The 100,742-nt window shown below is 64.4% G+C and carries 96 protein-coding genes and 1 tRNA gene (1 of these 97 running past the window's edge); 57 read left to right on the forward strand and 40 right to left on the reverse strand.

The window, feature by feature from the left end; translation table 11 throughout:
- The 8 genes in view from BUB39_RS13025 to BUB39_RS13060 are tightly spaced (at most 35 nt apart) and all read right to left on the reverse strand, a layout consistent with a single transcriptional unit that may run on beyond the window.
- On the reverse strand, nucleotides 1-1,188 hold the 5' portion of the coding sequence (locus tag BUB39_RS13025) for a metal-dependent hydrolase family protein (RefSeq protein WP_073053864.1). 54 nt of this gene lie to the left of the window's left edge; only the first 1,188 of its 1,242 coding nucleotides appear in the window; the start codon lies at nucleotides 1,186-1,188; its stop codon lies beyond the left edge, outside the window.
- Nucleotides 1,175-2,851 carry a hydantoinase B/oxoprolinase family protein gene (locus BUB39_RS13030; RefSeq protein WP_073053866.1) on the reverse strand — a complete coding sequence of 559 codons (1,677 nt, stop codon included), beginning with the start codon at nucleotides 2,849-2,851 and terminating at the stop codon, nucleotides 1,175-1,177. The genes BUB39_RS13025 and BUB39_RS13030 overlap by 14 nt, the downstream gene beginning before the upstream one ends.
- A 1-nt stretch (nucleotide 2,852) precedes the next feature.
- A complete protein-coding gene (locus BUB39_RS13035; protein WP_073053868.1) occupies nucleotides 2,853-4,907 on the reverse strand; it encodes a hydantoinase/oxoprolinase family protein in 2,055 nt (684 codons plus the stop codon).
- A 12-nt stretch (nucleotides 4,908-4,919) separates the two neighbouring features.
- Nucleotides 4,920-5,702, reverse strand: a complete 783-nt coding sequence (locus tag BUB39_RS13040; RefSeq protein WP_073053871.1) for an ABC transporter ATP-binding protein — start codon at nucleotides 5,700-5,702, stop codon at nucleotides 4,920-4,922.
- Nucleotides 5,703-6,701, reverse strand: a complete 999-nt coding sequence (locus BUB39_RS13045; RefSeq protein WP_073053873.1) for an ABC transporter ATP-binding protein — start codon at nucleotides 6,699-6,701, stop codon at nucleotides 5,703-5,705.
- A gap of 3 nt (nucleotides 6,702-6,704) precedes the next feature.
- Nucleotides 6,705-7,544 carry an ABC transporter permease gene (locus tag BUB39_RS13050; protein ID WP_073053875.1) on the reverse strand — a complete coding sequence of 280 codons (840 nt, stop codon included), beginning with the start codon at nucleotides 7,542-7,544 and terminating at the stop codon, nucleotides 6,705-6,707.
- The gene (locus BUB39_RS13055) at nucleotides 7,541-8,548 is read right to left on the reverse strand and encodes an ABC transporter permease (RefSeq protein ID WP_073053877.1); all 1,008 of its coding nucleotides are present in this window, start codon (nucleotides 8,546-8,548) and stop codon (nucleotides 7,541-7,543) included. Before BUB39_RS13055 ends, BUB39_RS13050 begins: the two co-directional genes overlap by 4 nt.
- 35 nt (nucleotides 8,549-8,583) lie before the next feature.
- Nucleotides 8,584-10,134, reverse strand: coding sequence for an ABC transporter substrate-binding protein (locus BUB39_RS13060; RefSeq protein WP_073053879.1), 1,551 nt, complete (start codon nucleotides 10,132-10,134; stop codon nucleotides 8,584-8,586).
- Between the two features lie 367 nt (nucleotides 10,135-10,501).
- Between BUB39_RS13060 and BUB39_RS13065 the strand changes: the two genes are divergently transcribed.
- From BUB39_RS13065 to BUB39_RS13080, 4 genes are all read left to right on the forward strand, one after another.
- Complete coding sequence (locus BUB39_RS13065) at nucleotides 10,502-11,221, forward strand: GntR family transcriptional regulator (RefSeq protein WP_073053881.1); 720 nt, start codon at nucleotides 10,502-10,504, stop codon at nucleotides 11,219-11,221.
- A 100-nt stretch (nucleotides 11,222-11,321) separates the two neighbouring features.
- Nucleotides 11,322-11,993: an HAD-IA family hydrolase gene (locus BUB39_RS13070; RefSeq protein ID WP_073053883.1), complete on the forward strand. Its 672-nt coding sequence runs from the start codon at nucleotides 11,322-11,324 to the stop codon at nucleotides 11,991-11,993.
- A gap of 254 nt (nucleotides 11,994-12,247) precedes the next feature.
- Nucleotides 12,248-15,181, forward strand: a complete 2,934-nt coding sequence (locus BUB39_RS13075; RefSeq protein WP_244540236.1) for a PAS domain-containing protein — start codon at nucleotides 12,248-12,250, stop codon at nucleotides 15,179-15,181.
- A gap of 94 nt (nucleotides 15,182-15,275) precedes the next feature.
- A complete protein-coding gene (locus tag BUB39_RS13080) occupies nucleotides 15,276-16,181 on the forward strand; it encodes an alpha/beta hydrolase (RefSeq protein ID WP_073053887.1) in 906 nt (301 codons plus the stop codon).
- 54 nt (nucleotides 16,182-16,235) lie between these two features.
- On the opposite strand, the gene BUB39_RS13085 is transcribed toward BUB39_RS13080, so the two are convergent.
- On the reverse strand, nucleotides 16,236-16,964 hold the full coding sequence (locus tag BUB39_RS13085; protein WP_073053889.1) for an SDR family oxidoreductase: 729 nt from the start codon (nucleotides 16,962-16,964) through the stop codon (nucleotides 16,236-16,238).
- A gap of 19 nt (nucleotides 16,965-16,983) precedes the next feature.
- A complete protein-coding gene (locus BUB39_RS13090; protein WP_073053891.1) occupies nucleotides 16,984-17,760 on the reverse strand; it encodes a GolD/DthD family dehydrogenase in 777 nt (258 codons plus the stop codon).
- 184 nt (nucleotides 17,761-17,944) lie between these two features.
- Here BUB39_RS13090 and BUB39_RS13095 point away from each other — a divergent pair, with 184 nt between their 5' ends.
- The 7 genes from BUB39_RS13095 to BUB39_RS13125 all read left to right on the forward strand — a co-directional run bounded on the left by BUB39_RS13095 (nucleotide 17,945) and on the right by BUB39_RS13125 (nucleotide 26,364).
- The gene (locus tag BUB39_RS13095) at nucleotides 17,945-18,829 is read left to right on the forward strand and encodes a sugar phosphate isomerase/epimerase family protein (RefSeq protein WP_073053893.1); all 885 of its coding nucleotides are present in this window, start codon (nucleotides 17,945-17,947) and stop codon (nucleotides 18,827-18,829) included.
- A gap of 139 nt (nucleotides 18,830-18,968) precedes the next feature.
- A complete protein-coding gene (locus BUB39_RS13100; RefSeq protein ID WP_342169061.1) occupies nucleotides 18,969-20,603 on the forward strand; it encodes a sugar ABC transporter ATP-binding protein in 1,635 nt (544 codons plus the stop codon).
- A gap of 63 nt (nucleotides 20,604-20,666) precedes the next feature.
- A complete protein-coding gene (locus BUB39_RS13105; protein WP_073053895.1) occupies nucleotides 20,667-21,653 on the forward strand; it encodes an ABC transporter permease in 987 nt (328 codons plus the stop codon).
- A gap of 57 nt (nucleotides 21,654-21,710) precedes the next feature.
- Nucleotides 21,711-22,730 (forward strand): substrate-binding domain-containing protein, encoded by a 1,020-nt coding sequence (locus tag BUB39_RS13110; RefSeq protein WP_073053897.1) that lies wholly within the window; start codon nucleotides 21,711-21,713, stop codon nucleotides 22,728-22,730.
- 153 nt (nucleotides 22,731-22,883) lie between these two features.
- On the forward strand, nucleotides 22,884-24,116 hold the full coding sequence (locus BUB39_RS13115; protein WP_073053908.1) for an ROK family transcriptional regulator: 1,233 nt from the start codon (nucleotides 22,884-22,886) through the stop codon (nucleotides 24,114-24,116).
- 32 nt (nucleotides 24,117-24,148) lie between these two features.
- Nucleotides 24,149-25,102, forward strand: a complete 954-nt coding sequence (locus BUB39_RS13120; RefSeq protein ID WP_073053909.1) for a tagatose kinase — start codon at nucleotides 24,149-24,151, stop codon at nucleotides 25,100-25,102.
- Complete coding sequence (locus tag BUB39_RS13125; protein ID WP_073053911.1) at nucleotides 25,102-26,364, forward strand: D-tagatose-bisphosphate aldolase, class II, non-catalytic subunit; 1,263 nt, start codon at nucleotides 25,102-25,104, stop codon at nucleotides 26,362-26,364. The genes BUB39_RS13120 and BUB39_RS13125 overlap by 1 nt, the downstream gene beginning before the upstream one ends.
- Here the strand turns inward: BUB39_RS13125 and BUB39_RS13130 are convergent.
- The 3 genes from BUB39_RS13130 to BUB39_RS13140 all read right to left on the reverse strand — a co-directional run bounded on the left by BUB39_RS13130 (nucleotide 26,361) and on the right by BUB39_RS13140 (nucleotide 29,337).
- Nucleotides 26,361-26,726 carry a hypothetical protein gene (locus tag BUB39_RS13130; protein WP_073053913.1) on the reverse strand — a complete coding sequence of 122 codons (366 nt, stop codon included), beginning with the start codon at nucleotides 26,724-26,726 and terminating at the stop codon, nucleotides 26,361-26,363. The genes BUB39_RS13125 and BUB39_RS13130 overlap by 4 nt on opposite strands.
- A 170-nt stretch (nucleotides 26,727-26,896) precedes the next feature.
- Nucleotides 26,897-27,937: an AraC family transcriptional regulator gene (locus BUB39_RS13135; protein WP_073053915.1), complete on the reverse strand. Its 1,041-nt coding sequence runs from the start codon at nucleotides 27,935-27,937 to the stop codon at nucleotides 26,897-26,899.
- 239 nt (nucleotides 27,938-28,176) lie between these two features.
- Nucleotides 28,177-29,337: a mandelate racemase/muconate lactonizing enzyme family protein gene (locus BUB39_RS13140; RefSeq protein WP_073053917.1), complete on the reverse strand. Its 1,161-nt coding sequence runs from the start codon at nucleotides 29,335-29,337 to the stop codon at nucleotides 28,177-28,179.
- A gap of 424 nt (nucleotides 29,338-29,761) precedes the next feature.
- On the opposite strand from BUB39_RS13140, the gene BUB39_RS13145 reads away from it, so the two are divergent.
- The 10 genes from BUB39_RS13145 to BUB39_RS13190 all read left to right on the forward strand — a co-directional run bounded on the left by BUB39_RS13145 (nucleotide 29,762) and on the right by BUB39_RS13190 (nucleotide 39,920).
- Nucleotides 29,762-31,243: an ABC transporter substrate-binding protein gene (locus BUB39_RS13145; protein WP_073053919.1), complete on the forward strand. Its 1,482-nt coding sequence runs from the start codon at nucleotides 29,762-29,764 to the stop codon at nucleotides 31,241-31,243.
- A 78-nt stretch (nucleotides 31,244-31,321) separates the two neighbouring features.
- Nucleotides 31,322-32,281, forward strand: a complete 960-nt coding sequence (locus tag BUB39_RS13150; protein ID WP_073053921.1) for a carbohydrate ABC transporter permease — start codon at nucleotides 31,322-31,324, stop codon at nucleotides 32,279-32,281.
- Nucleotides 32,278-33,165 (forward strand): carbohydrate ABC transporter permease, encoded by an 888-nt coding sequence (locus tag BUB39_RS13155; protein ID WP_073053923.1) that lies wholly within the window; start codon nucleotides 32,278-32,280, stop codon nucleotides 33,163-33,165. Before BUB39_RS13150 ends, BUB39_RS13155 begins: the two co-directional genes overlap by 4 nt.
- Before the next feature lie 9 nt (nucleotides 33,166-33,174).
- Nucleotides 33,175-34,272 carry an ABC transporter ATP-binding protein gene (locus BUB39_RS13160; protein WP_073053925.1) on the forward strand — a complete coding sequence of 366 codons (1,098 nt, stop codon included), beginning with the start codon at nucleotides 33,175-33,177 and terminating at the stop codon, nucleotides 34,270-34,272.
- 387 nt (nucleotides 34,273-34,659) lie between these two features.
- Entirely contained in the window at nucleotides 34,660-35,556 is an 897-nt protein-coding gene (locus BUB39_RS13165) for a carbohydrate ABC transporter permease (RefSeq protein ID WP_073053927.1), read from the forward strand.
- A complete protein-coding gene (locus BUB39_RS13170) occupies nucleotides 35,553-36,470 on the forward strand; it encodes a carbohydrate ABC transporter permease (protein ID WP_073053929.1) in 918 nt (305 codons plus the stop codon). The genes BUB39_RS13165 and BUB39_RS13170 overlap by 4 nt, the downstream gene beginning before the upstream one ends.
- 3 nt (nucleotides 36,471-36,473) lie before the next feature.
- Nucleotides 36,474-37,577: an ABC transporter ATP-binding protein gene (locus tag BUB39_RS13175; RefSeq protein WP_073053931.1), complete on the forward strand. Its 1,104-nt coding sequence runs from the start codon at nucleotides 36,474-36,476 to the stop codon at nucleotides 37,575-37,577.
- Between the two features lie 33 nt (nucleotides 37,578-37,610).
- A complete protein-coding gene (locus tag BUB39_RS13180) occupies nucleotides 37,611-38,864 on the forward strand; it encodes an ABC transporter substrate-binding protein (RefSeq protein ID WP_073053933.1) in 1,254 nt (417 codons plus the stop codon).
- 93 nt (nucleotides 38,865-38,957) lie between these two features.
- Nucleotides 38,958-39,419, forward strand: coding sequence for a VOC family protein (locus BUB39_RS13185; RefSeq protein WP_073053935.1), 462 nt, complete (start codon nucleotides 38,958-38,960; stop codon nucleotides 39,417-39,419).
- A gap of 54 nt (nucleotides 39,420-39,473) precedes the next feature.
- A complete protein-coding gene (locus BUB39_RS13190) occupies nucleotides 39,474-39,920 on the forward strand; it encodes a VOC family protein (RefSeq protein ID WP_073053937.1) in 447 nt (148 codons plus the stop codon).
- Nucleotides 39,921-40,027: 107 nt separating this feature from the next.
- On the opposite strand, the gene BUB39_RS13195 is transcribed toward BUB39_RS13190, so the two are convergent.
- Nucleotides 40,028-40,771 (reverse strand): RraA family protein, encoded by a 744-nt coding sequence (locus BUB39_RS13195; RefSeq protein ID WP_073053939.1) that lies wholly within the window; start codon nucleotides 40,769-40,771, stop codon nucleotides 40,028-40,030.
- 380 nt (nucleotides 40,772-41,151) lie between these two features.
- Here BUB39_RS13195 and BUB39_RS13200 point away from each other — a divergent pair, with 380 nt between their 5' ends.
- Both BUB39_RS13200 and BUB39_RS13205 read left to right on the forward strand, forming a co-directional pair.
- Entirely contained in the window at nucleotides 41,152-41,949 is a 798-nt protein-coding gene (locus BUB39_RS13200; protein ID WP_244540237.1) for an IclR family transcriptional regulator, read from the forward strand.
- A gap of 45 nt (nucleotides 41,950-41,994) precedes the next feature.
- Nucleotides 41,995-42,753 carry an SDR family NAD(P)-dependent oxidoreductase gene (locus tag BUB39_RS13205; protein ID WP_073053941.1) on the forward strand — a complete coding sequence of 253 codons (759 nt, stop codon included), beginning with the start codon at nucleotides 41,995-41,997 and terminating at the stop codon, nucleotides 42,751-42,753.
- A gap of 93 nt (nucleotides 42,754-42,846) precedes the next feature.
- Here BUB39_RS13205 and BUB39_RS13210 read toward each other — a convergent pair whose 3' ends face one another.
- Both BUB39_RS13210 and BUB39_RS13215 read right to left on the reverse strand, forming a co-directional pair.
- A complete protein-coding gene (locus tag BUB39_RS13210; RefSeq protein WP_073053953.1) occupies nucleotides 42,847-43,575 on the reverse strand; it encodes an IclR family transcriptional regulator in 729 nt (242 codons plus the stop codon).
- Nucleotides 43,576-43,703: 128 nt separating this feature from the next.
- On the reverse strand, nucleotides 43,704-44,480 hold the full coding sequence (locus tag BUB39_RS13215; RefSeq protein ID WP_073053955.1) for an SDR family NAD(P)-dependent oxidoreductase: 777 nt from the start codon (nucleotides 44,478-44,480) through the stop codon (nucleotides 43,704-43,706).
- Nucleotides 44,481-44,747: 267 nt separating this feature from the next.
- Between BUB39_RS13215 and BUB39_RS13220 the strand changes: the two genes are divergently transcribed.
- The 6 genes from BUB39_RS13220 to BUB39_RS13245 are packed head-to-tail and all read left to right on the forward strand — an operon-like array spanning nucleotide 44,748 to nucleotide 50,700.
- Nucleotides 44,748-46,010, forward strand: coding sequence for a sugar ABC transporter substrate-binding protein (locus BUB39_RS13220; protein WP_073053957.1), 1,263 nt, complete (start codon nucleotides 44,748-44,750; stop codon nucleotides 46,008-46,010).
- Between the two features lie 14 nt (nucleotides 46,011-46,024).
- The gene (locus BUB39_RS13225) at nucleotides 46,025-47,551 is read left to right on the forward strand and encodes a sugar ABC transporter ATP-binding protein (protein ID WP_073053959.1); all 1,527 of its coding nucleotides are present in this window, start codon (nucleotides 46,025-46,027) and stop codon (nucleotides 47,549-47,551) included.
- Between the two features lie 18 nt (nucleotides 47,552-47,569).
- Nucleotides 47,570-48,559, forward strand: coding sequence for an ABC transporter permease (locus BUB39_RS13230; protein WP_244540238.1), 990 nt, complete (start codon nucleotides 47,570-47,572; stop codon nucleotides 48,557-48,559).
- 41 nt (nucleotides 48,560-48,600) lie between these two features.
- Complete coding sequence (locus tag BUB39_RS13235) at nucleotides 48,601-49,026, forward strand: cupin domain-containing protein (RefSeq protein WP_073053961.1); 426 nt, start codon at nucleotides 48,601-48,603, stop codon at nucleotides 49,024-49,026.
- 24 nt (nucleotides 49,027-49,050) lie between these two features.
- Nucleotides 49,051-49,839, forward strand: a complete 789-nt coding sequence (gene attM, locus BUB39_RS13240; protein ID WP_073053963.1) for an AttM family quorum-quenching N-acyl homoserine lactonase — start codon at nucleotides 49,051-49,053, stop codon at nucleotides 49,837-49,839.
- A 36-nt stretch (nucleotides 49,840-49,875) separates the two neighbouring features.
- Nucleotides 49,876-50,700, forward strand: coding sequence for an SDR family NAD(P)-dependent oxidoreductase (locus BUB39_RS13245; RefSeq protein ID WP_073053965.1), 825 nt, complete (start codon nucleotides 49,876-49,878; stop codon nucleotides 50,698-50,700).
- Between the two features lie 337 nt (nucleotides 50,701-51,037).
- On the opposite strand, the gene BUB39_RS13250 is transcribed toward BUB39_RS13245, so the two are convergent.
- Both BUB39_RS13250 and BUB39_RS13255 read right to left on the reverse strand, forming a co-directional pair.
- Nucleotides 51,038-51,122: transfer RNA gene (locus tag BUB39_RS13250), tRNA-Leu, on the reverse strand.
- A gap of 53 nt (nucleotides 51,123-51,175) precedes the next feature.
- A complete protein-coding gene (locus tag BUB39_RS13255) occupies nucleotides 51,176-52,180 on the reverse strand; it encodes an adenosine kinase (RefSeq protein ID WP_073053967.1) in 1,005 nt (334 codons plus the stop codon).
- A 193-nt stretch (nucleotides 52,181-52,373) separates the two neighbouring features.
- Here BUB39_RS13255 and BUB39_RS13260 point away from each other — a divergent pair, with 193 nt between their 5' ends.
- Together BUB39_RS13260 and BUB39_RS13265 are read left to right on the forward strand one after the other, a co-directional pair.
- A complete protein-coding gene (locus tag BUB39_RS13260; RefSeq protein ID WP_073053969.1) occupies nucleotides 52,374-53,051 on the forward strand; it encodes a sulfate transporter family protein in 678 nt (225 codons plus the stop codon).
- A gap of 11 nt (nucleotides 53,052-53,062) precedes the next feature.
- Entirely contained in the window at nucleotides 53,063-53,509 is a 447-nt protein-coding gene (locus tag BUB39_RS13265; RefSeq protein ID WP_073053971.1) for a DUF2214 family protein, read from the forward strand.
- On the opposite strand, the gene BUB39_RS13270 is transcribed toward BUB39_RS13265, so the two are convergent.
- Complete coding sequence (locus tag BUB39_RS13270) at nucleotides 53,503-54,459, reverse strand: DMT family transporter (protein WP_073053973.1); 957 nt, start codon at nucleotides 54,457-54,459, stop codon at nucleotides 53,503-53,505. The two genes, BUB39_RS13265 and BUB39_RS13270, sit on opposite strands and share 7 nt — an antisense overlap.
- A gap of 121 nt (nucleotides 54,460-54,580) precedes the next feature.
- Here BUB39_RS13270 and BUB39_RS13275 point away from each other — a divergent pair, with 121 nt between their 5' ends.
- Nucleotides 54,581-54,895 (forward strand): nucleoside triphosphate pyrophosphohydrolase family protein, encoded by a 315-nt coding sequence (locus tag BUB39_RS13275; protein ID WP_073053975.1) that lies wholly within the window; start codon nucleotides 54,581-54,583, stop codon nucleotides 54,893-54,895.
- A gap of 7 nt (nucleotides 54,896-54,902) precedes the next feature.
- Here BUB39_RS13275 and nth read toward each other — a convergent pair whose 3' ends face one another.
- A complete protein-coding gene (nth, locus tag BUB39_RS13280) occupies nucleotides 54,903-55,547 on the reverse strand; it encodes an endonuclease III (RefSeq protein WP_244540239.1) in 645 nt (214 codons plus the stop codon).
- 85 nt (nucleotides 55,548-55,632) lie between these two features.
- On the opposite strand from nth, the gene BUB39_RS13285 reads away from it, so the two are divergent.
- From BUB39_RS13285 to BUB39_RS13295, 3 genes are all read left to right on the forward strand, one after another.
- Entirely contained in the window at nucleotides 55,633-56,124 is a 492-nt protein-coding gene (locus tag BUB39_RS13285) for a DUF2244 domain-containing protein (protein WP_073053978.1), read from the forward strand.
- A 133-nt stretch (nucleotides 56,125-56,257) separates the two neighbouring features.
- Complete coding sequence (locus BUB39_RS13290) at nucleotides 56,258-57,160, forward strand: bifunctional helix-turn-helix domain-containing protein/methylated-DNA--[protein]-cysteine S-methyltransferase (protein WP_073053980.1); 903 nt, start codon at nucleotides 56,258-56,260, stop codon at nucleotides 57,158-57,160.
- 50 nt (nucleotides 57,161-57,210) lie between these two features.
- Entirely contained in the window at nucleotides 57,211-58,092 is an 882-nt protein-coding gene (locus BUB39_RS13295; protein ID WP_073053982.1) for an SDR family oxidoreductase, read from the forward strand.
- A gap of 3 nt (nucleotides 58,093-58,095) precedes the next feature.
- Here the strand turns inward: BUB39_RS13295 and BUB39_RS13300 are convergent, their stop codons facing one another.
- From BUB39_RS13300 to BUB39_RS13310, 3 genes are read right to left on the reverse strand one after another with little or no spacing between them, the layout of a single operon-like run.
- Nucleotides 58,096-58,845: a ferredoxin reductase gene (locus tag BUB39_RS13300; protein ID WP_073053984.1), complete on the reverse strand. Its 750-nt coding sequence runs from the start codon at nucleotides 58,843-58,845 to the stop codon at nucleotides 58,096-58,098.
- An 8-nt stretch (nucleotides 58,846-58,853) separates the two neighbouring features.
- A complete protein-coding gene (locus tag BUB39_RS13305; RefSeq protein WP_073053986.1) occupies nucleotides 58,854-59,459 on the reverse strand; it encodes a sulfite oxidase-like oxidoreductase in 606 nt (201 codons plus the stop codon).
- A 41-nt stretch (nucleotides 59,460-59,500) separates the two neighbouring features.
- A complete protein-coding gene (locus BUB39_RS13310) occupies nucleotides 59,501-60,268 on the reverse strand; it encodes an alpha/beta hydrolase (RefSeq protein ID WP_073053987.1) in 768 nt (255 codons plus the stop codon).
- Nucleotides 60,269-60,504: 236 nt separating this feature from the next.
- On the opposite strand from BUB39_RS13310, the gene infC reads away from it, so the two are divergent.
- The 6 genes from infC to BUB39_RS13340 all read left to right on the forward strand — a co-directional run bounded on the left by infC (nucleotide 60,505) and on the right by BUB39_RS13340 (nucleotide 66,250).
- Nucleotides 60,505-61,044, forward strand: coding sequence for a translation initiation factor IF-3 (infC, locus tag BUB39_RS13315; protein ID WP_073053989.1), 540 nt, complete (start codon nucleotides 60,505-60,507; stop codon nucleotides 61,042-61,044).
- Between the two features lie 280 nt (nucleotides 61,045-61,324).
- Nucleotides 61,325-61,519 carry a 50S ribosomal protein L35 gene (rpmI, locus tag BUB39_RS13320; RefSeq protein ID WP_073053992.1) on the forward strand — a complete coding sequence of 65 codons (195 nt, stop codon included), beginning with the start codon at nucleotides 61,325-61,327 and terminating at the stop codon, nucleotides 61,517-61,519.
- 22 nt (nucleotides 61,520-61,541) lie between these two features.
- A complete protein-coding gene (rplT, locus tag BUB39_RS13325) occupies nucleotides 61,542-61,922 on the forward strand; it encodes a 50S ribosomal protein L20 (RefSeq protein ID WP_073053994.1) in 381 nt (126 codons plus the stop codon).
- A gap of 157 nt (nucleotides 61,923-62,079) precedes the next feature.
- Nucleotides 62,080-63,162 carry a phenylalanine--tRNA ligase subunit alpha gene (gene pheS, locus BUB39_RS13330; RefSeq protein WP_073053996.1) on the forward strand — a complete coding sequence of 361 codons (1,083 nt, stop codon included), beginning with the start codon at nucleotides 62,080-62,082 and terminating at the stop codon, nucleotides 63,160-63,162.
- 10 nt (nucleotides 63,163-63,172) lie between these two features.
- Nucleotides 63,173-65,590, forward strand: coding sequence for a phenylalanine--tRNA ligase subunit beta (gene pheT, locus BUB39_RS13335; RefSeq protein WP_073053998.1), 2,418 nt, complete (start codon nucleotides 63,173-63,175; stop codon nucleotides 65,588-65,590).
- A gap of 18 nt (nucleotides 65,591-65,608) precedes the next feature.
- The gene (locus BUB39_RS13340; protein WP_244540240.1) at nucleotides 65,609-66,250 is read left to right on the forward strand and encodes a dihydrofolate reductase family protein; all 642 of its coding nucleotides are present in this window, start codon (nucleotides 65,609-65,611) and stop codon (nucleotides 66,248-66,250) included.
- A gap of 219 nt (nucleotides 66,251-66,469) precedes the next feature.
- Here BUB39_RS13340 and BUB39_RS13345 read toward each other — a convergent pair whose 3' ends face one another.
- The 3 genes from BUB39_RS13345 to BUB39_RS13355 form a co-directional block, all read right to left on the reverse strand.
- The gene (locus BUB39_RS13345; protein ID WP_073054012.1) at nucleotides 66,470-66,721 is read right to left on the reverse strand and encodes a BQ00720 family protein; all 252 of its coding nucleotides are present in this window, start codon (nucleotides 66,719-66,721) and stop codon (nucleotides 66,470-66,472) included.
- Between the two features lie 37 nt (nucleotides 66,722-66,758).
- Nucleotides 66,759-67,187: an Hsp20 family protein gene (locus BUB39_RS13350; RefSeq protein WP_073054014.1), complete on the reverse strand. Its 429-nt coding sequence runs from the start codon at nucleotides 67,185-67,187 to the stop codon at nucleotides 66,759-66,761.
- A gap of 118 nt (nucleotides 67,188-67,305) precedes the next feature.
- Complete coding sequence (locus tag BUB39_RS13355; protein ID WP_073054016.1) at nucleotides 67,306-68,325, reverse strand: Gfo/Idh/MocA family protein; 1,020 nt, start codon at nucleotides 68,323-68,325, stop codon at nucleotides 67,306-67,308.
- A 132-nt stretch (nucleotides 68,326-68,457) separates the two neighbouring features.
- Between BUB39_RS13355 and BUB39_RS13360 the strand changes: the two genes are divergently transcribed.
- The 8 genes from BUB39_RS13360 (at nucleotide 68,458) to BUB39_RS13395 (ending at nucleotide 75,066) form a co-directional block, all read left to right on the forward strand.
- Complete coding sequence (locus tag BUB39_RS13360) at nucleotides 68,458-69,072, forward strand: ribonuclease D (RefSeq protein WP_073054017.1); 615 nt, start codon at nucleotides 68,458-68,460, stop codon at nucleotides 69,070-69,072.
- Between the two features lie 69 nt (nucleotides 69,073-69,141).
- Nucleotides 69,142-69,855, forward strand: coding sequence for an LPS export ABC transporter periplasmic protein LptC (lptC, locus tag BUB39_RS13365; protein ID WP_073054019.1), 714 nt, complete (start codon nucleotides 69,142-69,144; stop codon nucleotides 69,853-69,855).
- A complete protein-coding gene (locus BUB39_RS13370) occupies nucleotides 69,852-70,475 on the forward strand; it encodes an LptA/OstA family protein (protein WP_073054021.1) in 624 nt (207 codons plus the stop codon). Before lptC ends, BUB39_RS13370 begins: the two co-directional genes overlap by 4 nt.
- Nucleotides 70,476-70,590: 115 nt before the next feature.
- A complete protein-coding gene (gene lptB / locus BUB39_RS13375; RefSeq protein ID WP_073054268.1) occupies nucleotides 70,591-71,349 on the forward strand; it encodes an LPS export ABC transporter ATP-binding protein in 759 nt (252 codons plus the stop codon).
- 75 nt (nucleotides 71,350-71,424) lie between these two features.
- A complete protein-coding gene (gene rpoN / locus BUB39_RS13380; RefSeq protein ID WP_073054023.1) occupies nucleotides 71,425-72,978 on the forward strand; it encodes an RNA polymerase factor sigma-54 in 1,554 nt (517 codons plus the stop codon).
- 283 nt (nucleotides 72,979-73,261) lie between these two features.
- Entirely contained in the window at nucleotides 73,262-73,855 is a 594-nt protein-coding gene (hpf, locus tag BUB39_RS13385; RefSeq protein ID WP_073054025.1) for a ribosome hibernation-promoting factor, HPF/YfiA family, read from the forward strand.
- Nucleotides 73,856-73,954: 99 nt separating this feature from the next.
- Nucleotides 73,955-74,422: a PTS IIA-like nitrogen regulatory protein PtsN gene (ptsN, locus tag BUB39_RS13390; RefSeq protein WP_073054027.1), complete on the forward strand. Its 468-nt coding sequence runs from the start codon at nucleotides 73,955-73,957 to the stop codon at nucleotides 74,420-74,422.
- A gap of 89 nt (nucleotides 74,423-74,511) precedes the next feature.
- Nucleotides 74,512-75,066 carry a DUF3833 family protein gene (locus BUB39_RS13395; protein WP_073054039.1) on the forward strand — a complete coding sequence of 185 codons (555 nt, stop codon included), beginning with the start codon at nucleotides 74,512-74,514 and terminating at the stop codon, nucleotides 75,064-75,066.
- Here the strand turns inward: BUB39_RS13395 and BUB39_RS13400 are convergent.
- From BUB39_RS13400 to BUB39_RS13420, 5 genes are all read right to left on the reverse strand, one after another.
- Nucleotides 75,044-75,856, reverse strand: a complete 813-nt coding sequence (locus tag BUB39_RS13400) for a carbohydrate ABC transporter permease (protein ID WP_073054041.1) — start codon at nucleotides 75,854-75,856, stop codon at nucleotides 75,044-75,046. The two genes, BUB39_RS13395 and BUB39_RS13400, sit on opposite strands and share 23 nt — an antisense overlap.
- 9 nt (nucleotides 75,857-75,865) lie before the next feature.
- On the reverse strand, nucleotides 75,866-76,768 hold the full coding sequence (locus BUB39_RS13405; RefSeq protein ID WP_073054043.1) for a carbohydrate ABC transporter permease: 903 nt from the start codon (nucleotides 76,766-76,768) through the stop codon (nucleotides 75,866-75,868).
- A gap of 111 nt (nucleotides 76,769-76,879) precedes the next feature.
- On the reverse strand, nucleotides 76,880-78,100 hold the full coding sequence (locus BUB39_RS13410; protein WP_073054045.1) for an ABC transporter substrate-binding protein: 1,221 nt from the start codon (nucleotides 78,098-78,100) through the stop codon (nucleotides 76,880-76,882).
- Between the two features lie 111 nt (nucleotides 78,101-78,211).
- A complete protein-coding gene (locus tag BUB39_RS13415) occupies nucleotides 78,212-79,081 on the reverse strand; it encodes a sugar phosphate isomerase/epimerase family protein (RefSeq protein WP_073054269.1) in 870 nt (289 codons plus the stop codon).
- Between the two features lie 91 nt (nucleotides 79,082-79,172).
- Entirely contained in the window at nucleotides 79,173-80,195 is a 1,023-nt protein-coding gene (locus BUB39_RS13420; protein ID WP_073054047.1) for a Gfo/Idh/MocA family protein, read from the reverse strand.
- Between the two features lie 218 nt (nucleotides 80,196-80,413).
- Between BUB39_RS13420 and BUB39_RS13425 the strand changes: the two genes are divergently transcribed.
- The 3 genes from BUB39_RS13425 (at nucleotide 80,414) to BUB39_RS13435 (ending at nucleotide 82,930) form a co-directional block, all read left to right on the forward strand.
- Nucleotides 80,414-81,442, forward strand: coding sequence for a substrate-binding domain-containing protein (locus tag BUB39_RS13425; protein ID WP_244540242.1), 1,029 nt, complete (start codon nucleotides 80,414-80,416; stop codon nucleotides 81,440-81,442).
- Nucleotides 81,443-81,566: 124 nt separating this feature from the next.
- The gene (locus BUB39_RS13430; RefSeq protein ID WP_073054060.1) at nucleotides 81,567-81,896 is read left to right on the forward strand and encodes a hypothetical protein; all 330 of its coding nucleotides are present in this window, start codon (nucleotides 81,567-81,569) and stop codon (nucleotides 81,894-81,896) included.
- Between the two features lie 77 nt (nucleotides 81,897-81,973).
- On the forward strand, nucleotides 81,974-82,930 hold the full coding sequence (locus BUB39_RS13435) for a YihY/virulence factor BrkB family protein (protein WP_073054062.1): 957 nt from the start codon (nucleotides 81,974-81,976) through the stop codon (nucleotides 82,928-82,930).
- Nucleotides 82,931-82,942: 12 nt separating this feature from the next.
- On the opposite strand, the gene BUB39_RS13440 is transcribed toward BUB39_RS13435, so the two are convergent.
- Nucleotides 82,943-83,539, reverse strand: coding sequence for a DedA family protein (locus tag BUB39_RS13440; RefSeq protein WP_073054064.1), 597 nt, complete (start codon nucleotides 83,537-83,539; stop codon nucleotides 82,943-82,945).
- Between the two features lie 232 nt (nucleotides 83,540-83,771).
- Here BUB39_RS13440 and gyrB point away from each other — a divergent pair, with 232 nt between their 5' ends.
- The gene (gene gyrB, locus BUB39_RS13445) at nucleotides 83,772-86,228 is read left to right on the forward strand and encodes a DNA topoisomerase (ATP-hydrolyzing) subunit B (RefSeq protein ID WP_073054066.1); all 2,457 of its coding nucleotides are present in this window, start codon (nucleotides 83,772-83,774) and stop codon (nucleotides 86,226-86,228) included.
- Nucleotides 86,229-86,277: 49 nt separating this feature from the next.
- Here the strand turns inward: gyrB and BUB39_RS13450 are convergent, their stop codons facing one another.
- Nucleotides 86,278-86,481: a hypothetical protein gene (locus BUB39_RS13450; protein ID WP_073054068.1), complete on the reverse strand. Its 204-nt coding sequence runs from the start codon at nucleotides 86,479-86,481 to the stop codon at nucleotides 86,278-86,280.
- A 38-nt stretch (nucleotides 86,482-86,519) separates the two neighbouring features.
- Complete coding sequence (locus tag BUB39_RS13455) at nucleotides 86,520-88,568, reverse strand: M3 family metallopeptidase (RefSeq protein ID WP_073054070.1); 2,049 nt, start codon at nucleotides 88,566-88,568, stop codon at nucleotides 86,520-86,522.
- A 143-nt stretch (nucleotides 88,569-88,711) separates the two neighbouring features.
- On the opposite strand from BUB39_RS13455, the gene BUB39_RS13460 reads away from it, so the two are divergent.
- A complete protein-coding gene (locus BUB39_RS13460) occupies nucleotides 88,712-89,635 on the forward strand; it encodes a carbohydrate kinase family protein (protein WP_073054272.1) in 924 nt (307 codons plus the stop codon).
- Between the two features lie 6 nt (nucleotides 89,636-89,641).
- On the opposite strand, the gene BUB39_RS13465 is transcribed toward BUB39_RS13460, so the two are convergent.
- From BUB39_RS13465 to BUB39_RS13480, 4 genes are all read right to left on the reverse strand, one after another.
- Nucleotides 89,642-90,697 (reverse strand): hypothetical protein, encoded by a 1,056-nt coding sequence (locus tag BUB39_RS13465; protein WP_073054072.1) that lies wholly within the window; start codon nucleotides 90,695-90,697, stop codon nucleotides 89,642-89,644.
- A gap of 13 nt (nucleotides 90,698-90,710) precedes the next feature.
- Entirely contained in the window at nucleotides 90,711-91,691 is a 981-nt protein-coding gene (locus BUB39_RS13470) for a nucleoside hydrolase (protein WP_073054074.1), read from the reverse strand.
- A gap of 233 nt (nucleotides 91,692-91,924) precedes the next feature.
- The gene (locus tag BUB39_RS13475; RefSeq protein WP_073054076.1) at nucleotides 91,925-92,908 is read right to left on the reverse strand and encodes a nucleoside hydrolase; all 984 of its coding nucleotides are present in this window, start codon (nucleotides 92,906-92,908) and stop codon (nucleotides 91,925-91,927) included.
- A 126-nt stretch (nucleotides 92,909-93,034) separates the two neighbouring features.
- Nucleotides 93,035-95,206, reverse strand: a complete 2,172-nt coding sequence (locus BUB39_RS13480; protein ID WP_073054078.1) for a primosomal protein N' — start codon at nucleotides 95,204-95,206, stop codon at nucleotides 93,035-93,037.
- A gap of 241 nt (nucleotides 95,207-95,447) precedes the next feature.
- Here BUB39_RS13480 and BUB39_RS13485 point away from each other — a divergent pair, with 241 nt between their 5' ends.
- On the forward strand, nucleotides 95,448-97,889 hold the full coding sequence (locus BUB39_RS13485; protein WP_073054080.1) for a transglycosylase domain-containing protein: 2,442 nt from the start codon (nucleotides 95,448-95,450) through the stop codon (nucleotides 97,887-97,889).
- A 79-nt stretch (nucleotides 97,890-97,968) separates the two neighbouring features.
- Nucleotides 97,969-98,592 carry a DnaJ domain-containing protein gene (locus BUB39_RS25010; protein ID WP_210187067.1) on the forward strand — a complete coding sequence of 208 codons (624 nt, stop codon included), beginning with the start codon at nucleotides 97,969-97,971 and terminating at the stop codon, nucleotides 98,590-98,592.
- Here the strand turns inward: BUB39_RS25010 and BUB39_RS13495 are convergent.
- Nucleotides 98,577-99,407, reverse strand: coding sequence for a sugar phosphate isomerase/epimerase family protein (locus tag BUB39_RS13495; protein WP_073054084.1), 831 nt, complete (start codon nucleotides 99,405-99,407; stop codon nucleotides 98,577-98,579). The two genes, BUB39_RS25010 and BUB39_RS13495, sit on opposite strands and share 16 nt — an antisense overlap.
- A gap of 92 nt (nucleotides 99,408-99,499) precedes the next feature.
- Here BUB39_RS13495 and BUB39_RS13500 point away from each other — a divergent pair, with 92 nt between their 5' ends.
- A complete protein-coding gene (locus BUB39_RS13500; protein WP_073054086.1) occupies nucleotides 99,500-100,366 on the forward strand; it encodes an NAD(P)-dependent oxidoreductase in 867 nt (288 codons plus the stop codon).
- A gap of 58 nt (nucleotides 100,367-100,424) precedes the next feature.
- Here the strand turns inward: BUB39_RS13500 and BUB39_RS13505 are convergent.
- Nucleotides 100,425-100,742: cupin domain-containing protein (locus BUB39_RS13505; RefSeq protein ID WP_139251457.1), on the reverse strand; the 318-nt coding region annotated here is incomplete at its 5' end.

The raw sequence follows: 100,742 nt of genomic DNA on the forward strand, positions 1-100,742 counted from the left end.
CACCGCGACGACGCGGTTCGCATGCTGCGAGAAGCAGGCAAGCCCGTCGAACGGATTGGCGTCGAGCACGACGAGATCGGCAAACGCCCCCGGCGAGATCTCGCCGACAAGCCCTTCCATGCGGACGATCTTCGCGTTGTTGATCGTCGCATGGCGCAGCGCCTCGGCAGGACCGCAGACTTTCTCGTGAATCATCAGCCCGTCGCCTTGATAGGTCTTGGGCGACCAGCAGAGATCGGTGCCGTAGCCGACATTGACCCCGGCCTCCAGCGCGATCTCCAGCGAGCGCAGGCCGCTCGCCAGCACCTCCGCATTCTTCTCGATATTTTCGGCGGTGAAGCCGAAGCCCGGGCCGTATTTCGCGTCCGCCTCATAGGTGATCAGCGTCGGCACCAGATGCGCATTCTTGTCGTGCATCAGCTTCGCCGTCTCGGTTGAAACGAAATTGCCGTGCTCGATCGAGCGCACGCCGACGCCAACGGCGCGGCGGATACCGATATCGCTGTAGACATGCGCCATTACATAGCGGTCGACGCGCTCAGCCTCCTCGACGATGACCGAAATCTCCTCGACCGAATATTGCGGGTGGCGGAGCTTGTCGCCGGGTGAGGAAACGCCGCCGCCGGCCATGATCTTGATGTGATCGACGCCTTGGCGAAGGTTCTCGCGGACCGCCTTGCGGACCTCGTCGATCCCATCGCAGACGCATGTGAGGCCGCCAAGCGCCTCCTGGCAGTTACAGGTTTCCGCACGGCCGCGATGGTCGCCATGGCCACCGGTCTGGGACAGCACGCGGCCCGCTACGAAGAGGCGCGGCCCCTTGAACAGCCCCTTTTCGACGGCCGCCCTGTGACCGGAATCGGCGCCGCCGGCGTCGCGCACGGTGGTGAAGCCGCGATGCAGCATGCCTTCGAGGTGCCGGCCGGCCCGCGCCGTCATCTCCGAAGGCAAGATCGAGCGGCCGTCGCTGAATTGCCCGATGAAGACATGTGCGTGGCAGTCGATGAGACCCGGCGAAAGATAGCGCCCGCCGAGCGACACGCGCGGCAAGGCGGTGTCGAGATCCTGAACCTCGGTAATGGCGGCGATCTTGCCGCCGCTGATCGTCACCGCACGGTCGTGAAGAATCGTCCCGCTGACGACATCGACGATTTCAGCATCGACAAGCGCATAATCATGACTTGGCATAGGTCTCAACCTTCACAGGCTCGATCGGCGACGCCGCCGGATCCACATAGCCATTGGCGATATCATAGGCAGCGGCGCCAGGGTCGCGCACGGCCGGATCACCCCAACCCGATCCGCCGGCGCTGTAGTTCACGAAGCGCTCGTTCTCTTTAAGTACGGCACGATACATGCCGACTCTCTTCTCGCGCGCTTCGTCCGGCCAGAGCACCATATGGTTCTGCACCGGAGAAGGCTGGCCGCCCTCCAGCCCCCAGCCGCCGGTCTTCGATTTTTTCTTCATCGAGATGATCTCGGTCTCGCCGACCATGCGGACCGCGCGGCGCACGCCGAGGCCGCCGCGATAGCGCCCCTTGCCGCCGGAGTTTGGGATCAATTCAAGGCCTTCGTGGAAAAGATTGGCCTGCCGCTCCAGAACTTCGATCGGCGTGTTGCGGACCGTGCTGGTGGAGGGGTGCTGCAAGGCCGTCGCGCCATCATGGCGATAAGTGGCGCCCCAGCCGATGCCCTCATTGTTGCTGATGACGTAGCTTTTGCCAGTCCGGTGATGGCGTCCGATCGCCATGAAGCCCGGCTCGTCGCCGCCAGAGGCCATCGGCAGCCAGTCGATCGCAGGCGCCAGCGCCTTCGCGATGAGTTCGAAAGCGACCATGTGGGTCCACGGCATATAGGTCGAGGACGGATAGACCGCATGGAAGAGATTGCCCGGATCGGCGCGGACATCGAGCGCCATGAAGTTGCCGTGGTTGCTCGGCGTATCGGGCGAGGTCAGGAACTTGAAATAGGTCTTGGCCATCGAGATCGTCGCGCCGAACGGCACATTGACCGGGCCCGGCACGATCGGATCGGACCTGTTGTAGTCGACGGTCATGCGATCGTCGGTGATGGTGACGTCCACCGCCATCTTGATCATGCGCTCACTAACGCCGTCGTCGTCGAGCCATTCCTCCGCCGACCACGCACCCTTGGGCAGATGCTGGAGTGCCTGGCGCGACTTCTCGTCGGCATGGATGAAGAATGCCTCGATCGCGGCCAGAACGCGCTCGCGACCGAACTTGCGGTAAATGTCGCGCACCGAGGCTTCGCCGGTCCGCAGGCACGCGACCTGCGCGCCGAAATCGCCACGGATCGCTTCCGGCAGGCGGGAATTCGCCTCCAGCACCTTCCAGAGGTCTGCGTCGAGCTTGCCCTCCTTGATGATGCGCACGCCGGGCAGGATCAGGCCTTCCTGGTGGATGTTGGTCGAGTCGATCACATAGCCAGGATCCTTGGCGCCGAGATCGAGCCAATGCGCGCGGACGCAGAGGAACATGTCGATCGCATCGCCATCGACGAAGACCGGCGCCATCAGCAGCGCATCCGACATATGCGCCGAGTTCCAGTAGGGATAGTTGAGGATCACGACATCGCCCGGCCGAAGGCTCGCCATGTCCATGTTCTGGATCAGCATCTTCAGCGCATAGTCGTTACCGCCGATGAAGGACGTGATGCCGGCCGCCTCGGCCACCATGCGCCCCTCGGCATCTGCGATCGAGATGCCGAAATCCAGCACCTCATAGATCACCGCGTTGAAGGCGGTGCGCACCAAAGTGCGCCGCATCTGCTCTGCCGCCGAGAAGAACAGGGCCGAGATAATCTCGGTTTCGGCTGCCTTGCTGATGGTCATGTCATGCCTCCAACGCTGAAGCGGAATCGCGGCGGCGAACCGAGATCATGCCGTATTCGTCGACGCTGAGCGTCTGGTTGCCATGGATTGCGAGCGACGATCCCTCGTCGATCACGAGCATCGGTCCCGGATAGGTGCGCAGCGGTTCGAGCGTGTCGCGGCTGATCTTTTCACAATCGACCATCGCGCCAGACGCCTGATCGAAAAGACGGTGCGGTGCGGTCGGCGCGAGATGTGCACCCTGCGCAATTCGCGTCGAGAGATCGGGCTTTTCGGTGACCACGATCAGCTTCACCATCAGCGAGACGATCTCGGCGTCGCTGCCGAAGGTGTGGCCGAAGCGATCCTGATGGGTCTGCGAGAACCGCGCGAGGAAGTCGGCTGCCGTGTCGCGGCGCTCATAGGGAATGCTCAGCGTGTGCTCCTGGCCGGTGAAGCGGACGCGCGCGAAATAGGTGACTGCCGGCTCGACTGGTCGGCCGACTTTCTCCGCTAGCGCCGCAGTGCTGCGTCCTGCCAGTGCTTCGGCTGTCGCGTCGAGCCGTGACATCGTGCCGGCGTCGATCGTTTCAAGCACCGAGACGCTGTCGCTGAAGGAAAGGTCGCTCGCCAGCATGCCCCAGGCCGAGAACACCGAGGGTAGCGGCGGAATGACGAGTTCCGGCATTTCGAGTTCGTTCTGCAGCATCGGACCCAGCAGCGGGCCACAGCCGCCGAAACCGAGCATCGAGAACTCGCCGGGATCGAGCCCCCGCTCCAGCATCATCTCCTTGATCGAGGACGCGGTGCGCGAGATCAGCACGTCGAACACCGAGCGCGCGGCCTCCTCGAGCGGAATACCAAGGGGCGCGCAGATGGTCTCTTCAAGCGCGGTGACCGCGCGGTCATGCGCGACATTCATTGCGCCGCCCATGAAGTTGCCGGTGTCGATATAGCCGAGCACCACGGCAGCGTCGGTCACCGTGGCGCGCGTTCCGCCGCGGCCATAGCATGCGGGACCGGGAACGGCGCCGGCGCTTTCCGGGCCAACACGGAGAAGAGCATTGTCGATCCAGGCGATCGACCCGCCGCCAGCGCCGAGCGTCCGCAGATCGAAGATCGGCTGCAGGATCGGAAAATTCTCGATCCGCGCCTCGAACACATCCATCGGCTCGCCATCGACAATCAGGCACGCATCGAGACTGGTGCCGCCGACATCGACGGAGAGCACGTTGCGCCGCCCGGTCTCGCGCGCGACATGCAGCGCGCCGGAGACGCCGCCCGCCGGGCCGGAGAAGACGGTGGCGATCGGTTCGGCTTCGGCAAGGTCGAAGGTGAGCGCCCCGCCCGAAGAGTTCATGACGAATTTCTGGCCGGCGAAGCCCTGACGCTCCATGCCGGAGGAAACGCGGCCGAGATAGTTCTTCAGGACCGGCTTGATATAGGCGTCGAGCACGGCCGTGCTGGTGCGCTCATATTCGCGATACTCATTGGCGAGCAGCGCGCCGGCCGAGACTTCCAGTGCCGGATAAGCCTCGCGGATCAGAGCGACTGCCTCGTGCTCATGCGCGGTATTGGCATAGGCATGCAGGAAGCTGACGGCGATCGCCTCGCAGCCCGCTTCTTCGTGCAGCGCCCTTGCCGCAGCGACCACCGCGTCGCGATCGAGAGGTGTGACTTCCGTGCCCTCGAAGTTCATTCGTCCGTCGACGCCGATAATGTGCCGCCGCTCGACGATCTGCGGCGGCGGCTCGAGATCGAACTGGTACATATGCGCGAAGTCGACGGCGCCACGTCCGATCTCGAAGATGTCGCGGAACCCCGCATTGGTGATGATGCCAACCTTTGCACCTTTGCGTTCAAGGATGGCGTTGAGGCCAAGCGTCGTTCCGTGAACGAAATCCGAGATGTTGGCCGGTGGAAAGCCGAGCCGTCCCACGGCCGCCACCACGCCCTCGGCCGGATCATGCGGCGTCGTGGGCAGCTTGAATGCGGTCAGTAGCCTGTTCTGAAGGTCGAAGACGACGACGTCGATGAACGTACCGCCAATATCGATGGCCAGCTTGTATCGGCTCATTCCTGCCTCGGATCAGTAGACGGCATCGAGCAGCCGTGCCGTGTATTCGTTTTGCGGATGGTTGAGGACATCGCGCGCGAAACCCTCCTCGACGACGGCGCCCTGGTTCATGACATAGACGCGGTCGCAGAGGAGACGCACGACATTCACGTCATGCGAGATGAAGACGATGGTGAGGTCGCGCTCTCTGATCATGCGAACGAAGAGTTCGAGGATCTGCGCCTGGATCGAGACGTCGAGCGAAGAGAGCGGCTCGTCGAGGACCAGCAGTTCCGGCTCGACGGCGATGGCGCGCGCGATGGCGACGCGCTGGCGCTGGCCGCCGGAGAATTCATGCGGATAGCGGTCGCCGGCGTCGGCGGAAAGGCCGACCTCCTCCAGCAGCGCATTGGCGCGTTCGATCCGCTCTCTCCGTCCGAGATCGGGCCGATGCAGGATCAGGCTCTCCATGACGCTGCCGCGCACCGTGGCGCGAGGGTTGAGGCTGCCATAGGGATCCTGGAACACGATCTGAACGTCGGACTTGAAGGCAAACCGCTCTTTGCGCGTGTAGGAGGCGATGTCGCGGCCCTTGAAGCGATAGCTGCCGCCGTCATAGCTGGTGAGGCAGGTAATGATGTTGGCGACGGTCGACTTGCCGCTGCCGGATTCGCCGAGGATGCCGACCACCTCGCCGCGGCCGACGGCGATGTTGATGTCGCGCAGCGCGAAGCTGCGATTCTGCACGAAGAGCCGGCGCGCAAAGCTCTTCGCGACCCCCTTCAGTTCCACCATCGGGTTGCCCTCGCTCGCCATCTAGTGCACCCCCCGGCCGAGAATGCAGGCGCTGAAGATGGAGGCGGTTCCGGCGTTCTGCGGCAGGTCCGTCGTCCGGCAGGCCGTGACGACATAGGGGCACCGGGAGGCGAAGGCACAGCCCTTGAGGCCGAAGCCCGCCCCAACAGGCTCGCCGGGTATCGATCGAATATCGGCGAGGGTCTTTTCCCGCGTGGGGATGCAGTCGAACAGCGCCTCCGTATAGGGATGGATCGTGCTTTGGCCAATGTCGCCTGATGGGACGATGTTCAGCAACTGACCGCCATAGAGCACCGCGATGCGGCCGACGCTCTGGCGCAGCAATTCGAGATTGTGGCTGATCAGGATCACCGCGAGATCGTGCTTGCGGCTTCGATCGAGGATCAACTCGATGACGCGGCGCTGCGTAATCGCGTCGAGGGCGGTCGTCGGCTCATCGGCGACGAGAAGCTTCGGGTCTTGCGCGAGCGCGATGGCGAAGACCATTCGCTGGCGCATGCCGCCCGAGAACTGGTCGGGAAACTGGTTGAAGGCAAGCGCCGGTTCGGGAATGCCGACTTCGGCCATCAGGCCGATCGCCGCCTCGCGCGTTCGCTCCGCGCCCATCGGCCAGCCCTTGGCGAGATAGATCGCCTCGGTAATCTGCTTGCCGATCCGCATCGAGGGGTTGAGCGAGGAAAACGGATCCTGCGGCACGAAGCCGATGCTATGGCCGAGCAGCTTGCGCGCTTTGTTCGCATAGCCGTTTACCGGCAGATCCTGGCCGTTGAAGCGGACGCTGCCGCCTGCGACATAGGCATCATCTTGCAGGCCGAGCAGCGTGCGCGTCAGCAGCGTCTTGCCGGAACCGGACTCGCCGACGATGCCGAACACCTCGCGCGGTCGTACAGCAAGCGAGACGCCCGCTACCATGGTGCGGTTGCCGGTGCGGAGCGCGACCGAAACGTCCCGGATTTCGAGCAGCGGGCGATCAGTGGTAGGCGGGGCGAGGCTGGCCATGCCCTAGCGCCGTCGCGAGGTTGGATCGAGTTCACGCCGCAGCATGTCGCCGATCACATTGAAGCTGACGGCCGTGATGAAGATCGCGATGCCCGGGGCGAGCACGATCCACCAGCCGTTCGAAACATAGGACCTTCCATCGGCGATCATCGCGCCCCATTCGGGCGCGGGGATCTGTGCGCCGACACCGATGAAGGAGAGGCCAGAGATCGCCAGCATGACGGCGGAGATATCGAGAGCGATCTGGATGAGCATCACGTCCATCGCGTTGGGGATGACGTAATGCAGCACCTTGCGATGTGTCGGCACGCCGAGCGCGTCTGCACTGGCTATGAATTTCTGCGAGAGGATATCGGCCGTCACCATGCGCGAGAGCCGCGCATAGTTCGGCCACCATGAGAAGATCAAAGCCCAGATCGCGGCCTCGAGGCTGGCGCCCAGCGCTGAGGCGAAGCCGAGGGCGAGGATCAGCGGCGGGAAGCCGAGCCAGATATCGGCGAGCCGCATCAGCATGTTGTCGACCGCGCCGCCGACAAAGGCCGAAGCGATGCCGATCGTGCAGCCGATGATCACCACAACGATGATGACCGCGAAGGTCGAGGCGAGCGTCAGCCGGGCGCCATAGAGCAGCCGGCTCAGCACGTCGCGCCCCGAACCATCGGTGCCGAGCCAATGCAGCATGGAGGGCGCCTGCAGCTTGGCGCGAAAATCGATCTTCATGGGATCGAAGGGGACGAGAAAGGCCCCGACCAGCGCCAGCAGCAAGATCAGGCAGCCGAGCACGATTGCGGTGCGCTCGACATTGGTCTTGGGAAACGACAGCAACCGACGAAGCACTCTCATGCCCCCGCATGCTTGCGCGGGGTCAGCAGAAAGAGCGCGATATCGACCACGAGATTGGAGATCAGGAAGACAAGTCCGACGACGAAGACGACTGCGACCACGGCATGGATATCGGATTGCGTCACCGCCTTGACCGCATAGCGCCCGATGCCTGGCCGGCCAAAAATCTCTTCGACCAGCACGGTCGCGCCCAGCATCCAGCCGAACTGCATGCCGAACACCGTGAGCGCGGGCGTGGCGCCATTGGCGAAGACATGGCGCACCATGATCCGGCCCTCGCTGGCGCCCTTGGCGCGGGCCAGCACCACATAGTCCTTGCGGAATTCTCCCATCATTGCCGTCCGGGTGATGCGCACGCCGACGGCGGTGAAGAGCAGCGTCAGGGCGAAGGCGGGCAGCACGAGATGGGCGAGGGCGTCGGCAAAGACGTCGAAGCGGCCCTGCATCAGGCTGTCGAGAAGGGTAAATCCCGTCGCGCCGGTGAAGTCGCGGTTTTCGAAGCCAAGCCGGCCGGCCGTCGGCAGCAGACGCCACTGCCCCGCGACTACCTGCTGGAGGATGATCGCCAGCCAGAAGATTGGCAGGCCAGCGCCGGCCATCACGACGAGGCGCACGACATCGTCGAAGGTGGTGCCGGCATAGCGCGCGGTGAGGAGGCCGAGCGGCAGCGAGACCGCGAGATTGATTACCATGGCCACGAAGACGAGTTCGAGCGACGGCGGCAGTTCGCGGATGATGTCACTGGCGATCGGCTGGCGCGTGAACCAGGAGGTGCCGAGGTCGCCATGCAGGATGTTGCTGCAATAGATCCAGAACTGGACGAGGAGCGGCCGATCGAGACCCATTTCCTGCCGGACCGCGGCGATCTTGTCGGCGCCGGCATTCGGCCCGGCGGCGACGATCGCCGGATCGCCCGACACCACATGGCTGAGCAGGAAGGTGATGAAGAGAAGGACGCAGAGCGAAAGGATCGAGAACAGGATCCGCTGACCGACATAGCGCATATCCAGCCTCTGCGTCTTCCCGACCCGGACCCGGCCTATTTCAGGCCGATATCCATGATGTTGAAGGTCTGGTGGTGGGCCGCGTTATATTTGTAGCCCTCGACCTTGTCCGAGACTGCGACGACCGAGCCCGGATAGGAGACGGTAATGACCGCGAAGTCTTTGCCGATGAGGACCTGCGCCTTCTTGTAGAGTTCGGCGCGCTTGGCCGGGTCGGCGGAGCTTGCGGCCTCGTTGAGAAGCGCGTCGACCTCCTTGTTCGAATACTGCGCCCAGTTGTAGCCGCCATTGGAGCCGGTCAGGGCGCTGTTGAACGACGCGTTCAGGATGGCGTGCGGGTCGGGGAAGGGCGGGAAGGAGTAGATCATGTTGATGTCGGCGGTGGTATCGACCTTCTGTACGGTCGCCGCCTGCGCGGGCCACGTCATGCCTTCCGCGTTCAGCGTGATGCCAATCTCGGCGAGGTTCGATTGCAACTGTTCAACCGCGCTCTTCTCTTCCTGGATCGCCGGAAGATAGCGCACGGTCAGCGTCGTACCGGCCCAGCCATTGTCGTCGACCATCTTCTTGGCGCCGGCGAGATCGAAAGCGAGCTCGGTGCCGGATTCGTGACCCGGCCAGCTCGTGGGCAGCGGGCCGTCCGGAAGCGTTCCGAGGCCCATCAGGACTTGGTCGAGATGCAGCTGGCGGTCGAAGGTCTTGGCCAGCATCTCGCGGAACTTCGGGTTGCCGGTCGGGCCCTTGCTGGCTGTGTTGAAGTCGAAATAGAGCGGCGTCGCGGCCTGGCCGACATCGACGACATAGCCCGGCTCCTTCATCAGCGCGAGCTTGTCCTCGACGGTTATGTCCGGCGCGATCTGAACCTCGCCGCTCTTCAGCAGCGAGAGCTGCGTCGAGGGTTCGGTGATGTAGCGGAAGACGACCTCGGCCACATGATTGCCGTCCCAACCGCCCCAATATTTGTCGAACGCCTTCAGCGAGACGGCTTCGGTTGGATTGTAGGACGCAATGACATAAGGGCCCGACCCGGCTTCGTTGACCGCGAGCCACTGGCGCGCATTGTCTTCGGCCATATGCGGCTCGACGAGTGCCTTGTTGACCACATAGATGCGTGACAGTGCCGAAAGGAACGGCCCGAACGGCTTCGAAAGCGTCAGCTTGACCGTATGGTCATCGACGACTTCAGCGCCGCTGAGCGGCCCGATATCGTTGAGCACATTGGCTTTTGCCGCCTTCAGCCGGTCGAGCGTGAACTTGACGTCGGCTGCGGTGAGCTTTGACCCATCGTGGAACACGACGTCGTCGCGCAGCGTGAAGGTGTAGGTGAGCCCATCCTCCGAAATTGTCCAGCTCTTGGCGAGCCGCGGTGAAACCGCGGTCTCGCCAGCCGGGAACTGCACCAGCGCGTCATAGGCGCCGAGGAGGAGTTCATCGACCGTCGAATTGGTCGCGTTGGCCGGGTCGAGATTCTCCGGCGTCTCGTTCTCGGCGATGACGAGCGTGCCGGTTGGTGCGGCAATCGCCAGCGAAGAGACACCCGACAAGGCTGCGACCAAGACAGGAATAAACCTTGCGCGCGAACGCATTGACGACCTCCGGAATTCGTTTGGTATACCGTGAGTATTCGATGCTAGCACGCAACGGGGGACTGTCAACGCCTTTCTAGGCTCGGGCTTGTGAGGTTTGGCGATGAAGAAGGGCCTGCGCCGAGGAGCCGGCACGCTGCGGCCCAGACGCCGAATAAGAGGGAGAGGGAAGCGCAATGTCGTCGCGCAACATGCGGTGTTTAGGACGGGACGATCGATGCGGCGAATGGAGTTGCGTCATACGAGCGCTCCCGCACAGCGTGTGACGGACGGCTTGAATGAACCGGCCGGATTCCAATTGTATACGCCGTGGACAATCCCCTAGGGATCGACTAGGCATGAATCATCGGGGACGGAGCGTATCGTGATGCGCAGAAACACAGCCAACCGTGCGGAACCGGACCAGCCGGCGGGTGACCGGCCCCCTGTTGCCGAGCCCGTTGCCTTTGCGACGCGGCAGCCGCCCAAGAATCTCTCGGCCCTCGCCTATGCCGAGATCGCGCGGCTCATCGAGAAGAAGGAGCTGCGCGCCGGCGAAGTTGTCGTCGAGCAGAACCTCGCCGCTTATCTCGGCATCTCGCGCACGCCGGTCCGCCAGGCCTTGCAGCGGCTGGAGCTCGAAGGGTTGCTCGTCAAGTCGAACACCAAGTCCTTCGTGGTCAGGAAGGTCGACCTCAAGGAATATCTGCAAAGCCTGAAGGCACGCGAGATCATGGAATCGGCGGCCGCGGGCATGTGTGTCGAACTCGCGCCGGCCGAACGCATCGCGGCGGCCAAGGTGACGCTCGGACGTCTCAAGGCCAGTTCGCGCTACGACCAGGAAGAGCACTGGGCCTCCGACCGGGAAGTGCATGACATCGTCGCGGATTTCTGCGGCAATCAGGTCGTCGGCAATATCGTCAAGTCGCTCCGCGTGACGACGAAACTGTTCGAAGTCGAGCGGCTCGCAGAACGGCTTGAGCCGGATACGCGTCAGCACGAGGTCATTCTCGACAAGATCGAGCAACGCGACGCCGCCGGCGCGCGCAAGGCGATGGCCGATCACATCAAGTCGCTGTTTCAATTCGCGCTCGATACGGTCGCCTGAGGCCCGTCATACCGCCTCCATATCGGCATCGCGCGCGTTGACGGCTGCTGCGCGCGATAGGATATCGGAGCGGCGCCAATTCCGGCACAAGGGAATCACAATGGCCGACAGGGCACTATTTGCAGGGCGGAGCTTTGCCGCCCTGCTGTTCGACATGGATGGAACGCTGCTGTCCTCGATCGAGGCGGCGGAGCGGATCTGGGGCCGCTGGGCGGCTCGGCACGGTCTCGATGTCGAAGCATTCCTGCCGACCATCCATGGCGTCCGAGCGATCGACACCATCCGCAGGTTGGATCTCCCTGGTGTCGATCCTGAACTCGAAGCCGCCGGCCTTACCGAGGATGAGATGCACGACATGGGGGGCATCAAGCCGATCGCCGGCGCGGTCGCCTTTCTGGCTGGGTTGCCCGCTGATCGATGGGCGATTGTCACGTCAGCGCCGCATGCGCTGGCGCGCCGCCGTCTCGCCGCGGCCGGGCTGCCTGTGCCCGAGGTTCTCGTCGCGGCGGAGGATGTCACTCGCGGCAAGCCCCTGCCTGACTGCTATCACCTCGCGGCAAGCCGTCTCGGCGTTGGGACGGCAGATTGCGTCGTGTTCGAGGATGCGCCAGCCGGCATCGCCGCGGGCGAGGCCTCTGGTGCCGCAGTCGTGGTAATCGCGGCGACGCATCTCGAGCCGATGGCGACGCCTCATCCGCTCATTGAAAGCTATGACGAACTTGCGCTCAGCATCGAGGACGGGCAGCGGATCATTCTTGGAGCACGTGGCTGAACAGGCCGTCGCGAAATGACGGACCGGCGGCTGCACTCTGATGCAACCTGATTGCTGTGGCCCTATGGAGCGGAATCCGAGGTTAAGGCGTTGTAGCTCGAATGGGGCCGTCGCCGTGACGGATCAGCAGGCGTTGGGCGGCCGCGCTGATTCTCGTGCAGTTGGGCGTAGGCGTGGAGGTCGAGGGGATTGTCGATGAATTGCCGACGTGTAGATGCGGTGTGCGCGCCGCTTTCCCCGCGCAGGATGCCGGCATGACATCAACTTCCCAGCCGACGGTCTTTCCCGGAGACAGCGCGATGAGCGCGATCATGAGGGCGCATGACTGGTCGAACACGCCGCTGGGTCCGCCGGAAAATTGGCCCGAAGGGCTCAAAGTGCCGCTCCGGATGATGCTGACCTCTCGTTTCGAGATGTGGCTCGGCTGGGGGCCCGACCTCTGCTTCTTCTACAATGACGCCTATGTGCCGACGCTCGGCGTCAAGCATCCGAAAGCGCTCGGCCGTCCGATGGCCGAGGTGTGGCGCGAGGTCTATGACGCCGTCGAGGATCGCATTGTTTCGGTGATGCAGGCCGGCGTCGCGACTTGGGACAAGGCTCTGCTGCTGCTCCTGGAGCGCAGCGGCTACCCCGAGGAGACCTATCACACCTTCTCCTACAGCCCGCTCTTTGGCGACAGCGGCGCGGTTGAAGGATTGATGTGCGTTGTAACCGAGGAGACCGAGCGGATCATCAGCGAGCGGCGGATCGAGGCGCTGCATCACTTGTCATCCGCCCTGTTGTCATGCCAGACGCGGGAGTCGGTCTTGAGCGTCGCCGAGCGCGCTCTGGCTCGCAGCGATCGCGATTTCCCTTTTGTCGTGATGCAGGCACTGAACGACGGGGTAGCTCTGTCGTCGGGAACCGATGGCTCGCTTGGCGCGGTGCGCTGGCCGGTCGGCGACCTCGCCCCGGGCTGCGAATGGCTGCAGGTGCCGCTGGAAGGGCTGGTCGAGGCGGTGCCGACGGGGCCATGGGACGTGCCGCCGCGCGAGGCCCTGATCGTCCCGGTCAGCATCGCCGGACGCCCGTCGCCCGTTGCGGCGCTGATCCTCGGCCAGAACCCCTATCGCCACGTCGACGCTGGCACGATTGCATTCGCGCAGCTTCTGGCTGGCCAGGTTGCCGGCGCACTGGCGACGATCGAGACGCGTGATCGGGAAGCTGCGGAAATCGGCCGCCTCCGCCAGCTCTTCGAGCAGTCACCGAGCTTCATGGCCATCCTGCGCGGACCGCGTCATCGGTTCGAGCTGGTCAATCCGCGCTACCGGCAAATCGTGGGTCATCGTGAGGTGACCGGACGGGAAGTCGCGGAGGCGCTTCCCGAGGTGGTGGGACAAGGCTTCATCGATCTGCTCGATCGCGTCTATACCAGCGGCGAACCGTTCGTCGGCCAGTCGGTGCCGATTTCGCTGGACAAGCCCGGCGCCGCGCCCGAGCCGCGCTTCCTCGATTTTGTCTACCAGCCGATCCGCGACAATGATGGTGTCGTCAGCGGCATCTTCGTCGAGGGCATCGATGTGACGGCGGCGCATGATGCCGCTGCGGCACTCCGCGACAGCGAGGCGCAGTTCCGCACATTGGCCGAGGCGATGCCGAACCATGTCTGGACGACCCGTGCGGACGGCATGCTCGACTGGTGCAACACACGAACCTACGAATATAGCGGTGCGGAGGCCGGATCCTTCGACGGTCCCGGCTGGATCGATCTGGTGCATCCAGATGACCGCCTTGAAACCACGCGGCGCTTTTCGGCCGCGCTGAAAAGCGGCGCCGTCTACGAGAACGAGTTCCGCCTTCGACGCGCCGACGGCGCCTATCGCTGGTATATCGCGCGCGGCGTTCCGCTGATCGGTGAGGACGGCACGATAGCCCGCTGGATCGGGACCAATACCGATATCCATGAGCAGAAGGCCAATGCCGAGGCGCTCGCCGAGCTCAACCAGACTCTGGAACAGCAGGTCAGCCAGCGAACGGGCGAGCTTATGGCGGCGGAGGAGGCGCTGCGACAGAGCCAGAAGATGGAAGCTGTCGGCCAACTCACCGGCGGTATCGCGCACGACTTCAACAATCTGCTGGCGGGCATCAGCGGCAGCCTGCAACTCCTTGAGAAGCGGATCGGGCAGGGGCGCTTCGATTCGATCCAGCGCTATCTCGACGCCGCCCAATCCTCGTCGAAGCGTGCCGCTGCATTGACGCAGCGGCTGCTGGCCTTCTCGCGGCGCCAGACGCTCGACCCGAAGCCGACCAACATCAATCGTCTCGTCGCTGACCTCGACGAGTTGATCCGCCGCACCATGGGGCCGTCCGTGGACATGGAGGTCGTCGGCGCGGGCGGCATCTGGTTGACGTTGGTCGATCCGAACCAGCTCGAGAATGCGCTGCTCAATCTCTGCATCAATGCGCGCGATGCCATGCCGCATGGTGGCCGCCTGACGGTCGAGACGGCCAACAAGTGGCTTGATGACCGCGCCGCGCGCGACCGCGATCTGCCGCCCGGTCAATATGTCTCGCTGTCGGTCAGCGACACCGGCACCGGCATGACGCCGGACGTGATGGCGCGGGCCTTCGATCCCTTCTTCACCACCAAGCCACTGGGGGAGGGTACGGGCCTCGGCCTTTCGATGATCTATGGTTTCGTCCGCCAGTCGGGCGGACAGGTCCGCATCTATTCGGAAGTCGGCCACGGCTCGACGATGACGCTCTACTTGCCGCGCTACGTCGGCGAGGCGGAGGACACATGCGCCGACCACGCCACGCGCGGGCATGAGTACAGCGCCCATGGCGAAACGGTGTTGATCGTCGATGATGAATCGATCGTGCGCATGCTGGTCGTCGACGTCCTCCGCGAGGCAGGCTATCTCGTGCTCGAGGCTGCGGACGGACCCTCGGGTCTCAAGGTGATGCAATCCGCGGCGCGAATCGACCTGCTCGTTACCGATGTCGGGCTGCCCGGCGGCATGAATGGCCGCCAGATGGCAGATGCCGGGCGACTGTTGCGTCCTGATCTCAAGGTGCTGTTCGTCACCGGTTATGCCGAGAATGCCGTTGTCGGCAACGGCCATCTCGAGCCCGGCATGCAGGTCATCACGAAGCCATTTGCGGTCGAGGCTCTCGGCAATAAGGTCCGCGAGATGATCGACGGGTAACAAACGCGGCCCTCATCCGCCGTCCATCCATGCTTTCACGGCCGGCTGCCGTGACGTAATCTTCCGGCGGGGAACTGCTGCCCGGGAGAACTGGATGAGCGCGCCGAGCAAGGGTGAGAGCGAGATCGCGGCCATTCGTGCCATGCTCGGGGCGAAGCCTAGACCGGTCGGTTGGCAGGAGCGACGACAGCGGATCGAGGAGGTAGGGGCGGCGACACCCGTCGCTGCCGACGTCGCGCTGGAAACTGTCTCAATCGGCGGCATCGATGCCGAATGGTCGATCGCGCCCGGAAGCGATCCCGGCCGGGTGCTGCTGTTCTTCCATGGCGGCGGCTATTGCTCGGGCTCGATCCTCAGCCATCGCGCCCTGGTGACGGAGGCCGGTCGCGCCGCGGAAGTGCGGACGCTGGCGGTGAACTATCGGCTGGCGCCCGAGCATCCCTTCCCAGCCGCCCTCGACGACGCGCTCGCGGCCTGGAGGTTTCTGCGGCAGGCGGGAGTTGCGGCGCATGACATTGTTCTGGGCGGCGACAGTGCCGGTGGTGGCATCACGCTATCGCTGCTGTGCCGTCTTCGCGACACGGGCGATGCCCTGCCGGCTTGCGGCTGGCTGATCTCGCCCTGGACGGACTTGACTCTGTCGGGCGAGACGCTTGCGTCGAAGGACGCGGTCGATCCGCTCATCCATCGCGCTTATCTCGCCGAACTGCGCGACGCTTATCTGCCTGAGGACGTCGACCAGAACGATCCGCGTGTCTCCCCGCTCTTTGCCGATCTTGCCGGCCTGCCGCCACTGCTGATCCAGGTTGGCTCGGACGAGACACTGCTGTCCGATGCGACCCGTCTGGCCGCGGCCGCCGGGGCGGCTGATGTCGCCGTCACCCTCGAGATCTGGCCGCATATGATTCATGCCTGGCCGCTTTGGAACGCCCGCCTCGCCGCTGGGCGCGCGGCGCTTGCCGAGGCCGGTGCTTTCATGCGCCGGCATATGGGACGTTAGTATCCGCGCCGTTTCGCTATGGCGCGACCAAGTCTGAGGCAGCGCTTTCGTCCGTTAGATGTCCTGATTTTGCGGCAGCATCACGAGGTCGCGGATCGTGACATGCGCGGGGCGCGTCAGCATGAACAGCAGCGCCTCGGCGACGTCCTCAGACAGGAGCCCTTCATGGCCGGCGGCGCGGCGTGCGATCTCGGCCGGATCGTCGATGCCCCAAAGCTCGTTCAGCACCATGCCGGGCGCCAGCGCACCGATACGGACATTGTGCGGCGCGATCTGCCTTCGAACCCCGTGCACAAAGGACTGAACCGCGTGCTTGGTCGCCGAATAGACCGGCTCCCATTGGATCGCCTGGTGGCCGGAGACCGACGAAGTCACGACGATATCGCCGGACCGGCGCGCGATCATCTCGGGCAGCACCGCGTGCACGGCGCGGAAGACGCCGTTGACATTGACGCCGATGATCTGGTCCCAGAGGTCGGGATCGCCCTCGGCGACGTCGCCCGAGACATAGCTGCCGGCATTCGCGAACAGGATGTCGATCGGCCCGAAATGGTCGCGCGCGGTGGCGACCATGCGGGTGATATCGGCCGGCACGGTCAGATCGGCCGGCACGGCGAGTGCCGAAGCGCCGAGCTCCTCGGCGAGCGCCGCGAGCTTCTCGGCCGAGCGGGCTACGAGCACCAGTTTGACGCCTTCGCTCGCGAACCGGCGCGCGACGGCGCGGCCGATGCCGGAACTCGCGCCGGTGACGATCATCACCTTGCCTGAAACGGATTGGGTCATCTGTATTATTCCTTCCCGTTCAGCGGATCGTATAGCCGCCGTCAACCATCAGATTGGCGCCGTTGACCATGGCTGCGGCGTCGGAGGCGAGATAGAGGGCGGCGAGTGCGATCTCGTCCGGCTGCGCGAAACGTCGGGTCGGGATTTCGGCGCGGGCGCGCACGCCCTTCTCGCCAGCCCAGCCGATTTTCGCCATTTCGGTCTCGACCACGGTCGGCGAGATGCAGTTGGCCGTCACGCCGCGCGGGCCCCATTCGAGCGCCATGCAGTTCGTCATGCCGATCAGTCCGGCCTTCGAAGCGCTGTAGGCGACGTGGCCCTCGATGCCGATCACCGCCGCCTGCGAGGCGATGGTGACCACGCGGCCATAGCCACGCGCCAGCATGTGGCGGGCAGCTTCGCGCGCATAGAGGAAAGGCGCGCGAAGGTTCACGGCGATGGTGAGGTCGAAGTCGGCGGTCGGCTTTACCTCGGCGGGATGCAGCGTTCCGATGCCGGCATTGTTGACGAGGATGTCGATCTGGCCGAACGCGGCGGCAACCGCCTCGACCTGGCTGATGATGGACGCCTCGTCGGTCACGTCGCCGACGAACCCCTGATGCGCGGTCCCAAGCGCCTCGGCCGCGGCGATGACGGCGGGGTTGCGGTCAAACAGCGCGATCCGCGCGCCCGCCTCGGCGAAGCGATGGCAGAGCGCGCTGCCGATGCCGCCGGCAGCGCCTGTCACGATCGCGACCTTGCCGTGCAGATCAAACGGCAACAGGGCGCCCGCCGGGGCGCCGGATTCCTCAGTCATGCCTTCCTCCCGGGGCCGCGTCGTGGCGCGGCGATTTTCAGCGCATCGCTTCGGAGCGGCACGCATTTGTCCTCGGCGACGACCCTAGCCGGATCACCCCCTTGAAGGCAAGATAGTTTGCTGCTACTCACAACAAACAGGCGATCGCACGTCGCCATATAACAACAACATCTTGGAAACGCTCATGACCAAGCTCGGGATTCACTCGTTTGTCTGGACCGGTGGCAGCACGCAGGAAGCCCTCGAAGGCGCGATGGAGAAGACGCACCGGCTCGGTTACGGGCTGATCGAATTCCCCCGCCTCGACCCGAAGAAGTTCGACGTATCCTGGCTCGCCAAGCGTCTCGCCGACTATGGCCTCAAGGTCGTTGTGACCATGGGCCTGCCGGCCGATGGCGACGTTTCAAGCGAAGACGCAGCGGTCGTGAAGCGCGGCGAGGCGATCCTCGACGAGGCGGTTTCGATCACCCGCGACCTCGGCGGCGAGAAGCTCGGCGGCATCATCTTCTCGGCTCATACGAAGTATCGAAGCTTGCCGAGCAAGAAGGGCTGGGACAATTCGGTCGCGGCGCTGGCCCGCGTCGCCGATCGGGCCAAGGCATCCGGCGTCTCGCTCAATCTCGAAGTCGTCAATCGCTTCGAGACTAACCTCCTTAACACGACCGCGCAGGGCCTCGCCTATATCGAGCAGTCCGGCTCGGACAATATCTTCCTGCATCTCGATACGTTCCACATGAACATCGAGGAAGCGGATCCTGCGGCGGCGATCCGGCTGGCCGGCGACAAGCTCGGCTATTTCCACATCGGCGAGAGCAATCGCGGCTTTCTCGGCTCCGGTGTGATCAACTTCACGGCCGCCTTCGATGCGCTGCATGCGATCGGCTATGACGACTGGATCACGTTCGAGAGCTTCTCGTCCGAAGTGGTCGACGAGGATCTCTCGGTGACCTGCGCCATCTGGCGCAACACCTGGACCGACAATGTGGAAGTCGCCCGTCTCGCCAAGGCCTTTATCGAGGCGAAGCAGGGTGAGGCCGTCCGCAAGGCCCAGACCAACCGGACACCCTGAGGCAACTGCGCCGGTCCCGAGGAGACCGGCGCGTTCGACCTCGGCGTGTTGACGGCGTCGACGACAGCAAATATGTTTGCTGTCACAACGAACAAAATTAGAACTCCGAACTAAATCGGATCGCCGGGAGGAGGCTCGCGTGAGCGAACGGAAACCCATCGACCAGCGGGCCGCTGGCCGTGCCGCTTCGGCTGCCGGCGCGTCTGGTCCATCGTCACGGCAAGGCGCCGCTCCCCCGGCGCCCTCGGCCGCGCCTCAGCCGTCGTCACTCCCTCCCGCGGCGGCTGAGGCGGCGGACGACCTGCTCCTGGCGGCGACCAGCGTCACCAAGGCCTATGCCGGCGTTCCCGCGCTCACCGACGGCCGGATTCAGCTGAAACGCGGTTCGATCCACGCTCTTTGTGGCGGCAACGGCGCCGGCAAGTCGACCTTCCTGTCGATCCTGATGGGCCTGCAGCGCTCCGATAGTGGCGCGATCCTCGTGAAGGGGCGCCTGGTTCACTACGCTTCGGCCGCAGAAGCTCTCGCCGACGGCATTGCGATCATTACGCAGGAGCTGTCGCCGGTTCTCGACATGACCGTCGCCGAGAACATCTATCTTGGCCGCGAGCCGCGCCGTGGCGGTTGGTTTGTTGATCGCCGCCGCATGGAGGCCGACGCTGCGGCGCTTTTCGCCCGGCTCGGCTTTGACATCGATCCGAAGGCGCGCATGCGCCAGCTATCCGTCGCGCGGATCCAGCTCGTCGAGATCGCCAAGGCGATCAGCCGCGACAGCGACATCCTGATCATGGACGAGCCGACTTCGGCGATCGGCGAGAAGGAGACGGCGACGCTGTTCAAGGCGATTCGTTCGCTCGCAGCATCCGGCGTCGGCATCATCTACGTTTCCCACCGCCTCACCGACATCTTCTCGATCGCCGACAGCTACACCGTCTTTCGCGATGGCCGTTTCATTGAGACAGGTGCGCTCGCTGATATCGACCGCCAGCGCCTGATCTCGCTCATCGTCGGGCGCGACCTGCGCGACGCCGAGGCGCGCCAAACCACGGCGCGCGCCGAGACGATGATCGAGATGCGGAACTTCGCGCGTGCCGGCCAGTTCGCGGATATTTCGCTCGCGATCGCGAAGGGCGAGATCCTCGGCCTCTACGGCCTGATGGGGGCCGGGCGCAGCGAGTTCGCCAATGCGGTCTATGGCAACGCGCCGCGGGACAGCGGCGAAGTGCTGATCGAAGGCCGCCCGGTCGCGATCGACACGCCGTCAGAGGCGCTTCGCCAGGGCATCGCCATCGTCACCGAGGATCGCAAGGAGACCGGCCTTGTCCTCTCATCCAGCGTCTCGGAAAATATCATCGTTGCGGCCCTCGGCCGTTTCGCACGGTTCGGTTTCGTCGATGGCGGCAAGGTCGCGAAATCGGTCGAGGCGCAGATCGCCAATTTCCGGATCCGCACCGCCTCGCGACATCTCCCCGTCCAGAGCCTTTCGGGTGGCAACCAGCAGAAGGTCGTTCTGGCCCGCTGCGTCGAGACGGAGCCGCGGATCCTCATCTGCGACGAGCCGACGCGCGGCATAGACGAGGGCGCGAAGCGCGAAGTCTATGCGTTCCTCTCCGCCTTCGCTGCGGCTGGCAACGCCGTTCTGCTGATCTCGTCCGAGATTCCGGAAATCCTCGCCAATGCCGACCGCATCGTGGTGTTCCGTCGCGGCGGGATTGCCGGCGAACTGACCGCCGCAGAGGCAACGCAGGAAGCCCTCGTGCATCTCGCGAGCTGACCCCCCCGACCGAGAAGCGCCGCCAAGGCGCCCCGAAAAGCTTAGGAAACCCCAGGGAACGCCATGTCCGACCTCACCGCCTCCCAAGCCGCCGGCAGCGAGAGCCGTGGCCGAGCCTTCGGCCGGTTTCTGTCGCGCTACGGCATCCTGATCTCGTTCCTGATCCTTTTCGTGATCCTCTCCTTCGCCCATCCGAATTTTCTGTCGACGGGCAATCTGACCAATGTCCTGCGTCAGGTCTCGATCAATGGCATACTCGCCATCGGCATGACCTTCGTGATCCTGACGGGCGGCATCGACCTGTCCGTTGGCTCGATCCTCGCCGTCGCCGGCGTTGTCGCCGGGAGCCTCGTCACGGGCGGCGATCCCTCGCATCCCATGGTCGCGATCCTTGCCGCCGTTGCTGTCGGCGCTGCGGTCGGCACCATCAACGGCACGCTGATCGCCCGCTTCGGCGTCCCGGCCTTCGTGGCGACGCTCGGCATGCTCTCGATGGCGCGCGGCGCGACGCTGCTCTATAGCGACGGAAGGCCGATCCCTAATCTTTCGCCGGCGTTCCGCTGGCTTGGACAGGGTTTCATAGCCGGCGTGCCGGTTCCGGTCATCGTGTTCCTGCTCGTCTTCGTCGTCGCCTGGATCGTGCTTCGCTTCACCGTTTACGGCCGCTGGGTCTATGCGGTCGGCGGCAATGTGAAGAGCGCGCGGACGAGCGGAATCCCGACCCGCAGCGTCGTCTTTTCCGTGTATCTGCTGATGGGCGCGCTGGCCGGCCTCGCCGGTGCGATCCTGACCGCGCGCACCACCTCCGCGCTGCCACAGGCCGGCCTCGGCTATGAGCTTGACGCGATCGCGGCGGTCGTCATCGGCGGCACCTCGCTGACCGGTGGCATCGGCTCTGTCGTCTACACGCTGATCGGCGCCCTCATCATCGGCGTGATCTCGAATGGCCTCGATCTCATGGGGGTCTCATCCTACTACCAGCAGATCATCAAGGGCGCGATCATCGTCGTCGCCGTCCTGGTGGACCGTTCCCGCAATCTGAATCCGTGAAGGATCCGCGCTTCTGCGCGGCAATGAGAAGCCATGACCACAGGGAGGAACCCGAATATGGCATCGACCATCACCCGCCGCGCTCTTGCAGCGCTGGCCGGAGCCGGCATCGCTGCGCTAGCCATCGGCAGCGCCGCCGCCGCCGACAAGCCGCGCATCGCGGCCGTCGTCCAGAGCCTCGACACCGAGTTCAACGTTCTCTGGGCCAACGCTGCCAATAGCCATCCGCTCGTCAAGGATGGCACCGTCACGCTCACCGTGCTGGACGGCCGCATGGACGCGCTGACCCAGTCGAACCAGTTCGACACCGCGATCAGCGAGAAGTATGACGCGCTCATCTTCGTGCCGGTCGACATCAATGCCGGCAACGATCCCGTGCAGCGCGCCAAGGATGCCGGCGTCCCCGTCATCGGCTCCAACACGCTGATTTCGAATACGGATCTCTACAAGTCCTACATCTCGTCGAACGACGTCGAGGCGGGCAAGATCCTGGCCAAGTCCGTGTTCGACAAGATGGGCGGCAAGGGCAATGTCGTCATCGTCGAGGGCATGATCGGCCAGTCGGCGCAGGTGCAGCGTCTTGAAGGCATCGAGGCGACGCTGAAGGAATATCCCGACATCAAGGTCATCGAGCAGAAGACCGCCAACTGGTCGCGCGCCGAGGCGCTCTCGCTCGTCGAAAACTGGCTGACCGCCCATCCGGACGAGATCCAGGGCATCATCGGCGAGAACGACGAAATGGCGATCGGCGCGCTCGAAGCCGTCAAGGGTCACGGCCTTGATCCGAAGAAGATCCCGATCGCCGGTGTCGACGGCGTCACCGACGCTCTGCTCGCCGTCCAGCGCGGCGAGATGATGTCGACGCTGCAGGACGCCGACGCACAGGCTCAGGGCGCGATCGATCTCGCCCTCGCCGCGGTGCAGGGCGAGAGCTACCAGCCGAAGGCCAAGGTCTGGGACGTCAATGGCGGCAAGCTCGCCTGGGAAGGCGGCAAGTCCCAGCATTATTCGGTTCCGTGGGTTCCGGTGACCGGCGAGAACGTGGAAGCGCTTCTCGCAATGCGCAAGACGCAGTAATCAGAAGCGACACGCGACTGACGAGAACGGGCAAGGCAGCGATCAGCTGCCTTGCCGGACTGCCGAGGCGGAGGGGCCTCGCGGCGCTCAACTGGATCGATCCGGCCACCGGGTCGCATCCCCCATTCCGATCGAAGCCGAGCCCAGAGCCAAGTGGCAACGCCCCAGTCCGTCCGTTACCTCAATGAAATCCGGGCACTCAACGCATTGTTCCGCAATGGCGGCATGAGCCGGGCCGATCTCGCGCGCGTGCTGGGGCTCAACCGCTCCACGACAGGCAACATCATCGCCAATCTGATGGCCGACGCGCTTGTCATCGAGCGGCCCGACATGCCACGCGACGAGAGTCCCGCCCGAACCGGCCGTCCTGGCATCCATATCGGCCTCGATCCCTCGGGCGCACGGTTTCTGGGTGCCGAGATCGGGGTCGATCGCCTCACCGTCGTCGCGATCGACATGGCGGCGCGCGAACTGCGCCGCGAGTCGATCCGCTATCCGACCTTCGAGATGAGCCCCGACGAGGTCTCGGACCGCCTCGCCGAGATGATCGGCGGCATGATCGCGGCGCTCGGCGAAACGGATCGGGTCCGTGGCCTTTGCGTGACGCTGCCGGCGCTTCTCGATCCTGACGGACATGTCATCAACGCCCTGATCATCGGCTGGCGCGACGTTCCCTTGAAGCAGATGATCGCTAAGCGCCTTGGCAAGCGACTGCCGGGCCTCGATCTGCCGATCCAGATCGAGAACGACGCCAATGCCTTCGCCATCGCGGAGACCTATCGCGACACGGCCCATCGTTCTGAGACGGTCGCGTTCCTCCTGATCGAGAATGGCGCCGGCGGCGGCGTCGTCATCGGGGGCCGGCTGTTCCGCGGCTCGGCCGGGCTCGCTGGCGAATTCGGCCAGATCGTCGTAGGCGGCGAGGGATTTTTCGTCGGCCGCCACAAGCCGGGTCATCTCGAAAGCTATATCGGCAAGGATGCCGTCGTTGCGCGTTACCGCGCCAACGGCGCTGATCCGGCCGACGGGTTTGACAGCTTCATAACCGCTCTTGATGCCGGCGAGGCGCCGGCGCTCCGCACGGCATCAGACTGGGGCCGTCGTCTCGCCGTTGGCCTCGTTCAGCTCACCAGCGTGCTCAATCCCGGCGTGATCATTCTCGGTGGTACCGTCGCTCCGGTATTCCGCCATGTCGCCGCCGAGGTCGAGGCGGCCATGCAGCGCGAGTTTCTTGAGGGCTTCCCGATGCCGAAGGTCGAGGTGTCAGCGCTCGGCCTCGAAGGTCCAGCGCTCGGTGGCGCCCTTATCATGCACCAGCGCATGTTCTCGATCGACGAGCGCGCGATTTACGCGAGCGAACAGCCGATCACGCTGTTCCGCTCGTGACGGGGCCATCGTTCCCGGAAAGGCAGGAGATTATGGAAGGCAAGATCGTCACGATCGGCGAGATCCTGGTGGAGATCATGGCCACCACCTTCGGCGACGGCTTTCTGGAGCCGCAACCGCTGATTGGCCCGTTTCCGAGCGGTGCACCGGCGATCTTCATCGACCAGGTCGGCAAGCTCGGCGCCGCCGCAGCGATCGTCTCGGCGGTTGGCGACGATGATTTCGGCACGCTCAATCTCGAACGGCTGAAGCGCGACGGCGTCGACGTCTCGGCGGTGGAGGTGTTGCCGGGCGCCGCTACGGGCAGCGCTTTCGTGCGCTACCGCGCCGATGGCAGCCGCGCCTTCGTCTTCAACATGCGCGACAGCGCGGCGGGTAAGATCGCGGCGACGCTCGCGGCTGAGTCCGTGCTCGGCGGGGCGGCCCATCTCCATGTCATGGGCTCGGGCCTGCCGATGCCCGCGGTGCATGGCATGGTCTCCACGGCCATTCCGGCTCTGAAGGAAAGAGGCGGCAGCGTATCCTTCGACCCCAATATCCGCCCGGAAATGCTGCGCGATCCCGCCGGACGCGCCGCGCTCGATCGTGTCCTTGCCGCCACCGATCTCTTCCTGCCTTCGGGGGAGGAACTGATGATGTTCGCCGGTGCCAGCGAGGAGACGGCCGCCATCGCGGCGCTCCTGCAGACGGGCGTCCGCGAAATCGTGCTGAAACGCGGCAAAGCAGGCGCGAGCCATTTCGATCGGAACGGCCGTACCGACATGCCGGGCTTCGCGGTGGAGGAAGTCGATCCGACCGGGGCCGGCGACAGCTTCGGCGCCACCTTCCTCGTCTGCCGCCGATTTGGCCTCGGCATCGGCGAATCGCTCCGCTATGCCAATGCGGCCGGCGCGCGGACGGTGACGATCAAGGGACCCATGGAGGGAACCTCGACCTTCGCCGAGCTCGACGCCTTCATCGCCGGCGCCACTGTCAGGAGCCCTTGATGTCCGATTTCTTCCTTGATCTGCCCGGGGCGCGCCGCGCCGGTCGCCGAATGGGCATCACCTCGGTCTGCTCGGCCCATCCCGCGGTCATCCGCGCCACCTTCCGCCATGGCAGGATCGGGACGGAGCCCGTGCTGATCGAGGCGACCTGCAATCAGGTCAACCAGGACGGCGGCTACACCGGGATGACGCCGGCCGATTTCCGCCGCTTCGTGCTCGCCATCGCGGCCGAAGAGGGTTTCGACGCCAAACGGATCATCTTTGGTGGCGATCATCTCGGCCCCAACCCCTGGCGCAAGCTTCCGGCCGAAGAGGCGCTGGCGAAGGCCGAGATCATGGTGGCAGCTTTCGTCGCTGCGGGTTTCTCCAAGATCCATCTCGACGCATCCATGGGCTGCCTTGGCGAGCCCGAAGCGCTCGATGACGAGGCCACGGCCCACCGCGCCGCACGCCTTGCCGGCGCGGCCGAAGTGGCGGCGCGCGATGCCGGGCTGCCGCCGCCCGTTTATATCATCGGCACCGAAGTGCCGACGCCAGGCGGCGCGACGCATGCGCTCGACCATCTCGAGCCCACCAGCGCAGCGGCTGCGAAAACGACCATCGCGATTCATCGCGAGGTCTTTACCAAGGCAGGGCTCGAAGCGGCCTTCGCGCGTGCGATTGGCATCGTCGTCCAGCCTGGCGTCGAATTCGGCCATGAAAGCGTCGTGCGCTATCAGCCCGAACGGGCGCGGGCGCTGATCGCAGTTCTGGACGACGAGCCGGATTTTATCTTCGAGGCCCATTCGACCGACTACCAACCCGTCGACCGCCTGGCGGCTTTGGTCGGGGACGGCTTCTCGATCCTGAAGGTCGGGCCTGGCCTCACCTTCGCGCTGCGCGAGGCGCTCTATGGCCTCGATCTCGTCGCGTCCGAGCTCGACCCCACTTATCGGGGAAGACCGCTCGCCGAGGCGATGGAAGCGTTGATGCTGGCCGAGCCCAAGAACTGGCAGAGCCATTACCCGGGCTCGGCGGAGGAGCAGCATCTCCTTCGCCACTACAGCTACAGCGACCGCATCCGCTATTACTGGCCCCATCCGAAGGCCGAGGCAGCCGTCGCGCGGCTGATGGCGGCGCTCGCCGGCAGGACCATTCCCGAGACGCTGGTGTCACAATTCCTGCCGCGCGCCGCCGGCGCCGGCCCGCTGACGGCAGACGGACATGTCTTGTTCGCCGTCGAGCAAGTGCTGGGCGACTACGCTGCCGCCATTCGCGGCTAGCTGCAGCCCTTCGCGGCCATGGCATTGCGGAGCGCCGCCTGTTCGCGCTTCGCCCGGCTGACTTGCGGGCCGGAATTGCGACCGGTGGTGACGCCAGAGCCACCGCCGCCGATCGGCATGTTGATGGTCACGTTGCTTGTCGTGTCGCCCGAGAAGGTTTCCTGCTGCTGGCGCCGTGCCCAGGCGATGTCAGAGGCGGCATTCCGCTCGGCCGCGCTGAGTTCTGCGCAACTCATCTTCTGATAGGCGCTGTCGACGACCGGCGCCGGCACTGTTGCTGCTGTTTGTGCCGGTGGGGGCGTCGTGGAAGCGCAGGCCGCGAGCGGCATCAGGACAGCGGCCAGGAAGGCGTTCTTCATCATCTCGTGTTCCTCCGAGCGTCAATGAGGAGAGATGACCTGCACAACCGCCGGCCGGCAAGTCAAATCCGTCGCGCGCCGGCCGCACCGGGTGGAAATGTGACGGGCTCAGGCCGCGCCGGACCAAGGTCGGGCGAGGCATTTTGGTGTCGGGACATCCGGGCTTCGTCCGCTCAGGCGCCATCCGCTGGCGACGCCGTCGGTTTTTCAATCGCATTCCCTCGTCTCCAGGCCGTCGGCGAGAGCGCGGCCCAGCGGCGGAACGCGCGATCGAAGGCGCTCGGCGTTCCATAGCCGAGGGCGGCCGAGATATCGGAGATGTCGAGGTCAGTCAGGCTGAGCAATTCGCAGGCGATCGCGTAGCGGACCTCCTGCTCGATGGCGCGGAAGCTCGTACCTTCATCCTGCAGGCGGCGATTGAGCGTGCGGACGTGAACGCCGATCTGGCGCGCGATCCGCTCCGCCGAAGCGCCGCCAAGAAGGATGCCGGGCTTCAGGATGTGGCGGACATGCGCCGAGAAACTGAGCGAGCCCATGAGAAGTGCTGACTCGACCATGTTGGCAAGCTGCTGCCGGCGAGCGGGGTCAGAGCCCGGAATCGGCAGGCGCATCGCCTCGCCGGACAGCACGATCGCGGCATGCGGCTGGTTCAGCCGGACCGGGCAGCCCAGGACCGCTTCGTAATGCGCGCGTGGCGCCGTGCCACGGTGGCACAGCAACACTTCGACCGGCCCGGCGCGTGGTCCGGCGAGCCGCCGGATGCTGTTCACCCCCACCGCCATCGCTACGTCATAGATCTGGTCGGCTCCGGGTTCATGCCTCTCATAGATGCCGTAGCCGAGATTGAAGGCATCGCCCTGTGGCATCAGATAGACGACTGCGCCGCGCGAATTGCGATGCTGGTTGCGGACGAAGTCGAGCATGGCCTCGCCCAGGGTCGGCGCATGCTGGATCAACTGGCCGACCACGCCGAGCGAACGGAAATCATGCAGAATGCCGACCTGGAGGCCGATGTCGCGGCAACCGGTGAGCAGCACCGAGCGCTGGATTAGCCGGCAGGCTGCTCTGAACGGGATGATGGCGTTCGGATCCGCCAACTGGGTCGCGTCGACGCCAGTTCCCTCTGCGGCCAGATCCAGCGTAAGGCCGAAACGCCCGAGAATCTCGGCCAGCGAAACAAACGGACCGACCCGCTGCAGTCTCTCGCTCGACATGGCCCTCGCCTGTCAATCAGCACCATGCCGAAGCTGCAGTTTGCAATGACCGACCTCGAAGCGGAAGGTACACTTTTTGGCGGGGATTTAACTTCGTCGAAGGGATGACGATGGAATAGCAGCCTCAAGGCCGTCCAGTCCGCCACCGGCACTCGGGTGCTGAAGCGCGAGGGGGTCGCTTATCAATCGGGCGCCGATGTCGGCGGAAGGCCGGGGACGAATCCCCGGCCTTCGCCGCTTTATTCCACTGCATTCGCTTCGAGATAGCCGCGGTTCATCTCGATGCCGAGGCCGGGCGCCGGATTAAGCTTGAGGCTGCCATTGGAATTGTCGAGCGGAACATCGATGAGGTGGTCGTATTTGGAAAGGTTCCACTCCGACGTCTCAAGCTTGTAAAAATTAGGCACCGTCATCATCACCTGCGCGCCGGCGACGACATTGATCGGGCCGGCGGCATCATGCGGCGACACGGGGATGTAGTAGGCCTCACACAGAGCCGAGATCTTCTTGAGCTCGGTGATGCCGCCCGTCCATGTCACATCCGGCATGATGTAGTCGGCGAGCCGGTTTTCGAGGATCGGGACGAAATCCCATTTGGTATGGCCGCGCTCGCCCCAGGAGATCGCCGCGTTGACCTTGTCGCGGACCTGCTTCAAGGCGTTGACGCTCTCCGGCGGACACGGCTCCTCGAACCAGTCGATGTCGCCCGCTTCCTCCAGTGTCCGGCAAAGTCGGATCGCGGTCGGGACATCGAAACGGCCATGGGCGTCGATCAGCACCTCGATATCGGGTCCGGCAGTCTCGCGGATCAGCGCGGTGAGCTCGGCTGCCTCGCGCTCGTCCTTCCGTGACATCGACCCGTCGAGATAGCCGTCGCGCTGTTCGCGGGAGAGGCCGTCGATGCGCAGGCCCTGATAGTTGAACGGATCGAACTTGAGTGCGGTGTGTCCGGATTTGACGATGTCGCGGATCTCGTTGACGACGCCCTCCTTGGTGGAGAACTTCCGCTGGTCGGGATGGGTGTAGAGCGCGATCTCATCGCGCACCGGGCCGCCGAGCAACTCGTAGATCGGCTTGCCGAGGGCCTTGCCGCGGATGTCCCACAGCGCGATGTCGATCGCGCTGACGCATTCCACGGCGGCCCCGCGGCTGCCCATATAGGTGAAGCCGCGGAACACCTTATGCCAGAGCTGTTCGATCCGGCTCGCATCTTCGCCTTCGAGGATTTTGCCGATCTGGCGCAGCATCGCCGTCAGCGCTCGGTTAGCGATCTTGGTCGTGGTGGTAATCTCGCCCCACCCCGTGATCCCCTCGTCGGTCGTGACCTCCACGAACAGAAACTCACCCCAATAGGACGCGCTCGACTTGATCAGCCAGGGCCGGACACTCGTGATTTTCATGTGATTCCACTTTCCGCTTTTAACCGCGCGGCATTGCGCCCGCGCATTTTCCGGGACCGTGCCGGCTCGGCTCATCGCCAAGGCACGACCGCAGTCCCGCTCCCTTCTCGGCCTCGATGTGGCCCCTCAGATGGATGGCAATGACCGGATGACGGCCAAGCGCCCCGCCGCTGCGGGTCTTGCCCACCGCGCGTGCACTGGCCTCGGTCAGGAATTGTGATGCAGGACGTCCGAAACGTTGCGTGGATTTCGAAATTTAATGTACGATGCAACCGCGTTCACTCGCAATCCTTGATCTGACAACCTGGGCAGCATCAACGGGACACAAAAAGGCGTCGCCAAGCGTCGTGATCCCGCGGGCCTCGGAAAAAAGAATACCGCTGACCCCCAAGGGGAGGCGGAATGGGAGATTTGGAGGAACCCAATGACGAGGTCCAAAGCCGGAACCGCCATGCGCGGCGCCGTTGCCACTGCTTTCATCGCGTCGCTGTTGTCGACGTCCGCGCTCGCAGCGCCGCCCGTCGATCTCAGCAAATGGTCGCCGGATTATGTCAGGGAAGTTGCTGGCACCAAGGAATTCGATACCGCTGCCGACTGCAGCAAGGTTACGCCGCTCGACTATAAGGGCCGCGTCACGCTCTGGTACCAGGGCGTGTTCGAGGGTGATCCTGATGTTCTGAGACAGAACTACAAGGACTTCTTCGCGGCCTTCCGGGCGACCTATCCCAATATCGTGCTTGAAGATCAGGGCATCACGTATAACGACCTGCTCGACAAGTTCCGCACCGCGTTGCTCGGCAACGCCGCGCCGATGGTGGTCCGCCTGCAGATTCTCGGCGGTACTGAGTTCGCGGCAAAGGGTTATCTTCAGCCGTTGAAACCCGAGGATGTTGGCTATTCCAGCGAGGACTTCTGGCCCGGCGCCATGAAGGCCGTTACCTGGGATGGCGTGACCTATGGCATCCCGACCAACAACGAGACGATGGCCTTCATCTGGAACGCCGACATTTTCAAGCGCGCGGGGCTCGACCCCGAAAAGGCGCCGGCGACCTGGGACGAGGTCGTCGCCTATTCCAAGCAGATCCACGACAAGCTCGGTATCTCGGGTTACGGCCTCGTCGCTCGCAAGAACGCCGGCAACACGCCCTATCGCTTCATGCCGCAATTGTGGGCCTATGGCGGCGGGGTCTTCGACGAGGCAACGGCCAGCCCGACCTACAAGGATGTCGAACTTGACAGCCCGCAGAGCAAGGCGGCGCTGCAGGCCTCCTACGACATGTATGTCCGCGACAAGTCCGTGCCCGTGTCTGCGCTCACCAACCAGCAGGCCGACAACCAGCCGCTCTTCCTGGCCGGCCAGCTCGGCATGATGATCTCGCATCCATCCGACTACAATGTGATGCAGGATCTGCAGAAGAAGACGACCGGCAGCGATACGGCTAAGGCGCAGGCGGTCATCGACAACATGCGCTACGGCCTCATTCCGACTGGTCCCGATGGGAAGCGCGCTGCGGTGTTCGGTGGCTCCAACATTCACATCCTCAAGCCGGAATATGTCGACGGCGGCAAGGTGGACGAGCCGGCTGCCAAGGCGCTGATCTGCATGTGGACTAGCCCGGAATGGTCGCTCAAGCTGGCCTGGGTTGGCTCCAACCCCGGCAATCTCAACGGTTTCCTCACCAAATGGATGAAGACCCGTCTCGAGACGACCAAGTTCCTCGATGTCACGACGTCGATGCTGCCCTATGGCGTTCCGTTCCCGGCTCTGCCGGAAACGCCGGAGATCATGAACATTATCATCCCGGACATGCTGCAGAACGCCCTGACCGGCGCCATGACGGTCGACGAGTCGGCGGCGGACGCCGCCAAGAAGGTCAAGGACCTGATGGCCGGCGGCGATCTTTAGCCGCGCTCGCGTACACGATACGGCTGGTCGCGCGTGCCGCGTGACCAGTCCCCTTTCATGAACTCAGGGGCGAGAACCGTGACAGTCGTGACCGGGCAGGGCGAGGCTTTGCGAAAATCCGGGCCCGCCCAACCGGGCAGGCTGCGGACCATCTGGCAGCACCGTGCCGACTATGCCTATGTGCTGCCGGCCATCGTGGTGATGCTGATCGTCATCGCCTACCCAATCTACTATACGATCGATCTGTCATTCTTCAAGACACCCCCGGCGCTACAGCTTCGTGACAAGGTTTTTGTCGGTCTTGATAATTACAGGATAATCCTCACCAGTGATGTCTTCTGGAGGGTTACCTGGAATACGGTGATCTGGACCGTCTCATCGACCATTTTTGCCTTCGGCCTCGGCTTCGGCGCCGCCTTGGCTCTGCACAACGACTTCATTGGCCGCGGTGTGTTGCGTGCTATCCTGATCATCCCCTGGGTGATCAGTGCCGTTGCAGCGTCTTATATCTGGAAGTGGATCTATCACTCGGATTTCGGCGTCATCGGTGCCGTTCTGGTGGAACTCCACATCACCGATCGTCCGCCGAATTTCATCGACAACGTCAATACGGTGCTGCCGTCGTTGATCGTCGTGAATGTCTGGCGTGAGTTTCCTTTCGCCATGATCATGATGATGGCCGGATTGCAGACAGTCCCGGACCAGCTGTTGCGCGCCGCGCGGGTCGATGGCGCCAGCGCCTGGCAGCGCTTCTGGCATGTCACCTTTCCCCATCTCAGCAATGTCTCGACGGTGACCATCCTTCTGCTGGCGGTGGCGAACTTCAATTCCTTTGTCATCCCCTGGATCATGACCGGGGGCGGGCCGTCCAACGCGTCGCATATCTGGATCACGCATATCTACGAGCTGGCGTTCGGACGGCAGCGCTGGGGAGTCGCTTCGGCCTATTCGGTCCTCCTGTTCCTCATCCTGATGACGCTCGGCTATTTCTACGTGCGCGCGCTCAGCGGCAACGAACGGAAGGATCGCTCCGAATGAGCACGATCGGAGCCACCGGGACGAAGCCGCGTCGGAACCGCCCAAAAGTCGATGGCTGGCGCTGGGCGGGCCGCATCTTCCTCGTGCTGATGCTGCTCTATACCGCCGTGCCGATGGTCTGGATGCTGATCACGTCCATCAAATCGGGCTTCGCGGCGATGCAGTTTCCGCCGCAATGGTGGCCGGCCGAGCCGACGCTCGCGAGCTACCGGAAGCTGCTCGACCCGCAAAACAGCGTCGGACAGGATTTCCTGCGCTTCTTCTGGAACAGCCTGATCGTCTCGACCCTGACGACGATCCTCGCGGTGATCGTCGCGGTGCCTGCCGCCTATGCGTTCTCCCGCTTCAGTTTTCCAGGCCGGAAATTCCTGTTTTTCGCCGTTTTGCTGCGCAACATGTTCCCGGCCGTGATCTTCCTCGTCCCGCTCTTCATCTTGATGCGCGTGCTGGGTCTGGTGAACACTCACGGCTCGCTGGTGCTGACCTATCTGACCTTCGGCCTGCCGCTCGCCATCTGGCTGCTCAAGGGATTCTACGACAACATCCCGATCCAGCTCGAACAAGCGGCGCGCATCGATGGCGCGACAAGGTTCCAGGCTTTCATGCTGATCGTCATGCCGCTGTCGGTGCCGGGCATCATCGCGACGGCGATCTACAGCTTCATCGCGGCCTGGAACGAGTACATTTACGCCTATACGTTTCTCAGCAAGAACGATCAGCTGACCTTGCCGGTCGGTATCCAGCGCTTCTTCTCCGAAAACACCACCGATTTCCCGGGATTGATGGCGGCCAGCTTCATGATGAGCGTGCCGGTGGTTGTCCTTTTCCTTGTTCTCCAACGCTATTTCGTCCGCGCGCTCACTGAAGGCGCTGTGAAGCACTAGGAGTTGCCGATGGCCCACGTGGTCCTCAAAGATCTCGTCAAGACCTACGGCACCTTCAACGCCGTCAATCATGTCTCGCTGACCGTCAATGACGGCGAGTTTGTCGCGCTGGTTGGGCCGTCGGGCTGCGGCAAGACCACGACGCTCAACCTCGTCGCCGGCCTGATTCCGATCACTTCGGGCGAGATCGCGATTGGCGATCGGGTCGTCAACGACCTCGATCCCAAGGATCGCGACATCGCGATGGTGTTCCAGAACTACGCGCTCTATCCGCAGAAGTCGGTCTACAAGAACCTCGCTTTCCCCCTGCAGATGCGGAAGCTGCCGCGCGAGGAGATCGACCGGAAGGTCAGGGAAGCGGCCCAAGTTCTCGACATGACGCATCTGCTCGAGCGCAAGCCGCGTGAATTGTCGGGCGGTCAGCAGCAGCGCGTCGCCCTCGGCCGCGCCCTCGTCCGCGATCCGGCGGTCTTCCTGATGGATGAGCCGCTTTCCAATCTCGACGCCAAGCTCAGGGTGCAGATGCGCTCCGAGATCAAGCGCTTCCATCAGGATCTCAAGGCGACGATCATCTATGTGACGCATGACCAGCTTGAGGCCGTCACCATGGCCGACCGGATGGCCGTGATGAATGGCGGCTTCCTGCAGCAATATGATTCGCCGGCGCAGGTCTTCGCGCATCCGGTGAACATGTTCGTCGCGAGCTTCATCGGCAGTCCGGCGATGAGCCTCGTGCCTCTCGAAGCGTCCAAAGCCGACGGCCAGACCGTGCTGACCAGCGCCGAGGGATGGGCGCTGCCATTGTCGGACCGCAACGCAAGGAAGGTCGAGGCTGCGACCAGCCGCAAGGTCGTGCTGGGTGCGCGCCACTCGACCATCAGGCTGCACAAGTCGCCGGTCCCGGGCGCGGTGCCGGCCAAAGCCTATACCGTCGAACCGACGGGCGATGTGACCTTCGTGCAGGCCTTCGTGGCTGCCGCGATCGTCAATATCAGCGTTCCGCCGACTGTCCCGGTCGCTCCCGACGAGCCGATCTGGCTCGAATTCGATCAGGAGCGCATCCACCTGTTCGACGGCGAGACGGAAATGGCTCTCAACGCCGACTGAGCGGCGAGGAGCATCACGGCGGTTCGTGGTGGGTGGTCGCCAATAATTAGCTGGCATAGCGACGAACCATGGCCCCCTGGGGCGGGTCAGGCCTGTCTATGACCGCTCGACGCCCGATACGACGCGCGGTGATCACCGTTGTCTCGGGCGTTGGTCCGCCATTTCACCGCAAGGCCAATTTCCCTGACCAATTCAAAGGGCCGCCCGCGCTGCGCGCGGACGCGCGCCGCCTAACCGTGCGCGGCGTCATCCGCCGCGCCGACCGCGCCAATGGGCAGGCGGGAGCGCCAACACGGCGTTGACTCGATATCACCGCGCGATTACAGTTCAAATAGAAAAACAAGAAGTTCAAATAAGAACTGGACTGCGTGCTTGGGAGGCGTAGCGATGATGCTCCGTTGGAGTTGGGCCGCACCGCGACTGGCGCTGGCGCCAGCTGTCGTCGTGACCCTGATCGGCTTTGTCGGATCGATCGCCTGGACGATCTATCAGTCCTTCACGCAGAGCCGCCGGTTCCCGGAATACAAAATCGATTCGGCGCGCTGGCTGTCGCAATATGAGCGGCTGTTCGCCAACGAGACATGGTGGACGGCGCTTCAGAACCTGCTGATCCTGGCCATCGGCAGCGCGCTCGCGATCGTTTTCGGCTTCATCCTCGCCGCGCTGATCGAGAGGGAGAAGTTCGGCGAAGGCTTGTTCCGGACCGTGCTGCTCTACCCGCTCGCGGTGTCGCTGATCGTCACCGGGCTGGTCTGGCGCTGGATGTTCAATCCCTCGCTCGGCATCGAGGCCTTCCTGCGCGGGCACGGCTTTGAGAATGCCAGCTTCAACTGGCTCGCCGCCCCGCAGACGGCCATGTACGGCATCATCCTCGCCTCGATCTGGCACGGGCTCGGCTTCTACATGGCGCTGATGCTGGCCGGGCTGAAGTCGATCAATACCGAGATCTGGAGCGCGGCACGGCTCGACGGGGTCGGCGTCGGGCGACTCTATATCGAGATCATCATCCCGATGATGCGCTTCACCTTCCTGACCTGCGCGATCCTGTTGTCGCTCGGCGTCGTCAAGGCGTACGACATCGTCGTTGCGATGACCAATGGCGGCCCCGGCACCTCGACCTGGACGCCGGCCTATTTCGCCATCAACGCCTATTCGACCCGCAGCAATATCGGCTTCGCCTCGGCGGCGGCCGTCATCATGCTGCTGATCACGCTCGCCATCTTCCTGCCCCTGGTCGCTGCCACCGCGTGGCAGGCCCGACGCCGCGAGGCTGCCCGCGGATGACCGCCATCTCCGAAGTCCCGGCGCAGCCGGGCCGCGCCGCCATCCTGATCCCGCGCCGCCGTCGGCGCATCAAGGGCTCGTCGATCGCGATCTTCGCATTCCTGACGATGGTGTCGCTGTTTGTCGCCATTCCGCTCTACGTCGTCATCGTCACGTCGTTCAAGCCGATCGGAGAGATCACGCTCGGCCAGATCTTCGACCTGCCGGTGCATTGGACCATCCAGCCTTGGATGAAGGCCTGGAACGAGCTGTGCACGGGCCTTGCCTGCGATGGCATCAAGCAGGGCTTCTTCAATTCGGTGATGATCCTGTTCCCCAGCCTCGTCCTGTCGATCGCGATCTCGTCGATCACCGGCTATGCGCTGGCTTTGTGGAACGTGCGCTGGGCCGACGGCTTCCTGTTCGTCCTGTTCATCTGCGCATTCGTGCCGTTCCAGATCATCATGATCCCGCTCATCATCGTGGTCGCGAGCCTCGGCATCTTCGGAACGGTGTGGGCGATCGCGCTCGTGCATGCGGTCCTGTCGATGCCGCTGCTGACGCTGATCTTCCGTAATTTCTACAAGGACATCCCCCGCGAGCTCATCAACGCCGCCATCATGGATTCCGGCAGCTTCTGGAAGATCTTTTGGGAGATCGTCCTGCCGATGTCGGGCAACATCATGGTCGTCGTCCTGATCCTGATGATCACGACCGTGTGGAACGACTATCTGGTTGGTCTTACCTTCGGCGGAATCTCGACAAAACCGATGACCGTCATCCTGGCCAACTCGGTGATAACCTCGCGCGGTGAGGCGATCTACAACGTGAACATGGCTGCCGCGCTGCTGACGGCCGTGCCGCCGCTCGTCGTCTATTTCGCGCTGGGACGCTTCTTCGTCCAGGGCATCACCTCGGGCGCCATCAAGGGATAAGCGATGCCAGAAGTCCGGTTCGAGCACATCGTCAAGCGCTTCGGCTCGTTCAGTGTCCTTGAGGATCTGAGCCTTCGCGTCGAGGACGGCGAGTTCCTGGTGCTGCTCGGCCCATCGGGCTGCGGCAAGACCACGCTTCTTAATCTCCTCGCTGGTCTGCTCGATGTCACGGGCGGCCGCATCACGATCGGCGATCGTGACGTGACGGATATCGATCCGAGCCAGCGCGGCCTTGCGATGGTGTTCCAGTCCTACGCGCTCTATCCAACCAAGACCGTCGAGGGCAATCTACGCTTCGGCCTCTCGGCGCTGAAGCTCGACAGGGCCGAGATCGAGCGGCGCGTCAGCTGGGCGGCGCAACTGCTGCAGATCGAGAACATGATGGGCCGCAAGCCGAGCCAGCTCTCGGGCGGCCAGCGCCAGCGCGTCGCGATTGGCAGGGCGCTGGTCAAGCATGCCGGCGTACTGCTGTTCGACGAGCCACTTTCCAATCTCGACGCCAAGCTCAGGACCGAGATGCGCCTCGAGATCAAGAAGCTGCATGCCTCGCTGCACCAGACCATCGTCTATGTGACGCATGACCAGATCGAGGCCATGACGATGGCGACCCGCATCGCCGTCATGGACCAGGGCGTCATCCAGCAGATCGGCACACCCGACGAGATCTATGAGAAGCCCGCCAATCTGTTCGTGGCGCGGTTCATCGGCGCGCCTGCCATCAACACCTTCGACGCCACGCTGGATATGAAAGCTGGCCGGGTGGTCGCGCGCCATGCGCCGACGGCCATCGAAATCGACCTGTCGCGACACGACTTCCGCACGAAGCCCGAAGCCGGCATGCCGGTCGTTGTCGGCCTTCGGCCCGAGCATTTTTCAGTCAACGATGCGAGCCGCGATGACGGTGCTGTCCGCATGGCGCTCCCGGTTCGCTACAGCGAGCGGACGGGCAGCGATGCGACGGCATTTCTCGAAGCCGGCGATCAACTGCTGGCCGTTCGGATCGAGCCATCGCTGATGAGCGGCCTGCGCATTGGCGACACCATGGTCGCGAGCTTTCCGACGGACAAGCTCGCGGTCTTCGATGCCCGCAGCGGGCTTCGGATGTAGGCAAAACGATAATAAACACGGGAGGAGGAAACCATGACGTTCAATCGAAGGATCGCCGCATTGGCGGCGGCGACCGCGCTTGTCGCCTCGGTAGGCACAGCGCAGGCGACCGACCTGACGCTCTTCCATACCTGGTCGAACGAGAGCGAGATGAAGGCGCTCAACACGATCATCGACAAGTATCAGGCCGACACCGGCAACAAGGTCCAGGCTGCGTCCGTGCCGCATGAGACGGCTGGCGAAAGTCCCCTGGTGAGCCTCTTCGTCGCCGGAACGCCGCCGAACCTGTTCATCGCCGCCGATGCCAGCTTCTTCAAGGATCTTGATGCCAAGGGTCAGGCCTTCGATGTCGGCCCGCTCTTCGAGAAGACCGGCGTCACCAAGGCGCTGCCGGAGACCGTGCTTCAGGCAATCACCATCGACGGCAAGGTGCTGAAGATCCCGACCGCTGTCCATCTCGATGGCATGGTCTATTTCAGCGAGGAGGTCGCCAAGAAGGCGGGCGTCGATCCGACCAAGTGGACGTCGCTCGACGACATGTGGGCCGATCAGAAGAAGGTCGAGGACGCCGGTTTCACCTTCATCGCCATCGGCGGCAATTCATTCCAGGCCGGCTACACCTTCCATGCGCTTCTGGCGGCGATTGCCGGCCCCGAGATCTACAATCGCTTCTATGCCGATACGCCCGACAAGACGGTGTTCGACGATCCGGCCGTGCGGCAGACGATCGAGACCTTCCGCAAGATCGCGGCGCAGGCCGATCCCGGCTGGGTCAACCGCTCCTGGAACGACACCACCAACACGGTCATCGCCGGCAAGGCGCTGATGCAGATCCATGGTGACTGGATGAAGGGCCAGTGGCGGGCCAACGACAAGAAGGCCGGCGTGGATTTCGGCTGCTTGAACATTCCCGGCACCAAGGCGGTGTCGGTGACGGTCGATTCCTTCGGACTTCTCGGCGGCGTCGACGCGACCACGGCGAAAGCAGAGGAAGATTTCGCCAGCGTGGTCGTCGATCCGAAGATCAATGCCGAGTTCGCCTTCTACAAGGGCTCCAGCCCCGTGCGCCTCGACGTTCCGACCGACAAGCTTGACGTCTGCAATACGCTGGTGCTCGACGATCTGAAGAAGCCGAATTTCAGCGTCGAGAACCCGTTCTATATTGCGGACGGCGACTGGATCAATTCGGTGTGGAACACGATGTTCACGCTGCAGGGCGATCCCAACATGTCGACGGACGATGGCATCAAGATGCTGAAGTCGGAATATGACGCGATCTTCAAATAGGCGCGTCGGGCTCGCTTGAACCCACAGATCGCGGCACCGCCTGAGGGCGGTGCCGTTTCTCACCCGGCACAACCCCCCGCCAGGACATTTGCCATGGCCATATTCAAGTCGCTCGGGCACATCGCCCTGCGCGTCAACGATCTTGATGCGTCCGTCGCCTTCTACAATGCGATCGGCTTTCCCGAGGTGCTGCGCCTCCTCAATAAGGAGAGCAATCCCTGGATCGTCTATCACCGCGTCTCCAACGACGTGTTCATCGAGCTGTTTCCAGGCGGCGATGGCGATCCTTCGCCACCGGAGAAGACCGGCCTCATGCATCTCTGCCTGACGGTCGAGGATATCGACGCGGCCGAAGCAAAGCTTGGCGAGGCCGGCATTTCGCTGATGCGACCGCGCACGCCGGGCCGGGGCGTAGACGGCAATCGCGGCATGTGGATCGCCGATCCCGACGGCAATCAGATCGAGATCATGGAAATGGCGCCGGGCTGCATCCAGTACCAGGCGGTCCAAGCGGTCGAGGCCGGCGGCCGTCCGCACGTCCTCTCGATCTCCTGACCGGAGCACGGACTTCCGGACGCGAGACAGCAACCCCGATCAAGGAGATCAGAAATGCACGGCTTCACGTCGATCGCCCATGTGGCACTGAAGGTCAAAGACCTCGATCGTTCGCTCGATTTTTATGTGAACAAGCTCGGCTTCGAGGAAATGATGCGCCTCGACAAGCCGGATGGCAGCCCGGGCGTGTGGCTCGTCTATCTGCGCATCACCGATGACCAGTATCTAGAGCTTTTCCCGGACGGCGAGGGTGACCGCGCTCCGGGGCGCGATGCCACCGCGATCAACCATGTCTGCCTCGGTGTCGATGACATCGATCAGGTCATCGCCGCGCTCGAAAAGGCGGGCATTCCGCTCACGGTTCAGAAGAAGATGGCCGCCGACAAGAACTGGCAGTGCTGGATCGACGATCCCGATGGCAACCGGATCGAGATCATGCAGCTGATGCCCGATTGTCTGCAGCTGGAGGCGATCAAGCGCCTGAAGGCAAACCGCGCCTGAAGAGGCGGCTTGCGAACATCGCGTCCATCACTTGCGCTGGCAGGCATCTCTGGCCGGCGCAAGTTGCCCGAAAGCGGACCTCGGCTGAGGGATACTGGGGCAATGGTCTACTGCGCCGCTCGCCAGGCCTCATATTCGGCCCGGACCTCTTCGGTCAGCGGATAGTATTTCCTGAGATCGCCGCCTTCCGACAACCGGATGCGCGCGAACTCCTCCCATTCGACATGTTCGCTCGCCGCATCGACGAGTTGCTGTGCCAGAGCGATGGGCACGACGATGGCGCCGTCATCATCGGCGACGATGATGTCGCCCGGAATGATCAGCACGCCGCCGCAGGCGATCGGCACATTGACCGCAAACGGAATGATGTTGGTCTGCGCGTGGTAGTTGGGCGTCACGCCCGTCACCCAGACGCCGAGATCGAGCTTCGCCGCGTGTGCTGAATCGCGGATGCAGCCATCTATGACGACGCCGACGCCGCCGCGGCCGCCGAAAAAGGTCAGCATCATCTCGCCGAAAATGCCGCTGCCGAGATCGCCGCGCGCATCGACGACGACGACGTCGCCGGGCTGTGTCGGATAGAGCACATGGCGATGCAGTTGCAGCTCCGGGTTCTCATATTCCGCCGCGCCGTAGAGGTCCTCGCGCTTCGGCATGCATTGAAGCGTCAGGGCCGGGCCAGCGACGCTTCGGCCCGCAACGAGCGGCCGCGGGCCCTTCATATGCACGTCGCGCAGGCCAAATTTCTGGGCGAGCTCGCTTGAAAGCGTGGCGCTGCCGATCTTCGCCAAGGCGTCGCAGAGCGCACGCGGCGGGCGGCTGATGTCAGGGATTTCGGGGCCGCTCAGCATGATGTGTCCTCGCTCGGGGAATGACGTCGAAAGCCTTCGCCAATCTCGGCTTGATCAGGCGTGGCCGCTCTTCGCAATAGTCAGAACTCGGCTGCTCGACAGCCTTATGCTTCAAATGTTCACATTTGAACTGCTGCTATTCTAATCATAACTATGCGCAGTGCGCCGCGAGCTTGTCAATCGTCGGGAGCCGCGCGACGGCCTTGGCTCGGGAGGTGATGGCTCGTCGCGTGTCGGCTATGTCGCAGCCAGCATGCAGCCAAGGCGCTTCCGGCTCGTCTCAAGGGTGATATCGTAATGAACGGGTCGAGTTGTTCGTCCAAATGTGAACTAGCGCAGTTCAAATCTGCCTGATACTGTCGCGGCACGCTCAAGAGGGGATGGCCGCGATCACCATGGACGCCAAGACAGAGGCTCCTGACAACAAGCACACGATTCCGGTGATCGACAGGATGATGGACATCCTGGCCGAGATCGAGCGTCACGCGGCCGGGCTGACCATCCGCGAGCTGACCGCCAAACTCCGCATTCCCCGCACGACGATCTACCGCGTGCTGAACACGTTGCAGGCGCATGATGTCGTCCGGCGCGGAGAGGACGGCGCGTATCAGCTTGGCGAGCGGCTGCTGGTGCTGGCCGCGCACACATCCTCGCGCTTCGGCCGGGTCAATCTCATTCCGATCTGCCAGCCGTTCCTCGACCGCCTCGCCAGCGAGCTTGGCGAAGGCGTCAAGCTCAATGTCATCGAGGGCGACGATCTGCTGGTCCTGGCTGCTGCACAAGGGCGGCGCGAATATGCGTTGATGGTCGCGCCCGGGCAGCGCATGACGCCGCATTCCGGCGCCTCGGGCAAGCTTATCCTCGCCTTCCAGCCCCCCGAGGTTCTGGAGCAATGGCTGAAAGCGCCGCTGCCCGCCTACACTGACAAGACCATCACCGACCCTCAGCGGCTCAAGAACGAACTCACCCGTATCCGCAAGCTCGGATGGGCCACCGATCGTGGCGAGACGAGCCCCAGCATCCATGCCTTCGCCGCCCCGGTACTGGCCCGCGACGGCTCCATCGCCGCTGCCCTTTCCGTACCCTTCCTTGCCGGCGCGAGCGAGAGCCGAATGGAGGCGATCAGGGAGGCCGTTGTGCGGACGGCGCAAGCCATCACCGACGCGCTCAAGGTCTGAGCGGCACGCGCGGGCCGCAGTTGCATTTTCACGGAGGGGTGAGCCATGAGCGATCTCAGCGGCAAGGTCGCCATCGTGACCGGTGGCGGCGGCGGCATCGGCGCCGCCTCGGCATCGGCGATGGCCTCGCGCGGCGCCGCCGTCGTCGTGGCGGATGTGAACCTCGCCGCGGCCGAGCGTTCTGCAGACGTCATCCGCGCGAACGGGGGCGAGGCACTGGCGGTTGCAGCCGACGTCTCGCAGCGCACCCAAGTTGAGGCGTTGGTCGACGCCGCGCTAGAGCGCTTCGGGCGCCTGGACATCCTCTTCAACAATGCCGGCATCCAGTACGACAAATCCATGGAGGACACGTCCGAGGAGGAGTGGGACCGCCTGTTCGCCATCAACGTCAAGGGCATGTTCCTATGCTCGAAGGCGGTCATTCCGGCGCTTGAGCGCCAAGGCGGCGGCGTCATTTTGAACTGCGCCTCGGTCGCAAGCTTCCGGCCGCTGATGGGCATGAACACCGCCTATGTCGCCTCCAAGGGGGCGGTCATGGCGATGACCCGCGACATGGCCGTGGCCCTCGCCCCGCGCAATATCCGTGTGCTCGCGCTCTGTCCCGGGCCGACGCGAACGCCGATCACCGCCGATTCGATCGCGCGGGGCGTGATCACCGAGGAAGAGGTCCGCGCGCTCCAACTCACCGACAGGATCGCCGAGCCCGCTGAGATCGGCGAGATCGCCGCCTATCTCGTCTCACCCGCAGCGCGCTATTTCGTCGGCACCGGCGTCGTCGCCGACGGCGGTATGTGCATCACCTGAGCGAAGGCGGGTTGCCGCGTGCGCCGGCCCTGCCGCCACGAGTGGGCGCCGGACATACGCTGCCCACAGGCGGAGCCCGCCGATCCTGCTTCGTCAGCCCGAGATTTCTTGCGCGCCCGCGACCAGCTTCGCCGCGATCTCGGGGATCTCGTCCTCGTTGAGATCGGTGCGCGGGACGACCAGGACCAGGCATCCGATCACCCGCTTGCTGCCGGTCAGGATCGGCGCGGCGATGCCGGCATTGCGCGCATCAACCTCGCCCACGCTGACCGAGTAGCCCTGCTTGCGGATCGCCTTCAACGTCTTGCGGAATTCGGCCCAGTCATTGCCCAGTCCCGCCGCGGCGATCTCGGCGGCGTTGGCGAGCATGAGGCTGCGCAGCCTGTGATCGGGGAGATGGGCGAGAATCGCCTTGCCGGCAGCGCCGCGCAGGAGCGGCATCGGCCTGCCGCGGTCATAGCTGGTGAGGACCGTCTGGTCCGGCCAGGCCTGCGCGATGCACACGACGTTCTTGCCGTATGATGCGCAGACCATCAGATTGCCGTGCACGACCTTGATCAGGCGGTTCATCACGTCGCCGGCGCGGTGAAGCAGCGGATCGTTGAGGCGGATCTGGCGATCGAGCTGGATGATACGCGCGCCGAGGCCGAAGCCGCCCTGGATGTCGGGCGCGATCAAGCCGGCTGTGCTCAGCGTCTTCAGATAGCGATAGGCAGTCGGGACCGAGCAATCGAGCGCCGACGCGACCTCCTCGACCGTGACCATGGTGCGGTCGCCGTCGAAGAGATCGAAGATGCCGATCATCCGGCCAAGACTGTCCATCTGCCGTCACTCCACTGCCGGCTCCCGCCGACATCATCCATGCGCGGTCATGGCCGGACGGAACGCCGCTCGCCGCCCGTCTGGGAACCCTAGGGAGCGCCGACGGCGACGGTCAAGCGGGCCGCAGCTCAATGCATGTGCATGCCGCCATTGATGTCGATGGCGGTGCCGGTCAGATAGCCCGATTGCGGCGAGGCGAGGAAGAGGCAGACATCCGCGACATCCTGCGGGGTGCCGAATCGACCGAGCGGGATCGCGTCGATCATCCGTTGTCGCGTCTCCGCGTCGAAGGCCGTCGCGTTCATGGGCGTGATGATCACGCCGGGATTGACGCAGTTGACGCGGATGCCGCGTGGGCCGAGTTCTCGTGCCATGCTCTTGGCAAGCGACAGCACGCCGCCCTTCGAGGCCGCGTAATGCGGGCCGCCGAGCAGGCCGCCGCCACGCTGTGCCGCGATCGAGGCGATCGCGACGATGCGTCCGCCGTCGCTGAGGCGGGGCAGGGCCGCCTGGGCGAGATTGAGCATCCCGCGGAGGTTGACGTCGAGCGTCGCAGACCAGTCGTCGGGACTGATATCCATGATCCGGCGTGGCTGCGCGATGCCGGCATTGCTGACAAGGATGTCGAGACGGCCGAAACGCTCGGCCGTCCTGGCGACGACCTCTTCGAGCGCGCCGCGATCGCGCACATCAGCGGCAACCGCGAGTGGAGCGACCGCTTCCACGCCCCGTTCGGCAAGCTCCGCCTCAAGCCGTTTCCCCGCTGCCACGCAGGCTTCAGGATCAAGATCGACGATCGATACAGCAGCGCCCTCGGCCAGCAATGTGCGGGCAATCGCAAATCCAATGCCTTGAGGATGCGCGGCTCCGGTGATGATCGCGACGTCGCCATCCAATCTCGACATAATCTTCTCCAATTTATCACTATGAGATAATCATTTGATAAATAGTGATGTCAAGCGGCTTGCCCTGTTGTTCGTCGCCAGGCCGCTTCACGCATTTCCTAATCGCGATACCGCACGATGACGGGCGTCTAGCCGCCGAATGTGGATTCAAGCGAGGCTAGCGCCGGCGGTGGCTATCGCTTCGATCTGGATCGCGCTTGACAATCAAAGAAATCAGAATTTATTGTATTATGAGAATTTATCGATAATCAGTTGGGGAGGAAACCCATGAGCGATCGAGAGCAGGATATTGTCGCCGTCGCCTGCGCGCTGCCGGCGGGGCTGAGTCGGCGGGTGTTCCTTCAGCTCGCGGGCGCAGCCGGCGTCTCGCTGGCAATGACGCCGGCCGTCACGCGGATGGCTGAAGCGGCTGAGATCATCCGCGGCAAGATTGCCAATCAGGTCTCGACGCCGGCGAACGACTACTGGGCGGTCTGGACTCGCGCGTTCAATGAGGCTTCGGCCGCGCTCGGGCTGCAGTCGCAGGAGCTTTTTCACCAGAACGACACCGCACGGCAGCTCGCGCAGGTCCGCAGCCTTCCGGCCAGCCAGGCGAAGATGCTGATCGGCTGCGTGGAGCCGGCCGGTTCGCTACCAACCGTCGCGCGCTTCTGCCAGGACAGCGGCATCTACTATGTGCCGAGCTGGGAGTCGCCGGCCTGGTTCACCCCACCGGACATCGGCGACTACTACGTCTCCTTCGTCACGCCGAATTCGGTCGAGGGCGCCTATGAGGTGGCGAAGGCCCTGTTCGAGAGCATCGGTGGCGAGGGCAAGGTGGTCCACATCGCGGGAATGGCGACGCCAACCGATTCCTATCGCACCGCCGGCCTCATGCAGGCCGCGAAGGAATATCCGGGCATCCAGATCGTCGGCGGGCTCCGGGCCAATTGGGACCGCGAACAGGCGCGCAAGGTGATGCTGTCGATGGTGACGGCGCATCCGGACATGAAGGCCGTGTTCGCGCAGAACGACAACATGGCGCTCGGCGTGCTCTCCGTGCTGCGCGAGCGCAAGCTCACCAATGTGAAGGTCTCGGGCGTCGACGGCCTGCCGGAGGGCCTCAAGGAAGTGGCCAAGGGCGAGCAGATGGTCGCCACTCACACCTCGCTGCCGCCCTATGGTGCGGGCTTCACGACGGTTCTCGCCTTCGATGCGCTGAACGGCTGGAAGCCGATGCTTGGCGAGCGGCTGCTCTTCACCGGCTCGGCTCTCGCCACGGCGGAAAACGCGGCCCGGATCGAAGCCGCCATCTACGGCAAGGATTCGAAGCCCTTCGACTGGGCGCTGATGAGCCGCGCGCTCAATCCCGAGACCTGGGATCCGCAGAACAAGATCACCGCGATCGATCCGGACGTCTACTGGGCGCCATTCCCCGACGGCAAGGATCGCCTCAACGCCGTCTACAAGGGGGCGGCTGAACGCGGAGAATTCTCCAAGGTCGATGCGCTTTACGCCGAACACTACAAGTCCGGCCCGGTCAAAGCCTGACACGGCGCATCGTCATGACCGCACCACCCCCGGCCCTTGAGCTGAGGGCTGTCACCAAACGCTATGGCACGGTGACGGCGCTCGGCGGCGTCGACCTCGTCCTTCCGCGCCATGGTGTCCTGGGGCTGGTGGGGGAGAACGGCGCCGGCAAATCGACGCTGATCTCGGTTATCAACGGCACTGCGCGGCCAACTGACGGGCAAATTCTCGTCAATGGTCGCGCCGTGAGCCTCGGCAGTCCATCCGAGGCGGCGCGCGCCGGCATCGCGACGGTGTTCCAGGAGCAGGGCCTCGTCGCGAACCTGCGCGTCTATGAAAACATGCTGCTCGGTCGCGAGCAGCAGTTCTCCCGCGCCGGCGTGCTCGGCAGCGCCGCGATGAAGCGCTTCGCCAGGAAGGTGCTTGGCGAGCTCGGCATCGTCATCGACCCGGATGCCATCACGGGCGAGCTCGCCTTTGGCGAACGGCAACTTCTGGAGATCGCGAAGGCGTTCGCGCTCGGCCATCTCTATCCGGTCGAGCCGATCGTCCTCCTCGACGAGCCGACCAGTGCGCTGTCGGACCGCGAGACCGATATCCTGTTCGAGTCCATCCGCCGCTGGCGCGGCAAGGCCTCGATCGTCCTGGTGTCGCATCGGCTGTCGGACGTCTTTGCCGTCTGCGATGCTGTGACGACGCTGAAGGACGGGCGCGTCAGCGGTCATTGGCCGATTACCGAGGCAACCCCTGACATCCTGCATGAGGCGATCGTCGGGCGGCCGCGCTCTGCTGGTTACTACAAGGAAAGCGAGCAGCGCGTCGCGCTTGGCGATGTCGTGCTTTCGCTCCGCGACGTGCATGTTCCGGGCCGCCTTGACGGTGTCTCGGTGGAGGTTCGGGCCGGCGAGATCCTCGGCGTGGCCGGGGTGCTCGGTTCGGGCAAGACCGTGCTCGGTCAGGTGATCACAGGGGCGGTGCGCCCGAGCCGCGGCGAGATCAGCGTGCACGGACGGCGCCTCACGCCGGGCTCGCGGATCGCGGCGCTGTCGGCCGATATCGGCAGCGTGCCGGCCGAGCGCAACACGGCCGGCGTCATCGGCATGCATTCGGTGCAGTCCAATCTGGTGCTGCCGAGCCTGCGCCGCTTCCGGCTGCCGCGCCTTCCGATCCTCTCAAGCCGCCGCCAGGCCGAGACGACCGATCGCTGGATCGAGCGGCTTCGCGTGAAGACGGCCGGGCGGACCCAGCAGATCCGCAATCTCTCGGGTGGCAATGCGCAGAAGATCGTCTTCGCGAAATGGTTGGCGCGGGGCGTTCGCGTCTTCGTGCTCGACGATCCGGGCCGCGGCCTCGATGTCGGCGCCAAGGAAGAAATCTACAGCCTGCTGAGGAATCTGGCCCGCGAGAACGTCGCCATCGTGCTGATCTCCGACAACCTGCCCGAGGTGATAGGCCTGTCCAATCGCATCATCACTTTCCGCTCGGGCGCCGTCTCGGCCGAGATCGCCGCTCCCGCGCATGACAAGCCGTCAGAGACATCCGTCGTGACGAACATGGTCTAGTCCGAACCGGAGTCTCGCATGTCCCAGACAATCCCCCACACGGCGTCCCGCCCCATGCGCTTCAGCTCCTTCGTCTCGAGACATGCCGTCTCGTTTTATCCGGTGCTGGTGATCCTGGCGCTCATCGTCTTCTTCGGCGTCCAGAATCCCTATTTCGCGACCTTCGACAATGCGATGAATATCGGCCGGCAGTCCTCGGTGCTGCTGCTCGTGGCGCTTGCCGGCACGATGGTCATCATGATCGGCTCCATCGATCTTTCGGTCGGGTCGATCGTGACGCTGTCCGGCATCGTGGCGGCGCTGGCCATCGATCCGCTCGGTCCGTCTGCTTCCGTGCTGGCCGGCATCGGCGTCGGCCTCATGGTGGGCTTCGTCAACGGCATGACCCTGGTCACGCTGAAGGTTCCCTCCTTCCTCGTCACGCTCGGCATGCTCTCGGTGCTGTCCGGCATCGCCAACATGATCTGCGGTGGTTCGTCGATCATGTTCATGGACCAGGGCCTGACCGAACTCGTCAATTCGGAGCTTGTGCCGGGCCTGCCCAACATCATCCTGATCGCCCTCGTGACGGCGGCCATCCTCACCTTCGTCGCGTTCAAGACAGTGCTGGGACGCTACCTCTTCGCGATCGGTGGCGGCGAGGTGGTGGCCGCCAATGCCGGCGTCCCCGTCAATCGCTACAAGGTCTACGCCTTCATGCTGTCTGGCGGGCTCTGCGGCCTGGCCGGGGTGCTGCTGACATCGCAGGTCGGCGCCGGAACCCCGGCTGCCGGCGCCAACATGCTGCTCGATTCGATCGCGGCGATCGTCATGGGCGGCACGGCGCTGTCGGGCGGCATCGGCGGCCCGCAGCGGACGATCCTCGGCGTCCTGGTCATCGCCATCCTGTCCAACGGGATGGACGTCACCGAGGTGTCCAGCTTCACCCAGGAGGTCGTCAAGGGCCTCGTCATCATCCTCGCCGTCGCCTCCACCATCGACCGCAAGAAATACCTCTTCATCAAGTGAGGCCGGGGCGGTGCGCCGGCCCTGAATGCTCAGGAGCCAATATGTCTGAGAAAGTCATCCCCGTCGTGACCCGTGCTGGCGCGGAGCATTCCGGAACCGGCCAGTCCGGCGGCGCGGTTCGCGTCTCGGGCGTCAGCCCGCAACACACGCCGGCGACGAAGATCTGGTTCGGCAAGGTCTCGAATAAGCCGGGCTATCGCTCCTATCCGCACCATCACGGCGAGGCGGAGACGGGCGGCTACGTCCTCAAGGGTCATGGACGCATCTATTACGGCGATAACTACGCCGAGTTCGTCGACATGACCGACGGCGATTTCGTGTTCGTGCCGCCCTTCATGCCGCATGTCGAAGTCAATATGAGCACGACCGAGGAGCTCGTCTGGCTGACGACGCGCACGCCGGACAATATCGTCGTCAATCTCCCTGATGTGGACGACGCCTTGCTCACTGGCTATTCGCGCGGCTGAGCCATCAGATCCAAGGGAGGAAATATGACCGAGGTTCGCCTCTACATGCTCGATACGGGCATTCTCAAGTGCAAGTATCACGACATCTACCTGAACCAGGGCGGGGACTCCGATCTCGACATCCCCGTTCCGTTCTTCCTGATCACCCACCCGAAGGGCAACGTGGTGATCGACGGCGGCACGCCGGTCGAGTGTGCCACGGACCCGATGGGGCATTGGGGGAAGGTCGCCGAATTCTTCCAGCCGGTCCTGACCGTCGAGCAGGGCTGCGTCGCGCAGGTCGAGGCGCTCGGCATCAGTTCGGAGAGCGTGCGCTATGTCGTCCTCTCGCATCTCCATCTCGATCATGTCGGCGCCGTGGGCCGCTTTCCGAACGCGACCCATGTCGTGCAGCGCACGGAATATGAATACGCCTTCGCGCCCGACTGGTTCGCGGTGCTTGCCTATGTGCGCAAGGACTTCGACGATCCGGCGCTGAAGTGGCTCCTGCTTGAGGACGCCTGGGGCGACTTCTACGATCTCTACGGCGATGGCTCGATCATCCTGATCCGCTCGCCCGGCCACACCTGCGGTCACCAGTCGATCCTCGTCCGGACGTCGGCCGGCCAGCATGTGCTGCTCGCCGTCGACGCAGCCGACACGCTCGATCATTGGGAAGAGCGCGCGCTGCCGGGCGCTCTCCATTCGACGATCGACTCGGTCCGCTCGGTCAAGAAGCTGAGGGCCGTCCAGGCAAAGACCGACGCGCTCGTCGTCGCGGGCCATGACGGGCGGCAGTGGGCGGACCTGCGCAAGGCGCCCGAATACTACTGAGGACATCGGCGTCCAGAAACAACACAAGATCGCGGTATGGCCGTGATGAACAAGGACAATGCCGTGATGGATCTCACAGGTCGCCTCGCCATCGTCACAGGGGGCAGCCGTGGCCAGGGCGAGGCGGAAGCGCGGTTGCTCGCCCGGGCCGGGGCGGCGGTCCTCATTGCCGATGTGCTGGAAGCCGAGGGCAGGGCGCTCGCGAAGACCCTGACGGCCGAGGGCCGGGACGCACGCTTCGCGACGCTGGATGTCGCGCAGCCCGAAAGCTGGGCGGCGTTGATGGCCGAGGCCGCAGGCTGGAAGGGACGCCTCGACGTCCTCGTCAATAACGCCGGAATCATCAACCGCAGCTCCGTCAGCGATACGACCCTGGACGGATGGAACCGCCTTCTCGGCATCAACCTGACGGGGACGTTCCTCGGGATTCAGGCGGCCGCGCCGCTCATGCGGGCCACCGGCGGAGGGAGTATCGTCAACATCGCTTCCAACAGCGCGTTTTCGGGCCACTATGACCCGGCTTACACGGCCAGCAAATGGGGCGTGCGCGGCCTCACGCGGACCGCGGCGATGGAATATGTAACCTGGGGCATTCGCGTGAACAGCGTTTGTCCGGGCCTGATCGTGACCGGCCTCAACGCCAACGCGTCGCATCTCGCGCCGATGATCGGGCTGACGCCCATGGGGCGCAGCGGCACGCCCGATGAAGTGGCGCAGCTCGTGCTCTTCCTCGCTTCAGATGCCTCATCCTTCATTACCGGCGAGGATTTCACCATCGATGGCGGCTTCACGGCCGGCGCCGCCTATCGCAGGGTGGCCGTCGAGAGCGGGCTCTTGCCGCCCCCCATCGACAACGGCTAAAGCGCTTCATGCCTAATTGAAGCCTATGTGGCCTTGGCGAGACCGTGGGACGCGTCCGGCCGCCATGAGCGAGCCGACATCATGCCACATCTTGGGAGTTTGACGGTAGCCTGGTCCGGGGGAAGCCGCGCGTCCGAGCGCCAGCTCTCGACGATCGTTGGATGGTCGGCTGGCCGGATGGCGATGCTGGCCACAAGGGTCGGCATACTGCCGCTCGCTCGCTCCAGACGCTGCACTGCTTCGGCCAGCGCGCCCCCATAACGAAAACGCCCGCACCTGGATCAGGTGCGGGCGCTAACGCGAAACCCCGAAATATATCAGGATTATAGCAGATGACTGGTGCCCAGAAGAGGACTCGAACCTCCACGACTTGCGTCACACGGACCTGAACCGTGCGCGTCTACCAATTCCGCCATCTGGGCGACGGCCGGATGCTTAAGGGGGCGGTCGCGGCTTGTCAATCGTCATTGCCGGCTTAGAGGGGATAACCCTGTTGACGAGCGAGATCGAGCAGCGAGACGGCCGGGCGCGGGCCGATATGGGTGATGACTTCGGCGGCGACCAACGAGCCGAGCGCGGCCGCGTCGGTGAGCGCGAAGCCGCATGCGACGCCATAGAGGAAGCCGGAGGCGTAGAGATCGCCGGCGCCCGTCGTGTCGACCACGGTCTCGACCGGCGTTGCCGGCACCTGCCGGATTCCGTCCGGCGTCACCACGAACGAGCCGTCGGGGCCGACGGTGACCGCCGCCATGCGGCAATCGCCACGCAAGGCCTCGAGCGCCGCGCCGAAGCTGGATGTCTGGTAGAACGACTTCAGCTCGGCGTCGTTGGCGAACAGGATATCGATGGTGCCGTCGCGCAGGAGACGCGTGAAGTCGCCGCGAAACCGATCGACGCAGAAGGCATCCGAAAGCGTCAGCGAGACCTGGCGCCCGGCCCCGTGGGCGATGTCGGCGGCCTTGAAGAACGCTTCGCGGGCGCTTGGCGCGTCCCAGAGAAAGCCCTCGAAATAAGTGATCGCCGTGTCGGCGACGAGCGCTGCGTCGATGTCGTCGGGGCCCAGCATGTGGCAGGCGCCGAGATAGGTATTCATCGTGCGCTCGCCATCCGGCGTGATGAAGATCATCGAGCGCGCAGTGGGCAGGCCGCCGGTCGGCAGCGGCGCGACGTCGAAGCGGGCGCCGATCGCTCGCATGTCATGGCGGTAGACCGCGCCGAGCTGGTCGTCGGCGACCTTGCCGACATAGGAGCAGCGCCCGCCAAGCGAGGCGATGCCCGCAACCGTATTGCCGGCCGAGCCGCCCGAGGCCTCGATCGCCGGGCCCATGGCGGCGTAGAGTCGCTGCGATTCATCCATGTCGACGAGGCGCATCGATCCCTTGGACAGCTTCTGTTCGACCAGGAAATCGTCCTCCGCCCGTGCCAGAATGTCGACGATCGCGTTGCCCATACCGAGAACGTGATAGTGCGGGTCTGTCATCGGGCAGGATCCTGGCTGGCGGCCGGTCGCGCCGGCTGGGAACTCGAGAGAATGCGCGACGGACTATACAATCGGCAAGTTTCGGTGCAACCGCGCCATTCCGCCGGCAATGCGGCAATTCGAACCCGTTGCGACGCCTCGCGGCGATGACCATTTCGTTGAGGCCGGCGGCTGGTGCCGGAGGAGGATTTCGATGCTCGCCGCTGCCTGGCTCGCTCTCCGCGATCTGCCGACGCCGCCCTTCCGCGCCGCGCTATGGAAGATGCTGGGGCTGACGCTGCTGTTTCTCGTTCTCGCCTGGTTCGGGCTTCAGGCTTTGGTGGTTCACTTCGCGGTCTGGCCGAGCCAACCCTGGATCGAGACGTCGATCGCGATCGTCAGCGGCGTCGGCTTCGTCATTGGTCTCGGCTTTCTGATCGGCCCGGTTTCGGCATTGATGGCGGGGCTGTTCTCCGACGACGTTGCCGCCGTGGTCGAGGAAACGCATTACCCACTCGATCCGCCGGGCACGCCCCTTTCGCTCGGCGCGAGCCTTCTGGGCACCCTTGGCTTTACGGCGACGACCATCCTCGTCAATCTCATCTGCCTCGTTCTCCTGCTGGTGCCGGGCGTCAATCTCGTCGCGTTCTTTCTCGGCAATGGTTATCTGCTCGGGCGCGAGTTCTTCGAGGCCGCAGCCGCGCGCCATGGCGGTGTCGCGCGGGCGCGGTCGGTCCGGCGGGAACATGCCGGCTTGGTCTTGGTCGGCGGCTTCGTCATCGCGCTGTTCCTCGCCATACCAATCGTCAACCTCTTGACGCCGCTCTTTGCGATGGCCTTCATGACGCATCTTCATAAGCGCGTCGTCGGCAGCATTCCTGTTGAAGCCTGAGGGTCCTAGCCATGCTGGTCGATCTCGTCCTCGCCATCCTGCATCACCTGCTGGTGTTCAGCCTGTTCGCGATTCTCGCGGTCGAGCTCGTCTGGCTGAAGCGCGATCTCAGCCTGCCTGGACTTCAGCGTGTTGGAAGGCTCGACATGATCTATGGCGCCGTCGCCGGCGCGGTGCTTGTCGTTGGCATCTTGCGGGTATTCTTCGGCCTCAAGGGCTATGAGTACTATGTCTCCAGCCATTCCTTCTGGGCCAAGATGGCGGCCTTCGCCGTTGTCGGCCTCCTGTCGATCCCGCCGACCTTGCAGATGATCCGCTGGCGGAAGCGGGCCGAGGCCGAGCCGGGATGGCTGCCTTCCGCGCCCGAGGTTGCCGGTGCGCGCCGCTACCTGCATATCGAAGCGGCGGTGTTCCTGCTGATCCTCGTCTTCGCGGCGGCGATGGCCCGCGGCTATTGAGCCGGCGTTGCCTGCGGCCTGATCAGGTTCGCGAGCACGATCCCGACTACGATGAAGGCTCCGCCTGCAAGGTGGAAGGGGTGCAGGCGCTCGTGGAGGATCAGGTAGGCGAGGATCGCAACGAAGATCGTCTGCGAGTAAAGCAGCACGCTCGCCTTTGAAGCTCCGAGCGCTTCGATGCTCCAGTTGAAGAGATAATACATGAGCGCGCCGCCCGGAATGGCGCAGTAGGCCAGAGCGAGCACCCCGCTGGTCGTAAGCGCGGAGCGGGCGCCCGACAGTTCCTCGGCGAGATAGAGGGGCAGCGCAGTCACGGCGCCGGCCGAAAGCAGCAGCACCAGCAGCGGCATCCGCTCGATCTGGAAGTTCGCGCGCTTGAGCAGCACGGTATAGAATCCAAAAGCGATGGCGCTCGCCACCATCCAGAGTTCCCCCTGATTGAACTCAAGATGCAGCAGCGTCGATGCCTCGCCGCGGGCCACGATAACAAGTACGCCGATAAAGGCGGAGAGGGCGCCGAGCCCCTGCAGCACCGTCATGCGTTCGCCCAGCATGACCCGGGCGATCACCATGGTGGCCAATGGCATCAGCGCCATGATGATGCCGGCCGTAATCGCGTCGGCATGACGGAGGCCGACATACATAAAGCCCTGGCAGATCGCGAGACCAAGCCCGCCGATGAACAGCAACTCCAGGCCGCGTGTCTTGACGAGGGCCCACATCGGGTCGAATTGGTGGCGCACAAAGGGATAAAGGATCAGAGCTGCCAGGAGCACGCGCCAGAAGGCGAGCGTCCAGGGCGGCATTTCCGGCGAGATCCATTTGGCCGCGATGTAGACGCCGGCCGAAAGAAGCCAGCACAGCACGCCGACGCCGTAAGCGATGCTGGACGGAGCCTCAATGTTGCTCTTGTCCGAAGTGCTGCCGATAGCTGCCAGATGAATCGCCATGCCTCGCTCCCCAAAGCGCTGGTCGACGGCGAACGCTAGCACGGACCGTCGCGCGTCGTCCTGAGTCTTGACTCCCGCGTGAGAGATCTTGGAACATAAAGAGAACAGGTAGGAGATTCGGATGATCTCTATCTTGGAGAAGCAGTTCGAACGGGCTTCAGCGGCCTATGCCGCCGCCAATGGCGTCGAGCGCGACCCCGACTGGTTCGTGCTGAAGCTGGTCGAGGAAATGGGCGAACTGACCCAGGTCTGGAACAAGCTCCAGGGGCGCGGTCGGCGCCATGGCCGCTCGGAGGAAGAGTTGAAGCAAGCGCTCGCCGATGAGACGGCAGACCTCTTCGGCCATGTCCTGCTGTTCGCCGGGCAGAACGGCGTCGACCTCGACGCGGCGATCCTCCGCAAATGGCGCTTTCATCCGGATGAAAACGACGCGTAGCTGCGCTTCAGCCGATCGTCTTGTCCGGATAGCGGCAGAGATCGGCAACGATGCAGACGGGGCAGTCCGGCTTCCGCGCCTTGCAGACATAGCGCCCGTGCAGGATCAGCCAGTGATGGGCGTGCAGCCGGTATTTCGTCGGCACGACTCGCTCGAGTTCCGTTTCAACGGCGACGACGTCCTTGCCTGGCGCGAGGCCCGTGCGGTTGCCGACCCGGAAGATATGCGTGTCGACGGCAATGGTCGGCTCGCCGAAGGCGATGTTCAGGACGACATTCCCGGTCTTGCGCCCGACGCCGGGCAGGGCTTCGAGCGCCGTGCGGTCTGCGGGCACGGTGCCGCCATGCCGGGCAATGAGCAGTTCCGACAAGCCAATGACGTTCTTTGCCTTCATGCGGAACAGACCGATCGTCTTGATCATGTCGCGAACCCGATCCTCGCCGAGCGCCACCATCTTTTCGGGCGTGTCGGCTGCGGCGAAAAGGGCGCGCGTCGCCTTGTTGACGCCGGCATCGGTTGCCTGCGCCGAGAGCACGACGGCGACCAGCAAAGTGAACGGATTGACGTAGAGCAGTTCGCCCTTCGGCTCGGGCTCGCGGGCGGCGAAGCGGGCGAAGAAGGTTTCGACCTCGGCGCGGGTGAACGGCCGCATGCGGCGCGGGCGGGCGACCGGTCGGGGGCGGGATGGTGGTGCGGGAGGCTGGGATTCCGGCATGAGTGATCTATACTGATCCGCCATGAGCGACCGCAACTCCGATGCACCGGTGGAAATCGTGTTCAAGGCCGAGCTGAAGCCCTATCGCTCGCTCTCGCCGCGCGGCTTTGCCATGCTGCTGATGTTCGTTGCCGGAACCTGCTTCGCGAGCGGGCTGCTGTTCTGGTCGCTCGGCGCCTGGCCGATCGCGGGATTCTTCGGCCTCGATATTCTGGCGATCCAGTTTGCCTTCCGCTTGAATTACCGCGCGGCGCGGGCACGCGAATTCGTCGAGATGACGCGCGACCGGATCGAAATCCGCCGCGTCGCGGCCAGCGGCAAAACGGAAGTCTTCGATTTCAATCCCTATTGGGCGCGGTTCGAGGTCGAGCGCGTGCCGGATTGGGGTATCACGCGCATGATGCTCGCCTCGCACGGCCGCCGCCTCGCCATTGGCAATTTCCTGAACCCCGATGATCGCGAGGGGTTTGCCACAGCGTTTCAGGACGCGCTGGCGCGGGTGCGCAGCAACTGAGCGAGTTCGGATCTTCGGGGCATGACAGCCGGCGAAGATGGCGTGCGAGATGAGGCGGCAAGAATCGGGTGTCGCTGGTGCCGCGCCGATCCTAAGTTGGCAACATAGCCCAGGCATTTCGGAACCCGACGCCATGTTCAACATCGCATCCGCCCTCGCCAAGGCCGATCCCGTCCCGCCAGCGCCGCATCAGGATTATGAGATCATTCGCCGCGCGACCGAGTTTCTGACCGAGCATTGGCGCGAACAGCCTTCGCTGGAACGCCTCGCCGCGCATGTAGGGATGAATCCGCTGTCGCTGCAGAAGCTGTTCACGCGCTGGTGCGGTCTGTCCCCGAAGGCCTTCATCCAGGCGCACACGCTCGATCACGCCCGCATGCTGCTCGACAGTGACGCCTCGGTTCTCGACACGAGTTACGAAGTTGGTCTGTCGGGGCCAGGTCGGCTGCATGATCTCTTCGTGACGCATGAGGCGATGAGCCCGGGCGCCTACAAGGCGCGCGGCGAGGGCGTCGCCATGAAGTGGGGCTTCCATGGTTCGCCCTTCGGCTATGCGTTGCTGATGATCACCGATCGCGGCCTCGCCGGCCTCGCCTTCGCCGATCCGGGCGAGGAAAAGGCCGCGCTCGCCGATATGCAGCGTCGCTTCCCCTGCGCCACCTATGAAGAGGACTGGGAGGCGACGGCGCCCTATGCCGCCCGCGTGTTCGAGCCCTCGCGCTGGAAACCGGATACGCCGCTTCGCCTTGTCTTCATTGGCTCGGATTTCGAAGTGCGGGTGTGGGAAACGCTGCTGGCCGTGCCGCTTGGCCATGCCGCGACCTATTCGCAGATCGCCGAGAAGGTGAAGAACAACCCCAAGGCAGCGCGTGCCGTCGGGGCGGCGGTCGGGCGAAACCCGATCTCATTCGTCGTGCCATGCCACCGCATTCTCGGCAAATCCGGCGCGCTGACCGGCTATCACTGGGGCCTGACGCGCAAGCGCGCTATCCTCGGCTGGGAGGCCGGCGTCGTTCAACAGCCGGCCGAGGGTTGATGCGGCAGCGTCAGCCGGCATAGTCTCCGGGCGCTTCGCCCGGAGAGCTCATGCAGGACGATCATCTACTCATTTTCGGCATCGGCTATTCGGCGCACGCCTTCGCGCGTCGTGCCGCTCATCGCTTTGGTTCGATCACCGGCACAGTCCGCTCGCCGGAAAAAGCAGCGAGGCTCCGCGCCGAGGGCATTGATGCGCTGGTCTTCGACGGGGTCGAGGCAGCGGACGAGGTTCGCGCCGCGCTCGGGCGCGCCACCCATCTCGTCCAGTCGATCGCTCCCGATGCCGCGGGCGATCCGGCGCTGAGAGCCTTCGGACCTGATCTGCGGCTTTCCCGGGCGCTTCGCTGGATCGGCTATCTCTCGACGGTCGGCGTCTATGGCGATCATGGCGGCGACTGGGTCGATGAGGCCACGCCGCCGCGCGCCGTCTCCGAGCGGTCGCGAAACCGCGTCGCCGCCGAGGCCGCGTGGCAGCAGCTTGGTGCAGAGATCGACGTGCCGGTCGCGCTTCTGCGCCTTGCCGGCATCTATGGCCCCGGCCGCAACACCTTCGTCAATCTCGCCGAGGGGTCGGCGCGGCGCCTCGTGAAGCCCGGACAGGTGTTCAACCGCATCCATGTCGATGACATCGCCGCGGTGATCGAGGCGGCGGCCGAGCAGCGCGCGAGCGGCGTCTTCAACGTGACCGACGACGAGCCGGCGCCGCCGCAGGATGTTGTCGCCTATGCAGCCGATCTCGCCGGCTATCCGCCGCTGCCCGACATTCCCTTTGAAAGCGCATCGCTGTCGCCGATGGCACGCTCCTTCTATGGCGAGAACAAGCGTGTCTCGAATGCGCGGCTTTCGCGTGATCTCAACGTCAGGCTGGCTTACCCGACCTATCGTGACGCGCTGGCCGCGCTCTGGACGACAGGGACGTGGCGCGGCTGAGGCTCAGACTTTGGAGCCGCCATAGCGCTCGGTACGCACGCTTTCAAACGGAACGCCGGCCGCCAGCACGAGGTTGGCCGCCGCTTCCACGAAAGGCGTCGAGCCGCAGACATAGGTGAGGGCAGGAAGGCCACCCGCCAGTGCATCGGCCATCAGGCCCATGTCGATGCGGCCGAAGCGGAGGCCGGGCCTTGCTTGTTCGCGCGTCAGCGTCACGATCACCTTGAGGTTCGGATCCTCGGCGGCGCGGCGAAGGAGTTCCGTCCGCCAGATGAGATCGTCGTAACGTCGTGCCGAAACGACGAGCACGGCCGGAACCTCCGGCGCGACAACGGCGCGGTGGCGGAGGATCGACATCAGCGGCACGAGGCCGGACCCGCCGGCGATGAGCAGGATCGGCCCGCCAAGCGGCCGGTCCCAGATGAAATGGCCGCCGATCGGTCCACGAAGTTCGATCCGGTCCCCGACCTCGACCACATCGTGGAAGAAGGGCGAGACTTCACCGTCCGGCAGTGCCTCGATCGCAAGCTCAATGGTGCCGCTCGCGTCCGGCGCTGAGCCGATCGAATAGGAGCGTTGCGCCTGATAGCCGTCGGGCGCCGTCAGGCGGATATCGACGTGCTGGCCGGCCGTGAAGCCGGTCCAACTATCTGGCCGCAGGCGGAAGCTCTTGACGGTGGGCGTCTCGGCATGGATCGCCTCGATCACGGCCTCCTGCCAGAGAAGCCGCTTCGGCTGTGCGGAACCGTCCATCGCTGCGCTCAATCGCCGGTGAACCGCTGCTCGCGCCACGGGTCGCCATACATGTGATAGCCGCGCAGCTCCCAGAAGCCGCCTTCGTCGCGCTGTGTGAACTGTAGCCCGTTCACCCATTTGGCCGATTTCCAGAAATAGAGATGCGGCACGAGAAGCCGCGCCGGTCCGCCATGATCCGGCGTGATCGGCTTGCCCTCATAGGCCGTTGCCACCATCGCCTTGCCGCCGATCAGATCGGCTGTCGGGACATTGGTCGTGTAGCCGTCGAACGAATGGGCGAGTGTGAACGCCGTCGGCGGATCGATCCCGGCTTCGGCCAGGATGTCGTCGATCATCACACCCGACCAAGCGGTGTTGAACTTCGACCATTTCGTCACGCAATGGATATCGCGCGTCAGCTTGACATGCGGCAGTTTGGCGAACTCGTCCCAGGTCCAGCGCGCGACCGGCCTGACGCCGTCCTTCAGCGTGAAGCTCCATTTGTCCAGGTCGACACGCGGCGTCGGCCCGGCCGATAGCACCGGAAAGTCCTCGGTGAGATATTGTCCCGGCGGCAGGCGGCCGCTTTCGCCTTCGCTTGGTCGCTTGCCGAAGAAGCCTCTGGTCGCCATGCGGGTGCTCCTGCTGTCCTTGGGGTGAACCGTGTCTCGGCTCAGGCGATCGCCGCAATGGCGGAGATGATCTTGGCGAGGTCCTCTGGCCGCGACAGGCGATGGCCGGCGTCCTTGACGAGGGTCAGGACGACATCGTCCTCGGCGAGATGCGAGACGAGGTCGACAGCGTGGCCCCACGGGACTTCCTCGTCGAGGACACCCTGGATGATATGGACCGGCGCGCGGATGGCAATCGGCTTGTCGCCGAGAAGATGGCGGGCGCCATCCTCGATCAGCGCCTTGGTGATGACATAGGGCGTGTCGGAATAGGCGCTAGGCTGGCGCCACGCGCCCGTCGCTTCCATCTCGGCTCGCGCCGCGGCGCTCATATGCGGCAGGATCAGGCTGTGCGTCATGTCGACGGCCGGCGCGAGCAGCACCAGGCCGGCGATACGCCCGCCTCCGCTCTTCGCCTCGGCGAGCGCCAGCAGCAGGGCGATCCACCCGCCCATCGAGGAACCAACGACGACCAGCGGTGCACCGCCGGCCCTGTCCAGAACCGCGGCCGCCTCTTCGAGCCAGCGCGAAATCGTGCCGTCGGCGAAATCACCGCCCGATTCGCCGTGGCCGGAATAGTCGAAGCGGGTGATCGCGCGCCCGGTCTCGGCCGCGAAAGCGTCGAGCGCCTCGGCTTTCGAGCCGCGCATATCCGACATGAAACCGCCGAGGAAGAGGATGCCCGGCGCCCGCCCGGCGCGCTCCAGAATGGCGATCCGCCGTGCGGCCCCGCCGCTGCCGACCGTGATCTCCGTCCGCGCGAGGATCATATGTCCACTCCTTGATCACCTTCCGGCCGCTTCCTATCTACGGAAACACCCCAAGCCGGTCCAGTTCCGGTTGACTTTCCGGGTCTATTGGCCGATTTTCATCCCCAAGTCAGGGGTCGGAGGACCCGATAGGCCGAGCACGGTTCCCGAGCAGTCATGCCGGGAGCAGTCGCGTCGGTTGCTGTCGTTTTTCCCTTCGCCCCGATTGCCTGCAATAGCTAGAGGAGTCCGCCCCCATTCGCCGCCCCTTCAAAGCGCCACTTCCTTCCAAGGATGGCCCGCGCATCAACCGCGAGATCCGCGGTATTCGTGAGGTCCAGCTGATCGACCAGGACGGCCAGAATATCGGTCCGACCCTGCTCGACGACGCACTTGCCATGGCTTCTGAGGCCGGCCTCGATCTCGTCGAGATCTCGCCGAATTCCGAGCCGCCTGTCTGCAAGATCCTGGATTTCGGGCGCTTCAAATATCAGACGCAGAAGAAGGCCAACGAGGCCCGCAAGAAGCAGAAGATCGTCGAAGTCAAAGAAATCAAGATGCGTCCTGCCATCGATGACCACGATTACGAGGTCAAGATGAAGGCCATCAAGCGTTTCTTCGAGGAGGGCGATAAGGTCAAGCTGACGCTGCGCTTCCGTGGCCGCGAGATGGCGCACCAGCATCTCGGCATGAAGCTGCTCGAGCGCGTACGCGACGAGACGGCCGAACTGTCGAAGGTTGAGGCCGAGCCGAAGCTCGAAGGCCGCCAGATGATCATGGTGCTCGCTCCTCGCTGAGCGGGTACCTCTTCGGAATTCGTCCGCTTTTCATTGCCGCCGTGATGTGCGGCGATGGGCTGTGGGCGTGACTTGGCGCTTGTGCTGGCGAAGCATCGCCGCTATAACCGCGCCGTTTCCGAGCCGCCCGGCGCGAGGGGCTCCCCATATGGGGCTGTTCCTCAGGGCATGCCGCGGCGGTTCATGAATGCTTCCATGCCGAAGCGGACCGTCCCTCTGCGAATTGCAAGATTCGCGGTGTGGCGGCCGTTCACGTCGGCGCAAATCTGAGGATGTGAAAATGCCCAAGTTGAAGACCAAGAGCGGAGCGAAGAAGCGCTTCAAGCTCACGGCGACTGGCAAGGTGAAGACGGCCCAGGCTGGCAAGCGGCACGGGATGATCAAGCGCACCGCCAAGTTCATCCGCAATGCGCGTGGCACCACCACGCTCTCGGATGCCGATGCGAAGATCGTCAAGCAGTTCCTGAACGGCTGAGCCCTGAACCGGAGATAACACCATGTCGCGAGTGAAGCGGGGCGTAACCGCCCATGCCAAGCACAAGAAGGTTCTGAAGCGGGCGAAGGGTTTCTACGGCCGCCGCAAGAACACCATCCGTACGGCGAAGGCCGCCGTCGACAAGGCGGCGCAGTACGCGTTCCGCGATCGCAAGGCCAAGAAGCGCAGCTTCCGCGGCTTGTGGATCCAGCGCATCAACGCCGCCGTGCGTGAAGTGACCGAGGGGCTGACCTACAGCCGCTTCATCGACGGTCTGGCCAAGTCGGGCATCGAAGTGGACCGCAAGGTCCTGGCCGAGCTCGCGATCAGCGAGCCGGCTGCCTTCAAGGCGCTGGTCGAAAAGGCCGAAGGCGCGCTCGTCGAGGCCGCCAAGGCGGCCTGATCCGCCTGGATCACGCAGATGGACGCCGGCAGGGCATGCGCTCCGCCGGGTCCGATTCTCTTCCGACAAGGCCAGGCTGTCGCAGTCGATGCGGCGCCGGGCGCCTCTTCAGTGGTTGACGCGGCGCGGCATGGCCGCCGCCTCGGCGAGGAATGACATGGCCGATCTCGACGCGCTCGAATCCGAACTCCGCGAGGCGATTGCTGCGGCCTCGGATGAAGGAGCGCTCGAAGCGGTCCGTATCGCCGCGCTTGGCAAGAAGGGCTCGGTCTCCGAGCAGTTGAAGAGCCTCGGCGCGATGTCGTCCGAGGAACGCAAGACCGCCGGGCCCGCGCTGAACGGCCTCCGCGACCGGATTGCCGAAGCGCTCGCCGCCCGCAAGGACGTGCTGAAGGCCGAGGGCATCGCGCTCCGCCTTAAGGCCGAGGCGGTCGATATCACGCTGCCGCTGCGTGCGGGTAGTCTCGAAAGCGGCCGCATCCATCCCGTCAGCCAGGTCATCGACGAGATCACCGCCATCTTCGGCGATCTCGGCTTCGCCGTCGCCGAGGGTCCCGATGTCGAGACCGACCATTACAATTTCACCGCGCTGAACTTCCCGGTCGGTCATCCGGCGCGCGAGATGCACGATACGTTCTTCTTCAATCCTGACGAGAACGGCGATCGGCTGCTGCTGCGCACCCATACGTCGCCGGTTCAGATGCGGACGATGGAGCGCCAGGCACCGCCGATCCGCATCATCGCGCCCGGCCGCACCTATCGCATGGACAGCGACCAGACCCATACGCCGATGTTCCACCAGGTCGAGGGTCTTGTCATCGATCGCTCCAGCCATATCGGCCACCTGAAATGGCTGCTGGAAGCCTTCTGCCGCGCCTTCTTCGAGGTCGAGAAGGTCGAGATGCGCCTCAGGCCGTCCTTCTTCCCGTTCACCGAGCCGTCGATGGAAGTGGATATCCGCTGCCGCCGCGTCGGCAATGAAGTGCGCATCGGCGAGGGCGACGACTGGCTGGAGATTCTCGGCTGCGGCATGGTCCATCCCAACGTCATCCGCTTTGCCGGCCTCGATCCGGACGTCTATCAGGGCTTTGCCTTCGGCATGGGCATCGATCGCATCGCCATGCTGAAATACGGCATGCCGGACCTGCGTGCCTTCTTCGACGCCGATATCCGCTGGCTGAGCCACTACGGCTTCCGCCCCCTCGACATCCCGACCTTGGTCGGCGGTCTCAGCGCCTGAGGATCCAGCCATGAAGTTCACGCTGTCCTGGGTGAAGGAACATCTCGAGACCGGCGCCTCCATCGAGGCGATCGGTGAGGCATTGACCCGCGTCGGTCTCGAAGTCGAGGAGATCGAGGACAAGGCGAAGGCGCTTCAGGCCTTCACCATCGCCCGCGTCCTCTCGGCCGAGCAGCATCCGAACGCTGATCGCCTGCGCGTCTGCATGGTCGATACCGGCTCCGGCGCGCCGGTTCAGGTCGTTTGCGGCGCACCCAATGCCCGCGCCGGCATCAAGAGCGTGTTCTCCCCGCCCGGTACCTATATCCCCGGCAAGGACATCACGCTTTCGGTCGGCACAATCCGCGGCGTCGAGAGCCATGGCATGCTGTGCTCGGCCGCCGAGCTAGAACTGTCCGAAGATCACGATGGCATCATAGAACTGCCTGAGGACGCGCCGGTTGGTGTCGCCTATGCCGATTGGGCCGGCCTCGCCGATCCTGTCATCGATATCGCGATCACGCCGAACCGTTCGGACTGCCTCGGCGTCTACGGCGTCGCGCGTGATCTCGCCGCCGCTGGCCTTGGCAAGCTGCGGGACGGGGCGGTTGCTCCGGTCGCCGGCAACGGGACGTGTCCGGTTGCCGTCCGCTTCGATTTCGGCGACCAGCCGGCGCTGTCGCCGGCCTTTGGTCTCCGCCTGATCCGCGGCGTCCGAAATGGCGCGTCGCCGGACTGGATGCAGGCGAAGCTGCGCGCCATCGGCCTCCGGCCGATCAATGCGCTGGTCGATATCACCAATTTCCTGACCTATGACCGCAATCGGCCGCTGCATGTCTTCGACGCGGCCAAGGTCGCTGGCGATCTCGTCGTGCGCCGGGCCCGGGCCGGCGAGAGCATCCTCGCGCTCGACGGCAAGACCTACGCCCTCGACGAGACGATGTGCGTCATCGCCGACGACAATGGTGTCGAGTCAATCGCCGGGATCATGGGCGGCGAGGCCTCGGGCTGCTCCGCGGAGACCGTCGACGTGCTCGTCGAGTCGGCGCTGTGGGAACCGCTGGCCATCGCGCAGGCCGGCCGCAAGCTCGGCATCAATTCCGACGCGCGCTACCGCTTCGAGCGTGGCGTCGATCCCGCCTTCATGCTGCCGGGCCTGGAGCTCGCAACGCGGCTGATCGTCGAGATCTGCGGCGGCGAGCCAAGCGACGTGGTCGTTGCCGGTGCTGTGCCCGAGCCGCGGCTCGTGATCGCCTTCCCGATATCGGAAGTGAAGCGCCTCGCCGGCATCGAACCGACGATCGATGAGATCCGGGCGGTGCTGTCGGCGCTCGGCTTCACGGTTTCGGGCGACGCGCCCGCGCTCACGGTCGGGGTACCATCCTGGCGGCCCGACATTGAAGGCAAGGCCGACCTCGTCGAGGAAGTCATCCGCATCCTCGGCATCGATCGTATTCCGGCGACGCCGCTTCCAAAATCCGATGACGTGACGCGGCCGGTGCTGACGCTGATCCAGACCCGCACTCGCCGTGCCAAGCGGGCACTCGCGGCGCGCGGCCTGGTCGAGGCGGTGACATGGTCCTTCGTCGCCAAGCCCGTCGCGGCGGCGTTTGGTGGCGGAGCAGCGGGACTGTCCCTCGCCAATCCGATCTCGACCGATATGTCCGACATGCGGCCCAGCCTTTTGCCTGGCCTGATCCTGGCCGCGCAACGCAATGCCGATCGGGGCACCGCCGATGGCGCCTTGTTCGAGGTTGGCCAGGTGTTCAAGGGCACGCTTCCGGAAGACCAGAAGATCGCCGCCACGGGCGTGCGGCGCGGCACCGCGACCGTCAACGGCTCGGGACGCCACTGGCAGGGTGCGGCCAAGTCCGTCTCCGTCTATGACGCCAAGGCTGATGCGCTTGCGGTCCTGGAGGCGCTGGGCGCGCAGGTCGACAAGTTCCAGATCGTCCCGGGCGCTCCGTCCTGGTTCCATCCGGGCCGTTCGGGCACCATTCAGCTCGGCCCGCAGACGGTCATCGGCTGGTTCGGCGAATTCCATCCCTCGACGCTGGAGGGGCTCGACGTCTCCGGGCCGCTGGCCGGCTTCGAACTGATCCTCGATCAGCTCCCGACGCCGCGTGCGCGGCCGACCCGGACGAAGCCGCCGCTGGAGGTACAGACTTTCCAGCCCGTGACCCGTGATTTCGCGTTTGTCGTCGATCGCGCCGTCGAGGCTGGGCGTATCCTCAAGGCCGCGCTCACCGCCGACAAGGTCTTGATTGTCGGCGCGACATTGTTCGATGTTTTCGAAGGCACCGCGCTCGGTGCGAACAAGAAGTCCGTGGCGATCGAGGTGACGCTCCGTCCGACCGATCGCACGCTGACCGACCAGGAGATTGAAGCCGTTTCGGCCCGTGTCGTCGCACAGGTTTCCAAAGCGACAGGAGCCGTCTTGCGGACCTGATGACTGCCGGATCATGGCGTGATCCGAGCGGTGGAATGCCCCGGCCACGCCATGGCACATTACTTGTACGAAGCCATATCCGGTGAGTACGAGCGGAGATCGAGACGCCCCATGCCGCGCTACGAGATCCATGGCCACGCGATCGTTTCAGAGGACGACTGCATAGCAGAGCCGGATGGCGCCATGCCTCCTGCATTGAGAAACGATGCTGATTGGCGGCGTTTTCAGCATGAGCTTGACAAGGCGGCCTTGCAGGTCGTCGGGCGATTTAGCCACGAGACATTCCCCAACCGTGCCGGACGGCGGCGCATGGTCGTGTCGTCCCAGGTCGATGGGGTCGAGCTGCGAAACGATGTGTGGTGGTGGAATCCCGGGGAGGCATCGCTCGGTGAGGCTCTGAAGAAAGCCGCGCCGGACGGCGGTCTGATCGCGGTTCCCGGTGGCCGGCGGGTCAACGATCTCTTCCTCAGCCTCGGCTTCGATGCGTTTCATCTCGCGCGCCATGCCGGCGTGCGAATTCCGGGCGGCATTCCAGTCTTCTCCCGTGCCTGGGCCGCCGGCTCGGCCGAGCGGCTTCTGGCAAGCCACGGCCTTCATCCGACGCCGCCGGTGATCCTGGACCCGGAGGCATCGGTCTCGGTCACGGTGTGGGTACGCTGAGAGCCGCCGATCGGGCGATGAGCCGATAATGTAGGCGTCTGGCTCTGAACCGACCTCGCGCGCCTCACGCGGCAACCCTTATGACCGTCTCGGCCATCGCGCGCGCGCAGCATCGATCGAGTTGTAATCCGAACTTTCGCAGAAGGAAGAGCGGTGCGGATCGACGCCGCGGCCGGCCCCTGGCCAGCCGGAGCAGATGCCCGGCTGGCTCACTTTGGCCTAGTGCAGGCTGACGGCCTCGAGGTCGTTTTCGCGGGCATTCATCACGACGGCCTCGCGGCTGTCGGAGACCATCAGCGGTGCACCGGCGGCGTCCAGCAACGCCCAGAAGGTCTGGCCGGGGTCGAGCTGCGGCGCGTCAGGAAAAAGCTGGCGGATCTGCTCCGAACGGACCGATTTAACGAAGGCGATCTGTCCGCTGCCGAGGCCTGCGAAATGTTCGGGCGACATGACGATACGTGCTTCAGACATGACAATGTCTCCTCATTATGTGAGCGAGAATTCGGGATCAGTCGCGGACCCCGATTTCGATCTTCCGGACGATCCGTTCGGGCGTCGGCCTCATCAGGTCGATGGCGAGCAGTCCATCCTTCAATTCGGCGGAGCTGATTTCGATGCCGTCAGCAAGGACGAAGGTCTTCTGGAACTGTCGCGCGGCGATGCCGCGATGGAGATAGATCCGCTCCTGCTCATCGACCTGACGGCCGCGAATGACGAGCTGGTTCTCCTCGACGGTCACCTCAAGCGACTCGCGGGAAAATCCCGCTACCGCCAGGGTGATCCTGAGACATTCATCCCGCGTGTCGCTCTTCGCGATCCGCTCGATATTGTAGGGCGGATACCCATCTCCCGAGGCTTTGGCGACCCGGTCGAGCGCCCGCTCGATCTCGTCGAAACCCAGCAGCAACGGGCTCGAAAACGCTGAAACACGCGACATCACAAAGTCCTTCCACCAAGCGACCTTGCAGTCGGACCCTCCATGAGGCATCCGGCGGGATGACGTCCCGCAAGCCAATATATGGGGGTGGTGAACACCCGTTCAAGCGCCTGAAACGCTAGGGTGTTTCCCACCTTCCGGAGCTCTCGGAGCGGGTCAGCGCGTCGAGCACCGCCATATTGGCGATGGCATCGTCGATGCCGAATGGCCAGGGGCCGGTACCGGCAACCGCGCGGGAGAACGCCTCGACCTGCAGCTGGTACTGGTCGACCGGCGGCAGCGAGATCGTCTCCAGCGGTTCTCCCGGTCCGCGGAGGTCGAGCCCGAAAGCGCTCTCGACATCGGTCGGCGCCGAGAACGGCGTCGGCATTTCGATGCGGCCGAGCGTGCCGATGATGCTGACGCGCTGATGGCGGAAGCTCTGGGTCGAGAGCGTGGCAGAAAACTGCCGGCCATCGCCGAAGTCGGCGACGATTGTATCGGTCCGGTCGGTGGTCATCTCCGGATCGCGGTCAATGAGCGCGAGAACCCGCTTCGGCTCGGCCCCGAAGATGAAGCGCGCCGACGCAACCGCATAGCAGCCGATGTCCAGCATGGCGCCGCCGCCGGTCTCGGGCCGGTTGCGGATATTGGCCGGATCGACATTGAGAAACGAAAAGAACGTCTGCACAGCGCGCACGGGGCCGATGCTGCCGTTGCGAATGATCTCGGCCACCGCATGCCATTGCGGATGATGGCGGATCATGAACGCCTCGGCGACGATCAGCGGCCCTGCGGCATCCTTGATCTCCTGAGCCTCGTCGCGGTTCATGCCGATCGGCTTCTCGACCAGCACATGCTTGCCGCGCGCGAGCGCTGCCAACGTCGTTTCGCGATGGAGATGATTGGGCAGCGCATTGTAGATGACGTCGATCTCGGGATCATCGAAGAGCTCGTCATAGCTGCCATAGGCCTTGGCGATGCCAAATGGCTCTGCAAAAGCACGCGCGCTCTCCGATGAGCGCGAGGCGACCGCCGTCACGAGGGCCGAAGGGCTTTTCTGCAGCGCAGGCACGATGCGCTGGCGGGCGATGCGCGCCGTGCTCAGGATTCCCCACCGGACGGGTTTCGGCGCCGCTGCGCCGGCAAGCTCCACCATGCTGATCGTCTCCCTGGTTTCCCGGCGCTGCGCGCCTCTTTGCGTCATTGCAGAAAAGCCGCACCTTCGATAGAGGGACGGGAACGACGCCCTCGGCGACAGGCCACGCATTTTCCCGGGAAACGCCCTGCCATGACCATCCGCCTCCATCGCGGCGACTTGCCCGATCTCTCGCGCTATCAAGGTTCGGTCGCAATCGACACCGAGACGCTCGGCCTCAATCCGCATCGAGACCGGCTCTGTGTCGTGCAGCTCTCTCCGGGCGACGGCAGCGCCGATGTCGTGCAGATCGCCAAGGGCCAGACCCAGGCGCCGAACCTCGTCCGCCTGCTGGCGGATCCTGCGGTAACCAAGATCTTCCACTTCGCTCGGTTCGACGTCGCAGTCCTCGCCAAGACCTTCGGCGTCGTGGTAGCGCCGGTCTTCTGCACCAAGATCGCCTCGCGACTGACGCGCACTTATACGGATCGGCACGGCCTCAAGGATCTGGTCAAGGAGCTCATCGACGTCGACCTCTCCAAGCAGCAGCAAAGCTCGGATTGGGCGGCAGAAACTCTGTCGGACGCCCAGCTTGCTTACGCGGCCTCGGATGTGCTCCATTTGCACGCTGTACGCGAGATCCTCGAAAAGAAGCTCGTGCGCGACGGGCGGGCCGATCTGGCGGAGGAATGCTTCCGTTTTCTGCCGACCCGTGCCGCGCTTGATCTCGCGGGTTGGGCGGAAGAGGATATATTCTCGCATTCATGAGGCGGCCGCGTTGGCCGCCAAAAGTCCACAAATGCGTGGACTTGATGCGCTCCTGAATATGGAGAGTGGATGAGTTCGACGCCGGAAGCGAGCGGAGAGGACGAGGACTACGCCTGGTTCGATCAGACCCGGGCCGAGATCGACGCGCGCTATCGCGCGGCGCGCCGCCACAGTGCGCGCGTACGCATCCTCAAGATCGTCCTGCCGCTCGTCAGCCTCATCGCCGTCGCCGCTTTCGTCGTCTACGTCTATGTCATGCCAAGCTTGCCGGTGAATTTCGCTGCCAGCTCGATCGATGTGTCGCATAACTCGATTGTGATGCAGGATCCGCATGTCTCCGGCTATCTAAGCGGTGGACGCTCCTATGAGCTGAAGGCGGATCGCGCCGAGCAGTCGTTGCAGAACACCAAGATCGTAACCTTGCAGAACATCGGCGCCACCATCGGCATGGGTCACGACGACAGTGCCCGCATCCTCGCGGCGTCCGGCACCTATTATTCCGATGCCGAGCGGATCGTTCTCGACAACAAGATCACCTTCACCACGACGACAGGTATCGAGGGCGCTCTCGAATCCGCCGATATCGATCTGAAGGCGGGTACGATGAATTCCGAGAAGCCGCTGGCGTTTCGGTCAGAGGGAAGCGAGATCAGGGCCAACGGCGTGCAGGTGCGCGATCGTGGACAGCGCATCTCCTTTCTGAATGGGGTAAAGGTAACCTATTCTATCCCAGCCGAATCGTCCCAGCCCGGGCAACGCGCAGCTCCATCGGTGACCGAATGACCTCTTCGACCATTCGCTTCTGCTTTGCTCTTGCTCTCGCAGCGCCTTTGGTGCTCGGCGGCGTCGCCGCGCGCGCCCAGACCACGGGTGAGATGTTCAAGGGCTTCCAGTCCGATGAAAAGGGGCCGGTGAATGTCGAGGCGGATGCGCTCGACGTTCAGGAAAAGGACGGCCAGCGCGTTTCGACCTTCTCCGGCAATGTGACCGTGACGCGAGGCGACTCGGTGCTGAAGGCCGGCAAGATCGCGATCTATTCGTCGAACGACAAGGATGCGACGGGCGCCAAGCCGGCGGCCGGCAGCGATGTCATGCCCGGCGCGGGTAGCTTCACGCGCATCGAGGCCAGCGGCAAAGTCTATGTGAATTCCGCGGACCAGACGGCAACGGGAGACAACGGCGTCGTCGACATGCTGGCGAAGCAGGTGACGCTCACCGGCAATGTCGTGTTGAGCCAGGGCCCGAACGTCATTACTGGCGATCGTCTTGTCTGGGATATGCAGACCGGCAAGGCCCGCGTCGACCAGAAGCCCGGCGGACGTATCCGCGGCGTGTTCACACCGGGAGCTGGTGGGCCGGGCGCGCCTGGTGCCGCTCCGGCGCAGCCGGCCAAGACCAATTGAGCATCCGCCTCATGACAGGGTATTGCAGCCGGACGGAGTGCCGCTGACCGTGGCCGATCCGACGCGTGGCTTCGAGGCCGATCAAGACTCCTATGGCGAAGCGATCGCCGAGCCGATGCCTGTCACCCGCTATGCGGAGAACGCAGGCGGGCCGGGCTGGCTGGTTGCGCGCGGCCTTGGCAAGAGCTATCGCCGCCGCCGTGTCGTTCATTCGGCGAGCCTGGCGGTCGCGCGTGGCGAGTCGGTCGGTCTGCTCGGCCCGAACGGCGCCGGCAAGACGACCATCTTTTATATGATCACGGGGCTGGTTCAGGCCGACCAGGGCCTGATCGAGCTCGATGGCCATGACGTGACAAGCCTGCCGATGTATCGGCGCGCACGTCTCGGCATCGGCTATCTGCCCCAGGAAACGTCGATCTTTCGCGGTCTGACAGTCGAGCAGAACATCCGCGCCGTGCTGGAAGTGGTCGAGCCGGACCGTCACAAGCGTGAGGCCGAACTCGATTCGCTGCTCGAGGAATTTCATATCTCCCATCTGCGCAAGTCGCCGGCGATCGCCCTCTCGGGCGGCGAGCGGCGTCGCTGCGAGATCGCGCGGGCGCTCGCCAGCCGCCCGGCCTTCATGCTTCTGGACGAGCCGTTTGCCGGCATCGACCCGATCGCCGTCGGCGACATCCAGGCGCTGGTGCGCCATCTGACGGCGCGCGGCATCGGCGTGCTGATCACCGATCACAATGTCCGCGAGACGCTCGGACTGATTGACCGCGCTTACATCATTCACTCCGGCGAAGTTCTGATGGAAGGGCGGCCCAGCGACATCGTGGCCAGCCCCGAGGTCCGCCGTCTTTACCTTGGCGAGCAGTTTACGCTTTGAAGGCGGCCTCGCTTGCGGTACCTAAAGGGTCGGCAAGCAAGAGTTGGACCAGTTTCCTGAGGCCGCCGCGTACCAATGTCGCTTTCTCCGAAACTTGAGTTCCGGCAGACCCAGTCTCTGGTGATGACGCCGCAGTTGATGCAGGCGATCAAGCTGCTTCAACTCTCCAATCTCGATCTGATCTCCTATGTCGAGGCCGAACTCGAGCGCAATCCGCTGTTGGAACGCGACGAGCGCGAGGACGGCGACGATATCGATGCTGGACCGGGCAAGGCCTCGATCGAAAGCGAAGGGTTCGCATCGGCCGATGTCGGCGATGCACCGGGCGACTGGATGGAGACTCGCCTCGAAACATCTCCGGACTCGATTGCCGAGCGGCTGGATACGGATCTGTCGAATGTCTTCCCGGATGATCACGGCCAGGCAGCCGGGGAGCCGATGGCCCCGCCGGGCGGCGATCCCTGGTCGACCCAGCCCGGCCGCCAGCAGGCGAGCACCGAGGACTACAATCTCGAAGCCTTCGTCGCCGAGGAAAAGTCACTCGCCGATCATCTTGCCGATCAGCTCGGCCTGGCGGTCACCGATCCGACCATGCGCCTCATCGGCCACGCGCTGATCGACGAGGTCGACGAGGCCGGCTATATCCGCACGGATATCGGCAGTGTCGCGGAGCGACTTGGCGCGCCTATGGCGCTGGTCGAGCAGACGCTGGAGATCCTGCAGGGCTTCGAGCCGACCGGCATCTGCGCGCGCACGCTCACCGAATGTCTCGCGCTGCAGCTCGCCGACCGCAATCGGCTCGATCCGGCCATGACGGCCCTGATCAATCACCTCGATCTTGCGGCCAGACGCGATTTTTCAGCCCTGAAGCGCATCTGCGGCTGCGACGACGAGGATCTCGCCGACATGCTGTCGGAGTTGCGCGCCCTCGATCCGAAACCAGGTGCCTCTTTCGGCTCGACGCCGGTGCAGCCCGTCGTACCGGACGTCATCATCCGTGCGGCGCCCGACGGCAGTTGGTTGATCGAGCTGAATTCCGAGACGCTGCCGCGTGTCCTCGTCAACCAGACCTATCTGGCGAGCGTCAGCCGGCCATCGAAGCAGGAGGGGGAAAAGGCGTTTCTCGCCGATTGCCTTCAGACGGCCAACTGGCTGGTGAAGAGCCTGGACCAGCGCGCCAAGACGATCCTGAAGGTCGCGACCGAGATCGTCCGCCAGCAAGACGGCTTCCTGACCCATGGTGTGCGCCATCTGCGACCGCTGAACCTCAAGACGGTTGCCGAGGCGATCGGCATGCACGAGTCGACGGTCTCGCGCGTCACTTCGAACAAATATATGGCCACCTCGCGCGGCATCTTCGAGCTGAAATACTTCTTCACCTCGGCGATCGCCTCCTCGGAGGGTGGCGAGGCGCACTCGGCCGAATCCGTGCGCCATCGCATTCGCAGCCTGATAGACGCCGAAAGCCCGGACGATGTCCTCAGCGACGACACGCTGGTCAAGCTGCTGCGCGATGCCGGCATCGACATTGCGCGCCGGACCGTCGCGAAATATCGCGAAGCGCTCCGCATTCCCTCGTCCGTGCAGCGCCGGCGCGAAAAGCTGGCTGAGGCGACGGCGGCGCGCTGACGCGTGATCGGGTCATTTGCGGTTTCCCCTTGCCTCGGCCTCGACGGATGCCCAGCTTCAAGAGATGATGGTCGGGACAGCCGGGGGTTTCCTTGACTTCCGAACCGGCCGTCACTAGAAGGGCGCGGCGCCGGACGGTGTGTTGGGCCTCGGACTGGAGAGAACTCCGGCCGTTTGTAGGGTGGGTCCAGACGCACCGAAACGGCAACGTGCCCGACGGGGCATCGGCTCGCCTTGCGGACCGAGCCTCGGATCGCAACGACGTCCAAAGGGTACGTGCTCCATGACTCTCCGCATTTCCGGTAAGCATATCGAGATCAGCGACGCCTATCGCACGCATGTCGAAGGCCGGGTCGGTGCCGTCGTCGAGAAATATTTCGACGGAGGTTTTTCCGGTCGTGTTGTGCTCGAGCGCGACGGCGCGGGCTATCGGGTCGATTGCGCATTGCATCTCGACAGCGGACTCGACCTCCAGGCCGAGGGGCGCGGGCACGAGATCTATCCGACCTTCGAGCAGGCCGCGGAGCGGATCGAGAAGCAGATGCGACGCTACAAGCGGCGCCTCAAGGATCATCACCACGACAGCCGCGTTGTCCCGGATGCGGATGCGAATTACGTCGTGCTCGCCGCGACCCCCGACGAGGACGAGGAACTCGCCTCGGATTACAATCCGATGGTGATCGCCGAGGAAACGAAGTCGTTGCGGACGCTGTCCGTGTCTGGCGCCGTGATGGCAATGGACCTTGCCGATGCGCAGGTGGTTGTGTTCCGCCATGCCGGGCACGGCGGCGTGAACGTCGTTTACCGTCGTCGCGACGGCAATATTGGATGGATCGACCCGGCAGCAATCGCCAAAGGGGATTCCGTCAGCCTGTGATTCCGCTTAAGGTGGAATAACTGCTCGGCGCGCTCCAGTGGCGCGCCGAGGAGGCGGGTTACGCACCCAGGGTTTGAACAAGGCATTTTGAACCAAGTCATGGACCTAAGCGATCTCATCAGCCCGGATACGATCATCCCGGCGCTGAAAGCGAACGGCAAGAAGCAGGCTTTGCAGGAATTGGCAGAGCGGGCTGCGCGCCAGACCGGTCTCGACGAGCGTCAGATCTTCGACACGCTGCTGCAGCGTGAGAGGCTGGGCTCGACCGGGGTCGGCAATGGCATTGCCATTCCGCACGGCAAGATCCGATCCCTGAAGCGAATCCACGGCATCTTTGCGCGCCTCGCCAAGCCGATCGATTTCGAATCGCTCGATGACCAGCCGGTGGACCTCATCTTCCTGCTGTTGGCGCCTGAAAGCGCTGGCGCGGATCATCTGAAGGCGCTCGCCCGCATTGCGCGGCTGCTGCGCGAGCCTGGCCTTGCGGCCAAGCTCAGGGCCTCCAGCGACCAGACGGCGCTCTATGCCGTGCTGACCGGCGACGCGGCGGCCTCCAACGCCGCCTGAACAAGCGCCGCCGCCTTCAATCAGACCGAAACCCGACATAGACTTGCGCTCTCGTTGAGGCGATATCGTCATGACGCGTGAGGGCTTCGATGCGGCGACTGCTGGTTCTGTTGGCGGCCTGGCTGTGCCTTGCCGGGGCTGTGGCGGCGCCTGCGCCATCGCAACCCGTATCCGCCAGTTCCTTCGAGGCGACATTCGAGGGGCTTGCCATCGGTCGCGGCCGATTGCGCAGCCGGGCGATCGGGCTCGATCGCGGTTTTCTCGTCTGGACGACAGGTCGTCAGAGCAAAGATGCCTTCGTTCTCGACCAGTTCTTCCGCTTCGATGACGGCATGACGGACCGACGGACCTGGCGCTTTCGGAAGTCGGGTCCGGGAACCTATGTGGGAGAAAGGCAGGATCTTGCCGCGCCGGCCAAAGTCCGTGTCGAGGCCGATGGCGTGCGCCTCTCCTACGACATCTGGCTGCGCCGGCGGGGGAAACCGCCGCTGAAGCTGCATTGTGAGGACCGCATCACCCGTCTCGCCTCGGGCGCGCTGCTCAGCCGCGGCACCATCTATCGCCTCGGCGTGCCGCTCGGCAGCGTCGAGACGCATCTCATTCCCGACACGCGCCGGCCGACTACTTCAGGGCGCCAGCCGTGAGCCCGCTGACGATCTTGCGCTGCAGCAGCACGAAGACCAACAGGATCGGCGTCACATAGATGACCGAATAGGTCATGATGCCATTCCAGTCGGTTGTATTCGGGCCCATGAAGTTCATCAGGCCGACGGTGGCAGTCTGGAGCGACTCCTCCGAGATCATCGAGCGCGAATAGACATATTCGCCGAACGACTGCAGGAAGATCAGCACCGAGGTGACAAGGATGCCGTTCCGCGCGAGCGGCACCGCGATGCGCAGGAATGCGCCGAGCCGCGTCGCACCATCGACGCGGGCCGCCTCTTCCAGCTCCTTCGGGATCTGCATGAAGGAAGTCCGGGTCAACACGATAAAGAGCGGTAGCACCTTGGCCGCCTGGGCCAGCACTACCGCAAGTCGCGGCGTCGCGATGAGGCCGATCTGGTTGAACAGCACGAAGATCGGCGTCGCCATGAGCGAGGATGGCAGGACCTGCATCATCAGGATCAGGAACAGCACGATGTCCATGCCGATATTCCGGACACGGGCCAGCGCATAGGCGCAGCCCGTGCCGAAGAAGGCGGCAATGGCGGTCGTGCCGATGGCGATGACGAGCGAGTTCCAGAGATAGCTGCTCATCTTCTTGCTGATGAAGACGTCGACGAAGTTGAACTGCGGGTCGCCTGGCCAGAAGGTCGGCGGATAGACGAAGGTCTCGGTCGAGGGTTTGAAGGCCGTCAGATACATCCAGTAGAGCGGGAACAGGTAGACCGCGAGGAACAGGATGGCGAGGGCGAGGAGGATGTAGCGCTTCATGATCGTGCCTCAGGCCCGGTGTTCATGGCGGGTGGAGCGGACATAGATCACCGCCACGATGATGACGAAGCCGAGCATGAGGCAGGAGACCGCGCTGCCTGAGGCGATGTCATAGATCTGGAACGAGAGCTGCCACGACCAGTATTGCGCGACGTTGGAGGCGTTTGCAGGGCCACCCTGCGTCAGCGAGGCGAAGAGGTCGAACTGCTGCAGCGTGAAGATGATGCCGAGCGAGACCACCGCGCCGATTGTCGAGCGCATCATCGGCAGCGTCATGTGCCAGAAGCGTTGCCATGCATTGGCGCCATCGAGCGCCGCCGCCTCGTACATGTCCTTCGGAATGCCGACGAGCCCGACCGACAGCAGGATCATGTTGAAGGGAATGCCGAGCCAGATATTGGCGATGATCACCGAATAGAGCGAAATCTGCGGATTCGAGAGCCAGAAGACCTTGCTGTCGATCAGTCCCGCCGACTGCAGGATGTAGTTGAGCACGCCGAAATCGCCGGCGAAGATCCACTTCCACACGGCGCCGGCGACCAGCGCCGGCATGATCCATGCGGCGAGGAACAGGCCGCGCAGAAAGCTGCCGCCAGGAAATTCCTGCTGGAAGAACAGCGCGAGGCCGAAGCCGATCGCGAGCTGGAAGATGATGCAAAGCCCGACGAACACCACCGTGTTCCAGATCACCGGCCAGAAGTCGGGCGAGGCGAACAGCGACTTGTAGTTGGCCAGACCGACAAACGGCCGAACCAGGGAAGCGAGACTGAACATGTCCACTTCCTGGAACGACATGATGATGTTGTAGACGAGCGGGAACGCCGAGAAGACCAGCAGATAGGCGAGCGCCAGCAAGGCGAGCGTGGCATCGAAGCCATGGCCGTCGCGCATGGTGCGTAAGAGGGCCGACATGGCGCTGACTCCGGAAGGCGTGGGATCGAAAGGGCGGCCGCGCATCGAGGGCGCTGGCCGGCTGCGAATGGAAAACGGCCCCAGACAGCCTGCTGCCGGGGGCCGTCTCTGTTACTTCTTGACGATGCCGTCGATCGTCGTCTGCGCCGTGTTGAGCGCGGTCTGGGCGTCGGCCTGGTGCGTCAGCGCCTGCTGGATCGCGGTGGAGATCGCCTTGGAGATCTTCGCCCAATCCGGCGACGGGCCGCGTGCGCGGGCATACTTCATCGACTCGATGAAGACAGCATATTCAGCCGGCCACTTCGGATCCTTCACATCGACCGGGTAGGACGGCACGAAGCCGAACTCGTTCCAGACGCGCGGCATCTGCGAGTACATGTATTCGAGATACATGAAGGCTTCCTTCGGATGCTTCGACTTGGCGAAGATCACGTTGTTGCCCTCGCCGAGCGCCGAGGCGCGGGCATCGCCTTCCTTCTCGATCGGCAGCAGCGTGACGCCGACATCGAACTTGGCGTCCTTCGACATGCGGGGCAGTTCCCACGGGCCCGAGATGGCCATGGCGGCATTGCCGGCATTGAAGGTTGCGAAGGAGTCGTACTGACCGCGGATCAGCGTGTCGGGCGAAGCGAGCTTCTCGTCGATGATCTTCTGCCAGAGCTCGAGCGCCTTCACGGCACCCTCGCCATTCACCTTGTCGAAATTGCCGCCGGTCGACTGGATCCACGGCAGGAACTGGAAGGTGCCTTCCTCGTTCGCATTCGCCGAGAAGGCGAGGCCGTAGACGTTCTTCGCCGGATCGGTCAGCTTCTTGGCCGCGTCGTAGAGATCGGCCCAGGTCTGCGGCGGCTTTTCCGGATCAAGGCCAGCAGCCTTGAACATGTCCTTGTTGTAGTAGAGCGCGATCGTGTTCGAGCCGCGCGGCAACCCGTAGATCTTGCCGTCCCATGTGACGGTCGAAAGCGGGCCCGGGAAGATCTTCGAGGTGTCAACGATCTTCGAGTCCTTGAGATAGGGCGAGATGTCGAGCAGCGCACCCTTCGAGGACAGGAACGGCGTGTTCGGATTGTCGACATAGGCGACGTCAGGCGCCGTGCCGGTCGCGACCGCGCGGGTGATGTCGTTGGCCCAGTCGGCGAACTCGACATGCTTGATGTTGAACTTGATGTCGGGATGGAGCTTCTGGAACTCCTGCGCCATCACATACATGTAGCCCGGATCCGACTCGCGATCGATCGTCCAGACATCGAGCGTAACGTCCTCGGCTGAGGCGAACACCGTCGAGCCCAAAAGCCCGATCGCGCCGGCCAGCAGCATGGCTGTCTTCGACATATTTTTCCTCCACGTTTCAAGTTCAAGAGACCGTAGCGCCCCCTCCAGGGCATCAAGCGCGCCGCTTGAAGCAGCGCGCCCATCGCCGGCTGGAAGGCCGGCGAAGATCGATCAGGCCGGATCGGCGACGAAAGCCGCGCCGCCACGCGCTTCCTTCAGATAGTTGAGCGACCGCACCTGCCCCGTCATTTCGAGGGCGTTGCGGTAAACCGGATCATGCCAGCCTTCGATGTCGATCGTGCCTTTGAAGCCAGCGAGGCGCAACTCGCTGATGACACGCGTCCAGTCGCTGTCGCCGAAGCCGGGCGAGCGCATCTGGACGAAGGGATACTTGCCGAAAATGCCGTTCTCGCGAATGACGTCCCAGCGAATGGTCGCGTCCTTGCCGTGGATGTGGAAGAACTTCGGCGCCCATTTGCGGATCTGCGGGATCGGATCGATCAGATAGACCATCTGGTGGCAGGGCTCCCATTCGAGCCCGATATTGTCGTCTGGCGTCTCGTTGAAGATGAGCTCCCAGGCGTCGGGGTTGTGGGCGATGTTCCAGTCGCCCGACGCCCAGTTGCCGTCCATCGCGCAATTCTCGAATGCAAGGCGTATGCCCTTGTCGGCCGCGCGCTTCGCAAGCTCGCTCCAGACTTCCTTGTAGCGCGGCAGGCTTTCCTCGAGCGGCCGGCCACGCACGCGGCCGGTGAAGCCGGCGATCGTCTTGGCGCCGAAGAGATGGGCATTGTCGATCAGTGTCTTCCATCCCTCGAGCGTCTGGCGGTCGAGATCGCCGTCCTCGAGCGGATTGCCGAACATGCCGAGCGTATCGATGACGACATCACGGTCGCCGATGGCTTCCTTGAGCTCCGCGGCCAGCTTCGGAATGTCCTTGCCGCCAATGGTCTGCCAGAAGAAGGGCTCGATCGACTCGAAGCCGAGCGGCAGGATCTCGCGCACATAGGCGGCCGGATCCGGCAGGTTGCCCTTGATCATGGTGCCGATGCGGATGTCGAGAAGAGGATTGGTCACCAGCTGCTCCTTGATGGTGGGTCGGGGCCGTCGTCGCCCTCAGGGGCGGCAGCTCCTAGATGTTGATGTCGACGCGACGTCCGCCCGTGGCGCTCTCGATGGCGCCGAACACCATCGCGAGGCTGCGGATATTCTGATGCCCGACCGTCTCGGGCTCGGAGCCGCCGCGCGTCGCGGCGACGAAGTCCTGGATGAGGCCGAGGTGGCCGCCCGTGCGGTCGGCCGGATCGAGGGGAGGAATCTCGACTGCGGCCACCTCGGAGAAGAGGCCTGCGGACGCCCCTGTGGCGACCTCGGCCCGGATATCGTCATGCCCGTCCCAGGTGAGCGAGCCCTTGGTCCCGACAATCCGCCAGGCGCTTTCCCAGCTCGTTCCGAGCCCTTCCGCGCACCACGAACCGCGATAATTGAAGATCACGCCATCGCCGAACTCGAAGATGGCGGCGGCCGACGAGCCTTGCTTGTACCAGGAACTCTTCGGCTCCCACTCGCGGCAATAGACGCCTTCGGGCTGCTTTCCAGCAAGAAAGCGGGCTGCGTCGAAGGTGTGAATCGCCATGTCGAGCAGCAGCACATGCTCCATCTCCTCGCGGAAACCGCCGAAATGCGGTCCGAGGAAGAAGTCGCAATGCAGGCTGGTGACATCGCCGATGAGGCCGGCGGCAACGGCGCGGCGAATGCGGCGCGGCCCCTCGAGATAGCGGCGGTTCTGGATCACCACATGCAGACGATCCGCGGCCTTGGCACGGGCGACGAGGTCGCGTGCCTCGTCAAGCGAGTTGGCCATCGGCTTTTCGGAAAGGACGTGGCATCCGGCGGCCAGCGCCGCCGAGACGACGTGATGCCGCGCGCCGGGCACGACGACGTCGAACAGGATTTCAGGCGAGGCCTTCTCGAGCAGTTCCTCGATGCTGGTGGCGAGCACCGCATCGTCGAGACCGAATTCGGCGGCGCGGCTGGCCGCTCTTTCGGCGTCGATATCCGCAACGCCAACGATCTCAAGGCCATCAATGGTCTTGGCTGCCTCGAACCATGCACGACTCATGGCTCCGCAACCGATCAACGCGGCACGCTGCATTCCTGGTCTCCTCCCATCGACGCCATATGGTGCACCGCAATCGTTTTCGGTGCACTGCAAGAGCGTCGTAAACGTTTACGACAACACAACAGGTGCGATGCCTTGTCAAGGGCTCGCATGTGGACGAGCAATGCGCTACGGCATCAATCCACCGCCGCGATGAAGCGGCAGCGTGCCGCGCCCGCGATGATCAGGGCGCGATGGGAGGACGTTCTCGCGTGAGCATTCGCGACCTGGCGCGGCATCTCAATATCTCGATCGGAACGGTGTCGCGCGCGCTTAACGGCCGCTCTGATGTCAATCCCGAGACGCGCCGGCGTGTGTTCGAGGCCGCTGCGGCCATCGGCTATGTGCCGAACCAGTCGGGCCGCAGCCTTCGTCAGGGCACGACGAACTCCATCGGTTTCGTTGTCGAGACCAACAGCGAGACCAGTCTCTATGGCGATACCTTCTTCACCAGCGTTTATGCCGGTGTGCAGCAGGTTTTCGCCCGGCACCATCTGGACCTGATCGTTTTGCTCTGTCCCTTCGATCAGGATCCGCTCGAGCATCTCCGCCGCGTCGTCTCACGGCGGTTCGTCGACGGATTGTTCATTTCCGCGATCCAGCGCCGCGACCCCCGCATCGACCACCTCATCGAAAGCGAGATCCCGTTCATGGCGCTGGGCCGCAGCCTTTCCGGCGGAACGCATCCCTGGATCGATCTCGATTTTGCTGGTGTTGCGCATGCATCGATCCACCGTCTGGTCGAACGCGGTCATCGCCGTATCGGGCTCGTTACGGCCGGTTCCGAACTCAATCTCGGCTATGTTTTCGCCGATGGTTATCGCGAGGCGCTGGCGGCCGAAGGTCTGTCTTTCGATCCTGATCTTGTCATCCGCGCCGAGACCAGCGAGATGGGCGGCTATGACGCGGTCGACCGCCTGCTGAAGCTCCCCGAACGGCCGACGGCTGTGCTGCTCGTCAATGAGATCATGGCGATTGGCGTCTATCGGCGGCTGCATGAGGCGGGGCTGACGCCAGGTCGCGACATGGCCGTCATCGGCTTCCGCGATTCCCCGCAGTCGCGCTTCCTGTCGCCGCCGCTCACCTGTTTTCGCATCGAGCTGTCCGGACTGGGGCGCCGCCTTGCCGAGGGGCTGCTTGCGACCATGCCGGCCTATCGCGACCAGCATCCGATCGGCCTCGTCCAGGAAATCTGGCCGATGCATCTCGTGGCCGGCGAAAGCGACCCGCCGCTGCGTTGACCCGCCAAGGACGCGGATCGTGAGCGCGGCCAGGTGCCAGGGGCGAGGTTCGGCCGAACCGGTAGGTGAACGATTCGGGCTCTCGTGCGTTGTCGCACTGCAACGTTTGAACGGGAGTGCTCCAATGGTCCAGTCCGGCGATTTTCAGGAAGCAGCTGAGAAGATCGGTGCCACGGCGAGCGCGGTCAGCGCGCATGCACGCCGCGCCGCGCGCGCCGCGACTTCAGAGGCGGCCCGCGCCGCCAGGAATAATCGCGAAGTCGCCCGCAACGTGTTCCATGATCTGGCCGACGAGGCCGAGGAAAAGGCTCGATCGGCTGGTGAAGCGTCGTCCGCGTTTGGGCGCATGCTGGCCCGACGCTCGACCGAGCAGCCGCTGGTGGCAATCGCGCTTGTGGCCGCGACGGCGGCGCTCGCATCGGCGCTTGCCGGCTGGGCGTTCACCAGGCGGTAATCCGCCTCTTCCGTGCAGATGGCCCGCATCGGTGTTTCTGTTAGCATCACGCGGGGTCGACGGAGAGGACTGGCTTGATGGCGGCAATGCGGGCCGAGACGGCAGACAGCGGAACGGACGATGCGGACCGCGCGATTTCCGAGGCCATCCGTAAACGCCGGCCGTTTCCCGTCATCGCATGGAAAGTGCTGGTCGACGTCTTCATGCGCTTCGTTGCGCATGATGACGCCCTGATCGCCGCTGGCGTCGCCTTCTATGGCTTTCTGGCGGTGTTTCCTGCGTTGGCGATCTTCATCTCGCTCTACGGCCTCCTGTTTGATCTTTCGGGTGTGACGAAGCATGCAGCCGATATCGCATCGGTGCTGCCCGATGAGGCGCGCCCTATCGTTCTCGACTTCCTGACGGCCTTGGCGAGCAAGGGGCCTGCGCAGCTCAATGCGGGCCTCTTCATCGGTCTTGCCATCGCGCTCTGGAGTTCGCGTGCGGGCGTCGCGGCGCTGATGAGCGGCGTCAACTTCGCCTATGAGGTGAAGGACGACCGCAACATTTTTGTCTCGATCGGCATCTCACTGGCGCTGACGGTTGGCGCGGTGATCTTCGCCATCCTGACGCTGACGGTGATCGCGGCGGTGCCGGTCGCGCTCTCCATCCTGCATGTGCCCTATGCGAGCGTCACTACGCTGCTCTTGATCCGCTGGCCGATCCTGGCGTTGATCGCCTTTTCATCGATATCGGCGATCTATTTCGTGGTTCCGCATCGCAAGCCCGGCGGTCCCTGGCGGAAGGCGCGGCGGATGTTGCCGGGCGCGATCGCAGCTACGCTGATCTGGCTGCCGGGCTGTTCGCTCTTCTCGTTCTATGTCACGCGCATCGCGGTCTATGACGCGACCTATGGGTCGCTGGGTGGCGCTGTGATCTTCCTGCTCTGGCTGTGGTTCACGGCGCTTTCCGTTCTGGTCGGCGCCGAGATCAATGCCAGCTGGTCGGGCCTCAAGACGCCGAAGCAGCGTCATCAGACGCCCGAGCCGAACTGACGCCCGGCTCGATCAGTCCTTCAGAGCGGCCGACCTGTCCTGCCGCCTCAGCACCGCTTCGCGCCCAAAATGCAGGACCACCAGCGACACTGCGCCGATTGCCAGCGCGATCAGAAGCTTGTGCTCGAAGCCATGCAGGCGGCCGGAATACTGCTCGATGAGATGGCCGAAGACGTAGCCGATGGTCGTGATCAGCGCGGCCCAGGCTGCTGCGGCGATGACGTTAAGCACCGTGTAGAGCAGGGGCGGCACCCCGGCGATGCCGATCGCGATCGGGCTGATCGTGCGGACGCCATAGATGAAGCGGAACGAGAGGATGAACAGAACGCGGTGGCGCTTGATGAGATCGAGCACGCGCGTAAAGGCGGGTCGCGCCGTCTGGCGCTTCACAAATCTCGAATCCCGCGCATAACGTCCTATATAATAGAGCACTTGGTCGCCGGTGAGAGAGCCCGCAAAGGCGGCGAGGAACACGCCGAAGGGATCGAGAATGCCCTGATGGGCGAGAAAGCCGGCGGCGAGGAGGATGCTGTCACCCTCGATGATGACGCCGAGATAGACCACGATCAGCCCGTAGCTGGCGAGGAACTGATCGATCCAGTGCATCATGCGCGCGGTCGTCCTTGCTGCCGCCCATCGGGCGGATGAGCGCCGAGGATCGTCTGGGCCTCCGGCGAGCGCAAGCGCAGATCGTCCGTTGAGCCGCCGCCACCTTCGCGCCGTCTTTGGCGGATAGTCACGAAGGTGCAATTTCTTCGAAGAAGCAATAGATTAGCCCTACGAATCGATGCTCGCGCGCGCCGCCTGTGCGCGCGGTGCAGGACCACCCAGGAAACACTGAATGTCGGATTTCGCCCGCGACAATGCCTCGGAAGCCTACGGCGCCGATTCCATTAAGGTGCTCAAGGGCTTGGATGCTGTCCGCAAGCGTCCGGGCATGTATATCGGCGACACCGATGACGGGTCCGGCCTGCATCACATGGTCTATGAGGTGGTCGACAACGCCATCGACGAGGCGCTGGCGGGCCATGCCGATCTCGTCAGTGTGACACTGAACCCGGATGGCTCCTGCACGGTCATCGACAATGGGCGCGGCATTCCGACCGATATCCACACGGGCGAGGGCATTTCCGCGGCCGAGGTCATCATGACCCAGCTGCATGCCGGCGGTAAGTTCGACCAGAACTCCTACAAGGTCTCCGGCGGCCTCCATGGCGTGGGTGTTTCAGTCGTCAACGCGCTCTCGGCATGGCTGAAGCTGAAGATTCGTCGGGGCGGCAAGATCCACGAGATGAGTTTCACGCACGGCAATTCCGACAGCCCGCTCCAAGTCACCGGCACCTATGAATCACAGGTGGTCTCCGGCGTTTATGAAGGCCGCAGCGGCAGCGAGATCACCTTCCTGCCCTCGACCGAGACCTTCACCAAGGTGGAGTTCGATTTCGACACGCTCGAACATCGGCTGCGCGAGCTTGCCTTCCTGAACTCGGGCGTCCGCATCGTGCTGACCGACCGCCGTGGCGTCGAGCCGCGCCGCGAGGAGCTTGTCTATGACGGCGGCCTCGAGGCCTTCGTGCGCTATCTCGACCGCGCCAAGCATCCGCTGCTGCAGGGGCCGATAAGCCTCTCGGCCGAGCGCGACGGCATCACTGTCGAAGTCGCGATGTGGTGGAACGACAGCTACCACGAGAACGTGCTCTGCTTCACAAACAACATCCCGCAGCGCGACGGCGGCACCCATCTTGCCGGCTTCCGCGCCGCGCTGACCCGCCAGGTCACCGGTTATGCCGACCGCGAGGGCATCTCGAAGCGCGAGAAGGTCTCGCTCACCGGCGACGACTGTCGCGAGGGCCTGACGGCCGTGCTGTCGGTCAAGGTGCCCGATCCGAAATTCTCCTCGCAGACCAAGGACAAGCTCGTCTCCTCCGAGGTGCGTCCGGTGGTGGAGAGCCTCGTCAACGAGGCGCTCGGCATGTGGTTCGAGGAGCATCCGGCCGAATCGAAGCAGATCGTCGCCAAGGTCGTGGAAGCCGCAACGGCGCGGGAAGCCGCCCGCAAGGCGCGTGAGTTGACGCGGCGCAAGGGCGCTCTCGACATCGCCTCGCTGCCCGGCAAGCTCGCCGACTGCCAGGAGCGCGATCCTTCGAAGTCCGAGATCTTCATCGTCGAGGGCGACTCGGCAGGCGGGTCGGCGAAGCAGGGTCGCAATCGCGAGAACCAGGCCGTGCTGCCGTTGCGCGGCAAGATTCTGAATGTCGAGCGTGCGCGCTTCGACAAGATGCTGTCATCCGAACAGATCGGCATGCTGATCATCGCGCTCGGCACCTCGATCGGTAAGGACGAGTTCGCGCCCGACAAGTTGCGCTACCACAAGATCATCATCATGACGGACGCCGACGTCGACGGCGCCCATATCCGTACCTTGCTGCTGACCTTCTTCTTCCGCCAGATGCCGGAGCTGATCGAGCGCGGCCATATCTTCATTGCGCAGCCGCCGCTCTACAAGGTCACAAAGGGCCGCTCTGAGCAGTATCTGAAGAACGAACGCGCGCTCGAGGACTACCTCATCGACCAGGGCGTCGACGATGCAGCGCTGCATCTGGAGAGCGGCGAAGTACGGGCAGGCGCCGATCTCGCCGCGATCGTCAACGACGCCCGCCAGGTCAAGCACATCATCGACGGACTGCACACGCGCTATGACCGCCGGCTCGTCGAGCAGGCGGCGATCGCTGGGGCGCTGTCGAGCGCGGTGATGAACGATCCCGAGGCGGCTCTTGCCGCCGTGCAGAAGGTCGCGGAGCGGCTCGACTCGATCTCGGATGAGACGGAGCAGGGCTGGACCGGCACGCTCGGACGCGACGGCGGCTACCTGTTCGAGCGCGAGGTGCGCGGCGTGCGCGAGGCGGCGATGATCGACGCGGCGCTGATCGACAGCGCGGACGCCCGCAAGCTCGACAGCCTCTCGGCCAAGATGCGCGAAGTGTTCGAACGGCCTTCGGTGTTCCGCCGCAAGGAGCTGGAAACCGCGATCTTCGGCCAGCGTTCGCTGCTGGAGGCGGTCTTCGCCGCCGGCCGCAAGGGCATCACCATGCAGCGCTATAAGGGCCTCGGCGAGATGAACGCCAGCCAGCTTTGGGAAACGACGCTCGATCCGAACGTCCGCTCTCTGCTGCAGGTGCGCGTCAAGGAAGCCGACGCGGCCGATGACCTCTTCACCAAGCTGATGGGTGACGACGTCGAGCCCCGCCGCGAATTCATCCAGGACAACGCGCTGAGCGTCATCAATCTCGACGTGTGAAGTCGCCCCGAGACGTGCCGAAAGGCGGAGGCTGAGGCCTCCGCCTTTTTTATTCGGCGCGCAGCAGCGCGAAGCCTTCGTCGGTGAGCTGGTAGCCGGCGACGCGGGTCTTGACGAGGCCGAACTCGATCAGCCGCTGGACGGCCTTGCCGTCGAGGCCGACATAGGGGCCGGGCCGCGCGACACGGGCCAGCATCTTCAGTTCGATCGCCGAGAGATCGGCCTTGGTCGGGGTCGGCTTGGCATTGGCCATGAGGGGATCCTTTTCTTGGTTATGATTGCGCGGGATTGTCAGACGGCCGTGTCCATCAGGCCGCGCTTCCTGAGCAGCGCCGACGGATCGGGATCGCGGCCGCGGAAAGCGCGATAGGCCTCGTCGGGCTTGCGGCGGTTGCCCGCCGAATAGACGAATTCCTTGAGACGCGAAGCGACGTCCGGCGAGAAGATGTCGCCGGCTTCCTCGAACGCGTCGAAACCGTCGGCGTCGAGCGTCTCGGACCAGAGATAGCTGTAATAGGCCGAAGAGTAGCCGTCGCCGGCGAAGACATGCTGGAAATGCGGCGTGCGATGACGCATCACCATGGCCTGCGGCATGCCGATCTCGGCGAGAATACCCTTTTCGAAAGCCGTCGAATCGAGGCCGGCACCATCCTTCAGGAGGTGAAGCCGGAGATCGACCAGCGCCGAGGAGACATATTCGACCGTCGCAAAGCCCTGATTGAAGCTGCGGCTCGCCTTGAGGCGCTCGATGAGCGAAGCCGGCATCGGCTCCCCGGTGCGGTAGTGAACCGCGAAGCGCTCGAGAATTTCCGGGCGCTCGAACCAGTGCTCATAAAGCTGCGACGGAAACTCGACGAAATCGCGCGCGACGCTGGTGCCGGCGATCGAGGGATAGGTCACGTCCGAAAGCAGGCCGTGCAGTCCGTGGCCGAATTCGTGGAACAGGGTGCGTGCGTCATCATAGGAGAGCAGCGTCGGCGCGCCGTCGGCGCCCTTCGCGAAGTTCATCACATTGACGATGATCGGCCTGACATTACCGACGAGCCGCTCCTGGCCACGATAGTCGCTCATCCAGGCGCCGCTGCGCTTGGAGGGCCGCGCGAAATAGTCTCCGAGGAAGATGCCGACCAGATCGCCGCTGGCGTCTGTCACCTCAAAGACGCGGACGTCCGGATGATAGGCCTCGACATCCTTCCGCTCCAGGAAGCGGACGCCGAACAACCGCGTCGCCGTGTCGAAGGCGGCCTCGATGACCTTGTCGAGCTGGAGGTATGGCTTCAACCCGGCTTCGTCGAGATCGAATTCGGCCTTGCGCCGGCGCTCCGAATAATAGCGCCAGTCCCAGGCGGCGAGCTCGAAATTGCCGCCCTCTTCATGCACAAGCGCCTGCAGCGCCGCACGCTCCTCGATGGCGCGGGCGCGGGCTGGCGCCCAGACGGAGGTCAGCAGGTTCATCGCCGCTTCCGGCGTCTTGGCCATGGAATCGTCGAGGCGGAAATGCGCGAAGCTCTCGAAGCCGAGCAGTTCCGCCTGCTCGGCGCGGAGCGCGACCGTCTCGGCGATGATCGCGCGGTTGTCGGTCTTGCCGGCCTCGCCGCGCGCCGTCCAGGCTTCGAAGGCCTTTTCGCGGAGGTCACGCCGGGCCGAGAATTGCAGGAACGGCTCGATCGACGAGCGCGACAGCGTGATGAGATATTTGCCTTGGAGGCCGCGATCCTTGGCGGCCTGGGAGGCTGAGGCGATCAGGAAATCGGGCAGGCCTGCGAGGTCGTCGCCGCCCTCCAGCACGAGCGTCCATCCCTTCTCGTCGGCGAGCACGTTCTGGCCGAAGGTGGTTCCGAGCGTCGCGAGCCGCTCCGAGATCGCCGCGAGCCGCGCCTTGGTCTCGGCCGGCAATCCGGCGCCCGAACGGCGGAAACCGGTGTGATAGCGCTCCAGAACGCGCGCCTGCTCCGCATCGAGCCCGCCATCGCCGTTCTTCATGAGCGTATCGATGCGCTGGAACAGTGCCTCGCTCAAATAGATCGCGCTGCGATGGCGCGAGAGGAGCGGAGCGATCTCCATCTCGATCGCCTCGAGTGCGTCATTGGTGTGCGCGCCCGTCAGGTTGAAGAAGACCGCAGCGACACGGTCGAGCTTGCGCCCGGCCCGTTCCATCGCTTCGATCGTGTTGGCGAAGCTAGGCGCTTCGGGATTTCCGGCGATCAGGGCGATCTCGCTCTGGTGGTCCGCGATCGCAGCTTCGAATGCCGGACGGTAATGCGCCGGCTCGATCGCCGCAAAGGGCGGCATGCCGAACGGCGTCGTCCAGGTCGAAAGAAGCGGATTGTCGGCTGTCATGCGCACGGCCTCGGCAAGGAGCGAAAAGATGCGGGTAGGCTGAGATGGACCCCGCCGCCGCCCGGATCAAGCATATCGAGGAGCGCGATTCGCATTATAGAAGGTCGGAAGCAAGCCCTCCATCGCGATTCGACCCGTCCACCATGTCTGCGTCCGCCTCAAGAACCGAGCTGCCACCGCCCCGCGTCCTCGTCATCGGCGATGTGATGACCGATGTCATCGTCCAGCCGGAGGGCCCGATCGTGCCCGGTTCCGATCGGCGGGCGCGGATCGGCCTCTATCCCGGTGGCTCGGCCTGCAACCAGGCGGCCTGGCTCGCTCATCTCGGTATCCCCGTGGCGCTGGCCGGCAAGGTCGGCCGCCGCGATGCCGAGGAGCAGGCGCGCGCGTTGGCCGAGGCCGGCGTCACGCCGCGTCTCGGCATCGACGAAACGCGCGGCACGGGCATGCTGATCGCGCTGATATCAGAAGGCGGTCAGCGCTCGTTCCTCACCGATCGTGGCGCCAATGACACGCTCTCGAACGACGATCTTCCGGTCTCGCTGCTGTCGGGACTCGAGCTCGTCCATGTCTCGGGATACGCGTTGTTCACGCCTGGGCCGCGCGCAGCGGTCATGTCGCTGATGGCCGTGGCGCGGGCCCGCGGCATCACGGTCACCGTCGATCCGGCCTCGGTGGGCTTTCTCGACGAGGTCGGCCGGGACAATTTCCTCGGCTGGACGCGCGACGCATCGATCCTGTTTCCCAACGAGGACGAGGCGGCGTTTCTCGCCGGCTCGGACGATCCGGCGGCGCAGATACGCTTCCTGACCAATCGCTATGGCCTCGTCGCGGTCAAGCGCGGCGCGGCGGGTGCCGAGGTCGCCACGGCGCAGATCCGGCTGAAAGCGCAGCCGCCAACCGTTGCGGCCGTCGATACGACCGGTGCCGGCGACGCATTCCTAGCCGGATTCCTGGCTGCACGGCTTGCCGGCGCTGGCCTCGAGCAGTGTCTTGCGGAAGGCGTCAGGAATGGCGCGGAGGCGACGACCGTGATTGGCGGAAGGCCGCCAGCGCGGGCCGGCTGAACCTGATCAGCTCGGGAAGACCTTTCGCACGCGCTCGACCTTCTTCTGCGCCCGCCGCGTGCGCAGGATCAGCTTGACGAAGCGATGCACCTTGCCGAACAGCGATTGCTGGCCGTCATCCTCGCGCGCATCCAGCCAGTTGGCGATCGACAGCGCCTCGGCCGTGTGGCTGAACAATTGCGAGATGAAGCGGTTGATCGTCGGGTCGTTGTAGTCGACGGCCACCAGCCGGCTCGGGCTCTGCTCGATCTTGGCCAGCCAGAGATTCATGAAGACGGCACTGTCCTTGATCTTCCGCTCGGTGAGCGGCTCGAAAGGGCCGCCGAGGAACGCTTCGAGGCCCGCCAGGAAGGCCGCGGCGCGCGGCCGGGTCGCCTGATAGCGGCGGGCGTGGGCGACCATCACATTGACCGCCCGTTCGCGCAGCATCTTGTAGTCGGCGCTGTTCCAGCGTGCCGGATGCACCTCGTGCAGCAGGAACGGCGCCGCGACGAACTCGACCGAATGATGAAGCGAGGCAACGGTCGGCAGCAGGATGTCCCAATAGGGCGCGCCCATCTGGAAAGCGCCGACATCGGGATCGGCGGCAAGCTCGGCAAGCGCGCCGCCAGAAAAGAAGATGCCGTCGATGCCGCGATTATAGGTGCCGACGACGCCGGTGGCCGCTGTCGCGACGTCGAGCCGGCGGGCGATCAGGACGGTGCCCGGCCGCGTCGCCAGCACCGACGCGATATCGCTTTTCACCATATAGATGTCGGCATTGACGATGGCGCCAGGATCGTCGCTGAACTGCTCGAAGATCTGGCCGAAATTCGGGCCATATTTGTTCGGGAAGAGGCCGCCTGGCGGCACTTCGCGGATCTCGACCGTCGGGAAACCGCGGATGCCCGCGGCTTCCCCCTGGCGATTGACCGAGACGACGCGGAAGCTCGCCGCCTCGAAGGAGGCGATGGCATCGGCGATGGTCAGCCCGGCGCGCGAGAGCTGCCGCGCCTCATCCTCGCCGCCGAAGCGGGGTGGGATCGAGGTGCAAAGAAGCATTTCGGTCGCGCCGTCCGTCATCCCTGCGCGATCCTCAGTTGTCGCGCCGCGAAGCGGCAACGACGGTGTCGAAATAGAGTTTCAGGAAGCGTTCCGGATCGCTGTCGATGCAGACCAGATGATCCGGCCGTCCCTCCCAGGCATTGCCTGGCGGGAAGCTGCGGTTGTTTGGCATCTGGATCGTCTGGCCGATGGCGATGCCCTCTGTGACGACACGGATCGGGCCGGCGCGCGTGGTGAAGAGGGTTGGATCGAGAAGATAACCGACCGCCGAGCTGTCATGCACGGGGAAGCCCGGCAGTCCGGTCGACTGGAAATAGAAATTCTCGTAGAATCGCGAGATATCCCAGATGAACTGACCCGCACGACCAGCCGTATCGCGCAGCTGCTCGAGATAGGTCAAGCTCACCACGGCCTCCTGCGTCACATCGAGCCCCACCACGACGATTGGCCAGGACGCGGCGAAGATCTCGTCGGCGGCATGTGGATCGCCGATGATATTGGCCTCGGCCACCGGCGTGACATTGCCGCCATGGCCGCGATAGCCGAACGCACCGCCCATGATGACGATCTCTTTGACGAGGGCGGCGATCTCGGGATCCTCGCGTAGCGCCAGCGCCAGATTGGTCATGCGGCCGACCGCTACGATCGAAATCTCATGCGGATTGGCCCGCACGGTCTCGATGATGAAGCGATGGGCCGGCAGTTCATGCGGCTTCGAGCGGATGATGTCGGGCAGCGGAATGTCGCCGAGGCCGTTGCTGCCATGGACATAAACCGGCGGTTCGCCCTCATCAATCACCAGCGGCTTGCCGGCACCCTGGGCAACCGGCGCGGCGATATTGAAGTAATCCTTCAGGAAGAGGGCATTGCGCGTGGTGGTATCAATCCGGTGGTTGCCGAGAACCGTGGTGATTCCGACCAGTTCGACATCCGGCGCGGCGTCGAGAAAGATAAGCGCCATAGCGTCGTCGACGCCGGGATCGGTATCGTAAATGACCTTCTTCGCTGCCATTGGAGCGTTTTTCCTTGCACGATGCCTGTATCGGGGAATGCCGGCAGGCTGCACGTCTACAGGACATGGGCTAACCCGGCCGGCACAAGATCGCAAGGCAGGCTTGGTTCTACTTGAGCGGTTGCCGACTTAAAGAAGGCAGCAAGCGTGATATCGATCTGGTCTGGACACTGACGCTGAGGCAAGCCAGCTCGGGCGACGGGCCGTTGGGCCGGCCGCCGCGAACCGAAGTCTCAGTTGTCGATCTGCGAAGCGTTGACGATGATGTCGGCAAACAGCGTCAGGAAGCGCGGCGCATCGACCTCGATGCATACAGTCGCTTCAGGCCGTCCGGCGAAGGCTTCGGCGGCGGCGGGGAAGCGGCGTGTGTTCGGCATCTGGATCGTCTGACCGATGGCGATGCCTTCTGTCACGACCCGGATCGGGCCGTGGCGGACCTCATAGAGCGTCGGGTCCAGCAGATAGGCCACGGCCGAGGAATCATGGCCGAAGACGCCGTCGATACCAACCGCCTTGCGATAGAAGTCCTCGTAGAAGCGCGTCACATCCCAGAGGAACTGGCCGCCCTTGCCACCCCTGTCTCGGATATCGGCCATATAGGCCGTCGTCATCACGCATTCCTGGGTCACGTCGAGGCCAAGCACGACGATCGGCCATGCGGCCGCGAACATCTCGTCAGCCGCATGCGGGTCGCCGATGATGTTGGCTTCGGCCACCGGCGTCACATTGCCCGAATGGCCGTGATAGCCGAAGGCGCCGCCCATGATGATGACTTCCTTCACGAGCGAGGCGATCTCCGGATCTTCGCGCAGCGCCAGTGCCAGATTGGTCATACGGCCGACCGCGACGATCGAGATCTCGTGCGGATTGGCGCGAACCGTCTCGATGATGAAGCGATGGGCGGGAAGTTCATGCGGCTTTGCGTGGATCACGTCAGGCAGCGGAATATCGCCGAGGCCATTCGCGCCGTGGACGTGGACGGGCGCGGCTTTCGATGCGAGGTGCAGGGGCGTGCCGGCGCCTTCGGCGACCGGTGCTGCGATATTGAAATAGTCCTTCACGTAGAGTGCGTTGCGCGTCGCGATCTCGACCGGAATATTGCCGAATACCGTCGTGATGCCGACCAGATCGACCTTCGGGGAAAATACCAGCATCAGAAGGGCCATGGCGTCGTCGACGCCAATATCCGTATCGTAGATGACTTTGTTGACGGTCATGGCGGCGCTGTTCCCTCGTCAAATGCAATGACCGGGCACATATCCCCGGCGGCGGATCGTTGATCATGGGCTAACCCGGCCGGCGGAAGATCGCAAGGCGACCTTTCTGTTCGCCGGCCCTTCGTCTCAAAGGAAGCTGAGCGGATCGATGTCGATCTGGACGCGGACGCTGCCGCGCGGCGGCGCGGCGGCCCCCAGCCAGCCGGCAATGAAGGCTTGCATGTCGAAGCCGCGTGGCGCCCGCACAAGGAGGCGGAAGCGATGACGCCCGCGCAGGACCGCGAGCGGCGCCTCGGAGGGGCCGAGCACCATCGCGACATCCTCCGGCGGCGCGGCACGCCGGAGCGCGGTCGCGTAACCGAAGGCGCTGGCCCGATCGGCGCCGGAAACGACGATGCCGGCCAGGCGGCCGAAAGGCGGCAGCCCGGCGACCCGCCGTGCCTCGATCTCGCGCTGGTAGAAGGCTTCGCTGTCGCCTGAGGCGATGGCTGCGATCACGGGATGGTCAGGAGCATAGGTCTGCAGGAAGGCGCGGCTATCACCGCCGGCGCGGCCGGCGCGGCCGGTGACCTGTGCGAGCAACTGGTAGGTGCGCTCGGCTGCTCGCGGATCGCCTTGGCCGAGGCCAAGATCGGCGTCGACGACGCCGACGAGCGCAAGGCCCGGAAAATTATGCCCCTTGGCGACGAGTTGCGTGCCGATGACGATGTCGACCGCGCCGGTGCGGATAGCCTCCAGCTCGGCGCGCATCTGCTTGACGCCACCGAGGATGTCGCTCGACAGCACGATCCGTCGCGTCTCGGGAAACCGGGCCGCCACCTCCTCGGCGATGCGCTCGACGCCGGGTCCGCAGGCAACGAGGCTCTCCTCGGCATCACAGATCGGGCATCGATCTGGGCGCCGCTCGGTATGGCCGCAATGGTGGCAGACGAGCTGGCCGCGGAAGCGATGCTCGACCAGCCAGCTCGAACAGTTCGGACACTGGAACCGGTGGCCGCAGCTGCGGCAAAGCGTCAGCGGGGCATAGCCGCGCCGGTTAAGGAAAAGCAGCGCCTGCTGCTTGCCGGCGATGGTCTCCTCGATGGCCTTGACGAGCACCGGCGAGAGGAAGCTGCCCTTTTCCGGCGGATCGGTTCGAAGATCGATCGGACGGATCTCCGGCAGCCGGGCGCTGGCGAAGCGGGCCGGCAGCTTCAGACGATGATAGCGGCCCTGGTCGGCATTGACGCGGCTTTCGATCGAGGGGGTCGCGGAGGCGAGGATCACGGGGAAGCCGCCGAGATTGCCGCGCACCACCGCCATGTCGCGGGCATGATAGGTGACGCCTTCGTCCTGCTTGTAGGCGCCGTCATGCTCCTCGTCGACAATGACGAGGCCGAGTTCGCGGAACGGCAGGAACAGGGCCGAGCGGGCGCCGACGACGACGCGAACGCGCCCGTCCGCGACACCGCGCCAAACCCGTTCGCGGCCACGCGACGACAGTTCCGAGTGCCACTCGGCCGGGCGCGCGCCAAACCGGCGCGCGAAGCGATCGAGGAAATCGCCGGTGAGCGCGATTTCCGGCAGCAGGATCAGCGCCTGCCGGCCGTTGCGCAGGGCTTCGGCGACCGCTTCGAAATAGACTTCGGTCTTGCCGGAGCCCGTGACGCCATCGAGCAGCGCCACGGTAAACGCGCCGTCATCGACGAAACGGCGCAGGGTCTCGGCCGCTTCCCTTTGGCCGGGGCCGAGCTCTGGGGGTGCATGGCTGGGATCGGGAACGATCGGGGCTGGCGGCGCGATTGTTGCCTCGACGAGCACGCCCTGTTCGACAAGGCCCGAAATAACCGAGGGCGATACCCCGGTCGCGCCCGCAAGGCCGGCCTTCGGCCAGGGTACGCCGTCACCCATGAGTTCGATCAGGCGGCTGCGGCCGGGCGTCGATCGGGCCGGCGCCGCGCCCGAGAATCGCAGCGCAGCGATTTCCTTTTCCGGCATCAGCGCATCGGGCGCCCGCAGCACCATGCGCAGGATCATGCCGCGCGGCGTCATTGTGTAATGCGCCACCCAATCGACGAAGCGGCGCAGCGTCTCGACCAGCGGCGGCGCGTCATAGCGCTCCGCGACCGGCCGCAGGCGGTTGTGGCCGACCGATCCGTCAGGCGGCTCGTCCCAGACCGCGCCAATCATCTCGCGCGGCCCCAGCGGCACCCGCACGATGTCGCCCGGCGCCAGCGTCAGGCCATGCGGAACGCTGTAGGTATAGGGTCCCTCGACGGCCAGCGGCAGCAGGACGGAGACGGTACGACCGGGCAGCAAGCAGGGTTATCCTTGTCCGAAAGGGCAGAACATGGTCTCGCCGGCCGCGAAAGGGAAGCCATGTCGAGACGCGCGTCTGCTCACGCCGCACGCGACATGGGAAGCGAGATCTTAACATGTTGGTGTCAGGCTTGCGGTAATCTCCCCCGAGAAGGCGGCCAATCTCGTGAAATCGCCGCATTCGGCGGTCATCGACGGCGGAAGGATTAACCACCAGCGTCCCGAAGGACCCGCAGCCAGCATGGCGAGACCGCTCCCGCGCCGTGACCGCATTGAACCGGTGCTCGACAAGCCCCGCGAACGGTCGGATGACGATCTTGATATTGGCCTCAGCGAGGCCGACCGCACGGCTTACGGCCGCTCTGCCGGATCACGGAGGGGGTCGGGCCGCGACGAGGATGGATTCGAGGACGCGGAGTTCGTCGATTTGGGCCGGGACGACGACAGACCGAGGGGCCGGCGTGCCCGCACAGCCGACCGCAAGCGCCAGGCGCGCGAGCAGCGGCGCCAGAATGGCTTCGGCATCTTCCGCCTGTTCCGCAGCACCATCAAATGGGCAATCATCCTCGGCGTCTGGGGGACGATCGCGCTGATTGGCGGCGTCGCTTACTACGCGAGCCAGCTGCCGTCCTCGACCGACTGGTCGGTGCTCCCGAAGCGTCCGCCCAACATCAAGATTCTCGCCAATGACGGCTCGCTGATCGCCAATCGCGGCGATACCGGCGGCGAGTTCGTGCGTATCGACGAATTGCCGCCCTATCTGCCGCAAGCGGTCGTGGCGATCGAGGATCGCCGCTTCTACAGCCATTTCGGCGTCGATCCGCTCGGCCTCGTCCGTGCTGCCTATGTCAATGCGCGCGCCGGCACCGTTGTGCAGGGCGGTTCGACGCTGACGCAGCAGCTCGCCAAGAACCTCTTCCTGAAGCCGGAACGCACCTTCAAGCGCAAGCTGCAGGAAGCGATGATGGCGGTCTGGCTCGAGCTGAAATACTCGAAGAGCCAGATCCTCGAAGCCTATCTCAACCGCGTCTATCTCGGCGCCGGCGCCTATGGCGTCGACGCCGCCTCGCGGCGCTATTTCGGCAAGTCGGCGCGTGACATCTCGCTTAAGGAAGCAGCCATACTCGCGGCGCTGCTGAAGGCGCCGTCGCGCTATGCTCCGACCAGCGATCCAAAGGCCGCCAACGACCGCGCCGACCTCGTCCTCTCCGCCATGCAGGAGGAGGGCTTCATCACCGCCGCGCAACAGAAGCAGGCGGCGTCGGTGACCGTCGAGCCGCAGAGCGCGGGTGTCGGCGGCAGCGCGCTCTATGTCGCCGACTGGGTCGCCGATCTCGTGCCCGACGTTGTCGGCGCTCTCGATCAGGACGTCGTGGTCGAGACGACGGTCGATTCCCATCTGCAGGACGCAGCTGGGCGTGCGATCACCGAAACGCTCGACAAGAGCGGCAAGAAGCTCGGTGTCAGCCAGGGCGCGCTGGTCGCTGTCGACGGCACCGGCGCCGTGCGTGCCATGGTCGGCGGGCGCGACTACCAGAAGAGCCAATTCAACCGCGCCGTCGAGGCCAAGCGGCAGCCGGGCTCAGCGTTCAAGCCGTTTGTTTATCTGACCGCGCTCGAATTTGGCCTCGTTCCCGACACCGTGCGCGTCGACCAGCCGGTCCGCATCGGCAAATGGGAGCCGAAAAACTACGAGAAGACCTATCGCGGTCCGGTGACGCTTCAGACGGCGCTGGCGCTTTCGATCAATACGGTCGCGGTGGAGCTTGCCAATGAGGTCGGTCCTGCCGGCGTGGTGGCGACGGCGCATCGGCTCGGCATCAAGTCGGATCTGCAGCCCAATCCCTCGATCGCGCTCGGAACCTCCGAGGTCAATCTGCTCGAACTGACGGACGCCTATGCGCCCTTCGCCAATGGCGGGTATGCCGTGCCTCCCTACGTCATCACGGCGGTGAAGAGCGTAGACGGCAAGGTGCTCTACCAGCGACCGAAATCCGAGGTCGTGCAAGTCATCGATCCGACCTATGTCGGCATGATGAATACGATGCTGTCGGACACGCTCGCGCGGGGCACGGGCCGCAAGGCGGCGATCGCCGGCTGGCCAGCCGCTGGCAAGACGGGCACCACCAATGATTCGCGCGACGCCTGGTTCGTTGGCTACACCGCGAACCTCACCGCCGGCGTCTGGCTCGGCAATGACGATTTCAAGCCGACCAAGCGCATGACCGGCGGCTCGTTGCCGGCCGAGATCTGGAATCGCTTCATGGTCGAGGCGCATCAGGGCGTCGCAGTCGCCAATCTGCCGGGCGATTATTCCTTCCGCGACACGGTGCACTATCAGGCGGAAAACACGCCGCCGGCGACCGGCGAACTCTATGACGGCGCGGCAGAGCCCGGCGGTGCGCCGCAGACCGGCGCGCTCGCCGAGCCCACTGCGCCGCAGCCGGGCGGTCTCGTCGATCAGGCCGACACAACGGGCAGCACGCATCCCGCCAATGAATATGCCCGTTACGGCGACCCGGAAAGCGGTGCGGGTGCTCTCCCGCCGCCGGAGGAAGACCCCGGCTATCGCGCCAATGGCTATCCTCCAATCCAGCGCGAGCCGCTTTTCGGCGACAGTCAGGATGCAGGACCTGTTCCGCCTGGCAGCGTCGGCGAGGCGCCGGACGGCGGACTTTACTGAGACCGCTCGTCGTGGCGCTAGGCTGGACACCGCCCCGATGACGCGGCATGAGAGAACGCCTTTGGGGATGGCAGGCGGCGTGATCGAGAAGAAGAGCCTCTACAACGAATTGTCGGTGGGCGACGACGCTTCGGCGTCGGAGATCGACAAGGCCTATCGCCGGCGCGCCCGGCAGGCGCATCCGGACGCCGGCGGCAATGCCGAGGCGTTCCATGCGCTTGCCCATGCCTATGCCGTTCTCTCCGATCCCGATCGCCGCGCCGCCTATGACGCAACTGGTTATGAGGGCGAGATCGATGCCGAGACCATCGCCGCGCGCGCGATGGACCATATCCAGCAGCTCGTTGCTTCCGTGCTGGAGAGCGATATCCCATTCGAGCAGATCGATCTCGTCGCAGCGATCCGCGATACGCTCGCCAATCAGAAGGCTGAGATCGCCGGTGCCGTCGTCAAGCTCGAGCAGCAGGCGAAGCGCGCCGAGGCCATGGCGCGGCGGTTCCGTCGGGGGAATGGCCCCGATTTCATCGGCGCGGCTCTCGACCGCCGCTCCGCCGAGGCGCAGCAGGCGGCCGAGAAGACCCGGCACGAAGAGGCGGTGTTCGCCAAGGCGATCACACTTCTCGCCGATTACGCCTTCGATCATGAACCGGCAGTGCCGGGCGCATCTGCCAGCGGGCGGCGAACGGCTCAGGCGTCGAAATAAGCGCGGATGAAATCGCGCTCGATGCCGATATGCGTCAGTTCATCGTCGTCGGGCCCGTCATAGATCAGCGTGTACGGCCCCCGGAAGCCGGCCTCGGTCGCGGCCTTGAGGCAGGCGGCATAATCTTCGGTGTCGAGTGACCCGGACGAAAAATCGCCCTTGGCATGGCAGCAGACGGCACGCGGGAAGATCGCGGCGAGTGCCCCATATTTGCCGGGGCCGTCCCAATTGCCAAAGTCGCCGTTCAGTTTGACGCTGCCGTCGAGGCGGGCGAACAGGCCGTCGACATCATCAGGCGTCGCCAGGAGGTCGAACCAGTTCTCCGTCACCACCTCGACGCCGCGCGCCGCGCCATATTGGCCGATCCGGTTGAGGCCTGCTGCACTCCGGTCGAGTGCCTCGGGCGAGGGCTTCGCCTTGCCGGCGATGACGCGCGCCTTCTCGGCGCCAAGCGCCGCTGCGGCATCGATCCAACGCTCCATCCAGGCAAGGTCCCGTTCGGCGGTGGCCGGGTCGGAGGGATCGCCATATTCGATGAGAAGGGTTTGCAGCGTGACGCCGCTGGCGGCGAGGGCCGCCTTCAGCTTGGCGAGATAGGCGGCGTCGCGGCTCTCGATGTGAAACGAGCAGACTTCAACTCTGTTGATGCCGAGTGCAGCGACAACGGCCGGAAATTCGAGCAGCGTAATGCTGCCTTCGCCCCATGTGGGCTCGGCGACGGGTGTGACGTCGTGGTCGGGCCGGTTGGGCCAGGTTCGACCAAGCGTGCGGTGAAGGCTCCAGCTTGACACGGCCAGCTGCGGCGTCAGGTCCATCGTGTCCTCTCCTCCAATTGACCCGTAACCCTAGAATGCCTCTCCCGCTGCGGCTACCCTCCCGCCCGAACGAATGGAGCAGGAGTTTTCCAATGGCTAAGGTGGCGTTTCTCGGCCTCGGCGTGATGGGCTTCCCGATGGCGCGACATCTGGCGGCGGCCGGTCACGAGGTGACCGTCTACAATCGGACGGCCGCCAAGGCCGAGGCCTGGGTAGCCGCGCATGGCGGCGCTGCCGCCGCGACTCCGGCGCTGGCCGCACGCGGCCAGGATGTCGTCTTCGCCTGCGTGGGCAATGATGATGATCTGCGTGCCGTGACGCTCGGTGCCGATGGGGCTTTCGCGGAGATGGCGCCGGGCGCGGTCTTCGTCGATCATACAACGGCTTCGGCGGACGTAGCTCGCGAATTGCAGGCGGCCGCCGCCGAGCGCGGCTTCGGCTTTGTCGATGCGCCGGTTTCCGGCGGGCAGGCCGGCGCTGAAAACGGCGTACTCACCGTGATGTGTGGCGGCGAGCAGGCCGATTATGACAAGGTGGAGCCGGTGATCGCCGCCTTCGCCCGCGCCTGCCGCCTCCTCGGGCCGTCTGGCTCCGGCCAGCTAGCCAAGATGATGAACCAGATCTGCATTGCCGGCGTAGTGCAAGGCCTTGCCGAGGCGCTGCATTTCGGCAAACGCTCGGGCCTCGATGTCGAGGCGGTGATCGAGGTGATCTCGAAGGGTGCCGCGCAGTCCTGGCAGATGGAAAACCGCTACAAGACGATGAATGCCGGCTCGTTCGAGTTCGGCTTCGCGGTCGACTGGATGCGCAAGGATCTCGGCATCTGCCTCGACGAGGCGCGGAGCAACGGCGCGAAGCTGCCGGTGACGGCGCTCGTCGATCAGTTCTACGCCGATGTGCAGGCGATGGGCGGCAAGCGCTGGGACACTTCGAGCCTCATTGCCCGTCTGGAGAAGTAAGGCTCAATAGAGAAAGGCGCCGGATCGCTCCGGCGCCTTCCCCATGACTTCGCAGCGTCTAGACGCGCGCGTACTTGTCTTCGAGGCGGACGATGTCGTCCTCTCCGAGATAGGAGCCGGTCTGCACTTCGATGAGTTCGAGCGGGATCTTGCCCGGATTGGCGACGCGATGGATCGAGCCGATCGGCAGATAGGTCGATTCGTTCTCGTTCACCGTGTAGACCTTCTCGCCCAGCGTCACCTCGGCGGTGCCCTTGACGATCACCCAGTGCTCGGCGCGGTGGTGATGCTTCTGCAGCGAGAGGATCGCGCCGGGATCGACGACGATCTTCTTCACATGGAAGCGCGTGCCACGGCAGATCGTCTCATAGGTCCC

It is taken from the genome of Kaistia soli DSM 19436 (assembly GCF_900129325.1).
GTDB classification, from domain to species: domain Bacteria; phylum Pseudomonadota; class Alphaproteobacteria; order Rhizobiales; family Kaistiaceae; genus Kaistia; species Kaistia soli.

Excerpts from the sequence above, each read along its gene's own strand:
- BUB39_RS13450 (WP_073054068.1), bottom strand. The coding sequence starts at position 86,481 with ATGGCCAATGCCAAGCCGACCCCGACCAAGGCCGATCTCTCGGCGATC.
- BUB39_RS13295 (WP_073053982.1), top strand. The coding sequence starts at position 57,211 with ATGCAGGACGATCATCTACTCATTTTCGGCATCGGCTATTCGGCGCAC.
- BUB39_RS13140 (WP_073053917.1), bottom strand. The coding sequence starts at position 29,337 with ATGAAAATCACGAGTGTCCGGCCCTGGCTGATCAAGTCGAGCGCGTCC.
- BUB39_RS13395 (WP_073054039.1), top strand. The coding sequence starts at position 74,512 with ATGCGGCGACTGCTGGTTCTGTTGGCGGCCTGGCTGTGCCTTGCCGGG.
- BUB39_RS13155 (WP_073053923.1), top strand. The coding sequence starts at position 32,278 with ATGAGCACGATCGGAGCCACCGGGACGAAGCCGCGTCGGAACCGCCCA.
- attM (WP_073053963.1), top strand. The coding sequence starts at position 49,051 with ATGACCGAGGTTCGCCTCTACATGCTCGATACGGGCATTCTCAAGTGC.
- BUB39_RS13095 (WP_073053893.1), top strand. The coding sequence starts at position 17,945 with ATGACCAAGCTCGGGATTCACTCGTTTGTCTGGACCGGTGGCAGCACG.
- lptB (WP_073054268.1), top strand. The coding sequence starts at position 70,591 with ATGCCTGTCACCCGCTATGCGGAGAACGCAGGCGGGCCGGGCTGGCTG.
- BUB39_RS13255 (WP_073053967.1), bottom strand. The coding sequence starts at position 52,180 with ATGACAGACCCGCACTATCACGTTCTCGGTATGGGCAACGCGATCGTC.
- BUB39_RS13045 (WP_073053873.1), bottom strand. The coding sequence starts at position 6,701 with ATGGCCAGCCTCGCCCCGCCTACCACTGATCGCCCGCTGCTCGAAATC.
- BUB39_RS13190 (WP_073053937.1), top strand. The coding sequence starts at position 39,474 with ATGCACGGCTTCACGTCGATCGCCCATGTGGCACTGAAGGTCAAAGAC.
- BUB39_RS13235 (WP_073053961.1), top strand. The coding sequence starts at position 48,601 with ATGTCTGAGAAAGTCATCCCCGTCGTGACCCGTGCTGGCGCGGAGCAT.
- BUB39_RS13200 (WP_244540237.1), top strand. The coding sequence starts at position 41,152 with ATGGCCGCGATCACCATGGACGCCAAGACAGAGGCTCCTGACAACAAG.
- BUB39_RS13125 (WP_073053911.1), top strand. The coding sequence starts at position 25,102 with ATGTCCGATTTCTTCCTTGATCTGCCCGGGGCGCGCCGCGCCGGTCGC.
- BUB39_RS13435 (WP_073054062.1), top strand. The coding sequence starts at position 81,974 with ATGGCGGCAATGCGGGCCGAGACGGCAGACAGCGGAACGGACGATGCG.
- BUB39_RS13285 (WP_073053978.1), top strand. The coding sequence starts at position 55,633 with ATGAGCGACCGCAACTCCGATGCACCGGTGGAAATCGTGTTCAAGGCC.
- BUB39_RS13270 (WP_073053973.1), bottom strand. The coding sequence starts at position 54,459 with ATGGCGATTCATCTGGCAGCTATCGGCAGCACTTCGGACAAGAGCAAC.
- BUB39_RS13410 (WP_073054045.1), bottom strand. The coding sequence starts at position 78,100 with ATGTCGAAGACAGCCATGCTGCTGGCCGGCGCGATCGGGCTTTTGGGC.
- BUB39_RS13350 (WP_073054014.1), bottom strand. The coding sequence starts at position 67,187 with ATGTCGCGTGTTTCAGCGTTTTCGAGCCCGTTGCTGCTGGGTTTCGAC.
- BUB39_RS13265 (WP_073053971.1), top strand. The coding sequence starts at position 53,063 with ATGCTGGTCGATCTCGTCCTCGCCATCCTGCATCACCTGCTGGTGTTC.
- BUB39_RS13440 (WP_073054064.1), bottom strand. The coding sequence starts at position 83,539 with ATGATGCACTGGATCGATCAGTTCCTCGCCAGCTACGGGCTGATCGTG.
- BUB39_RS13060 (WP_073053879.1), bottom strand. The coding sequence starts at position 10,134 with ATGCGTTCGCGCGCAAGGTTTATTCCTGTCTTGGTCGCAGCCTTGTCG.
- BUB39_RS13180 (WP_073053933.1), top strand. The coding sequence starts at position 37,611 with ATGACGTTCAATCGAAGGATCGCCGCATTGGCGGCGGCGACCGCGCTT.
- BUB39_RS13210 (WP_073053953.1), bottom strand. The coding sequence starts at position 43,575 with ATGGACAGTCTTGGCCGGATGATCGGCATCTTCGATCTCTTCGACGGC.
- BUB39_RS13370 (WP_073054021.1), top strand. The coding sequence starts at position 69,852 with ATGACCTCTTCGACCATTCGCTTCTGCTTTGCTCTTGCTCTCGCAGCG.
- BUB39_RS13145 (WP_073053919.1), top strand. The coding sequence starts at position 29,762 with ATGACGAGGTCCAAAGCCGGAACCGCCATGCGCGGCGCCGTTGCCACT.
- BUB39_RS13455 (WP_073054070.1), bottom strand. The coding sequence starts at position 88,568 with ATGACAGCCGACAATCCGCTTCTTTCGACCTGGACGACGCCGTTCGGC.
- BUB39_RS13500 (WP_073054086.1), top strand. The coding sequence starts at position 99,500 with ATGGCTAAGGTGGCGTTTCTCGGCCTCGGCGTGATGGGCTTCCCGATG.
- rplT (WP_073053994.1), top strand. The coding sequence starts at position 61,542 with ATGTCGCGAGTGAAGCGGGGCGTAACCGCCCATGCCAAGCACAAGAAG.
- BUB39_RS13065 (WP_073053881.1), top strand. The coding sequence starts at position 10,502 with ATGCGCAGAAACACAGCCAACCGTGCGGAACCGGACCAGCCGGCGGGT.
- BUB39_RS13360 (WP_073054017.1), top strand. The coding sequence starts at position 68,458 with ATGACCATCCGCCTCCATCGCGGCGACTTGCCCGATCTCTCGCGCTAT.
- BUB39_RS13175 (WP_073053931.1), top strand. The coding sequence starts at position 36,474 with ATGCCAGAAGTCCGGTTCGAGCACATCGTCAAGCGCTTCGGCTCGTTC.
- BUB39_RS13075 (WP_244540236.1), top strand. The coding sequence starts at position 12,248 with ATGACATCAACTTCCCAGCCGACGGTCTTTCCCGGAGACAGCGCGATG.
- BUB39_RS13230 (WP_244540238.1), top strand. The coding sequence starts at position 47,570 with ATGTCCCAGACAATCCCCCACACGGCGTCCCGCCCCATGCGCTTCAGC.
- BUB39_RS13040 (WP_073053871.1), bottom strand. The coding sequence starts at position 5,702 with ATGGCGAGCGAGGGCAACCCGATGGTGGAACTGAAGGGGGTCGCGAAG.
- BUB39_RS13110 (WP_073053897.1), top strand. The coding sequence starts at position 21,711 with ATGGCATCGACCATCACCCGCCGCGCTCTTGCAGCGCTGGCCGGAGCC.
- BUB39_RS13415 (WP_073054269.1), bottom strand. The coding sequence starts at position 79,081 with ATGATCAAGGGCAACCTGCCGGATCCGGCCGCCTATGTGCGCGAGATC.
- BUB39_RS13070 (WP_073053883.1), top strand. The coding sequence starts at position 11,322 with ATGGCCGACAGGGCACTATTTGCAGGGCGGAGCTTTGCCGCCCTGCTG.
- BUB39_RS13035 (WP_073053868.1), bottom strand. The coding sequence starts at position 4,907 with ATGAGCCGATACAAGCTGGCCATCGATATTGGCGGTACGTTCATCGAC.
- BUB39_RS13120 (WP_073053909.1), top strand. The coding sequence starts at position 24,149 with ATGGAAGGCAAGATCGTCACGATCGGCGAGATCCTGGTGGAGATCATG.
- BUB39_RS13305 (WP_073053986.1), bottom strand. The coding sequence starts at position 59,459 with ATGGCGACCAGAGGCTTCTTCGGCAAGCGACCAAGCGAAGGCGAAAGC.
- BUB39_RS13275 (WP_073053975.1), top strand. The coding sequence starts at position 54,581 with ATGATCTCTATCTTGGAGAAGCAGTTCGAACGGGCTTCAGCGGCCTAT.
- BUB39_RS13225 (WP_073053959.1), top strand. The coding sequence starts at position 46,025 with ATGACCGCACCACCCCCGGCCCTTGAGCTGAGGGCTGTCACCAAACGC.
- rpmI (WP_073053992.1), top strand. The coding sequence starts at position 61,325 with ATGCCCAAGTTGAAGACCAAGAGCGGAGCGAAGAAGCGCTTCAAGCTC.
- BUB39_RS13485 (WP_073054080.1), top strand. The coding sequence starts at position 95,448 with ATGGCGAGACCGCTCCCGCGCCGTGACCGCATTGAACCGGTGCTCGAC.
- BUB39_RS13420 (WP_073054047.1), bottom strand. The coding sequence starts at position 80,195 with ATGCAGCGTGCCGCGTTGATCGGTTGCGGAGCCATGAGTCGTGCATGG.
- BUB39_RS13130 (WP_073053913.1), bottom strand. The coding sequence starts at position 26,726 with ATGATGAAGAACGCCTTCCTGGCCGCTGTCCTGATGCCGCTCGCGGCC.
- BUB39_RS13465 (WP_073054072.1), bottom strand. The coding sequence starts at position 90,697 with ATGACGGACGGCGCGACCGAAATGCTTCTTTGCACCTCGATCCCACCC.
- hpf (WP_073054025.1), top strand. The coding sequence starts at position 73,262 with ATGACTCTCCGCATTTCCGGTAAGCATATCGAGATCAGCGACGCCTAT.
- gyrB (WP_073054066.1), top strand. The coding sequence starts at position 83,772 with ATGTCGGATTTCGCCCGCGACAATGCCTCGGAAGCCTACGGCGCCGAT.
- pheS (WP_073053996.1), top strand. The coding sequence starts at position 62,080 with ATGGCCGATCTCGACGCGCTCGAATCCGAACTCCGCGAGGCGATTGCT.
- ptsN (WP_073054027.1), top strand. The coding sequence starts at position 73,955 with ATGGACCTAAGCGATCTCATCAGCCCGGATACGATCATCCCGGCGCTG.
- BUB39_RS13085 (WP_073053889.1), bottom strand. The coding sequence starts at position 16,964 with ATGACCCAATCCGTTTCAGGCAAGGTGATGATCGTCACCGGCGCGAGT.
- BUB39_RS13195 (WP_073053939.1), bottom strand. The coding sequence starts at position 40,771 with ATGCTGAGCGGCCCCGAAATCCCTGACATCAGCCGCCCGCCGCGTGCG.
- BUB39_RS13080 (WP_073053887.1), top strand. The coding sequence starts at position 15,276 with ATGAGCGCGCCGAGCAAGGGTGAGAGCGAGATCGCGGCCATTCGTGCC.
- BUB39_RS13030 (WP_073053866.1), bottom strand. The coding sequence starts at position 2,851 with ATGACCATCAGCAAGGCAGCCGAAACCGAGATTATCTCGGCCCTGTTC.
- BUB39_RS13300 (WP_073053984.1), bottom strand. The coding sequence starts at position 58,845 with ATGGACGGTTCCGCACAGCCGAAGCGGCTTCTCTGGCAGGAGGCCGTG.
- BUB39_RS13215 (WP_073053955.1), bottom strand. The coding sequence starts at position 44,480 with ATGTCGAGATTGGATGGCGACGTCGCGATCATCACCGGAGCCGCGCAT.
- BUB39_RS13260 (WP_073053969.1), top strand. The coding sequence starts at position 52,374 with ATGCTCGCCGCTGCCTGGCTCGCTCTCCGCGATCTGCCGACGCCGCCC.
- BUB39_RS13105 (WP_073053895.1), top strand. The coding sequence starts at position 20,667 with ATGTCCGACCTCACCGCCTCCCAAGCCGCCGGCAGCGAGAGCCGTGGC.
- BUB39_RS13245 (WP_073053965.1), top strand. The coding sequence starts at position 49,876 with ATGGCCGTGATGAACAAGGACAATGCCGTGATGGATCTCACAGGTCGC.
- BUB39_RS13205 (WP_073053941.1), top strand. The coding sequence starts at position 41,995 with ATGAGCGATCTCAGCGGCAAGGTCGCCATCGTGACCGGTGGCGGCGGC.
- BUB39_RS13135 (WP_073053915.1), bottom strand. The coding sequence starts at position 27,937 with ATGTCGAGCGAGAGACTGCAGCGGGTCGGTCCGTTTGTTTCGCTGGCC.
- rpoN (WP_073054023.1), top strand. The coding sequence starts at position 71,425 with ATGTCGCTTTCTCCGAAACTTGAGTTCCGGCAGACCCAGTCTCTGGTG.
- BUB39_RS13345 (WP_073054012.1), bottom strand. The coding sequence starts at position 66,721 with ATGTCTGAAGCACGTATCGTCATGTCGCCCGAACATTTCGCAGGCCTC.
- BUB39_RS13290 (WP_073053980.1), top strand. The coding sequence starts at position 56,258 with ATGTTCAACATCGCATCCGCCCTCGCCAAGGCCGATCCCGTCCCGCCA.
- pheT (WP_073053998.1), top strand. The coding sequence starts at position 63,173 with ATGAAGTTCACGCTGTCCTGGGTGAAGGAACATCTCGAGACCGGCGCC.
- BUB39_RS13400 (WP_073054041.1), bottom strand. The coding sequence starts at position 75,856 with ATGAAGCGCTACATCCTCCTCGCCCTCGCCATCCTGTTCCTCGCGGTC.
- BUB39_RS13185 (WP_073053935.1), top strand. The coding sequence starts at position 38,958 with ATGGCCATATTCAAGTCGCTCGGGCACATCGCCCTGCGCGTCAACGAT.
- BUB39_RS13160 (WP_073053925.1), top strand. The coding sequence starts at position 33,175 with ATGGCCCACGTGGTCCTCAAAGATCTCGTCAAGACCTACGGCACCTTC.
- lptC (WP_073054019.1), top strand. The coding sequence starts at position 69,142 with ATGAGTTCGACGCCGGAAGCGAGCGGAGAGGACGAGGACTACGCCTGG.
- BUB39_RS13220 (WP_073053957.1), top strand. The coding sequence starts at position 44,748 with ATGAGCGATCGAGAGCAGGATATTGTCGCCGTCGCCTGCGCGCTGCCG.
- BUB39_RS13470 (WP_073054074.1), bottom strand. The coding sequence starts at position 91,691 with ATGGCAGCGAAGAAGGTCATTTACGATACCGATCCCGGCGTCGACGAC.
- BUB39_RS13090 (WP_073053891.1), bottom strand. The coding sequence starts at position 17,760 with ATGACTGAGGAATCCGGCGCCCCGGCGGGCGCCCTGTTGCCGTTTGAT.
- BUB39_RS13495 (WP_073054084.1), bottom strand. The coding sequence starts at position 99,407 with ATGGACCTGACGCCGCAGCTGGCCGTGTCAAGCTGGAGCCTTCACCGC.
- BUB39_RS13475 (WP_073054076.1), bottom strand. The coding sequence starts at position 92,908 with ATGACCGTCAACAAAGTCATCTACGATACGGATATTGGCGTCGACGAC.
- BUB39_RS13310 (WP_073053987.1), bottom strand. The coding sequence starts at position 60,268 with ATGATCCTCGCGCGGACGGAGATCACGGTCGGCAGCGGCGGGGCCGCA.
- BUB39_RS13405 (WP_073054043.1), bottom strand. The coding sequence starts at position 76,768 with ATGTCGGCCCTCTTACGCACCATGCGCGACGGCCATGGCTTCGATGCC.
- BUB39_RS13055 (WP_073053877.1), bottom strand. The coding sequence starts at position 8,548 with ATGCGCTATGTCGGTCAGCGGATCCTGTTCTCGATCCTTTCGCTCTGC.
- BUB39_RS13165 (WP_073053927.1), top strand. The coding sequence starts at position 34,660 with ATGATGCTCCGTTGGAGTTGGGCCGCACCGCGACTGGCGCTGGCGCCA.
- BUB39_RS13430 (WP_073054060.1), top strand. The coding sequence starts at position 81,567 with ATGGTCCAGTCCGGCGATTTTCAGGAAGCAGCTGAGAAGATCGGTGCC.
- BUB39_RS13355 (WP_073054016.1), bottom strand. The coding sequence starts at position 68,325 with ATGGTGGAGCTTGCCGGCGCAGCGGCGCCGAAACCCGTCCGGTGGGGA.
- BUB39_RS13460 (WP_073054272.1), top strand. The coding sequence starts at position 88,712 with ATGTCTGCGTCCGCCTCAAGAACCGAGCTGCCACCGCCCCGCGTCCTC.
- BUB39_RS13050 (WP_073053875.1), bottom strand. The coding sequence starts at position 7,544 with ATGAGAGTGCTTCGTCGGTTGCTGTCGTTTCCCAAGACCAATGTCGAG.
- nth (WP_244540239.1), bottom strand. The coding sequence starts at position 55,547 with ATGCGGCCGTTCACCCGCGCCGAGGTCGAAACCTTCTTCGCCCGCTTC.
- BUB39_RS13170 (WP_073053929.1), top strand. The coding sequence starts at position 35,553 with ATGACCGCCATCTCCGAAGTCCCGGCGCAGCCGGGCCGCGCCGCCATC.